General features: G+C 57.6%; 108 protein-coding genes, 1 tRNA gene and 2 pseudogenes (2 of these 111 cut by a window edge). 60 read left to right on the top strand and 51 right to left on the bottom strand.

The window, feature by feature from the left end; all coding sequences use genetic code 11:
• The 3 genes from AC2FIS_RS01705 to AC2FIS_RS01695 form a co-directional block, all read left to right on the top strand.
• Positions 1–1,066, top strand: the 3' portion of a protein-coding gene (locus AC2FIS_RS01705) for an MFS transporter (RefSeq protein WP_496771742.1). Its footprint begins 149 nt before the window's first position; the window shows 1,066 of its 1,215 coding nt (coding positions 150–1,215); its start codon lies beyond the left edge, outside the window; its stop codon occupies positions 1,064–1,066.
• A complete protein-coding gene (locus tag AC2FIS_RS01700; protein WP_496771741.1) occupies positions 1,063–1,659 on the top strand; it encodes a YceI family protein in 597 nt (198 codons plus the stop codon). The genes AC2FIS_RS01705 and AC2FIS_RS01700 overlap by 4 nt, the downstream gene beginning before the upstream one ends.
• A gap of 80 nt (positions 1,660–1,739) precedes the next feature.
• Positions 1,740–2,963, top strand: a complete 1,224-nt coding sequence (locus AC2FIS_RS01695; protein ID WP_113788969.1) for an MFS transporter — start codon at positions 1,740–1,742, stop codon at positions 2,961–2,963.
• Positions 2,964–2,995: 32 nt separating this feature from the next.
• On the opposite strand, the gene AC2FIS_RS01690 is transcribed toward AC2FIS_RS01695, so the two are convergent.
• Positions 2,996–4,666, bottom strand: a complete 1,671-nt coding sequence (locus AC2FIS_RS01690; protein ID WP_496771740.1) for a flotillin family protein — start codon at positions 4,664–4,666, stop codon at positions 2,996–2,998.
• A 34-nt stretch (positions 4,667–4,700) separates the two neighbouring features.
• Entirely contained in the window at positions 4,701–5,456 is a 756-nt protein-coding gene (locus AC2FIS_RS01685; protein WP_496771739.1) for an OB-fold-containig protein, read from the bottom strand.
• Positions 5,457–5,673: 217 nt separating this feature from the next.
• Between AC2FIS_RS01685 and metG the strand changes: the two genes are divergently transcribed.
• The 3 genes from metG to AC2FIS_RS01670 all read left to right on the top strand — a co-directional run bounded on the left by metG (position 5,674) and on the right by AC2FIS_RS01670 (position 12,003).
• Positions 5,674–7,419 carry a methionine--tRNA ligase gene (gene metG / locus AC2FIS_RS01680; RefSeq protein ID WP_496771738.1) on the top strand — a complete coding sequence of 582 codons (1,746 nt, stop codon included), beginning with the start codon at positions 5,674–5,676 and terminating at the stop codon, positions 7,417–7,419.
• A 276-nt stretch (positions 7,420–7,695) separates the two neighbouring features.
• Positions 7,696–8,862, top strand: coding sequence for an efflux RND transporter periplasmic adaptor subunit (locus AC2FIS_RS01675; RefSeq protein ID WP_496771737.1), 1,167 nt, complete (start codon positions 7,696–7,698; stop codon positions 8,860–8,862).
• A 3-nt stretch (positions 8,863–8,865) separates the two neighbouring features.
• Complete coding sequence (locus AC2FIS_RS01670) at positions 8,866–12,003, top strand: efflux RND transporter permease subunit (RefSeq protein ID WP_496771736.1); 3,138 nt, start codon at positions 8,866–8,868, stop codon at positions 12,001–12,003.
• 48 nt (positions 12,004–12,051) lie between these two features.
• Here the strand turns inward: AC2FIS_RS01670 and glpD are convergent, their stop codons facing one another.
• On the bottom strand, positions 12,052–13,644 hold the full coding sequence (glpD, locus tag AC2FIS_RS01665; protein WP_496771735.1) for a glycerol-3-phosphate dehydrogenase: 1,593 nt from the start codon (positions 13,642–13,644) through the stop codon (positions 12,052–12,054).
• Between the two features lie 193 nt (positions 13,645–13,837).
• Between glpD and AC2FIS_RS01660 the strand changes: the two genes are divergently transcribed.
• The 6 genes from AC2FIS_RS01660 to AC2FIS_RS01635 all read left to right on the top strand — a co-directional run bounded on the left by AC2FIS_RS01660 (position 13,838) and on the right by AC2FIS_RS01635 (position 18,587).
• Positions 13,838–14,599, top strand: a complete 762-nt coding sequence (locus tag AC2FIS_RS01660; protein WP_496771734.1) for a DeoR/GlpR family DNA-binding transcription regulator — start codon at positions 13,838–13,840, stop codon at positions 14,597–14,599.
• 115 nt (positions 14,600–14,714) lie between these two features.
• A complete protein-coding gene (locus AC2FIS_RS01655) occupies positions 14,715–14,870 on the top strand; it encodes a DUF5993 family protein (protein WP_199528470.1) in 156 nt (51 codons plus the stop codon).
• 9 nt (positions 14,871–14,879) lie between these two features.
• Complete coding sequence (locus AC2FIS_RS01650) at positions 14,880–15,449, top strand: disulfide bond formation protein B (RefSeq protein ID WP_496771733.1); 570 nt, start codon at positions 14,880–14,882, stop codon at positions 15,447–15,449.
• 34 nt (positions 15,450–15,483) lie between these two features.
• A complete protein-coding gene (locus AC2FIS_RS01645) occupies positions 15,484–15,846 on the top strand; it encodes a DUF3302 domain-containing protein (protein ID WP_113788976.1) in 363 nt (120 codons plus the stop codon).
• A gap of 21 nt (positions 15,847–15,867) precedes the next feature.
• The gene (locus AC2FIS_RS01640; protein WP_496771732.1) at positions 15,868–17,013 is read left to right on the top strand and encodes an HlyD family secretion protein; all 1,146 of its coding nucleotides are present in this window, start codon (positions 15,868–15,870) and stop codon (positions 17,011–17,013) included.
• An 11-nt stretch (positions 17,014–17,024) separates the two neighbouring features.
• Positions 17,025–18,587: an efflux transporter outer membrane subunit gene (locus AC2FIS_RS01635; protein WP_496771731.1), complete on the top strand. Its 1,563-nt coding sequence runs from the start codon at positions 17,025–17,027 to the stop codon at positions 18,585–18,587.
• Positions 18,588–18,590: 3 nt separating this feature from the next.
• Here the strand turns inward: AC2FIS_RS01635 and mprF are convergent, their stop codons facing one another.
• Both mprF and AC2FIS_RS01625 read right to left on the bottom strand, forming a co-directional pair.
• Complete coding sequence (mprF, locus tag AC2FIS_RS01630) at positions 18,591–21,200, bottom strand: bifunctional lysylphosphatidylglycerol flippase/synthetase MprF (protein ID WP_496771730.1); 2,610 nt, start codon at positions 21,198–21,200, stop codon at positions 18,591–18,593.
• 98 nt (positions 21,201–21,298) lie between these two features.
• Positions 21,299–21,727 carry an Lrp/AsnC family transcriptional regulator gene (locus AC2FIS_RS01625; RefSeq protein WP_058277712.1) on the bottom strand — a complete coding sequence of 143 codons (429 nt, stop codon included), beginning with the start codon at positions 21,725–21,727 and terminating at the stop codon, positions 21,299–21,301.
• An 86-nt stretch (positions 21,728–21,813) separates the two neighbouring features.
• Here AC2FIS_RS01625 and rocF point away from each other — a divergent pair, with 86 nt between their 5' ends.
• From rocF to ocd, 3 genes are read left to right on the top strand one after another with little or no spacing between them, the layout of a single operon-like run.
• The gene (gene rocF / locus AC2FIS_RS01620) at positions 21,814–22,734 is read left to right on the top strand and encodes an arginase (RefSeq protein WP_496771729.1); all 921 of its coding nucleotides are present in this window, start codon (positions 21,814–21,816) and stop codon (positions 22,732–22,734) included.
• Positions 22,734–23,654 carry a citrulline utilization hydrolase CtlX gene (ctlX, locus tag AC2FIS_RS01615; RefSeq protein ID WP_496771728.1) on the top strand — a complete coding sequence of 307 codons (921 nt, stop codon included), beginning with the start codon at positions 22,734–22,736 and terminating at the stop codon, positions 23,652–23,654. The genes rocF and ctlX overlap by 1 nt, the downstream gene beginning before the upstream one ends.
• 6 nt (positions 23,655–23,660) lie before the next feature.
• Positions 23,661–24,704, top strand: coding sequence for an ornithine cyclodeaminase (ocd, locus tag AC2FIS_RS01610; RefSeq protein WP_496771727.1), 1,044 nt, complete (start codon positions 23,661–23,663; stop codon positions 24,702–24,704).
• A gap of 52 nt (positions 24,705–24,756) precedes the next feature.
• On the opposite strand, the gene AC2FIS_RS01605 is transcribed toward ocd, so the two are convergent.
• The 3 genes from AC2FIS_RS01605 to dctP all read right to left on the bottom strand — a co-directional run bounded on the left by AC2FIS_RS01605 (position 24,757) and on the right by dctP (position 27,873).
• On the bottom strand, positions 24,757–26,160 hold the full coding sequence (locus tag AC2FIS_RS01605) for a TRAP transporter large permease (protein ID WP_108858838.1): 1,404 nt from the start codon (positions 26,158–26,160) through the stop codon (positions 24,757–24,759).
• Between the two features lie 3 nt (positions 26,161–26,163).
• Entirely contained in the window at positions 26,164–26,793 is a 630-nt protein-coding gene (locus AC2FIS_RS01600) for a TRAP transporter small permease subunit (RefSeq protein ID WP_496771726.1), read from the bottom strand.
• A 63-nt stretch (positions 26,794–26,856) separates the two neighbouring features.
• A complete protein-coding gene (gene dctP / locus AC2FIS_RS01595; RefSeq protein WP_058273822.1) occupies positions 26,857–27,873 on the bottom strand; it encodes a TRAP transporter substrate-binding protein DctP in 1,017 nt (338 codons plus the stop codon).
• A 427-nt stretch (positions 27,874–28,300) separates the two neighbouring features.
• Between dctP and acs the strand changes: the two genes are divergently transcribed.
• From acs to AC2FIS_RS01555, 8 genes are all read left to right on the top strand, one after another.
• The gene (gene acs / locus AC2FIS_RS01590) at positions 28,301–30,265 is read left to right on the top strand and encodes an acetate--CoA ligase (protein WP_496771725.1); all 1,965 of its coding nucleotides are present in this window, start codon (positions 28,301–28,303) and stop codon (positions 30,263–30,265) included.
• 7 nt (positions 30,266–30,272) lie between these two features.
• On the top strand, positions 30,273–30,956 hold the full coding sequence (locus tag AC2FIS_RS01585) for an adenylate kinase (RefSeq protein WP_496771724.1): 684 nt from the start codon (positions 30,273–30,275) through the stop codon (positions 30,954–30,956).
• A 185-nt stretch (positions 30,957–31,141) separates the two neighbouring features.
• Complete coding sequence (locus AC2FIS_RS01580) at positions 31,142–31,426, top strand: DUF4212 domain-containing protein (RefSeq protein ID WP_108859095.1); 285 nt, start codon at positions 31,142–31,144, stop codon at positions 31,424–31,426.
• Positions 31,427–31,431: 5 nt separating this feature from the next.
• The gene (locus AC2FIS_RS01575) at positions 31,432–33,216 is read left to right on the top strand and encodes a sodium:solute symporter family protein (RefSeq protein WP_058273825.1); all 1,785 of its coding nucleotides are present in this window, start codon (positions 31,432–31,434) and stop codon (positions 33,214–33,216) included.
• 110 nt (positions 33,217–33,326) lie between these two features.
• Positions 33,327–35,150 (top strand): DUF294 nucleotidyltransferase-like domain-containing protein, encoded by a 1,824-nt coding sequence (locus AC2FIS_RS01570; protein WP_496771723.1) that lies wholly within the window; start codon positions 33,327–33,329, stop codon positions 35,148–35,150.
• 46 nt (positions 35,151–35,196) lie between these two features.
• On the top strand, positions 35,197–35,715 hold the full coding sequence (locus AC2FIS_RS01565) for a hypothetical protein (RefSeq protein WP_496771722.1): 519 nt from the start codon (positions 35,197–35,199) through the stop codon (positions 35,713–35,715).
• A 1-nt stretch (position 35,716) separates the two neighbouring features.
• Positions 35,717–37,129, top strand: coding sequence for a 3'-5' exonuclease (locus AC2FIS_RS01560; RefSeq protein ID WP_496771721.1), 1,413 nt, complete (start codon positions 35,717–35,719; stop codon positions 37,127–37,129).
• Positions 37,130–37,218: 89 nt separating this feature from the next.
• Positions 37,219–37,719, top strand: coding sequence for a flavin reductase family protein (locus AC2FIS_RS01555; protein WP_496771720.1), 501 nt, complete (start codon positions 37,219–37,221; stop codon positions 37,717–37,719).
• A gap of 3 nt (positions 37,720–37,722) precedes the next feature.
• Here the strand turns inward: AC2FIS_RS01555 and AC2FIS_RS01550 are convergent, their stop codons facing one another.
• The 4 genes from AC2FIS_RS01550 to AC2FIS_RS01535 are packed head-to-tail and all read right to left on the bottom strand — an operon-like array spanning position 37,723 to position 40,089.
• The gene (locus AC2FIS_RS01550; RefSeq protein WP_496771719.1) at positions 37,723–38,202 is read right to left on the bottom strand and encodes a DUF6505 family protein; all 480 of its coding nucleotides are present in this window, start codon (positions 38,200–38,202) and stop codon (positions 37,723–37,725) included.
• Positions 38,202–38,897: a biotin/lipoate--protein ligase family protein gene (locus AC2FIS_RS01545; protein WP_496771718.1), complete on the bottom strand. Its 696-nt coding sequence runs from the start codon at positions 38,895–38,897 to the stop codon at positions 38,202–38,204. The genes AC2FIS_RS01550 and AC2FIS_RS01545 overlap by 1 nt, the downstream gene beginning before the upstream one ends.
• Positions 38,894–39,955 (bottom strand): Mrp/NBP35 family ATP-binding protein, encoded by a 1,062-nt coding sequence (locus tag AC2FIS_RS01540; RefSeq protein WP_496771717.1) that lies wholly within the window; start codon positions 39,953–39,955, stop codon positions 38,894–38,896. The genes AC2FIS_RS01545 and AC2FIS_RS01540 overlap by 4 nt, the downstream gene beginning before the upstream one ends.
• Positions 39,952–40,089, bottom strand: coding sequence for a hypothetical protein (locus tag AC2FIS_RS01535; protein ID WP_496771716.1), 138 nt, complete (start codon positions 40,087–40,089; stop codon positions 39,952–39,954). Before AC2FIS_RS01535 ends, AC2FIS_RS01540 begins: the two co-directional genes overlap by 4 nt.
• On the opposite strand from AC2FIS_RS01535, the gene AC2FIS_RS01530 reads away from it, so the two are divergent.
• On the top strand, positions 40,088–40,816 hold the full coding sequence (locus AC2FIS_RS01530; RefSeq protein WP_496738698.1) for a c-type cytochrome: 729 nt from the start codon (positions 40,088–40,090) through the stop codon (positions 40,814–40,816). The two genes, AC2FIS_RS01535 and AC2FIS_RS01530, sit on opposite strands and share 2 nt — an antisense overlap.
• Here the strand turns inward: AC2FIS_RS01530 and AC2FIS_RS01525 are convergent.
• A complete protein-coding gene (locus AC2FIS_RS01525; RefSeq protein WP_496771715.1) occupies positions 40,810–42,762 on the bottom strand; it encodes a 4Fe-4S binding protein in 1,953 nt (650 codons plus the stop codon). The genes AC2FIS_RS01530 and AC2FIS_RS01525 overlap by 7 nt on opposite strands.
• A 263-nt stretch (positions 42,763–43,025) precedes the next feature.
• On the opposite strand from AC2FIS_RS01525, the gene AC2FIS_RS01520 reads away from it, so the two are divergent.
• From AC2FIS_RS01520 to AC2FIS_RS01470, 11 genes are all read left to right on the top strand, one after another.
• Positions 43,026–43,580: a DUF3305 domain-containing protein gene (locus AC2FIS_RS01520; protein ID WP_496771714.1), complete on the top strand. Its 555-nt coding sequence runs from the start codon at positions 43,026–43,028 to the stop codon at positions 43,578–43,580.
• Entirely contained in the window at positions 43,577–44,161 is a 585-nt protein-coding gene (locus AC2FIS_RS01515; protein ID WP_496771713.1) for a DUF3306 domain-containing protein, read from the top strand. Before AC2FIS_RS01520 ends, AC2FIS_RS01515 begins: the two co-directional genes overlap by 4 nt.
• 4 nt (positions 44,162–44,165) lie before the next feature.
• Positions 44,166–44,777: a TorD/DmsD family molecular chaperone gene (locus AC2FIS_RS01510; RefSeq protein WP_496771712.1), complete on the top strand. Its 612-nt coding sequence runs from the start codon at positions 44,166–44,168 to the stop codon at positions 44,775–44,777.
• Positions 44,778–44,838: 61 nt separating this feature from the next.
• The gene (locus tag AC2FIS_RS01505; RefSeq protein WP_058273834.1) at positions 44,839–45,027 is read left to right on the top strand and encodes a ubiquinol-cytochrome c reductase iron-sulfur subunit N-terminal domain-containing protein; all 189 of its coding nucleotides are present in this window, start codon (positions 44,839–44,841) and stop codon (positions 45,025–45,027) included.
• A 128-nt stretch (positions 45,028–45,155) separates the two neighbouring features.
• Positions 45,156–48,050, top strand: a complete 2,895-nt coding sequence (locus tag AC2FIS_RS01500; protein ID WP_496720033.1) for a formate dehydrogenase subunit alpha — start codon at positions 45,156–45,158, stop codon at positions 48,048–48,050.
• Between the two features lie 11 nt (positions 48,051–48,061).
• On the top strand, positions 48,062–48,655 hold the full coding sequence (gene fdh3B, locus AC2FIS_RS01495) for a formate dehydrogenase FDH3 subunit beta (RefSeq protein ID WP_058273836.1): 594 nt from the start codon (positions 48,062–48,064) through the stop codon (positions 48,653–48,655).
• A 111-nt stretch (positions 48,656–48,766) separates the two neighbouring features.
• On the top strand, positions 48,767–49,117 hold the full coding sequence (locus AC2FIS_RS01490; RefSeq protein WP_496771711.1) for a putative quinol monooxygenase: 351 nt from the start codon (positions 48,767–48,769) through the stop codon (positions 49,115–49,117).
• 27 nt (positions 49,118–49,144) lie between these two features.
• Entirely contained in the window at positions 49,145–50,344 is a 1,200-nt protein-coding gene (locus AC2FIS_RS01485) for a formate dehydrogenase subunit gamma (protein ID WP_496771710.1), read from the top strand.
• Entirely contained in the window at positions 50,345–51,607 is a 1,263-nt protein-coding gene (locus AC2FIS_RS01480) for a c-type cytochrome (RefSeq protein ID WP_496771709.1), read from the top strand.
• A 14-nt stretch (positions 51,608–51,621) separates the two neighbouring features.
• Positions 51,622–51,747 carry a hypothetical protein gene (locus AC2FIS_RS01475; RefSeq protein ID WP_472723580.1) on the top strand — a complete coding sequence of 42 codons (126 nt, stop codon included), beginning with the start codon at positions 51,622–51,624 and terminating at the stop codon, positions 51,745–51,747.
• Entirely contained in the window at positions 51,748–52,620 is an 873-nt protein-coding gene (locus AC2FIS_RS01470) for a substrate-binding domain-containing protein (protein WP_282168497.1), read from the top strand. It begins immediately after the preceding gene.
• Positions 52,621–52,624: 4 nt separating this feature from the next.
• On the opposite strand, the gene AC2FIS_RS01465 is transcribed toward AC2FIS_RS01470, so the two are convergent.
• The 9 genes from AC2FIS_RS01465 to AC2FIS_RS01425 form a co-directional block, all read right to left on the bottom strand.
• Complete coding sequence (locus AC2FIS_RS01465; RefSeq protein WP_496771708.1) at positions 52,625–53,440, bottom strand: ABC transporter substrate-binding protein; 816 nt, start codon at positions 53,438–53,440, stop codon at positions 52,625–52,627.
• Positions 53,441–53,460: 20 nt separating this feature from the next.
• Positions 53,461–54,195: an ATP-binding cassette domain-containing protein gene (locus AC2FIS_RS01460; RefSeq protein ID WP_496771707.1), complete on the bottom strand. Its 735-nt coding sequence runs from the start codon at positions 54,193–54,195 to the stop codon at positions 53,461–53,463.
• The gene (locus AC2FIS_RS01455) at positions 54,188–54,901 is read right to left on the bottom strand and encodes an ABC transporter permease (RefSeq protein ID WP_496771706.1); all 714 of its coding nucleotides are present in this window, start codon (positions 54,899–54,901) and stop codon (positions 54,188–54,190) included. Before AC2FIS_RS01455 ends, AC2FIS_RS01460 begins: the two co-directional genes overlap by 8 nt.
• A 153-nt stretch (positions 54,902–55,054) precedes the next feature.
• The gene (locus tag AC2FIS_RS01450; protein ID WP_058274243.1) at positions 55,055–56,044 is read right to left on the bottom strand and encodes an ABC transporter substrate-binding protein; all 990 of its coding nucleotides are present in this window, start codon (positions 56,042–56,044) and stop codon (positions 55,055–55,057) included.
• 56 nt (positions 56,045–56,100) lie between these two features.
• On the bottom strand, positions 56,101–56,946 hold the full coding sequence (locus tag AC2FIS_RS01445; protein WP_058277688.1) for an ABC transporter permease: 846 nt from the start codon (positions 56,944–56,946) through the stop codon (positions 56,101–56,103).
• Positions 56,943–57,872: an ABC transporter permease gene (locus tag AC2FIS_RS01440; RefSeq protein ID WP_496738833.1), complete on the bottom strand. Its 930-nt coding sequence runs from the start codon at positions 57,870–57,872 to the stop codon at positions 56,943–56,945. The genes AC2FIS_RS01445 and AC2FIS_RS01440 overlap by 4 nt, the downstream gene beginning before the upstream one ends.
• Complete coding sequence (locus AC2FIS_RS01435) at positions 57,865–58,662, bottom strand: ABC transporter ATP-binding protein (protein WP_496771705.1); 798 nt, start codon at positions 58,660–58,662, stop codon at positions 57,865–57,867. Before AC2FIS_RS01435 ends, AC2FIS_RS01440 begins: the two co-directional genes overlap by 8 nt.
• 55 nt (positions 58,663–58,717) lie before the next feature.
• Positions 58,718–60,172, bottom strand: a complete 1,455-nt coding sequence (hydA, locus tag AC2FIS_RS01430) for a dihydropyrimidinase (RefSeq protein ID WP_496771704.1) — start codon at positions 60,170–60,172, stop codon at positions 58,718–58,720.
• A gap of 93 nt (positions 60,173–60,265) precedes the next feature.
• Positions 60,266–61,516, bottom strand: coding sequence for a Zn-dependent hydrolase (locus AC2FIS_RS01425; protein WP_496771703.1), 1,251 nt, complete (start codon positions 61,514–61,516; stop codon positions 60,266–60,268).
• A gap of 171 nt (positions 61,517–61,687) precedes the next feature.
• On the opposite strand from AC2FIS_RS01425, the gene AC2FIS_RS01420 reads away from it, so the two are divergent.
• A complete protein-coding gene (locus AC2FIS_RS01420) occupies positions 61,688–62,296 on the top strand; it encodes a TetR family transcriptional regulator C-terminal domain-containing protein (RefSeq protein WP_496771702.1) in 609 nt (202 codons plus the stop codon).
• Positions 62,297–62,326: 30 nt separating this feature from the next.
• Here AC2FIS_RS01420 and AC2FIS_RS01415 read toward each other — a convergent pair.
• The 3 genes and pseudogenes from AC2FIS_RS01415 to AC2FIS_RS01405 form a co-directional block, all read right to left on the bottom strand.
• Positions 62,327–63,687 (bottom strand): annotated as a pseudogene (locus AC2FIS_RS01415) (NAD-dependent succinate-semialdehyde dehydrogenase).
• Between the two features lie 165 nt (positions 63,688–63,852).
• A pseudogene (locus tag AC2FIS_RS01410) lies at positions 63,853–64,033 on the bottom strand (LysR substrate-binding domain-containing protein); the annotation flags it as partial.
• Between the two features lie 74 nt (positions 64,034–64,107).
• Positions 64,108–64,278 (bottom strand): hypothetical protein, encoded by a 171-nt coding sequence (locus AC2FIS_RS01405; protein ID WP_496771701.1) that lies wholly within the window; start codon positions 64,276–64,278, stop codon positions 64,108–64,110.
• Between the two features lie 158 nt (positions 64,279–64,436).
• On the opposite strand from AC2FIS_RS01405, the gene AC2FIS_RS01400 reads away from it, so the two are divergent.
• The 5 genes from AC2FIS_RS01400 to AC2FIS_RS01380 all read left to right on the top strand — a co-directional run bounded on the left by AC2FIS_RS01400 (position 64,437) and on the right by AC2FIS_RS01380 (position 68,880).
• Positions 64,437–65,390 (top strand): dihydrodipicolinate synthase family protein, encoded by a 954-nt coding sequence (locus AC2FIS_RS01400; protein WP_496771700.1) that lies wholly within the window; start codon positions 64,437–64,439, stop codon positions 65,388–65,390.
• Between the two features lie 95 nt (positions 65,391–65,485).
• Positions 65,486–66,028 carry a 3-hydroxyanthranilate 3,4-dioxygenase gene (locus tag AC2FIS_RS01395; RefSeq protein ID WP_058273852.1) on the top strand — a complete coding sequence of 181 codons (543 nt, stop codon included), beginning with the start codon at positions 65,486–65,488 and terminating at the stop codon, positions 66,026–66,028.
• A gap of 24 nt (positions 66,029–66,052) precedes the next feature.
• A complete protein-coding gene (locus tag AC2FIS_RS01390; protein ID WP_058273853.1) occupies positions 66,053–67,027 on the top strand; it encodes a TRAP transporter substrate-binding protein in 975 nt (324 codons plus the stop codon).
• Between the two features lie 63 nt (positions 67,028–67,090).
• Positions 67,091–67,624, top strand: coding sequence for a TRAP transporter small permease (locus AC2FIS_RS01385; RefSeq protein WP_496771699.1), 534 nt, complete (start codon positions 67,091–67,093; stop codon positions 67,622–67,624).
• The gene (locus AC2FIS_RS01380) at positions 67,621–68,880 is read left to right on the top strand and encodes a TRAP transporter large permease (RefSeq protein ID WP_496771698.1); all 1,260 of its coding nucleotides are present in this window, start codon (positions 67,621–67,623) and stop codon (positions 68,878–68,880) included. Before AC2FIS_RS01385 ends, AC2FIS_RS01380 begins: the two co-directional genes overlap by 4 nt.
• 102 nt (positions 68,881–68,982) lie before the next feature.
• Here the strand turns inward: AC2FIS_RS01380 and preA are convergent, their stop codons facing one another.
• The 4 genes from preA to AC2FIS_RS01360 form a co-directional block, all read right to left on the bottom strand.
• Positions 68,983–70,287, bottom strand: a complete 1,305-nt coding sequence (gene preA / locus AC2FIS_RS01375) for an NAD-dependent dihydropyrimidine dehydrogenase subunit PreA (protein ID WP_496733002.1) — start codon at positions 70,285–70,287, stop codon at positions 68,983–68,985.
• An 18-nt stretch (positions 70,288–70,305) separates the two neighbouring features.
• The gene (locus AC2FIS_RS01370) at positions 70,306–71,142 is read right to left on the bottom strand and encodes a methyltransferase domain-containing protein (RefSeq protein WP_496771697.1); all 837 of its coding nucleotides are present in this window, start codon (positions 71,140–71,142) and stop codon (positions 70,306–70,308) included.
• A gap of 46 nt (positions 71,143–71,188) precedes the next feature.
• Positions 71,189–72,523: an NAD(P)-dependent oxidoreductase gene (locus AC2FIS_RS01365; protein WP_496771696.1), complete on the bottom strand. Its 1,335-nt coding sequence runs from the start codon at positions 72,521–72,523 to the stop codon at positions 71,189–71,191.
• A 159-nt stretch (positions 72,524–72,682) separates the two neighbouring features.
• Positions 72,683–73,315 (bottom strand): cupin domain-containing protein, encoded by a 633-nt coding sequence (locus AC2FIS_RS01360; RefSeq protein ID WP_496771695.1) that lies wholly within the window; start codon positions 73,313–73,315, stop codon positions 72,683–72,685.
• A gap of 167 nt (positions 73,316–73,482) precedes the next feature.
• Here AC2FIS_RS01360 and AC2FIS_RS01355 point away from each other — a divergent pair, with 167 nt between their 5' ends.
• From AC2FIS_RS01355 to AC2FIS_RS01345, 3 genes are all read left to right on the top strand, one after another.
• Positions 73,483–74,478: a GT-B fold glycosyltransferase domain-containing protein gene (locus AC2FIS_RS01355; RefSeq protein WP_496772101.1), complete on the top strand. Its 996-nt coding sequence runs from the start codon at positions 73,483–73,485 to the stop codon at positions 74,476–74,478.
• A 72-nt stretch (positions 74,479–74,550) separates the two neighbouring features.
• Positions 74,551–75,843: an O-acetylhomoserine aminocarboxypropyltransferase/cysteine synthase family protein gene (locus AC2FIS_RS01350; RefSeq protein WP_282150981.1), complete on the top strand. Its 1,293-nt coding sequence runs from the start codon at positions 74,551–74,553 to the stop codon at positions 75,841–75,843.
• A gap of 3 nt (positions 75,844–75,846) precedes the next feature.
• Positions 75,847–76,557 carry a GNAT family N-acetyltransferase gene (locus tag AC2FIS_RS01345; RefSeq protein WP_496771694.1) on the top strand — a complete coding sequence of 237 codons (711 nt, stop codon included), beginning with the start codon at positions 75,847–75,849 and terminating at the stop codon, positions 76,555–76,557.
• A 2-nt stretch (positions 76,558–76,559) separates the two neighbouring features.
• Here AC2FIS_RS01345 and AC2FIS_RS01340 read toward each other — a convergent pair whose 3' ends face one another.
• Positions 76,560–77,255, bottom strand: a complete 696-nt coding sequence (locus tag AC2FIS_RS01340) for an SIMPL domain-containing protein (RefSeq protein ID WP_496771693.1) — start codon at positions 77,253–77,255, stop codon at positions 76,560–76,562.
• 164 nt (positions 77,256–77,419) lie between these two features.
• On the opposite strand from AC2FIS_RS01340, the gene AC2FIS_RS01335 reads away from it, so the two are divergent.
• On the top strand, positions 77,420–79,576 hold the full coding sequence (locus tag AC2FIS_RS01335; protein ID WP_496771692.1) for a hypothetical protein: 2,157 nt from the start codon (positions 77,420–77,422) through the stop codon (positions 79,574–79,576).
• A 66-nt stretch (positions 79,577–79,642) separates the two neighbouring features.
• On the opposite strand, the gene hppD is transcribed toward AC2FIS_RS01335, so the two are convergent.
• The gene (gene hppD, locus AC2FIS_RS01330) at positions 79,643–80,740 is read right to left on the bottom strand and encodes a 4-hydroxyphenylpyruvate dioxygenase (protein WP_496771691.1); all 1,098 of its coding nucleotides are present in this window, start codon (positions 80,738–80,740) and stop codon (positions 79,643–79,645) included.
• Positions 80,741–80,886: 146 nt separating this feature from the next.
• On the opposite strand from hppD, the gene AC2FIS_RS01325 reads away from it, so the two are divergent.
• Positions 80,887–81,342 carry an Lrp/AsnC family transcriptional regulator gene (locus AC2FIS_RS01325; RefSeq protein WP_058273865.1) on the top strand — a complete coding sequence of 152 codons (456 nt, stop codon included), beginning with the start codon at positions 80,887–80,889 and terminating at the stop codon, positions 81,340–81,342.
• Between the two features lie 19 nt (positions 81,343–81,361).
• Positions 81,362–83,242 carry a monovalent cation:proton antiporter-2 (CPA2) family protein gene (locus tag AC2FIS_RS01320; protein WP_496771690.1) on the top strand — a complete coding sequence of 627 codons (1,881 nt, stop codon included), beginning with the start codon at positions 81,362–81,364 and terminating at the stop codon, positions 83,240–83,242.
• A 28-nt stretch (positions 83,243–83,270) separates the two neighbouring features.
• Here the strand turns inward: AC2FIS_RS01320 and cobT are convergent, their stop codons facing one another.
• Positions 83,271–84,284, bottom strand: coding sequence for a nicotinate-nucleotide--dimethylbenzimidazole phosphoribosyltransferase (cobT, locus tag AC2FIS_RS01315; protein ID WP_496771689.1), 1,014 nt, complete (start codon positions 84,282–84,284; stop codon positions 83,271–83,273).
• A 79-nt stretch (positions 84,285–84,363) separates the two neighbouring features.
• Between cobT and cobS the strand changes: the two genes are divergently transcribed.
• Positions 84,364–85,128 (top strand): adenosylcobinamide-GDP ribazoletransferase, encoded by a 765-nt coding sequence (cobS, locus tag AC2FIS_RS01310; RefSeq protein ID WP_496771688.1) that lies wholly within the window; start codon positions 84,364–84,366, stop codon positions 85,126–85,128.
• On the opposite strand, the gene AC2FIS_RS01305 is transcribed toward cobS, so the two are convergent.
• From AC2FIS_RS01305 to AC2FIS_RS01280, 6 genes are all read right to left on the bottom strand, one after another.
• On the bottom strand, positions 85,125–85,892 hold the full coding sequence (locus tag AC2FIS_RS01305; protein ID WP_058277667.1) for a potassium channel family protein: 768 nt from the start codon (positions 85,890–85,892) through the stop codon (positions 85,125–85,127). The two genes, cobS and AC2FIS_RS01305, sit on opposite strands and share 4 nt — an antisense overlap.
• Positions 85,893–86,008: 116 nt before the next feature.
• On the bottom strand, positions 86,009–86,527 hold the full coding sequence (locus AC2FIS_RS01300) for a CarD family transcriptional regulator (protein ID WP_058277666.1): 519 nt from the start codon (positions 86,525–86,527) through the stop codon (positions 86,009–86,011).
• A 285-nt stretch (positions 86,528–86,812) separates the two neighbouring features.
• On the bottom strand, positions 86,813–87,151 hold the full coding sequence (gene fdxA, locus AC2FIS_RS01295) for a ferredoxin FdxA (RefSeq protein ID WP_058273871.1): 339 nt from the start codon (positions 87,149–87,151) through the stop codon (positions 86,813–86,815).
• A 66-nt stretch (positions 87,152–87,217) separates the two neighbouring features.
• Positions 87,218–87,583 carry an RNA-binding S4 domain-containing protein gene (locus tag AC2FIS_RS01290; RefSeq protein WP_496719976.1) on the bottom strand — a complete coding sequence of 122 codons (366 nt, stop codon included), beginning with the start codon at positions 87,581–87,583 and terminating at the stop codon, positions 87,218–87,220.
• A 6-nt stretch (positions 87,584–87,589) separates the two neighbouring features.
• Positions 87,590–90,421, bottom strand: a complete 2,832-nt coding sequence (locus tag AC2FIS_RS01285) for a helicase-related protein (RefSeq protein WP_496771687.1) — start codon at positions 90,419–90,421, stop codon at positions 87,590–87,592.
• A 22-nt stretch (positions 90,422–90,443) separates the two neighbouring features.
• Positions 90,444–91,013, bottom strand: a complete 570-nt coding sequence (locus AC2FIS_RS01280; protein WP_233494683.1) for a tetratricopeptide repeat protein — start codon at positions 91,011–91,013, stop codon at positions 90,444–90,446.
• A gap of 69 nt (positions 91,014–91,082) precedes the next feature.
• Between AC2FIS_RS01280 and AC2FIS_RS01275 the strand changes: the two genes are divergently transcribed.
• The 3 genes from AC2FIS_RS01275 to AC2FIS_RS01265 all read left to right on the top strand — a co-directional run bounded on the left by AC2FIS_RS01275 (position 91,083) and on the right by AC2FIS_RS01265 (position 94,245).
• Complete coding sequence (locus tag AC2FIS_RS01275) at positions 91,083–91,373, top strand: SCP2 sterol-binding domain-containing protein (RefSeq protein ID WP_058273875.1); 291 nt, start codon at positions 91,083–91,085, stop codon at positions 91,371–91,373.
• Positions 91,373–92,356, top strand: coding sequence for an alpha/beta fold hydrolase (locus AC2FIS_RS01270; RefSeq protein ID WP_496771686.1), 984 nt, complete (start codon positions 91,373–91,375; stop codon positions 92,354–92,356). The genes AC2FIS_RS01275 and AC2FIS_RS01270 overlap by 1 nt, the downstream gene beginning before the upstream one ends.
• A 68-nt stretch (positions 92,357–92,424) precedes the next feature.
• Complete coding sequence (locus AC2FIS_RS01265; protein ID WP_496771685.1) at positions 92,425–94,245, top strand: M3 family oligoendopeptidase; 1,821 nt, start codon at positions 92,425–92,427, stop codon at positions 94,243–94,245.
• On the opposite strand, the gene AC2FIS_RS01260 is transcribed toward AC2FIS_RS01265, so the two are convergent.
• From AC2FIS_RS01260 to AC2FIS_RS01250, 3 genes are read right to left on the bottom strand one after another with little or no spacing between them, the layout of a single operon-like run.
• Positions 94,246–95,133 (bottom strand): DMT family transporter, encoded by an 888-nt coding sequence (locus AC2FIS_RS01260; RefSeq protein WP_496771684.1) that lies wholly within the window; start codon positions 95,131–95,133, stop codon positions 94,246–94,248.
• A gap of 13 nt (positions 95,134–95,146) precedes the next feature.
• Entirely contained in the window at positions 95,147–95,416 is a 270-nt protein-coding gene (locus tag AC2FIS_RS01255) for a DksA/TraR family C4-type zinc finger protein (RefSeq protein WP_108858884.1), read from the bottom strand.
• A gap of 58 nt (positions 95,417–95,474) precedes the next feature.
• Positions 95,475–96,449, bottom strand: coding sequence for a Gfo/Idh/MocA family protein (locus AC2FIS_RS01250; RefSeq protein ID WP_496771683.1), 975 nt, complete (start codon positions 96,447–96,449; stop codon positions 95,475–95,477).
• A gap of 224 nt (positions 96,450–96,673) precedes the next feature.
• On the opposite strand from AC2FIS_RS01250, the gene AC2FIS_RS01245 reads away from it, so the two are divergent.
• A complete protein-coding gene (locus AC2FIS_RS01245; RefSeq protein WP_496771682.1) occupies positions 96,674–97,744 on the top strand; it encodes a fasciclin domain-containing protein in 1,071 nt (356 codons plus the stop codon).
• A 41-nt stretch (positions 97,745–97,785) separates the two neighbouring features.
• On the opposite strand, the gene rpoH is transcribed toward AC2FIS_RS01245, so the two are convergent.
• Together rpoH and AC2FIS_RS01235 are read right to left on the bottom strand one after the other, a co-directional pair.
• Positions 97,786–98,682 (bottom strand): RNA polymerase sigma factor RpoH, encoded by an 897-nt coding sequence (gene rpoH, locus AC2FIS_RS01240; RefSeq protein ID WP_058273882.1) that lies wholly within the window; start codon positions 98,680–98,682, stop codon positions 97,786–97,788.
• A 146-nt stretch (positions 98,683–98,828) separates the two neighbouring features.
• Entirely contained in the window at positions 98,829–99,863 is a 1,035-nt protein-coding gene (locus tag AC2FIS_RS01235; protein ID WP_496771681.1) for an RluA family pseudouridine synthase, read from the bottom strand.
• Between AC2FIS_RS01235 and AC2FIS_RS01230 the strand changes: the two genes are divergently transcribed.
• Complete coding sequence (locus AC2FIS_RS01230) at positions 99,862–100,167, top strand: DUF6476 family protein (protein WP_058277654.1); 306 nt, start codon at positions 99,862–99,864, stop codon at positions 100,165–100,167. The genes AC2FIS_RS01235 and AC2FIS_RS01230 overlap by 2 nt on opposite strands.
• Positions 100,168–100,170: 3 nt before the next feature.
• Here the strand turns inward: AC2FIS_RS01230 and AC2FIS_RS01225 are convergent, their stop codons facing one another.
• The 6 genes from AC2FIS_RS01225 to AC2FIS_RS01200 all read right to left on the bottom strand — a co-directional run bounded on the left by AC2FIS_RS01225 (position 100,171) and on the right by AC2FIS_RS01200 (position 106,456).
• Complete coding sequence (locus AC2FIS_RS01225) at positions 100,171–101,154, bottom strand: hypothetical protein (protein ID WP_496771680.1); 984 nt, start codon at positions 101,152–101,154, stop codon at positions 100,171–100,173.
• A gap of 31 nt (positions 101,155–101,185) precedes the next feature.
• A complete protein-coding gene (locus tag AC2FIS_RS01220) occupies positions 101,186–102,184 on the bottom strand; it encodes a glycosyltransferase family 2 protein (protein ID WP_496771679.1) in 999 nt (332 codons plus the stop codon).
• 109 nt (positions 102,185–102,293) lie between these two features.
• Positions 102,294–104,291, bottom strand: a complete 1,998-nt coding sequence (locus tag AC2FIS_RS01215; protein WP_496771678.1) for a hypothetical protein — start codon at positions 104,289–104,291, stop codon at positions 102,294–102,296.
• Entirely contained in the window at positions 104,288–105,232 is a 945-nt protein-coding gene (locus tag AC2FIS_RS01210) for a hypothetical protein (protein WP_496771677.1), read from the bottom strand. Before AC2FIS_RS01210 ends, AC2FIS_RS01215 begins: the two co-directional genes overlap by 4 nt.
• A gap of 5 nt (positions 105,233–105,237) precedes the next feature.
• Positions 105,238–106,221: a glycosyltransferase family 2 protein gene (locus AC2FIS_RS01205; protein WP_496771676.1), complete on the bottom strand. Its 984-nt coding sequence runs from the start codon at positions 106,219–106,221 to the stop codon at positions 105,238–105,240.
• 148 nt (positions 106,222–106,369) lie between these two features.
• Positions 106,370–106,456: transfer RNA gene (locus AC2FIS_RS01200), tRNA-Leu, on the bottom strand.
• Positions 106,457–106,599: 143 nt separating this feature from the next.
• Here AC2FIS_RS01200 and AC2FIS_RS01195 point away from each other — a divergent pair.
• Both AC2FIS_RS01195 and lipB read left to right on the top strand, forming a co-directional pair.
• Entirely contained in the window at positions 106,600–107,259 is a 660-nt protein-coding gene (locus tag AC2FIS_RS01195; protein ID WP_496771675.1) for a DsbA family oxidoreductase, read from the top strand.
• A gap of 39 nt (positions 107,260–107,298) precedes the next feature.
• Positions 107,299–107,955 carry a lipoyl(octanoyl) transferase LipB gene (gene lipB / locus AC2FIS_RS01190; protein WP_496771674.1) on the top strand — a complete coding sequence of 219 codons (657 nt, stop codon included), beginning with the start codon at positions 107,299–107,301 and terminating at the stop codon, positions 107,953–107,955.
• A gap of 298 nt (positions 107,956–108,253) precedes the next feature.
• Here lipB and AC2FIS_RS01185 read toward each other — a convergent pair whose 3' ends face one another.
• The gene (locus AC2FIS_RS01185; RefSeq protein ID WP_496771673.1) at positions 108,254–109,201 is read right to left on the bottom strand and encodes a cation diffusion facilitator family transporter; all 948 of its coding nucleotides are present in this window, start codon (positions 109,199–109,201) and stop codon (positions 108,254–108,256) included.
• Between the two features lie 84 nt (positions 109,202–109,285).
• Here AC2FIS_RS01185 and AC2FIS_RS01180 point away from each other — a divergent pair, with 84 nt between their 5' ends.
• Positions 109,286–109,711: a MerR family transcriptional regulator gene (locus tag AC2FIS_RS01180; protein ID WP_496771672.1), complete on the top strand. Its 426-nt coding sequence runs from the start codon at positions 109,286–109,288 to the stop codon at positions 109,709–109,711.
• A gap of 11 nt (positions 109,712–109,722) precedes the next feature.
• Here the strand turns inward: AC2FIS_RS01180 and AC2FIS_RS01175 are convergent, their stop codons facing one another.
• Positions 109,723–110,142, bottom strand: coding sequence for an HIT family protein (locus AC2FIS_RS01175; RefSeq protein ID WP_282150957.1), 420 nt, complete (start codon positions 110,140–110,142; stop codon positions 109,723–109,725).
• 289 nt (positions 110,143–110,431) lie between these two features.
• Between AC2FIS_RS01175 and ctaD the strand changes: the two genes are divergently transcribed.
• From ctaD to AC2FIS_RS01155, 4 genes are all read left to right on the top strand, one after another.
• Entirely contained in the window at positions 110,432–112,105 is a 1,674-nt protein-coding gene (ctaD, locus tag AC2FIS_RS01170) for a cytochrome c oxidase subunit I (RefSeq protein WP_058277640.1), read from the top strand.
• A gap of 147 nt (positions 112,106–112,252) precedes the next feature.
• Complete coding sequence (locus AC2FIS_RS01165) at positions 112,253–113,281, top strand: bestrophin family protein (RefSeq protein ID WP_496771671.1); 1,029 nt, start codon at positions 112,253–112,255, stop codon at positions 113,279–113,281.
• Between the two features lie 105 nt (positions 113,282–113,386).
• Complete coding sequence (locus AC2FIS_RS01160; RefSeq protein WP_282118722.1) at positions 113,387–113,986, top strand: 2-hydroxychromene-2-carboxylate isomerase; 600 nt, start codon at positions 113,387–113,389, stop codon at positions 113,984–113,986.
• Positions 113,987–114,030: 44 nt separating this feature from the next.
• Positions 114,031–114,284: the 5' portion of a DUF2244 domain-containing protein gene (locus tag AC2FIS_RS01155; protein WP_496771670.1), read on the top strand. Its footprint extends 241 nt past the window's final position; the window shows 254 of its 495 coding nt (coding positions 1–254); its start codon is at positions 114,031–114,033; the stop codon falls past the right edge of the window.

Raw genomic sequence — 114,284 nt, 5'->3', positions numbered from 1 at the left:
CGCGATGCCTTACACATTGGCCATGATCGGGTTCGCCCTTGGCAATTTTTGGATGGGGCAATTGGTGGATCGGCTGGGCGTGACCAAAGCCCTGATCGGGGCCGCAATCCTCAGCGCCACCAGCTATCTGCTGGCGACACTGGCGCCAAACATTGTGATGTTGTCCGTCGCACATCTTCTGTTGGGCCTCGGGGCATCCATCGGCTTTGGACCATTGATCGCCGACATCTCGCACTGGTTCATGAAACGGCGCGGGATCGCTGTGGGTCTGGTGGCAAGCGGAAACTACCTGTCTGGGGCTATCTGGCCGACATTGCTGTCCGGCATACTCGCACGCGACGGCTGGCAGCAGGTCTACCTGACGCTGGCGGTCATAACGCTGCTGGTCGTTATCCCCCTGTCTCTGCTGTTGCGCCGACAGGTCCCGGCCGAGGCGCACAGCACCGCCGCGTCGGCCGCACAAATCAAGGCGCGCAGCGTTGGCATTTCCCCCCGGGCACTTCAATACATCCTCGGTCTGGCCGGTATTTCGTGCTGCGTCGCGATGTCGATGCCTCAGGTGCATATCGTGTCCTATTGCGTCGGGCTGGGTTACGGACCCACAGTCGGCGCCGAGATGTTGTCCCTGATGCTGTTCGGAGGTGTGATCAGCCGAGTCATATCAGGCATGGTCGCTGATCAACTTGGCGGCGTCCTGACGGTTCTGATCGGCTCGGTTCTTCAATGCCTCGCACTGTTCCTGTTCTTGCCTTATGACGGGATGGTCTCACTCTACCTGATCAGCCTGCTTTTTGGCCTGTCACAAGGCGGCATCGTTCCCGGTTATGCCCTTATCGTGCGCGAATACATGCCCCCGCGAGAGGCCGGCGCGCGCGTGGGGTTTGTCATGATGATGACGATCATGGGCATGGCGCTGGGGGGATGGATGTCCGGCTGGATTTACGACGTGACCGGCAATTACCAACTGGCCTTCGTGAACGGCATTCTATGGAATGGCCTGAACATCGGAATTCTGCTGTTCCTGCTCAGCCGCTCGCGCCCCCGCAGACAAGAGGTTTTGGCATGAGATCATTGACGCGGCGCTTTCTGATTGCGGGTCTGGCGAGCATTCCGTTGGCACGGCCAACTCATGCTGCGTTGGTCCAATATGAATTGTCTCGAGCCGGGACGTCCGTCGGTTTTTCCTTCATGCTCTCGGGGGTTGCGCAGTCAGGCACGATGCCGATCCAATCGGCAGATATTCGGGTCGACACGGATCAATTGCAAAACAGCCGTGTCACCGTCGTGCTGAATGTAGCCGCGGCGCGCACCCGGCTGCCCTTTGCCCGCGGCCCGATGCTAAGTAAAAGCGTGCTAAACGCGCAGGAATTTCCGACCATAATGTTCAAATCGACCCGGATACAGCTTGGCCCCGCCGGCCGCATTTCCGAAGGCGCAACCATCACCGGAGACCTGACGGTGCGCGGGGTCACACGCCCGGTGACCCTGCAAGCCAATCTGTACCGCGAACCCGGAACCGAGGCTGATGACCTGAACGCATTGTCAATTCGACTGTCAGGCGCGTTGAACCGCCACGAATTCGGCGCCTCTGGCTATCCCGATCTGGTCGCCGATACCGTGTCTTTGAACATCCGGGCCGAGTTGACCCGCAAGGCCTGACACCCAAAGGACAAAAAACGACGCGCAGAGGTCGAATTATCACGCGCAACGCTCGCTGATGGGGTAATGCTGGGCGCACTATGCGCACGATCATTTCTTTTGCCGCCCTGTTTCTTTCTGTCATTCTCCTGCAGCTCTCAACGGGCGGCGTTGGTCCTTTGGATGCCATATCCGGCATCACGCTTGGTTTCTCGACCGGACAAATTGGTATGTTGGGTTCGGCGCACTTCCTTGGCTTCTTCATTGGCTGCTGGTGGGCCCCGCGCCTAATGGGCAGCGTTGGTCATTCGCGGGCCTTCGCAGTCTGTACGGCCTTGGGCGCTATGGGTCTTATTGGGCATACTTTGACCGAAAACCCGTACATCTGGGCAGCCCTTCGGGTCGCGTCTGGAACCTGTGTCGCCGGGGCTTATACGGTGATCGAGGCATGGCTGAACGCCAAAGTCACAAACGAAACGCGCGGCCGCGCCATGGGGACTTATCGCATCGCAGATATGGGCGCGTCCCTGTGCGCGCAGTTGATCATCGCGGTTCTGCCGCCTGCTTCATACGTGTCCTACAACTTGCTGGCGATTCTGTGCTGCGCGTCCCTGTTGCCGTTGACGTTGACACGGGCCAGTCAGCCAAAAACACCCGACGCCCCTCGGTTGAGACCCAAATTGGCCTGGCGCAGTTCGCCTCTGGCCGTTGCAGGGGTAATCGTCGCTGCGCTCAGCTCTGCATCGTTTCGTATGGTTGGTCCGGTTTACGGTCAGGAAGTTGGGTTGGACGTGGACCAAATTGCATTCTTCCTGGCATCCTTTGTTTTGGGTGGTGCTCTGGCGCAGTACCCGGTTGGCTGGCTGGCCGACAAATATGACAGGCGTTGGGTGCTGATCTGGCTGTCCGTTGCTGCGGTCGTCAGCAGCGGTGTCACAATGGCGGCCAGCGGAACAGGAACGGCAGGCGTCATGCTGGCCGCTGTTTTCTTTGGCCTGACAACCTTCCCGATCTTCTCGGTCTCTTCCGCTCATGCAAACGACTTTGCAACGGCAGAAGAACGGGTTGAGCTATCCGCGGCACTGATGTTCTGGTTCGCTTTGGGTGCGATAGCCTCACCCTATATCTCATCGACACTGATTCAGCAGTTCGGACCCGGAGCCCTGTTTGCATTTGTAGCGGTCGGCCATATTTTCCTGATCATCTTTGGCCTGGCCCGAATGCGCTCACGCCCGACGCCCGAAGAGCGGACCAACTATGTCTACGCGCCACGCACGTCGTTCACGATTGGTCGTTTGCTGAAACGGTCGCGTGAAAGGCAATAAAAAAGGGCCGGGAAAACCCCGGCCCCTTTCGATTAGTGTTCTGTCCGCGATCCTTCTTCGATCACGCCGCCTTCTTCGGCAGGTTCAACCGTCGATTCAAGCGCACCGTTGACGACACCCCCGACACCGTTTTCCATCGACAGGCCAAGCTCTTCGCCCAGCTTCTTGAGCGCGGGCATCTGCACCGCCATTCCCATGATCGAGTCCAGCGCCTGGTTGACGACCGGCTTGTCACCGTTCGATGTGCCGCCGCCATTGGTGCCACCGATACCGCCAACCTGATGGATCTTGATCGAGTCGATCTTCTCAGCCGGTTTGACCATTTCCGCGATGATCGACGGCATGGTTTCGATCCGTGCCAGATCAACCTTCATGCGGATCTGATCCACTGACAGCACGTTGTCTGCTTCGACGATCGCACGCTTACCTTCGGCTTCGGCCAGCATGTCATTCTTCTTGGCCTCAGCCCGAATGTTCAGAGCGTCCGCTTCGGCCTGCGCCTCTTCACGGCGGGCCTCGGCGCGGTCAGCGGCGGCTTCTTTCTCAGCCTGTGCAGCCAGTCGGATTGCCGTCGCCTGACGCTCGGCCTCGCGGGTGGCTTCGATCAGCGCGATCTGCTTGATACGCTCGGCCTCGGCCACCTTCTGCGCGGTCGCCACGGCTTCGGTCGCTTTGGTTGCCTCGGCACGGGCCAAATCAGCAGATGCACGCGCGCGGCTTTCCTCTTCGGATTTCTGCGCGATGATGATCTGCCGCTCTTGCTCGGCGACTTCCAGTTCCCGCTCTTTCGATATCTCGGCTTCGCGGATTTTGCGCTCACGCTCAATGTCTGCGGCGCGAATGGCTTCTTCACGGGCGATCCGTGCGCGTTCGGTTTCACGTACCGAGTCTTCGGTCCGGGCTGCAACCTCGGCCTCTTGCGCGACGCGCAGCGTTTCGATCTGCTGCGTCTGCTCGATGCGCGCCTGCTCTTCGTCCTTTTCAATCAACAGCTTCTGACGCTGAGCTTCCATCGCTGCACGGCGCACTTCGACCTCGGCATCGGCATCAATCTGCGCACGCTCTTTCTTTGAGGTCGCAATCACCTCGGCCAATTTGCGCATACCCACAGCGTTAAAGGCGTTGTTCTCGTCCAGCGCCTCAAACGGCGTCTGGTCCAATGCAGTCAGCGAAACAGATTCCAGGGATAGACCGTTCTTTAGAAGGTCTTCGGACACCGCATTCTGCACCTCTTGCACAAAGTCAGCGCGGTTTTCGTGCAGACCGTCCATCGTCATCTGGGCCGCAACAGCGCGCAGACCGTCGATCAATTTGCCTTCGATCATTTCCCGTAGCTGTTCGACGTCGAATGTACGGTCGCCAAGGGTTTGCGCAGCACGTGCGATGCCCTCTTCTGTCGCCATGACCGAGACGTAGAACTCGACGCCCACGTCCACGCGCATCCGGTCCTTGGTGATCAGAGCGGCCTCTCCGCTGCGCTGAACCTCAAGGCGCAGGGTTTTCATGTTGACGGGGCTGACTTCGTGCAGCAACGGCACGACGATGACGCCACCATCCATGATGACTTTCTTACCGCCAGCACCGGTTTTCACCAGGCTGATCTCTCGGGTCGCGCGGCGGTAAAGACGGCCAAGCACAAGGCCGATAAACAAAACTACTGCCAGAATGGTCACAACTGTGACGGCTAGGAATGTAAGTTCCATGCAAAATCCTCCGTGATGGGGTTAGAAATTTTGGTTATTCAGACATGCCGACCAGAACGAACCGGTCGCGCCGTCGGTCGCGCAGCACAAGCACATCGGTGCCCTGCTCAAGCGTGTCCTTGTCCTGCAACGGCTCGGCGCGCAGGTAGTGGGTATTGCCAAATCGATCCATGACGCGCACCTCGGCGGGGCGTCCGCGCGAAGCGGTGCCTTGGGTGATCACGCCGCGGCGACGGGCGAGCAGGCGCTCCGACATCGCCTCGGTTTCTGTCTTGGGCAGCAGACGAGCAAAGATGCCGCCAAAGCCACGTGCAAACCACAGGCCAAAGGCACCGGCGGGAATCGCGGCCATCCAAGGCGGAAGGTCAAAGCCTAACAGGTCGCGCAGCGTCAGTTGCAGGCCCATACCGGACAAACCGAAGCCTGCCAGCAGAACCACCAGCCAGATCATGAACGGTACTTTGCCGATCCCCAGCCACGCTAAAGGTCCCGCAGAGACCGCGCCTGGCGCGTCTGCCTCGATCTCGGCGAATTCGAAATCGCCCAGATCCATGTCGGCATCAATATCCAGACCGAAATCACCGACATCCAGATCGGGGGCATCCACAACATCCAGATCGACATCGCCCTCGCCCGCCATAAGGCTTCCACCCAGGACCAATGCGATCAGTTCCAGCACAAGCAGGCCGAACAGAAGCGCAAGCGCCAAAGTGAAGGGTACAAATGCACCCTCAAGCAGAAAGTCGAACATCAGTTGTTTGCCCTCGTTATTGTATACTGTGGTATACATGATAGATGGGAAGTCATTGCGGAAATTCAAGAGTTTGTGATTCTAATTTACAACTCTGAGGTATTGCATGCGGAGAATACGATGCAATCCAAGGCTGCAACTCAGGCCGATTTTCCCAGCGACCCGTGCCTAAAATGACGTCCGAACCAAAGCCGGGGTTTTGCTGGCCGGTTACATAATGTAGACGGGCGCGCAGACAGTTACGCGGAAACGGAACATGGCTCGGATTCTCATCACCTCAGCGATCCCTTACATCAACGGGATCAAGCACCTCGGTAACCTGATCGGCTCGCAATTGCCGGCTGATCTGTACGCACGCTACCTGCGTGGCCGGGGGAACGAGGTTATGTTCCTTTGCGCCACGGACGAACACGGCACACCTGCCGAGCTGGCCGCAGCGAAAGCGGGCAAGCCAGTGGCTGAATATTGCGCAGATATGTACGAGGTTCAGGCCGACATCGCCAAGCGTTTTGGTATGAGTTTCGATCATTTTGGCCGTTCGTCCAGCGAGCAAAACAAGACGCTGACCCAGCATTTCGCCGGGAAGCTGGACGATGCAGGGCTGATCCGCGAAGTCAGCGAAAAACAGGTCTATTCGAACGCCGATGGCCGCTTTCTTCCTGACCGCTACATTGAAGGTACCTGCCCCAATTGCGGTTATGAACGTGCGCGGGGCGACCAGTGTGAAAACTGCACCAAACAGCTGGACCCGACCGATTTGATCGAGCCGCGCTCGGCCATATCCGGATCGACCGATCTGGAGGTGCGCGAGACCAAGCACCTGTACCTGCGTCAATCTGCGATGAAAGATCAGCTGGACGCGTGGATCGACAGCAAGAAAGATTGGCCGATCCTGACCACCTCGATTGCCAAGAAGTGGCTGCATGACGGTGATGGCCTGCAGGATCGTGGCATCACCCGCGATCTGGATTGGGGCGTTCCGGTCAAGAAGGGCGATCAGGACTGGCCCGGTATGGAGGGCAAAGTCTTCTACGTCTGGTTCGACGCGCCGATCGAATACATCGCCTGCGCAAAGGAATGGGCGGATGCCAACGGCAGGACCGACGCCGACTGGGAGCGCTGGTGGCGCACCGACAAAGGTGCGGACGATGTCCGTTATGTCCAGTTCATGGGCAAGGACAATGTGCCCTTCCACACCCTTTCCTTCCCGGCAACGATTTTGGGCACCAACACCTACAACGAAGAATCTGGGTCATCCGAACGTTGGAAGCTTGTCGACTACATCAAGTCGTTCAACTACCTGAACTACGATGGTGGGCAGTTCTCGACCAGCCAGGGCCGTGGTGTGTTCATGGATCAGGCGCTGGAAATCCTGCCGGCCGATTATTGGCGCTGGTGGCTGCTGAGCCATGCACCGGAAAGCAGCGACAGCGAATTCACATGGGAGAACTTCCAACAGTCTGTGAACAAGGACCTCGCGGATGTTCTGGGTAACTTTGTCAGCCGCATCACCAAGTTTTGCCGTTCGAAATTCGGCGAGTCAGTTCCTGCAGGCGGCGCTTATGGCGACCGCGAACAGGCGCTGATCGAAGAACTGTCCAAACGCGTCCGCGCCTATGAAGGGCATATGGAGGCAATGGAGGTTCGCAAATCCGCGCAGGAACTGCGCGCGATCTGGGTTGCCGGAAATGAATACCTGCAGGCCGCCGCACCATGGTCGACTTTCAAGGAAGACCCTGAACAGGCCGCCGCTCAGGTACGTCTGGGCCTGAACCTGATCCGCCTCTACGCCGTTCTCAGCGCACCGTTCATCCCTGAAGCCTCGGCCAAGATGCTGAGCGCAATGAACACATTGGATACCAGCTGGCCGGACGATGTTGCGGCCGCGCTGGACGCACTGCCCGCCGGTCACGCGTTCACTGTGCCGGACGTTCTGTTCGCCAAGATCACGGACGAACAGCGTGAAGACTGGCAATCCAGGTTCGCTGGCCAGCGCGACTGATATTTTGGATCGCGACACCATAGTTACGGAGGCCATTTGGCCTCCGTTTTCTTTTGAAATGGGGCGAAAACCGGGTTTGGGCGTCAAAACTCCATAGGATCTTGGCGTAAGTCCGCCTGAAACCGAAATAATTTCCGGGCACATCACCCGGCCGACGCATTCAAGAAGCTTGAGATAAAGTTCCAAAACGGCCATCCTGCCAAGAAATCAGCACGACTCGTCGAGGCAACAGAGCTGCCTCGACGCAATATCCATAGGTCTAACGAGGCGCCCGCCATGTCCCTTGCATTAAAGAATTCCTTTTTCCGACACAGAGGTCCGGTCTTGGCCATCGCGGCACTGACCAGTTTGGGCGTCTCGTTCACGGCGCTAGCCCAGGATCAAAGCGACGCGCCGCCGCCGAAAGTGTCTATCGCAGCGGCCTATACCGAAGAAATTACCGATGAGGCCGTGTTCATCGGGCGCGCCGAGGCCATTAACAAGGTGGATATTGTCGCCCGCGTGAACGGCTTTCTTGAAACTCAGGATGTGGAAGACGGTGCGCTTATCAAAAAAGACGACCTGTTGTTCACCATCGAACCCGACCTTTATGAGGCGACCCTGGAGGCCCGGAAAGCCGATCTGGACCGGGCCGAGGCCAATCTGGAGCTTGCCAAGGTCGATCTGGCCCGAAAGGAAGAGCTGTACAAACGCGATGCCACCCCGGAGTCCGAGCGTGACATCGCCCGCGCCAATGAACTGGTCGCCGAGGCCGAGGTCAAGGCCGCTCACGCTGCCATCCAACAAGCGGAGTTGGACCTGAGCTATACTGAGATCCACGCGCCGTTTGACGGGCGGATTGGACGTGTGGAAACGAGCGTAGGCGACGTTGTGGGGCCGACAAATCCTCCGCTCGTCAATCTGGTAAGCGAAGCCCCTATCTATGTGAATTTCTCGCTGAACGAAAAGCAGTTCACCTCGGTTCTTGAGCAATACAACGAAAGCGCAGCGACGTTGGCGGAAAGCGATAAAAGCCCCAATGTGAATCTAACGCTGCCAAACGGAACCGACTTGGGTGAAACGGGAAAAATCGTATTTGTGGACAACCGCATCGACCCTCTGACAGGTGCGATCACCGTCCGCGCTGAGTTCCCTAACACCGATCGGTATATCATCGACGGCCAATTCCTGAGCGTTCAAATCGAAGCATTGGAGCCTACTCTTCAGGTGCTGGTGCCTCAGGCCGCATTGCAACGCGATCAGCGCGGTGAGTTCGTGCTGGTGGTGAATGACAAGCAGATGGTCGAACAGCGCTATATCACAACCGGCGACGTGGTTGGGACCGCGATTATTGTGACGGATGGCCTGCGCGAAGGCGAAAGCGTGATCGTTGAGGGCCTGCAGCGGGTTCGCCCGGGCGTTGCGGTGGATGCCGTCGTCGCCTCTGAACAGCCGGGAGAATAACGGATGTTCTCAGCCCTGTTCATTAGCCGGCCCAAGCTGGCCCTAGTTATTTCGCTTGTCCTGACGATTATGGGCGGCATCGGCTATCTGGTTCTGCCGGTCGCCCAGTTCCCGGACATTACGCCACCGGTGGTCAGCGTGACGACCACCTACACCGGGGCCAACGCCGAAACCGTGGAAAACACAGTCGCCGCCCCGATCGAGGCGCAGGTCAACGGTGTGGACGACATGATCTACATGACGTCGACCTCGGCAGACAACGGATCCTATTCGCTCAACGTCACGTTCGAAGTGGGCACCGACCCGGATATCGCCTCAGTCAACGTGCAGAACCGCGTGGCTCAGGCCATGTCGTCCCTGCCTGCCGAAGTGACCTCATCTGGTGTGGTCACTCAAAAAGCATCCACCAACATGCTGTTGCTGGTGACGCTGACCTCGCCGAATGAGACATATGACAGTGTCTTTCTGTCCAACTATGCCTCGATCAACCTGAAAGACGCGCTGGCGCGTGTTCAGGGTGTGGGTAAAGCCGACGTTCTGACCAATCTGGAATACGCCATGCGGATCTGGATGGACCCGGATCAGATGGCTGCTTTGTCCATCACACCCGGTGACGTGATCAATGCAATTCAGGAACAAAACGTCGAAGTTTCGGCCGGTTCCATCGGCGCTCCTCCGGTCCCGGAAGGGCAGACCTTTCAATACACGATCAAAACCAAGGGCCGCCTGACCTCGGCCGCAGAATTCGGCGACATTGTCATCCGAACCGGGGATGCCGGTTCAATCGTACGGGTCAAGGACATCGCGCGGGTTGAGCTGGGTGCGGAGTATTATGCGGCTTCGGGCTATTTCGACAGTGTCCCGGCCACGGTAATCGGCATTTATCAGGCACCTGGCGCGAATGCGCTGGCCGTGTCGGACCGTGTCGAGGCCGAGCTTGAGCGATTGTCCCGAACCTTCCCGACGGATGTGGAATACGCCGTACCTTTCAACACCACAGACTTTGTCAAACAGTCGCTGAATGACGTGGTCTCGACCCTGATCCTGACCTTCATCCTTGTGATCTCGGTGGTGTTTGTCTTCCTTGGAAGCTGGCGCGCGACGATCATTCCGGCGGTTGCGATCCCCGTGTCGTTGATCGGGACATTCGCGTTCTTGCTGCTTTTCGGTATGTCGCTGAACACGATCTCTTTGTTCGCGCTGGTGCTGGCCATCGGGATCGTTGTGGATGACGCGATCGTTGTGGTCGAAAACGTCGAACGGATCATCGCCGACGAAGGGCTTCCACCGGCTGAGGCAACGCGCAAGGCCATGGGGCAGATCACCGGTCCGGTGATTGCAACCACGCTGGTTTTGTTGGCGGTATTCGTGCCTGTCACCTTTATGCCCGGCATCTCGGGACGGCTTTATTCGCAGTTCGCCGTGACAATCTCGACCGCTGTTGTGATCTCGTCGATCAACGCGTTGACGCTGTCGCCCGCATTGTGCGGCTTGGTGTTGAAGGCACGCTCCGGTCCGCCCAAGGGGCTGTTGGCGGTGTTCGAAAACTTCATCGGCAGCGTTCGCAATGGCTATGTCGCCATCGTACGCAAATTGCTGATCCTTCCGATCATCGGTCTGGGGATTATTGTCGCGCTGGCCATGGGCACGGGCACGATCATGTCCAACACGTCCAGTGGCTTCCTTCCGCTGGAAGACAACGGATACCTGTTCGTGGATGTGCAACTGCCAGACGCTGCGACGTTGGAACGGACCGAAACGGTCACTGCACGTGTCGACGCACAGATCCAACAGATCCCCGGCGTCGCAAGCACAGTTCTGATCAACGGGTTCTCAATCCTGAACGGTACGACGACAAACGGCGCCGCGATCTTTGTGAACCTCGACAACTGGGATGAACGTAAAGAGGACGACCTGAGCGCTGATGCAATCCTGCAGAAAGTGCTGGCGATTGCCTATGGTGAAACCGCCGCATCGATAATCGCGTTCAACCCACCCCCCATTCAAGGCCTGGGCAACTCGGCCGGTGTGGAGATGGAAGTGCAGCAGACCGGAGGCGGTACGCCTCAGGATCTGGCGTCTGCAGTTGGTTCATTCGTCTATTCGGCCAACCAACGACCAGAAATCGGTCAGGCTTATACCACCTTCCGGGCCAACGTTCCTCAGTTGTTTGTGGATCTGGACCGCGAAAAGGCCAAGACGCTGCAAGTGTCCGTGGCCGAGGTGTTCCAGACGATGCAGGCGCAGTTGGGGTCATACTATGTGAACGACTTCAACCTGTTCGGGCGCGTGTATCGCGTGATGATCCAGGCCGACGGTTCTTATCGTGATAATGTCGACGATATCTCGAACCTATATGTGCGCTCGACCAAGGGTGAGATGGTGCCGTTGGGTACGCTCATCGACGTCGAAAACGTACTGGGCCCGGTCTTGCTGAAACGTCACAACCTGTTCCGTTCGGCGACCGTTACAGCGGTTCCGGCACCCGGGTTATCCACCGGTGACGCGATCACCGTCATGACCGAGGAATCCACGACCGCCCTGCCCCCGGGCTATGCCTTTGAATGGACCGGGACCGCGCAGCAACAATTGGCGACCGGTGGTCTGGTAGTGATCATCCTCGGTCTGGCGATCCTGTTCGGATACCTCTTCCTTGTAGGGCAATACGAGAGTTGGACCTTGCCCGTGTCGATCCTGTTATCGGTGATCGTCGCCTTGTTCGGGGCGGTGGCGGCCGTGGCTATCGTGGGCAGCGACATCAACCTCTATACGCAGATAGGGATGATCATGCTTGTGGGGTTGGCCTCGAAGAACGGCATCCTGATCGTTGAATTCGCGATGGAGCAACGTGCCAAGGGATTGTCGGTCAAAGACGCTGCAGCCGAGGCCGCCTTTCAGCGTTTCCGTGCGGTGATGATGACGGCCCTGTCCTTCCTGCTGGGTGTTGTGCCGCTTCTGGCGGCCAGCGGCGCGGGTGCCGCCAGCCAGAAAGCCATCGGTGTCGCCGTGTTCGGCGGGATGCTGGCAGCCACTCTGGTCGGCGTGATCCTAGTGCCGGTCCTTTACGCCCTGCTGCAGGGGATGCGGGAATGGATCAAGGGAACCAAAGACGATCCGGGCCCATCAGAAGAGGCCGCGTGACCCAGGACAACAGCCCCGCCAAACTGGCGGGGCTTTTTACTTTTTTGGTCAGGCGTTCACTGCGACGGGTTTGGTTTTGCTATCCATCCAGCCTTGAATGCCAGCGATCTGCTCGGCACTTAACCGCAGACCCATCTTGTTTCTGCGCCAGACAACATCTTCGGCCGTGCGCGCATATTCCTTATCCATCAGCCACGCCAGTTCCCGCGCGGTTAGCGTTGCACCGAAGTCCTCACCCAGATCCGATACGGACTTGGCGTCGCCCAAAATTGTCTTGGCCTCAGTGCCATAAGCGCGAACCAGACGTTGCGCCCAGACACGGTCCAGAAACGGGTAGTCGGCCAACAGTGCCTCGACCAAATCCGGTACGCCACCAACTGGAAAATCGCCGCCCGGAAGCGAAACGCCTGCAGTCCAGGGGCCGGGAAGATCGGGGAAATGCTCGGACACTTTGTCCATCGCACTCTCGGCAAGACGCCGATAGGTGGTGATCTTGCCGCCAAAGACATTCAGCACTGGCGCCCCACCCTGCGCGTCAACTTTCAGCGTATAATCCCGCGTCGCCGCAGTGGCGCTGCTGGCCCCGTCGTCATACAACGGACGCACACCAGAATAGGTCCACACGATGTCATCGCGCGTAACCGGTTTTTGGAAATACTTCGAGGCAAACGCGCACAGATATTCCTTCTCGGTCTCCGTACAGATCGGGGGCTCTGCCGGGTCTGGATGATCCTGGTCCGTTGTGCCGATCAGCGTAAAATCGCGCTCATACGGAATGGAGAAAATGATGCGCCCGTCTTCACCCTGAAAGAAATAGCATTTGTCGTGATCATAAAGCTTGGGCGTCACAATATGGCTGCCGCGTACAAGGCGCACGCCTTCGCGAGAGTCAACGTGGATCTTGTTCTGGATGATGTCCCCAACCCAAGGTCCACCTGCGTTGATTAGCATTTTAGCCTGCACCGTCTGCGTGTCGCCGCTCTGCTTATCGCGGATGGTAATTTCCCACAGATCATCGACGCGTTTGGCCGCCAGAACTTCGGTCCGTACCAGGATATTCGCCCCGCGTGCCTCGGCATCGCGGGCATTCAGCACAACCAGCCGTGAATCCTCGATCCAGCAGTCGGAATATTCGTAGGCTGTGTGGAACTTGTCTTGCAGCGGCTCGCCTTCCGGTGCGCTTTGCAGATCCAGTGAGCTTGTCCCCGGCAGGATTTTGCGCCCCCCCAGATGGTCATACATAAACAGGCCCAGACGGATCAGCCACGCCGGGCGCCGTCCCTTCATCCAAGGCATTACGGTGCTGAGAAGTCGCGAGGTCGGCGTTTCAGAATCGAACCGCATATCCTTGTGATACGGCAATACAAACCGCATCGGCCAGCTGATATGCGGCATCGCCCGCAGTAGTGTTTCACGCTCGATCAACGCCTCGCGCACCAGACGGAATTCGAAATACTCCAGATACCGCAAGCCGCCATGAAACAGCTTGGTCGAGGCCGATGACGTCGCCGAAGCAAGATCGTTCATCTCGGCCAATGTCACGGACAATCCGCGCCCGGCCGCATCGCGCGCTATTCCGCACCCGTTAATCCCACCACCAATGATGAAAAGGTCCGTGACCTTGTCCGTGTGCCGTTCCATGTCCGGATGATTCTCTTTGTTGGAAAAACCGGGCTCATTAACCCGATGAACGCGCGTTTCGTCAATGTTTACTTTCGTTTTTTTTCGTTTTATCACTACAAATCGAAGTGTTTCAAAAGTGTGGCCAAACAGATCTCTTGGAAACCCTTCGAAATTAGAACAAAAACGAACCCACACCGTTTCGGAGAAGAATATGTCCCTTTCCTTTCGTCAGTCAGACATCCTGAACATCGCCAGACAGGATGGCCGTGTGATGGTGGATGACCTAGCCGCTCAGTTCGGGGTCACGGTTCAGACCATACGCCGCGACCTGTCTGAGCTGGCGGATCTGGGGAAACTGGACCGGGTGCATGGCGGGGCCGTCATTCGCTCGGGCGTTTCCAATATTGGCTATGAGGATCGCCGCGCCCTGAACGATGAGGCCAAAGCGCGCATTGCGTCGGCCTGTGCCCTAGACATCCCGGACGGCGCGTCTGTTTTCATGAACATCGGCACCTCGACCGAGGCGGTTGCGCGCCAATTGGTGAACCACAAGGACTTGATGGTCGTCACCAACAACATGAATGTCGCCAATATTCTGGCCGAGAACGCGGATTGCGAAATCGTCGTCGCGGGCGGTGTCCTGCGCAGGTCGGATGGCGGGTTGGTGGGTAATCTGACAGTCGCGACCATCCGGCACTTCAAGTTCGATTATGCGGTCATCGGCTGCTCGGCACTTGATGCCGATGGCGACCTACTGGATTTCGACTTTCAAGAGGTCCAGGTAAGCCAGACGATCCTGGCCCAGACACGGCGCACCTTTCTTGTGGCCGATCATTCAAAGTTTCAGCGTGCAGCCCCCGCGCGTATCACCTCGTTGGCTGAGATCGACACGTTCTACACCGATCGGCCTCTGACGGACCGGCTAAGCAAGAGGTGTCAGGCGTGGAAGACCGATCTGCGCGTGTGCCAATAACCCCCTAAGTAGTTCTCCTAAAAGGTGAACTTGGCAAGAGTCTTCTTGCCAGACCTCCCTGCGCCTGACAGTATCGCCGCATTGCGTTCGTTGCACGGAAGGGGAGAACCGGGCCATGATAGCGCTTTTATTTGCGTTACTTACAGCCACCATGGGGCTGAATTATTTTCGACAAACAACGGCAGCCAATGCGCTGTTTTTCTTCACGCTGGCGTTGAGTGTGTACTGGCTGAAATTCCACGCTACCAGCCAACTGACAATCCAGTTGTAGGGGGCGATGATGACACCAGAATTATCCCGAACCCTGAACGCCACCGGCATGCTGGCCGTCAGCCTTGTACTGCTGTTGGCCTTTGTTTACCAACTGGCGCTTTACGAGCTGCCCTGTCCACTTTGCCTGCTGCAACGCGTTGGCTTTGTCGCCGTGGGCGTTGGGCTGGGCTTGAACCTGCTATACGGCGCGCGGCCGCAACACTATGCGATGATGTTAATCGCAGCGCTTTATGGCGGCAGCGTATCGGTGCGCCAGATCCTTCTGCATATCGTTCCGGGCACGGGTCATTACGGCTCGCCCGTGTTGGGGTTGCACTACTACACTTGGGCCGCCATTTGCTTTTTCCTGATCCTGTTGGGCACCGCGGTTATGCTGCTGTTTGATCGCCAATATGCTGACGATACTTCGGACCAGCCGCGCTTTGGTGGAAGCACCTTGGCCAAGGTGGCCTTCTTCATCATGCTTGGTCTGGCTGTTCTGAATGCCGGTTCTACGCTGCTTGAATGTGGCCCCGGCATTTGCGCCGACCCGCCAACCAGCTACAAATTGATTGACGAACTGGGCACCAACAACTGAGGATGGGGAAACCTTCCCGAACGGAGGCACGAAGATGGGGTTACTTGGGCAGCCGCTTGGCTATTACGACTACCTGACATTTGTTGCGTTGATTTTGCTGCTGGCCGCCGTCATGGCGCTGTTTCTATTCGTAATGGGACTACCGGGCCGCATCGCAATTAAACGCAATCACCCTCATGCCGAAGCGATTAAGATCATGGGCTGGATGGGATTTCTCGCCATCGTGCCTTGGGTTCATGCTTTCATCTGGGCGTTCCACGATGGAACCGTGGTAGATATCCGCCGTATGCCCGATGATGAGCGTGAAGCGGTTCGCAAAGAAATCAAGCGTTTGGGTGGTGAGTTGACGGAAGAATACCGCGACCCGCTGGATCCGGAAGAAACACAAAAGAGCTAACGCCAAAGGAAACTACAAAATATGTTTGTCGCCGTCGGCATTACGCTTTTCTATATCATTTTTGTCTGGCTTATTTTCTTCAAGTTCCAGTGGCTGAAGTTCAGCATCACGTGGGGCATCGTATCCTTCTGGGTCGGTGCGCACCTGCTGTTGATCTTTCTTGTCGCCCTTCGGTTCTTTCAGCCGTTCTCCATTGACAGCCACGTGGTCCGCTCAACCATCCAAATCGTGCCACGGCTGACCGAGCCCACAATCCTGACTGAGGTGCTGGTCGAACCCAATACCGAGGTCAAGAAGGGCGATCCGCTGTACCAGTTTGATGACACCGTGTTCGCGCTGGAGGTTGAAGGAGCCACAGCGCAGCTGGTTGCGGCCGAGCAAAACGCCAAGATCCTTGAACAAGACGTCATTGCCGCCGGGGAAGCCATTGAGCGTGCCAACGCGCAACTTGCCTACGCACAGACGCAGCAAGCCCGATACGAAAACCTCGTACCCGCAGGTGGTGCGCGGCAGGACGAGCTAGATCGCTGGAACGAACAGGTGACTGAGGATCAGGCGCAGGTCAAAGAGGCCACGGCAAATCTGGAAAAGGCACAGCTTGCGCTAGATTCCCAGATTGACGGCGTGAACACCGGCATCCTTCAGGCCCAGGCGCAGTTGGACAAGGCCCAGTACTTTCTGGACAACACAACGATCTACGCCCCCGAAGACGGCATGATCGTGTCCCAACAGGCGCGTCCCGGTCTGGTCGTCGGCGATATCCGTCTGGGCGCCATTGCCAGTTTTGTCACCAAGGATAACCCCTATATTCTTGCGACCTACCGACAGCAGAACCTGAAATTTGTCGAGGTTGGCCAACCCGTTGAAGTTGCCCTTGATCTGTATCCGGGTGAAATCCTGACCGGCAAGGTCGAGGCAATCTGGTGGGCAACCCGACAAGGTCAGTACTTGCCGTCTGGCCGCCTACCCGGGTTTGAGCTGCCAAAACTGCCTGGACGCATCGCGGTTCAGATTTCGGTCGATATCCCCGACGGACATACCTTCCCGGCCGGTGGTCACGCGGCCGTGGCGATTTATACCGGTCAGGGCAAAAGCTTTGAGTTCCTGCGGCGGATCAACATTCGTCTCTATTCCTTCGCCAACTTCATTCGACCATTGGATATCTAAGGACGCATATGATGACCCGGGCCAGACTTTACCGCCGACTGATGGGTACAGCCCTATGCGCCGCCCTTCTGGTCGGTTGTGCGCCAGTTGGCCCGGACTTTGTGCGCCCGAACTCTCCGGTCGTGAAGCAGTGGATTGAGGTCAACACCCCAAGCACTGGTCAAAGCGGTCTAACCTCGCGCAGTGCGCCTGTGGTGAAATGGTGGGAGACGTTCAACGACCCCACCCTCAATAAACTAATCGCCGAGGCCTATGCACAGAACCTGGACTTGCAGGTTGCCGGTTCGCGCGTTCTGCAGGCACGCGCGCAGTTGGGCATCGCATTTGGCGAGCTGTATCCGCAATCACAGGCCATCGGCGCATCCATTGAACGCCGCCAGGTCAGCGACAACCTCGGGCCGATTTCCGATATCCGCCGGATCATTCCGTTGGACACCGAGTTTTCGACCTCGCAGGTCGGCTTTGATGCCCAATGGGAGCTGGACATCTGGGGCCAGCAACGTCGGGGCGTTCAGGCCGCGCGATCCAATCTGGCGCTGCAAGTGGCCAATTATGACGACGCGCTTGTCACGCTAACCGGCGATGTCGCGGCGCTTTATGTCAACATTCGCGCCTTGCAGGAGTCGCTGGCAGTGGCGCGCGACAACATCAAGTTGCAACAGGAATCTGCCGATCTGACCCAACTGCGGTTTGACAATGGCGTAACAACCGAGCTGGACGTGCAGGAATCCACGGCCCTGTTGAACAATACCAAGGCCTTGGTGCCAGAGATTGAGAGTGATCTTCAACAGGCCAAGAATGCATTGGCCGTGCTGCTGGGAACCACCCCTTCCCGCATGACCAGCCTACTAGGCAATTCCGGGCGGATACCCGCTGCGCGTACAAATGTGTCCGTTGGCGTTCCCGCCGAGCTTCTGCGCCGCCGTCCAGACGTTCGCGCAGCCGAGTTGGCAGCGGCCACGCAATCGGCGCAGGTCGGGATCGCTTTGGCCGACCTTTATCCGCAATTCATCCTGTCAGGTGCAATTGGCCTGCAGGCCTCGGGCGGGCAGGACTTGTTTTCAGCAGGCAGCAACACCGGGCTCGCGAATGCCGGAGTGGTCTGGAACGTGCTCAACTATGGCCGGATCAAAAACAACGTCCGCGCGCAGGACGCGGCCTATCAGGCGTTGATTGCCAATTACCAGAACACCGTCCTGACCGCCTATTCCGAGGTTGAAAGCGCGATGGTGGCTTATGCCCAGTCACGCAAGCAAGTTGGCTTCTATGAAAAAAGCGTCGCGGCGTCGCGCAAAGCGGCTGATATCGCCATCGACCAGTACCGGGACGGTATCGCCAGCTATTCGCGTATCCTGAACACCCAAACAGCCCTGCTGCGGTCTCAGGCTAACTTGATTCAGGCCCGCCAGCAGGTTTCCAGCAATCTGGTTGCGGTTTACAAGGGATTGGGTGGCGGTTGGCAGATCCGGCAGAACCAAGAATTCCTGCCAGAAACCGTTCTGGCCGAAATGGCATATCGCACGGATTGGGGCGATCTGCTGGAGAAAACCCCGACCCGCGCCAGTCTGAACTGAGTGTTACTTCGTCAGCCCGCGCAAACCGCCTGAAATCAGGATGTTCACTTCGTACAGAATACGTGGTGCTGCCAGCCCACCGGGGCTGGCGAGGTAATTCGGGCTCCATTCTGGATCGAACTTCTGCTTGAAGGATCGCAGCCCTTCGAAGTGATAGAACTGCTCGCCGTGCTCATATACGAACCCGCCGACGCGGTTCCAGAAAGACGCAAGTTGCCGGTTCTCAATCCCCGAAAACGGTGCCGCCCCCAGCGAGAACCAATGGAACCCCTGCTCTGCCCCCCAAGTCATCATCTCGGCAAACAAGGCGTCCATGATAAAGTTCGACCCGTCCGGCTCATACCGCATCAGGTCCAACGACAATTCGGACTTGTTCCCGCCTTGGAAGAGGTTGGCGAAGGCGACGATCTTTCCCGTATCTGCCTTCTTCAGCACCGCGAAGTCGAAATAGGACAGGTATTCATCGTCAAACCCGCCCAAGGCAAAGCCCTTTTCCTCACCAGCTTTATGCTCCAGCCAATCGTTTGAAATCTTGCGCAATTCGGGCAACGCAGGGCCCACTTTGTCCTTCGGTATGATCTCGAACACATACCCTTCGCGTTCGGCCCGGTTCTTGGCCTGACGGAACCGCTTGCGAGATTTACCGTCCAGCGAGAAATCTTTCAACGGCACGCGCGCGACCTCTCCGATCTTCAGAATAGACAGGCCCAGATCCAGAAATGTCGGCAGATACTTGGTCGATACGCTGTAGAAGGCGCAGAGCTTGCCCTCGCGGTCGGCCATTTCGCGCAGTTGCCAGATCAATTGCTTTCCGGCGGTTTCATCCCCGACCGGTTCCCCCTTGGTGATCAGCGCATTGCCTGTGTCGGCATAGGCCAGAAATGCGTCATCGTCCGGTGAAATCAGGAATTGCTTGTCGCCGGTCAGTGAAATCTGCGACTCGGTGTCTTCGCTCTCCATGACCAGACGTTCAACAACCTCGGGGATCTCTGTCCGGACCGGTTCCGGAACCTCGCGCCCAAACAAAGAATTCACGGCCACCACGCCAAGGATAACCGCCACCACAAGACTGGATCGCAAAAAGCGTGAGGCGTCACCGTTCCACGCGAACTCCCACCACAAGGCGTTCTGATATTCGACATGCGAATAGGAAAACAGCCCGACCCAAAAGACGACCAAAAGCAAGGCGATCACGCTGACCAACCAAGGGATGTTCAGGCGGAATATCGAAGCCCCACTGACCCGGTAAAATGCCCCGCGAAACGTCGCCAGCAAGCCGATCGTCGCCAACATGCTGATCGCCTCATGGGTATCCAGGCCCTTGGTCAGCGATGCGACGAACCCGGCAACCATCAGCAGCATGGCCACTATCCATGCGCGGTACAGCTTGCGGAACAGGCCGCGTGAAACAAGGATCAGCAACACTCCGACAGCGCTGCCAGCAAGGTGTGAGGCTTCGACAAAGGACAACGGCAGGAAGTCCCGCAATGCGCTAAGGTTCTGGCTGCCGGCAGGCAACGCCCCGGACACCAGCAGAATGACACCCGCCACAGCTGCGACACCGGCCGCGACCATCGGAACAATCGGACGGATCACGCGGTAAACCCACGTGGCCGCGCCACCGATGTGATGTCGATGCGTTAGGGCCGAGGCCACCGCGATGGACAGCGTCGCAATGGCGAACGGCAGGAAGGTATAGATCAACCGGTAAAGCAACAGGGCCGCGATCACGTCAGACCGACCCGAGGCCCCTAGCCCGGCGATCAGCGTAGCCTCAAACGCGCCAATTCCGCCCGGGGCGTGGCTTAGAATTCCAACGGCGATGGCGCCAATGTAAATGGTGAAGAAGAACGGAAACCCGACCCCGAGGTCATCCGGCATCAACACATACAGCGTCATTGACGCCCCAAACAGGTCGCCCACCGCCGCCAGCGTCAGCAATCCGGGCAGCTTGCCGCCCGGCAGATTGAACCCTAAACCACCGGTGGCCAGCCTGCGCCCACCCTTGGAAAGCCATATGAAAAGCGTCGCAAAACCAACAAGCAGGCACAGTCCCATCACGGTTTCCACCGTGTCACTTATGGGCAGAACCTTGGACACGCCATCCGGATGAAAGGTTAGCAACCCACCCAGAAGCAGAATGAAACCTGACCAGAATGCGATCCAGGATGTGGCAATCACCCCGGCAACCCGACCCAGATCAAGACCCAGAGACGCATAGATCCGATACCGGATCGCTGTACCGGTGATGTAGGAAAACCCAAGGCAATTCGACACGGCGTAGCCACAGGCCCCAGCCATGCCAGCGACAGGCAAAGGGACCTCGCCATCCGCCACACTTTGCACGGCAAACACATCGTAAAGTGAGAGAGATAAAAAGCTAACAGCCGTCCAACACAGGGCGAAAAACATCAGTTTCCACGATGTATTCGCGACGTCGGTTTGTACATCAGCCCATTTGACGTGCGAAGACAGCTCGTGCAGGACGGTCAGGGCAATAAGCGTGACCAGAATCGGTATCGCGATCCGGACAAGGGGCTTTTCAAGAAACCCCGAAACCCGTTCGGCCAGGCGTACAGCCCAGAGTTCTTCGACATTTTCATGAGTTGCCATGCTTTGTCCCTGCTCTCAGGCGCGATCACACTCTGCACGATCGAAACGCGCAAGCCGACTTTTGCACATTTTCGTTCAGGCTCAAAGCACTACGGGGGTCACAACCGACCTTTGCGGGTGGACAGCAGCAGGTTGGTCTCGGACTTGGTGATCCCCTCCATACGGCGAATCTGGAACAGCACCTCGTCCAGCTCGGCCAGTGTTTCGGTCCAGATTTCGGCGATCAGATCCCAGCTGCCGTTTGTGGAGTGAACAGCTCGCACCTGGCGCATGGCGGCAATTCGGGCCATCGTACGCTCGGTCCCGCGGCCTTCGATTTCCAGCATCATCAAGCCGCGCACCGGGCTTTGCGCCACGTCCTGACGGGTGAGTACCGTGAACCCAACAATCTCTCCGGATTGTTTGAGGCGCTGCAGGCGGCTGCGAACCGTAGTGCGCGTCACACCCAGCGTTTCGGCGAGTTCGGACAGGGACGCCCTTGCATCCCGGTGCAAGGCGCTGAGCAGCCTGCTATCCAAATCGTCCATGACTGCTTCTCATTTCGTTTATCCGAATGCCATTTTGAACATTTTGCTGTCTTTTCGCAAGCCATCACGAGGGTCTAGATAGTCATATGGATACGCAAAATGTAATATTGGTTGGCGCACCGATGGACGCAGGTAAGCGTCGTCAGGGGTGCCGCATGGGCCCGGACGCCTACCGGGTGGCCGGTCTGGAACAAGCTCTGACTGACCTCGGGCACCAAGTGTCGGATATCGGCAATGTCAGCGCCGATCCGTCAGATGAACCGGAGCATCCACACCTTGTGGCGCTGCCCGAATGCATCGGCTGGACCAGCGCCCTGAGCCGCGCCGCACAGGAAACCGCGCCGAACGGACTGCCGATTTTTATGGGCGGCGATCACGCTTTGTCCATGGGCACAGTTGCCGGGATGGCAGCACATGCCGACGGGATCGGGCGACCATTATTTGTGCTTTGGCTTGACGCCCATAGTGACTTTCATACACCTGACAGCACCGGCAGCGGCAACCTGCACGGCACACCGGTTGCCTATTTCACCGGGCAACCCGGGTTTGACGCCTTCCCTCCGCTGGCTGCGCCGATTCCAACGGATCGAGTAGGCATGATTGGTCTGCGGTCCGTGGACCCGGCTGAACGTGCTCGATTGGAACAGGATCAGGCCATGCTGGCAGACATGCGCAGCATTGATGAGCACGGCATCAAGGCACCTTTGATCGCGTTCCTCGACCGAGTACGCGCAGCAAACGGTATCCTGCACGTCTCGCTGGACGTCGACTTTCTGGACCCTTCAATTGCGCCCGCCGTTGGCACCACTGTTCCCGGCGGCGCGAGCGAACGCGAAGCCCATCTGGCGATGGAACTGCTGCACGAAAGCGGACTCGTCTGCTCGCTGGATTTGGTCGAACTGAACCCGTTCCTGGATGAACGTGGACGAACCGCAAAACTGATGGTCGACCTGGCCGCGTCCCTGTTGGGCCGCCGCATCTTCGACCGCCCGACCCGGAGTTTCTGATGAATTCCCTTCAATCTCCTTCCGCTGTCGTCATGGTTCGACCGCATGAGTTTGTGTCGAACCCAGAGACTCGCCATGACAATGCGTTTCAGACACTGGCACATCGATCCGCCGAAGCGACTTCAGCAGCCGCGCGCGATGAACATGATCGCGCAGTCGAACAACTGCGCGATGCAGGCGTCACAGTTCATGTATTTGATGATCACGGCCAACAAAACACGCCGGACAGTGTCTTTCCCAACAACTGGTTCTCGACACATCCCGGCGGACACATTGCAATCTATCCGATGTTTGTTCCGTCGCGTCGACGCGAACGCCGCACAGATGTTATCGAGTTGTTGAAACAGGTATACCGCGTTCAGGACGTGATCGATTATTCGGGGCTGGAACAGGACGATCTCGCACTGGAAGGTACCGGAGCAATGGTTCTCGATCACGTCGGCCGCATCGCTTACACGGTCAAGTCAAACCGCGCTGATCCCGTTTTGTTGGAGCGGTTCTGCACGAACTTCAACTACGAACCCATCGCGTTCGAAGCTAGGGACGACGCAGGCCGAGACGTTTATCACACCAATGTCCTGATGGGGATCGGCACACAGTATGCACTGATCTGCCTCGACATGATCATCGATGCCGAACGCCGCGCGACCGTGCAGGCGCGATTGGAAGAATCCGGTCACACCGTCATCGATCTGTCCCATGACCAGATCGCAAACTTTGCTGGAAACACCATCGAGCTTAGTGGTCGTGATGGGCTCGTGCTAGCTCTTTCCAGCCGCGCCAAAGATGCGCTGACGCCCCAACAGACCGACATTATCGAAAACAGCGCCACTCTGCTTCCGTTGTCGGTTCCAACCATTGAAACAGCCGGAGGATCAGTACGTTGCATGATCGCCGGTATCCACCTTTCCCGCCGATAGGAGACCATGATGCAACCTTCTGACAAGGCGCTTGTGCCCTTTGTATCCGTCGACAACATGATGCGGCTGGTGCACCATATCGGGCTTGAAAAGATGATCACTCAGATCGCGGCTCAGATCGAATCCGACTTCAAACGATGGGAGAGCTTTGACAAGACCCCCCGCATCCCGGCGCATTCTCCCCATGGCGTAATCGAACTGATGCCGACCTCGGATGGTGAGGCCTATGGGTTCAAATACGTCAACGGGCACCCCAAGAACACGTCTGAGGGCCTTCAGACCGTGACAGCCTTTGGCCTTCTGGCCGACGTCTATACCGGCTACCCTACGCTTTTGACCGAGATGACGATGCTAACCGCCCTCCGCACGGCGGCAACCTCGGCCCTTGTCGGCAGCTATCTGGCACCCAAGTCATCGCGTGTTATGGCGATGATTGGGAATGGCGCTCAGTCCGAGTTCCAATGCCTGGCGTTCAAGGCCATGTGCGGGATCGACACTGTGCGCCTTTACGATACCGATCATGCAGCCACCGAAAAATGCGCGGCAAACCTTAAAAATTCCGGTCTGACGGTGGTGCATTGTAAAACACCCGAGGACGCCATCGAAGGCGCTCAGATCATCACGACCTGTACGGCGGACAAGAAAAACGCAACGATCCTGACGGACAACATGGTCGGACCGGGCGTCCACATCAATGCAATTGGCGGTGATTGCCCCGGCAAGACCGAACTACACCGCGATATTCTGCTGCGCTCGGACATCTTCGTCGAATACCCGGAACAAACACGCATCGAGGGCGAGATCCAGGCCTTGGCCGAGGATCACCCAGTGACCGAATTGTGGCAGGTCATGATCGGCCAGGCCAAGGGCCGACGCGACGACCGACAGATCACTCTGTTTGATAGTGTTGGCTTTGCGATCGAAGATTTCTCAGCCTTGCGCTACGTCCAGTTTGCCATCAAAGGCACTGATTTCTTTGAACCTTTGGATATGTTGGCAGATCCGGATGATCCACGGGATCTGTATGGGATGCTGATGCGGGCGAGCTGAAGAACCCGCACTTCACGTCGACTAGCCCCCGGTTCACCACCGGGGGCTTTTTCTATCCGGCCAATGACGGCAGGTAGAGTACGATACCGGGAAACGCCACGAGCAGCGCGATCGTTACGCCGTCGGCGATGAAGAACGGCGTAACGCCCTTGAACACATCCTGAACGCTCAGATCCGGGCGCACCCCGGCAACGACGAAACAATTCAGGCCAATAGGAGGCGTGATCAGGCAAAACTCGGCCATTTTCACCACCAGAATACCAAACCAGATCGCACACATCGGACCTGACATGCCAAAGGCGCTTTCGGCGGCACTGACCGTCTCACCCCCGTTCAGGGCCATTACCGCCGGGTAAACCACTGGCAGCGTCAGCAACAGCATCCCAATGGCGTCCATGAACATGCCCAAGACCGCGTAGGCCAGAAGGATGCAGATCAGGATCAACATTGGCGACATTTCCAGTGAGGTAATCCAGTCCGAAAAAGCGCCTGGAAGATCCGCGAACCCCAGAAACCGTACGTAGATCAGCACCCCCCAGATGATCGTGAAGATCATCGCGGTCAGTTTGGCAGTTTCCAGAAGCGCCGACTTCAGTTCGGGCCAACGCATCCCGTGGAAAAGGGCGAAACAGAAGACGATGAAGGCACCGATTGCTCCGCCTTCGGTTGGAGTGCCCCAAGCCTTTTCTCCAAACGGGTTATAGACAAAGCAGATGATGATCAGGATCACCGCGACAATCGGAAAGGCGCCCGGCAGTGACGCAAAACGCTGCTTCCAGGTGAAACCTGTTACCGGTGGACCAACGTTTTTGAACACAACCGCGATGCCGACGATCAGTAGGCCGTACACAACGGCCGAAAATGCACCGGGGATAAACCCGGCAAGCAGCAGTTTGCCCACATCCTGCTCCACGATGATCGCATAGATCACTAGGATCGCGGATGGCGGGATCAGGGACGCAAGTGTACCGCCCGCTGCAACCACTCCGGCGGCGAATTGTTTGTTGTAACCAACCTTCAGCATCTCGGGGATAGCGATCCGGGCGAACACCGCCGAAGTTGCCACCGACGCGCCGGAAACGGCCGCGAACCCGGCTGTGGCGAACACAGTCGAAACCGCGAGCCCGCCGGGCACCCACGCAACCCAACGTTTAGCGGCCTCGAACAACGCACGCGTCAGGCCCGCGTAATAGGCCAGATAACCGATCAAGATAAAGGTGGGGATCAGGCTGAGTGTATGGGCAGCAACCTTGGAATGGGGCACTTGCCCCGCCGTCTTAACGGCAACAGTCAACGCTTTGCCGAAGCGATCAGGATCGTATCCAAACTTGGCCCAGAAAATCCAAACCAACCCGACCAGCCCCGCAAGACCCGCCGCAAAGGCCACGCGCATTCCGGTAAAAACCAGAACCAGCAGGCCACCTGTGACCCACAAGCCAATTTCAATCGAGTCCATGTGCTAGTCCTGCCCTTCGAATTGCTCGGCCTCGGCGGCGGCTTGTGCGGCGGCGTCCTGGATCAGTGGAACGGCTACTGGGCTTTCGGCCCCTACGATCAACGCGCGACCATATCCCCAAACCTGAAGTAACAGCCGTAGGCAAAGCACCGAGAACGCCACAGGTGCCAGCAGTTTGGCGGGCCACAGCGGGATACCGATATCGATTGAACTGTCCCGGCTCCACATCGGCGCGCCAAAATCGAACGAGCGGTCAAAATGGGACCAGCTACCCCAGACCAAGGCCAGCATCAGCAACAGGATCAGAAGAACCGAAATAAGCTCAAACAGCCAAAGCGCCCGCCCGTGCAGGCGTGAGATGACAATGTCCATCCGGATATGACCGCCATCGCGCTGAACATATGAAATGCCCAGAAATGCAATCATTGGCATCGCCTGTTCGATCCAGTCGACATAACCGGGCAAAGGCGCGTTGATCGCATTGCGTCCGCTGACCGAGACAACCGCCAGAACCATAAGACTGAACACGGCAAGGCCGCTGATCAGAGCCAGAAACCGCTCTAACCTCAACAACTTACGGTCCAAAGAACTCAGGAGGCTGTTGTCTTCAAGCACCGTGGCCTGTCCTGCCATTGCGGTGTTCCCCTGTATTTTTATTGGTGTCCGGATGCCCCGATGGGCATCCGGATTTTGCGTCTAGTTACCGCTGCGTTGTTGTTCCAGCGTGGACTGGACCAGATCATACAGGTCCTGCGCAGGAATACCCTGAGCGGACATATCCTCAATCCACTGTGCCCGGATGGGATCGGCAGCTTTGGTGCGGAACTCTGCGATTACCGCATCATCGATCTGTACCTTTGCGACGCCCTTTTCATCCAAAACACTGTCCCACTGGTCCAGCAGCGACCCATAATTGGCCAGATAGTGATCAATCGCTTCGTCGATCGAACTGTCCAGCGCCTCGCGATGCTCAGCCGGCAGTGCCTCATAGGCATCGATATTGACCACAACCGGGCAATTCACAGTGCCGGGGTTCAGGTTGGCCGTCCACCAATCCGCTTCGTTGATGGTGCCAAAGGACAGATGCGCGTGCTGAGCAAAGGCAACCGTGTCAACGACACCGGACTCCATTGCGTTAAAGGCTTCGGTTGCAGGAACCGAAGTCGGCACACCACCTACCGCCTCGAATGCCTTGCCCAGACCACCTGTGGCGCGGACACGCATGCCTTCGAACTCGGCAAGTTCGTCACGCGGGTCGCCGGTTCCGACGATGTTGTACTGCGGCATCGGTGAGGTCATGATGATACGCGCATTCCACTGCGCCATCTCATCCTTAACGGCAGGGTGATCGTAAACCGCGTGGCTGACGGCAACTTCCTCATCCAGGTTGTTCACGCCTAGGAACGGCAGTTCCAGAACGGTGATCGCGCGGTTTTTGTCGCGATGATACCCGGCACAGAACTGAGCCATCTCAAACGCACCAATTTCGATTCCATCCAAGTTTTCGCGCGGCTTGGACAGGCCGCCATAGCTGACATTGATGGTGAAATCGCCGTTTGTCTTTTCGCTGACCAACTCAGACAGTTTCTCAACATGCTCGGTGAACGCACGACGTTTGCCCCAGACCGACGCATTCCATTCAGTTGCGGCTGCCTCGGACACGAACGCAACACACAAGGCGGCCACAGCAGAGCCGCTCAAAATCTTTTTCATACTGATTTCTCCCTTTGCTGCACCCCCTTACCGAGGCGCTTGCGGTCAAAGCTAGCGCCAACATCGGAATGTGCCAACCCCCGGTCGGCATTCATGGCCAGCAAGGAATGGCACCGTTGAGCGCTAACAACCGAAAGGTGAGTCTCAGATGCTATTTAGCTGTAATCGGGCGGCTTATTTCCACACAAATTTTCATTACAGCCAAAGCTATGTAAAAAAACCACTATTTCCCAAGGTGGCCTCTTTCTTTACAAAATCACTCCGAGCTAAAAAAATAATTTACAAACTAATCGTGAGAAATCGGTAATTTATTTCCTTGTTTTCAGCTCTCCGTATTATTGCGCATAAGGAGGAAACAGATCGACATCGCCAGTTCAGCAGGCAAAATCGGTCTGATTCAATATGATCCAGAGGGAGGAGCCTCAGAATGACAACCGCTGCCCAGGCAGAAGCCAATACCTTTCCGCCGTCCGCCGAAACCGTGGCCCGCACGCATGTTAACGCTGAAAAATACACTGAGATGTATGCGGCTTCGATCAACGATCCCGTCGCGTTCTGGGACGAACAAGGCAAGCGGATCGACTGGATCAAGCCCTACACACAAGTCAAAGATGTAAGCTATGATTTCGGCTCGGTCGGAATCAACTGGTACACAAACGGCACGCTGAACGTTTCGGCCAACTGCCTGGACCGCCACCTGAAAACCCGCGGCGATCAAACTGCGATCATTTGGGAACCGGATGATCCAAAAGACGAAGCGCAGCACATCACCTATGCTGAGTTGCACCGCCGGACCTGTCGGATGGCAAACATTCTGGAATCGCTGGGCGTGCGTAAAGGCGACCGCGTCGTGATCTATATGCCGATGATCCCCGAGGCCGCCTATGCCATGTTAGCCTGCGCGCGCATTGGCGCGATCCATTCAATCGTCTTTGCGGGTTTCTCACCAGATGCTCTGGCGGCGCGCGTCAATGGCTGCGACGCAAAGGTTGTGATCACCGCAGACGAGGCCCCGCGAGGCGGCCGCAAGACTGCGCTGAAATCCAATGCGGATGCTGCTCTTCTGCACTGCAAAGACACAGTGAAATGCCTGGTGGTCAAGCGCACCGGTGGTCAGACCACATGGATCGACGGCCGCGACTATGATTACAACGAAATGGCGCTTGAGGCCGATGACTACTGCGCACCCGCTGAGATGAGCGCAGAAGACCCGCTGTTCATCCTCTACACCTCCGGCTCGACCGGACAACCCAAGGGTGTGGTGCATACCACCGGCGGCTACCTGGTTTTCGCATCGCTGACCCATGAGATCACCTTCGATTACCACGAGGGCGATGTGTATTGGTGCACGGCTGACGTGGGCTGGGTCACAGGCCACAGCTATATCGTCTACGGCCCGCTTGCCAACGGCGCGACTACACTGATGTTCGAAGGTGTCCCTACCTACCCCGACGCAGGCCGTTTCTGGGAGGTGTGCGCCAAGCACAAGGTCAACCAGTTCTACACCGCACCAACCGCAATCCGCGCGTTGATGGGGCAAGGCAACGAGTGGGTCGACAAGCATGATCTGAGCGACCTGAAACTACTGGGCACCGTGGGCGAACCGATCAACCCTGAAGCCTGGAACTGGTACAATGAGGTGGTCGGCAAAGGAAATTGCCCCATCGTTGACACGTGGTGGCAGACCGAGACCGGCGGTCACCTGATGACCCCCCTTCCCGGTGCACACGCGATGAAACCGGGTGCTGCCATGAAGCCATTCTTCGGCATTCAGCCCGTGGTTCTGGACCCGCAGTCAGGCGTAGAGATTAACGGCAACGGCGTCGAAGGTGTTCTGTGTATCAAGGACAGTTGGCCTGGTCAGATGCGTACCGTTTGGGGCGACCATGAGCGGTTCGAGAAGACCTATTTCTCGGATTACAAAGGCTATTACTTCACCGGTGATGGCTGCCGTCGTGATGACGATGGCGACTATTGGATCACCGGCCGAGTGGACGACGTGATCAACGTCTCGGGCCACCGCATGGGGACCGCCGAAGTCGAAAGCGCGCTTGTCGCGCATGCCGCCGTGGCCGAGGCCGCCGTGGTCGGATATCCCCATGAGATCAAAGGGCAAGGCATCTATTGCTACGTCACTTTGATGAACGACCGTGAGCCGTCGGATGAGCTGCTGAAAGAGCTGCGCACTTGGGTTCGGACAGAGATCGGTCCGATTGCATCACCTGACGTGATCCAGTGGGCTCCTGGTCTGCCCAAGACCCGCTCGGGAAAGATCATGCGCCGTATTCTGCGCAAGATTGCCGAGAACGACTTTGGCGCATTGGGTGACACTTCGACTTTGGCTGATCCGTCGGTGGTCGAAGACCTGATCGAAAACCGTGCGAATAAGTGAGGATGTGATGGACGCTGCCACGATCACCACACCCGCAGTTCTGATCCTTCTCGGCCCTCCGGGTGCCGGGAAGGGAACACAGGCCCGTATGCTTGAGGATAAGTTCGGGCTGGTTCAACTCAGCACTGGCGACCTGTTGCGTGCGGCTGTCGCCGCAGGAACTGAGGCCGGCAAGGCCGCTAAGGCGGTGATGGAAGCCGGCGATCTGGTCAGCGACGAAATCGTCATTGCCATTTTGCGCGACCGTCTTGCTGAACCGGATTGCGCCAAGGGCGTCATTCTGGACGGCTTTCCACGCACCACGGTTCAGGCCGAGGCGCTGGATGGATTGCTGTCGGAAACCGGCCAGAAGATCAACGCCGCCATCAGTCTTGAGGTTGAGGACGGCGAAATGGTTGTCCGTATCTCGGGCCGCTACACCTGCGGCGGATGTGGCGAAGGGTTCCATGACACGTTCAAGGTCCCTGTTGTTAATGGCAAGTGTGACAAGTGCGGCAGCACCGAGTTCAAGCGCCGTGCTGATGACAACGCCGAAACCGTCGCCTCACGTCTGGCTGCGTATCACGCGCAAACCGCGCCTTTGATTACTTATTACCAAGACCACGGCGTTCTGAAAGGCCTGAACGCCATGGGCAATATCGATGACATCGCGGGCAATCTGGAAAGGATTGTCAGCGACGCCATGAACTAAGGGAAGACGGTCCGCCCTGAATAAGGGCCCAATTCCTAAAGGAAAACTTCAAAGTACCCGCCGTGGCGGATCGGAGAAGTCGTGCCTGATGCCACCCTGGCATTCGGCATTTCGAAAAGCGGCCCCGCGCGTTGGAGGTTTAGGACAACGGGTCGCCCATGGAAGAAGCGAAGGAGGAACCCGCAATGGCGGATCAATCAACACACTCCGCGCAGACTGCCGAAGCCGACAAGGGCTATTGGCAGGCGAACCTGCGTCTCATCTACATCAGCCTCGTGATCTGGGCGCTGGTGTCTTTTGGATTCGGCATTCTGCTGCGTCCATTGCTGTCCGGCATTGCAGTTGGCGGCACCGATCTGGGCTTTTGGTTCGCTCAGCAGGGATCAATCCTGGTCTTTCTGGTGCTGATCTTCAACTACGCCTGGCGCATGAACAAGTTGGACGCCGAATTTGGCGTAGATGAGGAGTAAGCGGAATGGACCAGTTTACCATTAACCTGCTCTTTGTCGGCGCGAGTTTTGCGCTGTACATCGGCATTGCGATTTGGGCCCGCGCGGGTTCCACATCGGAATTCTACGCCGCCGGTCGCGGCATTCACCCGGTCACCAACGGTATGGCGACAGCGGCAGACTGGATGTCTGCGGCCTCGTTCATCTCGATGGCGGGCCTGATCGCCTTTACCGGCTATGACAATTCGACCTTCCTGATGGGTTGGACCGGTGGTTACGTGCTGCTGGCACTGCTGCTTGCGCCCTATCTGCGTAAGTTTGGCAAATACACCGTCTCGGAATTTATCGGCGACCGTTTCTACAGCCAGACCGCGCGTATCGTTGCGGTGATCTGTCTGATCGTTGCGTCGGTGACTTACGTGATCGGTCAGATGACTGGTGTGGGCGTGGCCTTTGGTCGTTTTCTCGAAGTATCGAACACCTCCGGTCTGCTGATCGGTGCCTGTGTCGTGTTTGCTTACGCGGTGTTCGGTGGGATGAAAGGCGTGACCTACACTCAGGTCGCTCAGTACTGCGTACTGATCACCGCCTACACAATCCCGGCGATCTTCATCTCACTGCAGCTGACCGGTACGCCGGTTCCGGCGCTGGGTCTGTTCAGCGACACCGCAAGCGGTGAGCCTCTGCTGACCAAGCTGGATGCGATCGTGACCGAGCTGGGCTTTAACGAATACACAGCTCATCACTCGAACACGCTAAACATGGTTCTGTTCACGCTGTCGCTGATGATCGGTACTGCCGGTCTGCCACACGTGATCATGCGCTTCTTCACCGTGCCCAAAGTGTCTGACGCCCGCTGGTCTGCTGGCTGGACGCTGGTCTTCATCGCTCTGCTGTATCTGACCGCCCCTGCGGTTGGCGCAATGGCGCGTCTGAACATCACCGACATGATGTGGCCCAATGGTGGCATCGAAGGTGGCGCTGTCTCGGTCGAGGATATCGACAATGATCCGCGATATGACTGGATGCAGACTTGGCAGAAAACCGGCCTGCTGGACTGGGAAGACAAGAACGGCGACGGCAAAATCCAGTACTACAACGACAAGAATGCCGACATGCAGGCTCTTGCGGAAGAAAAAGGCTGGGTCGGTAACGAGCTGACCAAGTTCAACCGCGATATCCTGGTTCTGGCCAACCCCGAGATTGCCAACCTGCCGGGTTGGGTGATCGGTCTGGTCGCTGCCGGTGGTCTTGCGGCTGCTCTGTCGACCGCTGCGGGTCTGTTGCTGGCGATCTCGTCGGCGGTATCCCACGACCTTGTTAAAGGTGCGATCAACCCGCAAATCTCTGAAAAAGGAGAGCTGCTGGCTGCTCGTATCGCCATGGCCGTGGCCATCGTTGTTGCAACCTATCTGGGTCTGAACCCACCGGGTTTTGCAGCGCAAACCGTGGCCTTGGCGTTTGGTCTGGCGGCTGCCTCGATCTTCCCGGCGCTGATGATGGGGATCTTCTCGACCCGCATCAACAACACCGGTGCCGTCGCAGGTATGCTGGCTGGTCTGACCGTAACTCTGGTCTACATCTTCCTGCACAAGGGCTGGCTGTTCATTCCGGGCACCAACTCGTTCACTGATGCTGATCCGCTTCTGGGTCCGATCAAGTCGACCTCGTTCGGCGCCATCGGTGCAATGATCAACTTCGGCGTTGCTTACGTCGTCGCCGGAATGACCAAAGAGACTCCGCCGGAGATCGTTGAATTGGTCGAAAGCGTGCGTATTCCCCGTGGCGCAGGCGCAGCTCAGAATAAATGAGTATGATGCGGTGCATGGATCCTTTTCACGTACCGCATCTTTCGACCGACTACTCCCGCCCGGCATTATGCCGGGCGGGATTTTTAAAACCGGAAAGCCAGGATTTGACGATGCCCCTGTCTCATGACGAAATCACCCGGTTCCTGAAATCCGTCCACCCCTATGATGCCCTGCCCCCGGAAACACTAGATCAGATCGCCAATCAGATCGAGGTTTGGGAGGTCGAGGAAGACTTTCCCGTGTACGAACTTGGGCACACACTGCCCGGTGTTTTCGTGATCTATGAAGGGCACGTTGAAATCACCGATGAGAATAACGCCGTGGTATCTCATCTTGGTCTGCGCAATTCGTTTGGTGAGCGTGGGCTACTTAAAGACGGGAAAGCCGCGACCAAGGCGCGCGCGCATACGCCATCCGTCTTGCTGGTCCTGCCGCCAGATCTGGTGCGCGAGTTGATCGATGGGCATGACGTCGTTTCGAAATTCTTCAACCGGACCCGTTCGAACCGGTCCGGCCCGCAGAGCTTGGCCACCAGCGCGATTGACGTTCTTATGGCGCATAACCCTGCAACCTGCCCACCGGACACATCGGTTCAAGAAGCCGCCCGGATCATGCGTGACAAGCACATTTCATCCTTGTGCGTCACCGAAACGGATAACCTGCTGGGCATCGCCACCTTGCGCGACATCTCGGGCAAATACGTAGCCAATGGCATGCCCGCAGAGACACCGGTGTCAGCGATAATGACAGCGAACCCAATCACCCTGTCGCCATCTGACATTGGATCGGACGTTCTGCACGTGATGATGGAACGCGGGATCGGTCATATCCCGATCAGCGAAGGCGGGCGCCTTGTTGGAATTGTGACCCAGACGGACCTGACCCATTATCAGGCAGTGAATTCGGCAGAGCTTGTCCGCCGGATCGCTCAAGCGGACTCAGCGGATCAAATGGCGGCGGTGACGGCTGAAATCTCGCAGCTTCTGGTGCAACTGGTGGCTGCCGGAAACCGGCACGAGATCGTGACGCGGCTGATAACGGACATCGCAGACACGGCAACCCGCCGACTGTTGGCCTTGGCCGAGGTCAAGCTGGGCCCAGCACCTGTTCCCTACCTGTGGTTGGCCTGTGGGTCGCAAGGGCGGCAAGAACAAACTGGAGTATCCGATCAGGACAACTGTCTAATGCTGGACGACAGCGTTTCGGAAGCGGACATGGCCTATTTCGCGAATCTGTCGAAATACGTCTCGGATGGCCTGGACACCTGCGGATATTTCTATTGCCCAGGCGACATGATGGCGACCAACCCACGATGGTGTCAGCCTGTGCGCGTCTGGCGCGACTACTTCAACGGATGGATCGCCAAACCGAACCCCGAGGCGCAGATGCTGGCCTCAGTCATGTTCGACCTCCGCCCTATCGGTGGGGCCTTTCACCTGTTCGACGATCTGCAGGCCGAAACACTGGCAGCGACCAACGCAAACTCGATCTTTGTGGCGCACATGATTTCGAACTCTCTTAAGCACACGCCTCCGCTGGGGCTGCTGCGCGGGTTTGCGACCATCCGGTCTGGTGAACATCGCAATACGCTGGATCTCAAACACAATGGCGTGGTCCCCGTCGTTGACCTTGCGCGGATCTACAGCCTTCAGGGTCAATTGACCGAAGCCAATACTCGGGCGCGTCTGAAAGCAGCCGCATCTGGCGGTATCCTCAGCCCCTCGGGCGCGCGGGATTTGCTGGATGCGTATGATCTGATCGCAGAAACCCGCCTTGAGCATCAGGCCATGCTTGTGAAGAGCGGTCAAAAGCCGGACAATTTCCTGCCGCCCTCAGACCTGTCCGATTTTGAGCGAAGTCATCTTCGGGATGCGTTCGTTGTGGTAAAAACCATGCAATCGGCAGTAGGTCACGGCAAGGGAATGCTGGGCTAAAGCAGCAATAACGATTGGCGAATACGCCAGACATACGGAGAGTCACATGTTTCTGGAACTGATCGGCACCATATTTGCAGGCTTTGCCTTTGCCGGCATCGTAATGGTTCTAAACAAATTGACGGGTGGCCGCCTGCCCCGTTGGATGACACCCGTTGCCGCTGGTCTGGGTATGATCGGAATGACGATTACCAGTGAATATTCCTGGTACGACCGCACACGCGATACTCTTCCCGAAGGTATGACCGTCATTCAAGAAGTTGAAAGTCGCGCCTTCTATCGCCCCTGGACCTATGCCGTGCCCTTCGTGGACCGCTTTGCCGCCATTGATGCCGGTTCCGTTCGCACCAATGAACAGGTTCCCGAACAACGGTTGGTGGAACTGTATCTCTTTGGTCGCTGGGCCCCGGTCTCAAAGCTGCCGGTCGTGGTCAACTGCAAAGAGTTCAGCCGCGCCAATCTTGCGGATGGGGCAGAATTCGCGGATGACGGGCGGCTGCTGAACGCCGACTGGATTGACGTCACCGCCAATGACCCGATCGTCGAGGCAACCTGCGGAGTGTGACATGCTGAACCGGTTAAGCCTGCGTCTGCGCATTTTCCTGTTCTTCTGCCTGCTGGCCATTGGCGCTCTGACCGTCAGCTCTCTGGCACTGTGGATCAGCTATCGGCGCGTTGCTGATCCTGATCTGCTTGATTCCTTCATCTTTGCCGAAATCCTGATGGGTTTTGGGTTTCTGGCTTTGACTGCGGCGGTTTGGTTATTGTTCGACGACAATGTTGCAAAGCCAATCGAACGGATTTCCGCCCAACTTAGGGCCCGCGCGCATGCCGGAGTCAGCACCGAATTGGACACACAGGCCGCGCGATATCTGGGTGATCTGGCACCAGCCGCGGCCGGACTGGCCGACCAATTGTCCGGTAAAACCATGGACGTAGCACAGGCCGTAGCCGAAGAGACGGCACATCTGGCAGCAGAAAAACACCGTCTAACGGCCTTGCTGACCGAAATTCCAGTTGCAATGCTGTTGGCCAGCCCAACACACAAGATCGTTTTGTACGATGGTCAGGCGGCCGAGGTTCTGGCACAGGTTGCGCATCCCCGGCTGAATGCCTCGTTGTTTGAATACCTGCAATCTGACCTGCTGGAAGAGGCCCATTCCAAACTGGTGAAGACTGGGCTGGAGGTCGCCTGCGCGCTGACCAGCGTCGATGGTACGCAGAGTTACCGCGCGCGCATGAAGCCCCTTGGCGGCGCACCCGGATACATGCTGATCTTCGAGGACAGTGCCGCGAACATCGCACCCGAAGCCGCACGACCTTTGGTGTATGACTTCGACTTGCTGAACACCTCGACGGACGAGACCGTCGAAAACCTAGCTCTACAGGATTTGTGTTTCGTCGTGTTTGACACCGAAACCACCGGACTGCTGCCACACAAGGACGAAATCGTTCAGATCGGAGCTGTGCGGGTTGTCAACGGGCGCATCGTGGACGGCGAGCAGCTTGACATGCTGGTTGACCCTGGCATTCCGATCCCTCCATCCTCAACCAAGGTTCACAAGATCAGCGATCGCATGGTTCAGGGCGCACCGGACATTGCCAATGCCGGGCGTGCGCTGCATCAATTTGCCCGCGATGCAGTGATTGTGGCCCATAACGCGCCATTCGACATGGCCTTTTTGCGGCGACATGCAAAACGCATGGATGTCGATTGGGATCACCCCATTCTGGATACGGTTCTGTTGTCTGCAGTGCTGTTTGGGGCAAGTGATAAACACACGCTGGATGCTCTGTGCGAACGGTTGGAGATCACCATCCCCGAACAACTGCGCCATACCGCCCTGGGTGATGCGGTTGCCACCGCCGAAGCGCTGGTCAGAATGTTACCGATGCTGCATGCGCGCGGCATGACAACCTTTGGCCTGGTCATTGAGGCAACGCGCCAACATGGTCGTCTGTTGGAAGACCTGAACTAGTTTGGAAAACACGCAAACGGGGCGCAGCTTTTCATGGACAAACCCCGCGCGTCGTGGCACCTGAGGCACGGCCACGGGATGAGCGCGCAATGACGGAAAAACAATTCACTCCAACCCCGGATCAAAGCACCGCTTTCCGTGAAGCGTTGGGGTGTTTCGGAACCGGCGTGACGGTGATCACCACGAACACCGATCAGGGCCCTCGGGCCATTACAGTCAACTCATTTGCGTCGGTATCGCTGGACCCGCCCCTTGTTTTGTGGTGCTTGGCCAAAGACTCCAACCGGTTCAACGATTTCAACGCCAGCCGACATTATTCGATCCACGTGATGGGACAGGATCAGCAGGAACAGGCCCTGCGCTTTGCTCGCGACGGTAAGGACTTCTCGCACGCGGAATGGGCCCACGACCCAGCGCGCCGGCCCCAATTATCCGGTTGTCTGGCGCGGTTCGATTGTCAGGTGCACGCACAACACGATGCGGGGGATCACCTGATCATTGTTGGTGAGGTTCAAAAGGTCATGTACCGCACCGGCAAAGGTTTGATCTTTAAGCGCGGTCAGTTTGGCGGCTTTGCGGATCTGATCTGACGGTTATTCGTCCAACGACCCATGTACGGCCAGAGCTTCTAGCTGAGTCTCTTGCGGCGTGATCACCCGGAAAGCCTCACGCACTCCGGCGTCTGACAGCTCACGCGAGACGGTCAGCAGCGTGTTTGGATTATGCTCATCACACAGCTCGGACATATGGGCGATCTCGGCCAGTGCGACGTCCATGGCGGCCTCTACCGACGGTGCCCCGTAAAGCTGCACAAAGTGTTCAGCAAGGCTCTGCGCGATCTGATCCATCTCGGCCTGTTCCACCTGAGTAACCGCAACGAATGTCACCCGCCCAAAGGTTTCCACACCCAACCAGCCATTCGCAAAAGCCTGACGCGCTTTGCCTTCAAGATCGCCTTCGCCCCAATTTGAGAACTCGAATCCGCCCGAAATGCACCATTCCCCGGTTCGCGCCGGGGAGTGGAACACATTCATGTCGCTTTCGTCGAAATGGATTGCGCGAGCCAGTTTCATCATCCGTTCTCCAACAATTCCGTTAGCGGGCGAAGTTGCGTGTCGGAACCACGACGGATCAGCATGCCGAACCGTTCATCCGTTCCCAGAAACACGCCCGTTTCACCAAAGGGCTCTCCTACACCGCGCAGCAGGCCTATCCATTCTCCGTGCACAGGCGCGTTGCCGTCCTCTTGCCAGCGGTTCAGCCATGTCATCATGTGCCGCGACCAGCTTTCGACAAGCTGCGTTGCCGAGACATCCGCGCAGCCCTCGTCGTAAAGGGCAGTGACATCCGGGTGTTCGCCCGGAGCCGCACTGGTTTGCAGCAGCGCCAAATCCCAACCGACGATCAGCCAATCCGGTTCTGCTTCTGGATCTGCATCCGAAGCTGCCACACGGAACATTCCGCATTTGGCCCCATTCACACAGATCAGTCCGTCCCAGCCCAGATGGACCGCGACCTCAGGCGGGGCCAGCGCGCCCAGCGCGTTCTGAAACCCAACAGCGCAAAGCGGCACCATTGCCATCGCATCGCGCAAGACAACCTCGGGGGCAAAAACGATGGCCACACGCAGACGATCGGCCTGAATGTTATAGACCACGGTACCGCCATCACAGCCCAGCGCGGCCATTGCCTGTGCGCGCTCGAACGGGTCTTCCCCACCCTGCACCGGGTGGCCCGTCAGCAAAGGGGGAAAGACCGGCTCGTTCATGCGTTGCCCTTGGCAATCATGCCGCGCGCAATTTGGCGGAACGCTTCGGCTTGCGGACTGTCGGGCTTGCTGACCACGATCGGTGCACCGCCATCAGCGGCAACGCGGATATCCAGATGCAGCGGGATTTCACCCAGCAAAGGAACGCCCAGCGCCTCGGCCTCGGACTTCACACCGCCATGGCCGAACACATGTTCTTCATGCCCGCAGTTCGAACAGATATGCGTCGACATATTCTCAATCATCCCAAGGATGGGCGTCTTGAGCTGGTTGAACATGTCGATCCCTTTGCGGGCATCGATCAGAGCCACGTCCTGTGGGGTCGAGACAACAATGGCGCCGTCCACGTTGAACTTCTGGCTCAGCGTCAGCTGCACGTCACCGGTGCCGGGCGGCAAGTCGACGATCAGCACATCCAGAGCGCCCCATTGCACCTGACCCATCATCTGTTGCAGCGCGCCCATCAGCATCGGGCCACGCCAGACAACGGCCTGACCTTCATTGGTCATCAGACCCATCGACATCATGGTGACGCCGTGGTTGCGCAATGGCAGGATCGTTTTACCGTCAGGGCTGGCCGGGCGGCCAGAAACACCCAGCATCCGGGGCTGTGACGGGCCATAGACATCCGCATCCAGCAGACCAACGCGCCGCCCTTCAGCCGCCAAGGCACAAGCCAGGTTGGCGGAAACGGTGGACTTGCCAACGCCACCCTTGCCCGAAGCCACAGCAATTATCCTGTCCACACCCGGCACGGCCTGCGGCCCGGTCTGCGAGGGTTTCGGTTTGGGCTTCAGGTCTGGCGGTGCCTTTTCGGAATGTGCGGTCAGCATGGCCGAGACCGTGGAAACTCCATCGACCAACTGCGCGGCCTGTTCGGCGGCTGCACGGACGGGTTCCATCTGCTCAGCCTGCTTGGGGTCGATCTCAAGTACAAAGCGCACAGTGTCCCCTTCGACATTCAGCGCGCGAACAACTCCGGCGCTGACGATGTCCTGTCCAGAGACGGGGTCAGTGATCTTTCTCAGGTTTGCAAGAACTGCGTCACGAACACTCATGCGTCATTCTCCTTTTGGAACCCGGTGGTCAGGGCTCTGCGTATCGACAAGCTGTGGTTGCCGTTCATTGCACGTGTCTCCGTCTCATTCAGTTCATTTGACGCATTTGGTGCCGTGCCGTTAGGCTGTGGCATGCGCTTTGTCCTCTTGTGCCTGAGCCTGACGCTCTCTGCCACCCCCTCTTGGTCGCAAGAGGCGATTGGTCTTGCCGCGCCGGACGAGGTTGCTGACTCTGGTCTGCTGCAACATATCCTTCCTCGCTTTTCTCTCAAGACCGGGATCCGGGTTATTGCAGATGATGCCGGCGTTTTGGTGCTAGAAACCGCGCCTCCGGGTGATCCTGTGTTTGCGCGCGACGGTGTGATCTATCACCTTCGGATCGAAGAGGACGCCAAACATGAGCGGTTCCGCGACTGGCTGCTGTCCGATATCGGAAAACGGACGGTTGAAAGCTATGCGCCAGAGCAAGGCGCGCCCTTCTCGGCCAGCTTCGATATCGCGGCCGTGGAAACCGAAACAGTGATCGACGGCGATACACTGCGCGGCGAGGAATTGTCGATGACCCATTGCGGCCGGTGCCATGTGATCGGGCCCAAGAACCGGATGAATGGTCTGGGTTCGACCCCCTCTTTCGCGGTGCTGCGCGCCATGCCGGACTGGTCAGAACGGTTCGAGGCGTTCTTCGCCCTCAACCCGCACCCCTCGTTCACACAGATTGACGGGCTGACACCTCCGTTTGATCCACAGCGTCCATCGCCCATATATCCTGTCGAAATGACGTTGGACGATCTGGAAGCGATCCTTGCCTTTGTCTCGGTCATTACCGCAGCGGACTTGGGTGCACCCTTACAGCTTCAGTGATCCTTTCGTTTTGAGAAATAATCCTCGGTCGTAACGACACGAGGTTTCGGGTTAGACTGGAACGGGTTGTCCTCTTGCTGGAACTGTGCGTTCACGCGGCAATTGTCACACATCTGGATCATCCGCGCCTTGTCCGAGGTAGCAAACATCGGATGTGTACCCGCAAGCTTTTCCATGATCCGTTCCACGGTGGACTTAACTCCGAACAGTGCCCCGCATTCTACACAGGCAAACGGTTCCTCTTCATTCAGAACCTGTTGAGACAGGGCTGCATCGCTCAGGTCAAGCTGCGGGACAAGAGCAATCGCGTCTTCCGGGCAGATGCCTTTGCACAACCCGCACTGCAGACAAGCATCCTGCTGGAAGTTCAATTGCGGCTTGTCCGGGTTATCGATCAAAGCACCCGACGGGCACAGCGACACACAGCTGAGGCACAAAGTACAGGCATCCGTGTTGACAGCGATCGCCCCATAGGGCGCGTTTTCCGGCAAGGGCAGCGGCTCTTCGGCATTAGGGTTCAGCGCCTGCGCCGCCAAACGGGCGATCTGGCGGCGGTTGCCCAATGGCAGCACCGCGTCGGGCAAAGGCTGAGGGACATCTTGCGCGTATAGGACATCAGACAGCACATCCGGGTCGGCCTCATCCACCAACCCCAGGGCATTCGGCCCTGCAATTGCCTGCGCCAAGGCTAGTTCACGGTCCAACGCATCGCGCTCGGTCGTTGGGGATAGCAAGATGTCCACACGCGCAAAACCATGCGCCAAGGCGGCCAGCATCTCGGCATGGCCAAAGCCTGAAATCACACTCAGCTCCAGCGGAATCACATCGGCAGGCAACCCACGTCCAAAACGGGCGGCCAGTCGGATCATCTCGGCCCCGTGGGCATTATGCACCAATAAGCGCGGCGCCACTCCGCCAGCTCGCCGATAGGTGCGCGCCAAAATATGCATCCGCGACAGCAACGCGGATATCGGCGGATCCTCGTAGGTGATTGCTGTTGAGGGGCAAACTGCGGCGCATTCCCCACAGCCAGCGCAAATCATCGGGTCGATCTCCACATGCTCACCGGCAGGTTTGATCGCTCCGGTCGGGCAGATATCCAGACAGTTCGTGCAAGCGACTTGTTCGGCCCGTGAATGGGCACACAGCGTTTCTTCCATCCGCACGTAAAGCGGCTTTTCGAACGTGCCGACCAATTGGGCCGCCTCAAACGCCAGCCGTTCGACGGACAATGGATCTTTGGGATCAGCCCGCAGATAGCCTTCGCGCTTGGCCGGGGCCTGAACCAAGGGTGTGTCGCCGGTCAGGTCCAGAACGATGTCACAGCCCGATTGCGCCCTGTCGCGGGCGTCGGTCCACATAAAAGCTCCGCGTCCGCCGGGTTCAAGCTGCTGAAACGCGTCGAGCCGCATCGTAAATCCGCCCAACGCCCCATCGAGCGATTTGATGCGCCCACGCACCACGTCAAACGCACGCGAAAACGGCGCAGCCTCATCCGTGACCAGTACTGTAACTGCAAGCGTAACGGCCAGTTTTTCAGCAAGTGCAAATGCAACGTCGCCGGGACCGATGATCAGGCATGTGCCTTCGCTATAGACGTCTACGCTGGGCGTCACCGGCTGCGGCAACAAGGCCTCGGCGGCCAGGGCAGCCATCTTGGGGGCCGCATCCGCGCCCTCATCAGACCACCCGGCCCTGTCACGAAGATCAACAAAGCCAGGGGCGTCCACATTCAGTTCTTCGGCCAGGGCCTGAAACACTTCCTGCTCTTGTCCGCAGGCAATGAGGGTGTCCCCCTGTTGTATCTCCGCGGCCGCCGCTTCCAACTCTCGCGTGCAAAGCGCTGTGAAAACCTTGGAACAATCCATCTCGCAGGCCGAACCGATCTTGTCGGAATTCAGAGGTTGAGACCCGGCGCAATCGCATAACAGTAGTTTGGTGCCCATGATCCTCCCCCGGATACTTCTCCACCTCTTCGCATCGCAGGCTGTATCCCCGTTGCTGGAATGTAAACCCTTTGGGACAGCGGGCCATTTGGCCACGGAAACCCCTTTCTTTACAATAAACAAAGGCGTCCGTTTGCGGGGATCACTATTTTGCTACCAGCCATTACGACTAAGGTCGTACGACGCGGGCTTGGCACCTGAGCGCTTTGTGTACCATAGTGGACCTGTGGGAAGGCATGGGAGAGCCTTCCGGGGAGGAGCCAGTGGCCAAGGCCGCAAGCCAGATTGAAATGCCAATCGGCGTCGTCGTGCGCAAAACACCCGGTGTAACCCGCTGGGCGAAATGGAATTGGCGCGCCATTGCTGTGTTGCCCGGTGCCGGACCTGCGGACTGGCACGAAATGCGGCGTGAAGGCGAGGCCATTGAGTACCACGCAGCGACCTTGCCCCTGACACTTTGGGCAGATGAAACCGAAGCCTACATGGTGAACCTGTCGGACGGCCAGCCGTCGATCTACCTTGTTCTCCGTGATGCGCTGGATGGCGAAAGGCCGATGGATGCGGTCCTGGTCACCGCGTCGCCTTTCGAAGGCCAGGACTATGCGGATACCGGTGAAGAGATCGTTGAGAAAATCCCGATGACCGATGGGTTGATCGCCTGGGTGCGCGACTTCGCTCTGGAACATCATAACGACGAAGTCTTTGTGAAACGCCGTCGGGACAAAAAACGGGTCGATTTGGTCGAGGACGGCAAGGGCGACGCACGCATCCGGCAAGAGTCAGACGTGTACCGCGCCCCGCGGAGGATCGTGCAGTGACCCAAGCCCGCGATTTCTGGTCCCGCCGCAAAGCGGCAGTACAAGCGGAAGCCGAGGCCGAGGTCATCGCGATTGAAGAACAGGCCATTGCCGCCCAACACGCCGAACTGGAAGAAAAATCCGATGCGGAGATTCTAAATGAACTCAACTTGCCCGACCCTGACGAATTGCAGGCGGGCGATGACGTCTCGGGCTTTATGGCCAAGGCGGTGCCTGACCGTCTGCGCCGTCGTGCCTTGCGACGGCTGTGGCGGCTGAACCCGGTATTGGCCAATGTCGATGGTCTGGTAGATTACGGCGAGGATTATACCGACGCCGCCTGCGTGATCGAAAACATTCAGACCGCTTACCAGGTTGGCAAAGGTATGCTTGCACATGTCGAGGCGCTGGCGGCTGAGGCCGAAGACAGCGAAGCGGACGAAACAATTGAACCGGATGAGCTGCAGGACGAACCTGCGTCACCCGAAACCGCGACACCAGAGCCCGTTCTGGTGGCTGAGGTGGACATAGCGCCGGACCTGTCTGAAGAGGCAGAGATCACCACTGCCCCACGCCGCATGAAATTTGAATTCGAAGGATGACCTGATGACCGCAAGTGAAGCGCAACAGATGAATGTCTCGGCAGAGGATCGTATGCGCGCGGATTTCTACAACTTTCTGGGGCTGCTTCTGTCTGCGCCGCCCGATCAGATGCTGCTGGATCAAGTATCCAGTCTGACCGGCGATGAGACCGATCTTGGGCAGGCCATTCAGGCCATGGCCCGCGTCGCCAAAGTGACCAAGCCCGCCGCAGCGGAACGCGAATTCAACGCGCTGTTCATCGGGTTGGGGCGCGGCGAGCTGCTACCCTACGCCAGCTTCTACCTCACTGGATTCCTGAATGAGAAACCTCTGGCGCAACTGCGCAACGACATGGCAATGCGTGGCATTACTCGAGCCCAGAATGTCTTTGAACCGGAAGACAACATCGCCTCATTGATGGAGATGATAGCGGGCATGATCGTTGGTCGCTTCGGCGCAGCTGCATCTTTGGAAGACCAAAGGGCATTCTGGAACAAACATATCGGCCCTTGGGCCATGCATTTTTATTCGGATTTGGAAGGCGCCGAAAACTCGGTTCTCTATGCCTCGATCGGCACAGCCGGTCGGGTCTTCATGGAGATCGAGCGCGAAGCCTTCCGAATGACGGCAGCGTGAACCGCTGTCACTCGCCAGCGTCCCAAGGGGTGCTAACTCGCAAATGGGAGAGGAGAAACCCATGAGCAAGACCAAGGAAGAAGGCGCAACGCGCCGCGACTTCCTCAAACTGGCTGGAACCGCAGCGCCCGCTGCCGTTGCCGCCGCCAGCCTGAGCGGAAAAGCCGAGGCAGCCGAGCTGCCTACGGATGAGAACCGCATTCAGGATACCGCGCACACGCGCGCGTACTTGAAAAGCGCACGCTTCTAGCGCGACGACAGCGCCCGGTTCAAACCCGGACGAGGTCACACCCGACTGACGGTTGCGATTGGCCCTGACGTCGGCACCAGCAGTACCAAGCCAGCCGTGGCTCACACGGCGCGCAAGGGAGGAAAGAAATGCTTAGGAAAAAGACCAACGGGGTTGCGAGACGCCCCCAGCGGACAAGTATCCTGTCCCAGGTCGGCGAGAAAACCGTCGATCGCCGCGCATTCCTGCGTGGCTCGGGCCTGACGATCGGCGGCCTTGCCGCGATCAGCGCCACGGGTGGAACCGTGACGCCAGCCAGTGCCCAGACAGCGGCCAATCAGGCCGTGGAAAACATCAAGTCCATATGCACCCACTGCTCGGTCGGCTGTACCGTCGTCGCCGAGGTGCAGAATGGCGTCTGGATCGGGCAAGAGCCCGGTTGGGATAGCCCGTTCAATCTGGGTGGACATTGCGCCAAGGGGGCGGCAGTTCGCGAGCACGCCCATGGCGAGCGTCGCCTCAAGTATCCGATGAAAAAGGAAGGCGGAGAGTGGAAGCGCATCAGCTGGGAAGAGGCGATCAACGAGATCGGCGACGGCATGATGAGCATCCGCGAAGAATCCGGGCCGGACAGCGTGTACTGGCTGGGCTCGGCCAAGCATAACAACGAACAGGCCTATCTGTTCCGCAAGTTCGCCGCCTATTGGGGCACGAACAACGTGGACCATCAGGCGCGTATCTGCCACTCGACCACTGTTGCGGGTGTTGCGAATACATGGGGCTACGGCGCCATGACCAATTCGTACAACGACATCCACAACTCTCGGGCTATCTTCATCATCGGCGGCAACCCGGCCGAGGCGCACCCTGTCTCGCTGTTGCATGTTCTGCGCGCGAAAGAGCAGAACAACGCACCGCTGATCGTCTGCGACCCGCGCTTTACGCGCACTGCGGCCCATGCGGATGAATATGTCCGCTTCCGTCCTGGTACAGACGTCGCCTTGGTTTGGGGTATTCTGTGGCACATCTTCGACAACGGCTGGGAGGACAAAGAGTTCATCCGCACCCGTGTCTGGGGCATGGATCAGATCCGTGAAGAGGTCGCCAAGTGGAACCCGGAAGAGGTGGAACGCGTCACCGGCACCCCCGGCTCGCAGCTGCGCCGCGTTGCGCGCACCATGGCCAACAACCGTCCTGGTACGGTGATCTGGTGCATGGGTGGCACGCAGCATACCAACGGCAACAACAACACCCGCGCCTACTGCGTGCTCCAGCTTGCGCTTGGCAACATGGGTACTTCGGGTGGTGGCACCAACATCTTCCGCGGCCATGACAACGTTCAGGGCGCAACGGACCTTGGTGTTCTGTCCCATACCCTGCCCGGCTACTACGGCCTGTCAAAAGGTGCTTGGGGTCATTGGGCCCGTGTCTGGGGTGAAGAACCGGAATGGCTCGCTGGCCAGTTTGCGACGATCAAAGACAAGGAAGGCAAGGACAAGCCGCTGCAGAACGAGCGCGGCATCCCGGTCTCCCGCTGGATCGATGGTGTTCTGGAAGACCCGGCAAACATGGATCAGGACAACAACGTCCGTGCCATGGTGCTGTGGGGCCACGCGCCTAACTCGCAGACCCGGATGACGGAAATGAAGACGGCGATGGAGAAGCTGGACATGCTGGTCGTGATCGACCCGTATCCTACAGTTTCCGCCGTTTTGCATGACCGTACCGATGGTGTCTACCTGTTGCCCGCCTGTACGCAGTTCGAAACCCGTGGGTCTGTCACGGCATCGAACCGGTCGCTGCAGTGGCGTGACAAGGTTGTGGAACCGCTGTTCGAAAGTCTGCCGGATGAGGTCATCATGGCCAAGTTCGCCAACAAGTTTGGATGGGCAGATCGGCTATTCCGCAATATCGAGATGGACGACCCGGAAACACCGAATGTTGAAAGCATCACGCGTGAGTTCAACTCGGGCCTCTGGACCATCGGATACACCGGTCAGTCACCGGAACGTCTAAAAAGCCACATGGCCAACCAGCATACGTTCGACAGAACCACGCTGCAGGCAATCGGTGGCCCGAACGACGGCGAGTACTATGGTCTGCCCTGGCCCTGCTGGGGAACGGCTGAGATGGGTCATACGGGGACGCCAAACCTCTATGACATGTCCAAACCGGTGGCCGAAGGCGGCCTGACCTTCCGCGCCCGTTTCGGTGTGGAACGCGACGGTGACAACCTGCTGGCCGAAGGGGTCTATAGTGTCGGGTCGGAAATTCAGGATGGATACCCTGAGTTCACGATGCAGATGCTGATGGACCTTGGCTGGGATGGCGATCTGACGGCCGAGGAACGCGCGGCCATCGACGCCGTTGCGGGACCAGAGACCAACTGGAAGACCGACCTTTCCGGCGGCATCCAGCGGGTCGCGATCGAGCATGGCTGTGCGCCCTTCGGGAACGCCAAAGCCCGCGCGGTTGTCTGGACCTTCCCGGATCCGATCCCAATCCATCGCGAGCCGCTTTATACGCCGCGTCGCGATCTGGTAGAGGACTATCCGACCTACGAGGACCGTCAGGCCTATCGCCTACCCACGCTCTACGCATCGATCCAAAAGAACGACTTTTCAAAGGATTACCCGATAATCCTGACGTCTGGTCGTCTGGTCGAGTATGAGGGCGGCGGCGATGAGTCACGGTCGAACCCGTGGCTGGCCGAGCTGCAACAGGACATGTTCGTCGAGATCAACCCACGCGATGCCAACAATTTGGGCATTCGTGACGGGGCACAGGTCTGGGTCGAAGGTCCCGAAGGCGGCAAGGTCAAGGTGATGGCGATGCTGACCAACAGGGTCGGTGCCGGCGTGGCCTTCATGCCGTTCCACTTTGGCGGCCATTTTCAGGGCGAAGACCAGCGGAATAAATACCCTGCTGGTGCGGACCCCTATGTCTTGGGTGAAAGTTCCAACACCGCCCAGACCTATGGCTATGATTCAGTGACCCAGATGCAAGAGACCAAGTGTACTCTCTGCAAGATCTCGGCAGCGTAAGGAGAACGATAATGGCTAGAGCAAAGTTTCTCTGCGACGCTGAACGCTGCATCGAGTGCAACGCCTGCGTAACCGCGTGCAAGAACGAGCACGAAGTGCCCTGGGGCATCAACCGCCGCAGGGTGGTGACGATCAATGACGGCAACCCGGGCGAACGCTCGATCTCGGTGGCCTGTATGCATTGCTCGGATGCGCCTTGCATGGCGGTTTGCCCGGTCGACTGCTTCTATCAGAACGAAGAAGGCGTCGTCCTGCACTCCAAAGACCTGTGCATTGGTTGCGGTTATTGCTTCTATGCGTGCCCCTTCGGTGCGCCGCAATACCCGCAGGCAGGCAACTTCGGATCACGTGGCAAGATGGACAAATGTACCTTCTGCGCCGGTGGTCCCGAAGAAAACAACTCTACTGCAGAGTTCGCAAAATATGGTCGCAACCGGATCGCCGAGGGCAAGCTGCCCATCTGCGCCGAGATGTGTTCCACCAAGGCCCTGCTCGCCGGTGACGGCGATGTGGTCTCGGCCATCTACCGCGAGCGCGTCGTCGCGCGCGGATTTGGATCGGGCGCATGGGGTTGGGGCACCGCCTACGACCAGAAAGACGGATAAACCCGTCTGACAAGAAAAGACGGTCCCGTGTTCATCCACGGGACCGTCCCAGCGCGACCATAAGGATTTGGTCGAGCTTAGGTTGCATGTCCAATCTGCGCGGAGCATTTCATGACCGAAGATATTTACTGGCTGCTGAAACTTGAGTTGCAGGCCGATCAGGATGCTGCATTTGATGCGCTGATGGCGGAAATGGTGGATGCGACACTGACAGAAAGTGGTGCGAAGTCTTATGAGTGGCATCGTACAGGGTCCACCGTTCACATCTATGAACGCTACGCCTGTTCAGATGACGCAATGATCCATATGCAGAACTTCGGAGCGAATTTCGCCGACCGTTTTCTGGCAATTCTCACCCCCACCACGTTAGAGGTTTACGGACCAGCAAAAGATGACCTGCGCGATACCCTGACACCCGTAGGAGCAGTCTTTCACGAACAAGTCGGCGGCTTCGACCGATAACCCCGTACGACACAGGAGATTCGATAGATGCGCCTGATCCAAATGCTGCTGATACCACTTTTCCTTGCCAGTTTTGCCTGGGCACAGGAAAACACGGAAGTTCCTGCAGAATCTGACCGCAGCGCCACAGGCGGTGCAACCACTCTGCAAGATATCATGGCCCGTCAGCGTGGTGAAAAGGTCGACAACAGCTATCGGTCCGAAAACACCGGCCAAGGCAATGCCGAAGGCTTGCTTGGTCAGCTTGGGACGCGCGGTGTGACCTCGGACAGCGATGTCTATCGCGCACTTCGCTACGGTTCGGCGGATGTGACCGTGTCTTCCCATGGTCCGGCCGCAACGGTACTGATCCAGGACGGCGGCATGTGGTGGCTGAATTTCCGCACTGGTCCTTTGCGTGAATATGGATCTTACATCATTGGCGGTATGCTTGTTCTTTTGCTGCTGTTTTTCCTGATCCGCGGAAAGATCAGGATTGATGGTGAAAAGACCGGGCGGAAGATTCTGCGTTTCAACGGGATCGAGCGGTTTGGGCACTGGTTGTTTGCCGGGTCCTTCCTGATACTAGGCGTCACCGGCCTGTTGACCTTGTATGGCCGTGATTTCCTGATCCCCGTTTTTGGCAAAGAGGGGTTCGCGACCATCGCTCAGGGCTGCAAATGGCTGCATAACAACCTGGCTTGGGCCTTTATGCTGGGGCTGATCATCGTGACAGTGAACTGGATTTCTCACAACATCCCGAACCGCACCGACCTGAAATGGCTCGCTGCTGGTGGGGGATTGTTCACCAAAGGCAGCCACCCACCCGCCAAGAAATTCAACGCCGGGCAAAAGATCATATTCTGGCTTTGCATTCTGCTGGGCGTCTCGATCAGCCTGTCCGGTCTGTCGTTGCTGTTCCCATTCGAAATGCCACTGTTTGCCAAGACCTTTTCGATCGCGAATTCGACCGGTATTCCGCAGATGCTTGGGCTGAACCTGCCCGTGCAGATGTCCCCGCAAGAAGATATGCAATACGCCCAGATCTGGCACGTCATGGTCGCCTATGCGTTCATCGCGATCATCTTGGCCCACATCTACCTGGGCTCGGTCGGCATGGAAGGTGCGTTTGACGCTATGGGAACCGGAGAGGTGGAAGAGCAATGGGCGCGCGAGCATCACTCGCTGTGGCTGGAAGAGGTGCAGGCAAAAGAGGCCAGCGAAGGAGCGGCCTCGCCCGCCGAGTAAATGCGCAAGTTGGTTCTGGCTCTGGCGTTGATGCCCCTGCCCGCAATGGCCGAGTTCTTTACGCTCAAGGGCCACGGCGGACCCATCATGGGGATCGCCACAGCACCCGATGGCCGGATCGCCACGGCCAGCTTTGACAACTCGGTCGGTGTTTGGACGGATCAATCCCCAAAATGGCTGGAAGGCCACGAAGCGGCTGTCAACTCCGTCGTTTTCAACGGCACGGCCATCTATTCGGCAGGAGATGACTTTACACTGCGCCGGTGGCCCGGAGGTCAGGTTGTAGGTCAACACAAAGGTAAGATCGTGGGCGTGGCGGCATCCAAAACCCACGTGGCAACGGCCAGTTGGGACGGAACAATCGGCCTATGGCCGGTTGACGGTTCGGCGCCGTCGATCCTCGGCCCCATTGGCAGTGGCATAAACGCCGTCGAATTCTCGACCGATGGATCACAGCTCTATTCCGCAGGCATCGACGGGTCATTGCGCATATGGGACGTCGCCAGCGGGCAGGAAACCAATCGATTCGTGGAGCACGGCTTTGGTATCAACGAACTAGTACTGAACGAGCGGGACAACTGGATTGCTTATGGTGCAGTCGACGGAGTCACCCGCGTCCTCGACCTGACAACCGGCGACGAGCGTGATTTCACCTTGGAACGCCGACCGATCCTTGCATTGGCGCTCAGCCCGGATCGCAGCATGCTGGCAGTCGGAGATGGCGAAGGCTACATCATGGTGATCGACACGGTCGAATGGCGTATCGCGCAGGACTTCAGGGCCACCCTACGCGGCCCGGTCTGGGCGCTGGCCTTTTCGCCTGATGGGCAGAACCTGCATGCCGGCGGCATTGACGAGGCCATGTATAGCTGGCCGGTTACCGCGCTTGGGGATCAGGAACAGATGGCCGCGACAGAACTCAGCTTTCTCAAAAAACCTGAAGAAATGGAAAACGGGGAACGCCAGTTTGCCCGCAAATGCTCGATCTGCCACAGCCTTACACCGGATGGTCAACGCCGCGCGGGTCCGACGCTGCATGGTGTGTTCGGGCGCAAGGCCGGTACGCTTGCGGGATATTTTTATTCGGACACGCTGCAAGACTCTGATATCATTTGGAATGAAGAAACGATAAACGCTCTGTTTGACGAAGGGCCGGACCATTATATCCCGGGGTCGAAGATGCCGATGCAGCGGATCACCGAACCCAGGGACAGGGACGACCTTATCGCCTTTCTACGCCGCGCCACGGCGCCAGAAAACTGAGCCGGAGGAGACCTATGAAAGCCTTTCTTGCTGCTGTTGCCGCCATGGTGGTGATCACCGTCGCCGCGCCCTTTACGCTGCAACAGATCGGTTTCAGTGCTGCGGATGCCGGCACCAGCTCGGCTGTGCGTCTCGACTGAATGTCCGAATATCTGACCACCAAGGAACTGGCCGATCTGCTGCGCATTGGCGAGCGGAAGGCCTATGATCTTGCCTCATCGGGTGAGGTGCCTTGCGTGCGCGCCATGGGCAAACTGCTGTTCCCGCGGGCCGAGGTGATTGCATGGCTGAACGCCTCGCGATCCGGCCCGGAAGTGGCCGAACCGCCCCTGCCCCCGATTGTCGCTGGCAGTCACGATCCGCTGCTGGACTGGGCGCTGCGCGAAAGCGGCTCGGGTCTGGCGACATATTATGATGGCTCATTCGACGGCCTAACCCGCCTGAAAGACCGCAACGCGCAGGCGGCAGCGCTGCACATTCATGAGGATGGCGGGTTCAACACCCAGACCCTGAAAGACGCTTTGGGTGAGGCCCCGGTCGTTCTGTTCGAAGTCGCGCAGCGCCAGCGTGGTTTGCTGCTGGCACCGGGCGCATCGGAAATCCAGGGTTTTGCGCAGCTAAAAGGCCGACGTGTCATCTTGCGTCAGGACAGCGCGGCTAGCCAGCGGTTGTTCGACGCACAGCTTGAGGCCCACGAAATAACCCGCAACGATCTGGAAACCCTGCCCACCTGCGCCCGCACAGAAGAAGAGTTGGCCATTGCCCTGCATGACAACAAGGCCGAGGTCGGGTTCGGACTAGGCGCATTGGCTGGGCTGTACGATCTGGGGTTTGTTCCCACGCATACCGAACGCCTGGACCTGGCGATTTGGCGTCGAGCCTATTTCGATGACCCGATGCTGAAATTGCTTAGCTTTGTGCAGTCCGACCGGTTCCTGACCCGCGCCGATGAGTTTGGTGGGTATGACCTGTCCGGTCTGGGAACGATCCACCACAATGGCGCCAGCGGGTGATCCCCTATTTCGCGTTCGGAAAGAACAGCTGCTGACCATTCAACTCAAAGGCCTCGATGGCTGCCTGCCCGTCCGGTCCGATTAGCCAATCAACAAACCGCTGCCCTGCCGCCGCCCGTACACCCGCGTGTTTTTCGGGGTTCACCAGAATAACGCCGTATTGGTTGAACAAGCGCGAGTCACCTTCGACCAACACTTCAAGGTTTCCACGGTTGCCGAAGGACTCCCACGTCGCACGATCCGTCAGGGTATAAGCATCCATGCCACTGGCCACGTTCAACGTCGCGCCCATGCCTGAACCGGTTTCCCTGTACCACGTACCCGATTCCGCAACCGGATCTACTCCGGCGTCGTTCCAGTGGCGCATTTCGGCCTTATGGGTTCCGCTGTCGTCCCCGCGTGATGCAAAGGGAACTTCGGCCTCAGATACCGCAGTCAAAGCGGCCACGATATCCGATCCGCCCTTCACCTTGGCCGGGTCTGATTTGGGACCGACAAGAACGAAGTCATTATACATCACGTCAAATCGTTCAACGCCCCAGCCGTCTTCGACAAACTGCTCTTCGTCCGCCTTTGCATGGACCAACAGAACGTCACCATCCCCATTGATTGCGTTACGGATCGCCTGCCCGGTGCCCACAGCAACAACGCGCACGTCGATCCCGGTTTCCGCCTCGAACCAAGGAAGGATGTAATCCAACAGTCCCGAATTTTGGGTCGAGGTCGTTGATTGCACCACGATAAATGGTTCTTCGGCTAAGGCCGGACCTGTAAACAAGCCAAGTGAAACCAATGCTGCCCGAATGAAATTCCGGATCATTCTAAACTCCAGATTTTTTGTTATGTCACCAATCCGCCTGCAAGATACCTGCGCGAGGCATCACTTTTGGGATCGTCCAATACCTGACGCGCATCGCCATGTTCAACCACATGACCGCCCTGCATCATGACGACATCCGATGCCAGCCGGCGCGCCTGACCGATGTCATGGGTCACCATGACAATGCGCACCCCCCCTTCTGATGCGCGCAGGATCATCCGCTCAATCACCTGAGTGGCGCCGGGGTCCAGCGCGCTGGTCGGTTCGTCCAGAAACAAGGTATCCGGGTCCAGCGCCAGCGCGCGCAGGATGGCCAGCCGCTGCGCCTCACCTCCCGACAGCGATCTGGCCGCTTGCCGTGCTTTGCCTTCAAGCCCGCCTTGGGCCAGCAAATCAGCAATACGCGTCTTGCGAGCAACGCGCTGCAGGCCCTGCCGTTTCAGGACAAAATCCAGATTGGCTGCAACGGACCGGCGCAGCAAGACGGGTTGCTGAAACACCATCGCCTGCCGGGCCTTGTGATCAGCATTCAAAGGAACTCCATCTAGCTCCATGTACCCTTTGTCCGGCGCAATCAGCCCATGCAGGCACCGCAGCAACAGGCTTTTGCCCGCGCCGTTCGGTCCAAGGATTAAGGTCGGCCCCGGCCCGCTCAATGTCAGGTGCGGAACGTCCAGCAATGCGGTGCCATTACGCGCAATCTGCAATCCATTAACGGTGATGCGCCGCGCCATTTCCGAGACCAGATCACGCATGGCGCAACCCCTCTCTCTCAGCCCGCAGGCTAAGCGTGCTGACCATGGCGTTCACCGCTATGGCAATACCGATCAGGATCGCGCCGAGCGCCAGGGCCAGCGCAAGATTTCCCTTGGACGTTTCCAGCGCGATGGTCGTCGTCATCACCCGCGTCACGTGATTGATGTTTCCGCCAACGATTATGACCGCCCCAACCTCGGCAATGGCCCGGCCAAATCCGGCCAGCAAGGCCGTGACCAGCGCCAAACGCGCATCCCACAGAAGTACTGGCACAGACGCCAGCCGCGACACGCCCAAGGATCGGAGCTGTTCCGAGTATTCCTCGGCCAGCATCTCGACCACCTGCCGCGTCAACGCAGCGACGATGGGCGTCACCAAAACAACCTGCGCGATGATCATCGCGGTCGGTGTGTAGAGCAGTTCAAGGACGCCCAAAGGCCCGGATCGCGACAACATCAGATAAACCAGCAGGCCTACGACCACCGGCGGGAACCCCATCAGCGCGTTCATAAGAATGATCATAACCCGCCGCCCCGGAAAGCGTGCAACAGCCAGCGCAGCGCCAACAGGCATGCCAATCAGTGCAGAAATCAAGACGGCAAAAATGGAAACTTTCAGGGAAAGCAGCACAATCGCCCAAAGCTCTGGATCCCCATTCAGGATCAGAGTGAACGCCGTATTGAATTCTGATGCAAATCCCTGCATTTTATTCGGACTATCGCCAGTTTCGTATGAAATGCGTTGTTATTCATAGAATTCTACGCCATTTCGATCTCAAGTACAGACACAATTCCGACATAAGATACAGGAAACGCGGCCCCGTTTGGGACCGCGCCTTTTAAACCGATGCTAGGCGGATCAGTTCAGCGCCGCATCCGTGATCTGGTGCGTCCAAGCGCCGTCTGGCTGCTTGGTGATCACAGGATCGGAACCGCCCGCCAGCAGGGTGGCAACGGTGCGCTCAAAATCGGCAGGGTCCAGCGAACCATTCGAACCTGAGGTCAATTTCGCGATCTCGCCCATCATGCGTTTCTGATGCTCTTCGGTCTGGGCGCCGGTCTCATCGTTTTCCAGCACGATATCGGCCGCCTCATCCGGGTGTTCCTCGGCGTATTTCCAACCCTTCATCGAGGCGCGAACGAAGCGTTCCATCTTGTCGACAAATGCTGCGTCCCCAAGGTTCTCTTCCAGAACATACAGGCCGTCCTCCAATGTCGCGACACCCTGATCTTCGTATTTGAAGGTCACCAGCTCATCCGGGTTGACGCCGGAATCGATGACCTGCCAGTATTCGTTATAGGTCATGGTGCTGATGCAATCGGCCTGACGCTGCAGCAGCGGGTCGACGTTGAAGCCTTGCTTCAGAACTTCCACACCGCTTTCGCTTTTGCCACCCGTGTCGATCCCCAGTTGGCTCATCCAGCTCATGAACGGGAATTCGTTGCCAAAGAACCAGACGCCCAGCGTGCGGTTCTTAAGGTCCTCGGGCGCGGCGATCCCGGCATCTTTCCAGCAGGTCAGCATCATACCCGAGCTTTTGAACGGCTGCGCGATATTGACCAGAGGCAAACCCTTTTCGCGTGCAGCCAGCGCGGCGGGCATCCATTCGACGGTCACGTCAGCGCCGCCACCTGCGATCACCTGCGTCGGTGCAATGTCTGGTCCGCCGGGCAGAATAGTGACGTCCAGCCCCTCTTCCTCGTAGAACCCCTTGTCCTTGGCAACATAGTAGCCCGCGAACTGAGCCTGCGTGACCCACTTCAGTTGCAATGTCACCTCATCCGCAGCGAAAGCCGAACTGGCGGCCAAACTAAAGGCGGCTATCGCCCCGCTGAGTAGCTTATTCATCTTCATATCTCCTAGTTGCTGTTGGTGCCCCTTTTGGGGTCTGTTGAATTATTGTTTTATCCACGTTGCGACGGGTGCCAGAAGGTCACCGCTTTTTCGATCATTGCGACAAGACCATAAAATGCGGTTCCGGCCAAAGCGGCCACCACAATCTCGGCCCAGACCATGTCCAGCGATAATTGCCCCACGCTGGTGGATATCCGAAAGCCCATGCCTAGCGTGGGCGAGCCAAAGAACTCTGCCACGATAGCGCCGATCAACGCCAGGGTGGTAGAAATCTTTAAGCCGTTGAAGATAAAGGGCATCGCAGCGGGCAATCTCAACTTCAGGAAGCTCTGCCAATAAGTGGCCGCATAGGTCTCCATCAGGTCGCGCTGCATGGCCGTGGCCTCACGCAGACCAGCCACGGTGTTGACCAGCATTGGGAAGAACACCATCACTACGACAACGGCGGCTTTGGAGTGCCAGTCAAACCCGAACCACATCACCAGGATGGGTGCGGTCCCGACAATTGGCAGCGCTGCGACAAAGTTCCCAACGGGCAGCAACCCTAGTCGGAGGAAATCCCAGCGATCCACGGCAATTGCCATCAGGAATGCGGCGAAGCACCCAATGATGTACCCGCTGAACGCGCCTTTGATGATGGTTTGAACGAAATCCTCCCACAGGATCGGCAGGCTGTTGGCAAAGCGCACCGCAATTACGGATGGCGCCGGCAGTATGACCAAAGACACGTCTAGGCCTCTGACCAGCAGCTCCCATATGACAATGATCGTTACGCCAAATATGAACGGAGCCAGAAATCGCACCATGCGCGTGTCCGCATAAGGCCCGCTGGCCAGACGACTATTCAGCCACCAACCCAGGACCCAAACGACGATTGCAAACAGCACTAGTATCATTGCGCCATCCCCATTCTTTTCAGGACCTTCCGTTCTACAAGCCCTAGCAACCCGACCAGACAAGCCGCCAGAATGGCCGCCGCAAACAAGGCCGACCAGATTTGCACGGTTTGTCCGTAGTAGCTGCCTGCCAGCAGGCGCGCACCCAAACCGGCCACCGCCCCTGTTGGCAATTCACCAACGATGGCACCGACCAGCGAAGCCGCAATGCCGATCTTCAGTGACGTGAACAGATAAGGCATCGATGCGGGCAAGCGCAGCTTCCAGAACCCCTGCGACCGGCTGGCGCTGTAAGTGCGCAGCAGGTCCAGTTGCATTGCATCCGGGCTGCGCAGCCCTTTGACCATACCGACAACCACAGGGAAGAAACTCAGATAGGCCGAGATTACCGCCTTGGGGATGATCCCCTGAATGCCCACCGAATACAGCACCACGATGATCATTGGCGCCAAAGCGATGATGGGAATCGTCTGGCTGACGATGGCCCATGGCATCACCGACAAGTCCATGACGCGGCTGTGCACGATCCCGACCGCCAGCAGAATGCCCAATCCGGTACCGATCACAAAGCCCAGCATCGTTGCGCTCAGCGTGACCCAGCCATGATAGATAAGTGACCGTTTCGAAGTGATTTTTTTCTGTACAGTGGTCTCCCAAATCTCGACGGCGACCTGATGCGGCGCCGGCAGGCGGGGCCGGTCCTGCTCCCACGTGGCAGGGATGGCAAAGCTGTTATTCAACACCAGTCCGAATTCGGACATATCCCGACGATCCTTGGCCGAGGGTGGCTGAACCTCGGCTCCGGCACGTTCCTGTTCGGTCAAAACACCTTTGATGTTCATTGGAATACAGGCCGCGTACCAAAGGACGACTATCACCGCGAGAACGGTCAGAACGGCCCAGAAAGCTTTGAAACCATCATTCATCGTCCGCATGCCCCGCCCGCAGACCCTCGCGCACACGATGCGCCACTTCGATGAACTCAGGCGTGTCGCGGATGTCCAAGGGACGTTCTTTCGGCAGCGGGCTGTCGATCACATCCGTTATCCGCCCTGGTCGCGGGCTCATCACCACGATCTTGGTGCTCAGATACACGGCCTCGGGGATCGAGTGCGTGACGAAACCGATGGTCTTTTCGGTGCGGGCCCACAGCGCCAAAAGCTGTTCGTTCAGGTGATCGCGCACGATCTCGTCCAGCGCCCCAAAGGGTTCGTCCATCAACAAGATATCGGCGTCAAATGCCAACGCCCGCGCAATACTGGCGCGCTGCTGCATGCCCCCGGATAACTGCCACGGGAATTTTCCACCAAACCCGTCAAGATCAACAAGTTCCAGAACATCTCTCACCCGCTCGTCCTGATCTGCAGACGAATATCCCATGATCTCAAGCGGCAGCTTGATGTTCTTGGCGATGGTGCGCCAAGGATACAGCCCCGCCGCCTGAAACACATAGCCATAGGCCCGGTTCCGCCGCGCCTCATCCGGGGTCATGCCATTGACCGTCAGGGTTCCTCCGGTAGGTGTTTCGAGCGCAGCGATACAGCGCAAAAAGGTGGTTTTTCCGCAGCCTGAGGGACCGATGAAACTGACAAATTCTCCCTTGTCGACCGTCAGGTTCACGTCTTTCAACGCGTGGATTGGTCCGTCATTGGTTTGGAAGGTCAGATCCAGCTGCCTTGCCTCGATAACGGGCTGGGTAGTGCTTTCAGTATTCATTCCATAGCCTTGAAAAGATTTGATTTTGGGCCACCCAACAGGCGGCCCGCACGAATCATACGCCCGTCGCCGGGATGCCCGTCCGTTCAACCGGCCGAGGCGCGGTCAGCTCTTTCCAGGTGCTCAATGCCTTGTTCACAGTGGTATTGGCCTCACGTGCAACGAAATCGCCGTGGCCTTCCTGCGTGCGGATTTCCCCATCATGCACAGCCACGTGCCCTCGCGTAAGCGTAAAGCGCGGCAGGCCTTTAACCTCTTTGCCCTCGAATACATTGTAGTCGATCGAGGATTGCTGCGCATCGGCACTGATCGTCTTGGACTTTTCAGGATCCCAAACCACCAGATCCGCATCAGCGCCAACCAGAACGGCACCTTTTTTCGGGTAACAATTCAATATCTTGGCGATATTCGTTGAAGTCACCGCGACGAATTCGTTCGGTGTCAAACGCCCGGTGTTCACTCCATGAGTCCACAGCATCGGCATCCGATCTTCAAGCCCGCCGGTGCCGTTGGGGATCTTGGTAAAGTCGCCCACACCATAGCGCTTTTGTTCGGTGGTAAAGGCACAATGGTCTGTTGCCACAACGCTCAACGATCCCGATTGCAGACCGTTCCACAAGCTGTCCTGGTGCTGCTTGTTCCGGAACGGAGGGCTCATAACCCGACGTGCCGCATGATCCCAATCCTGGTTGAAATACTCGCTTTCATCCAGCGTCAGGTGCTGGATCAGGGGTTCGCCCCAGACCCGCTTGCCCTGCAATTTGGCTCGCCGGATCGCCTCATGCGCATCCTCGCAGGACGTATGCACCACATAAAGCGGCACGCCCGCCATATCAGCAATCATAATGGCGCGGTTGGTCGCCTCGCCTTCTACCTGCGGCGGGCGGGAATAGGCGTGCGCCTCGGGGCCGTTGTTCCCCTCGGCCAGCAGTTTGGCACTGAGTTCCGCCACCACATCGCCGTTCTCGGCGTGAACCATGGCGATGCCGCCCAGTTCGGACAGACGCTTGAACGACGAGAACAGTTCGTCATCATTCACCATCAACGCGCCTTTGTAGGCCATGAAATGCTTGAACGTGTTGATACCCCGAGTTTCAATCACCGTTTTGATGTCATCGAACACCTGCTCGCCCCACCAGGTCACGGCCATGTGGAAGGAGTAGTCACAGTTGGCACGGGTGGATTTGTTGTCCCAACGCTTCAACGCGTCCAACAGGCTTTCGCCGGGGTTCGGCAGCGCAAAATCAACCACCATCGTGGTGCCGCCTGCCAGCGCAGCCCGCGTACCGCTTTCGAAATCGTCGCTGGAATAGGTGCCCATAAATGGCATCTCCAGATGGGTATGCGGATCAATTCCACCCGGCATCACATAGCAGCCCGTTGCGTCCAGTTCCTTGTCACCCTTCAGATCCATCCCGATCTCGGTGATGACGCCATCTTCAATCATGACATCCGCCTTGTAGGACAAGTCGGCGGTCACAACGGTTCCGTTCTTGATAACAGTGCTCATTTTCATCTCCCTGACGCGGTCTGCGCCGCATGCTTCATCTGGCCAAAAATATCTCGGGGGAGTCGCCCTTTGGGCGACGGGGGCAGCGCCCCCTTATTCCACAATCTCAGCCGTCTCGACGACCGCATGAAACAGAACATCCGCCCCGGCTGCGGCCCAGTCCTTGCTGATCTCTTCCGCTTCGTTGTGGCTCAACCCGTCAACGCAAGGGCACATGACCATGGCTGTCGGGGCCACCTGGTTGATCCAACAGGCATCGTGCCCCGCCCCTGAGATGATATCGGTGTGCGAATATCCCAGCCGCTCTGCCGCGTCCCGAATCGCCGCGACGCAGCCGTCGTCAAACTTCACCGGATCAAACCCGCCGACCTTTTCGAAGTCGATCTGCAGGCCCATCTCTTCCACGATATCTTCGGCCGCAACGCGCAAACGGTTCTCCATATCTGTGATGACCGCCAGATCCGGCGAGCGGAAGTCGACCGTGAAAACCGCCCTACCGGGGATCACGTTGCGGGAATTCGGGAACACGTCAATATGCCCTACTGCACCGACGGCATGGGGCGCATGGGACCACGCGATCTCATCCACTTTCTCAAGGATACGCCCCATCGCCAGACCCGCGTTTTTGCGCATCGGCATCGGAGTAGATCCAGTATGTGCATCTTTGCCTGTCACGGTAATCTGCGTCCAGCTCAGGCCCTGGCCGTGCGTCACAACGCCGATATCCTTGCCTTCGGCCTCAAGGATCGGCCCCTGTTCGATATGCAGCTCAAAGAAGGCGTGCATCTTGCGGGCACCAACCTCTTCCTCGCCGCGCCAACCAATTCGCTTTAGCTCATCGCCAAAAGTTTTGCCCTCGGCATCCTCGCGGTCATAGGCCCAGTCCTGCGTGTGCATCCCGGCGAAGACGCCCGAAGACAACATTGCCGGTGCATAACGTGTGCCCTCTTCGTTGGTCCAATTGGTCGCCACGACCGGGTGTTTGGTTTTGATGTCCAAATCGTTCAGCGTGCGGATGATCTCCAACCCGCCCAATACACCTAACACGCCGTCATACTTGCCGCCGGTTGGCTGCGTATCCAGATGCGAGCCGACATAGACCGGCAACGCCTCAGGATCGGTCCCTTCGCGGCGGGCAAACATATTGCCCATCTGATCCAGCCCCATGGTACAGCCCGCATCCTCGCACCACTTTTGAAACAAGGCGCGCCCTTCTGCATCTTCGTCCGTCAGGGTCTGGCGGTTGTTCCCGCCCGCAATGCCAGGGCCGATCTTGGCCATCTCCATCAGGCTGTCCCAAAGTCTGTCGCCATTGATCCTGAGGTTCTGCGCCGGAGCTGCCATCTTGTTCTTCCCTGTTGCTTGCGATTTGGCTCGCTTTTGGTGTCTTGATTTGACCATCTGGTCAAACTCACGCTATCACGGGTTCGACATCAGTCAAGAAATTGCATAGTGCCGCCGGAAAATTCGGCATATTTGGTGCCCGCTTGGCGGAAAAAGAGACAGTCAGGAAACATGCCCAAAGATCGCGCCCCGACCCGAATTCAAAAAAAGAACCGCGCCGCGATTCTCGAAGCCGCACTGAACGTGTTTTCGGCGCATGGTTTCCGTGGGGCGACCGTAGATCAAATCGCGACCGAGGCCGGGTTGAGCAAACCGAACCTGTTGTATTATTTCCCGTCGAAAGAGGCGATCCACACCGCCTTGCTGTCCGGTCTGTTAGAGATCTGGCTGGCCCCTCTGCATGATCTGGACGCGGATGGCGACCCGATGGAGGAAATCCTAGCCTATATCCGACGCAAACTGCAGATGAGCCGGGACTTACAACGCGAAAGCCGCTTGTTTGCCAACGAACTGGTCCAGGGAGCACCGCGTATTCATGAGTCGTTGTCCAATGACCTGAAAACGCTGGTGGATGAGAAAACGGCGATTCTCACGCAGTGGATGGATCAGGGCAAGATCGCGCGCCTGCACCCCTATCACCTGATTTTCTCAATCTGGGCGCTGACACAACATTACGCGGATTTCGACATTCAGGTTCGCGCAATTCTGGGCGACGAAGACCCGTTTGAGGGGGCCGAGCCCTTTATCGATACGCTCTACCGAAAACTTCTGACGCCGTAGAAAAACCGCTTTTGTCGTCGGTCCCGACTCTCAGGTAATATTGGCGGAATGCCATACGTTTTTCACGACCATGTAATTGTCGAGACCCTCGGTGCCGCCTTCACGACCGTAACCGCTGGATTTCACCCCGCCAAAGGGGGTTTCGGGCATAGACGCCTCCAGCGTGTTAATCGACAGGTTACCAACCTCAACCTCGTCAATCAGCCGATCGATATAGTCCGCACGATTTGTAAACGCGTATCCGGCCAGCTCAAAAAAGAACCGAGTTTGCCATATCGATGGCGTCATCCAGTGAGGATACAGGATTGATCACGGCCACCGGACCAAACGGCTCCTCCTGCATGATCCGGGCGTTGTCGGGCACGTTCAGCAGGACGGTGGGCTGAAAGAAGTACCCTTTGTCGCCATGTTTGGCACCTCCCGTGGCAACCATGGCGCCCTTTTCACGGGCGTCTTCCACCAATTCGGACAGTGCAGGCACCCGCCGGTCATTTGCCAGAGGCCCCATTTCCACATTTTGGTCCATGCCGTTTCCGACAACGGTTGCCGCAGCGCGTTCAACGAAAGTTGTGGCGTAATCTTCAAAGATGCTCTCATGCGCTGGAATCCGCTGCTGTTTGAACGTCCGTATATTCGCAGACAATAACAGGCGCGTGGCCGACCAGCTCCATGAGAACCGATGTCATGTGTTGCGATGCCAAAGTGGTCAGGTGCCGCCCCACAGCCGTTGAGCCGGTGAAAGCCACGAGCCTGACCGGATCCGGTGGGATGAGATGATCGGAAATCTCCGCCGGTTCTCCGAACACCAGTTTCAGCACACCCGGAGGCAGACCCGCATCTTCGAAAGCCTTGGCGATGTGTATGGCGCTCGCGGGCGTTTCCTCGACCGCCTTCAGGATGATCGAGCAGCCCGACGCCAGTGCTCCGGCAATTTTTTGTGCCGGTTGCCTCATCGGGAAATTCCACGGCGAAAAGGCAGCGACGACACAAATAGGCTGGTGATGAACCGAGAACTTGTGGCCCCGAGCAGCAGGGATAACCCGTCCATAGGTCCGCATCGCCTCGCCCGCGTCCCATTCAAAGAACTCTGCCCCTCGGATAACCTCAAGCCTAGCCTGCTTAAGCGGCTTGCCGTGTTCCAGGGTGATGGCGTGGGCGATTTCTTCCTGACGCTCACGCATCAGCGCGGCGGCCCGCAGGATCGTGTCAGAACGGTCGCGCGCCGAGGTGCGTCTCCTTAGTCGGAAACCTTTGACGGCCGCATCCAGATCCTGCTTCGACGCGCAGGGAAGACGCCCGATTTCGCCCTCTGTCGCAGGGTAGATAACGGGTATGTCCCGGCTGGCTGTGCGCCATTTGCCCGCGATGCACAGCTTAAGTTCAGGATACATGAAACCGGTGCCTCCGACTTTGACCATTTCAAATCACGCAATGTCCGGCATTACTTCAAGTGAATTGGGTGAATACTGATATCAATTTGACGAACACCTGACCTCACTTCTGTTTCACCGCCTGATGCAGCGCCGATATAAAGGCGCGACCGACGGCGGAAGGATCGGCATCAGCACTTCATTCGTACTTTCGTTGATCTTGATCGCGACGTTCGGACGGTCAGAATGTGCCCACCACCACGCGACCCGAGTTTCCTTCGTTCAGGTCATCCATTTCCTGCGCGGCGTTCTGGATATTGCCATGCGCACCCACCGCCACCAGCAGGCGCAGTTGACGCAGTTTCAGCCCCTGCCCGACTGCGATCTCCAACGCGTCCGCGACTGTTTGATCCGCCAGTGCGTGATGGCCAGCGCATTCGATCACCAGATCTGCATTGGGATAAGCTCGGGCACCGAACCCACAAACAGGTTCCGGTTTTGTGAATTGCTGCCTGGTCGCACCAGAACCGCATGTACCATATGGCCCCGCGCCTGAACCGCGCCCATGACATGCTGCGCAATCGCGCCTTTACCGATCAATCCTATTTTCATGTAGCAAACCCAAACCCGCGCCAAAGATTTCAAAATTAATATTCTCTGGGTATTCTAATTTCAGATACCCAGTTCCCGGCTTTCGCATTGGATCATGTGGTGTGAACAGGCTTGGATGGCGACGCTAGAATTGCGCGTCAATCTGAAGGCCCGTCAAAATGAACTACGCCAAACGCGACGCCAAAGCCTATGCGCGCGAGAACATGACCGGAATCTGGGCTGCAGCCCTGAACCCGTTCAACGATGATTTGTCACTGGATGAGGCCGCGCTGCGGTCGAACATCCGGCACTGGATTGACGATCTGGACATCCAGGGTCTGTTCGTGACGGGCAAACCGGGCGAGTTCTTTTCGATGAGCCTGGATGAGCGCAAGCGTAACTTTGCGACTGCGGTTGACGAATGCGCGGGCAAAGCCAGTGTGATCGTCTCGGCCTCGGATCAGAACATGGATACAGCGCTGGAACTGGCCCGTCATGTGCAGAATTGTGGGGCCGATTACATCGTTTTGCACGCCCCGGTTCTAAGCTTTGTTCAGGATCTCGGAGAGGTTTTGTACCAGTACTACAAACGGTTCTGCGATGAGCTGGACATCGGGATTGCGATGTGGAGCCACCCGGACAGCGGATACCTGATGCAGCCCGAGGAATGCGCGCGGATTGCCGATCTGCCTAACATCGTGGCCATCAAATACTCCGTCCCGCGTGAGATGTATGTGAAATTGACGTATATGGTGGGCGACAAAATCCATGTCTCGACCTCGGCTGAACATGAATGGCTGGACAATATTTTGGAACTGGATTGGAAACTGTACCTGTGCTCGTCGCCACCGTACCAGATACAGACAAAAAACGATCAACGCATGAACGAATACACGCGGCTGGCTTTTGCCGGAAAAGCGGATGAGGCACGCAAGGTGTTTGACAGCCAGAACCCGGTGAGGGACGCGATGAAGCGAACCAAACCTGCAGGCAAACCCACCGCTTATGGAAAATACTGGCAGGAGTTGCTGGGACAGGTCGGGGGGCGTTTGCGGCCCCCGATGCTGGAACTGACCGAGGCGGAAAAAGAGATCATCTGCAAGGGGTTCGCGGAAAGCGGCCTGAAGCAATAGCTCCATCGATATAAGTAAATCGGATATCTAGATACAGATAATTTCTTTGCAGTTATGAAAAAACAGGCCAAACTTCTGCCAAAAGGGAGTGGGACATGTCGAAGTTAAGTGCATTCAACTTTCAGAAATGGATCGACGAACACCGTCACCTGCTGAAACCGCCGGTCGGCAATCAACAGGTCTGGGAGGACGCAGACCTGATGGTCACCGTCGTCGGCGGGCCGAACAAGCGCACCGATTATCACGACGACCCGGTTGAAGAGTTCTTCTACCAGCTTGAAGGCGACATGGTGCTGAAACTGTATGACGGCGAGGAATTCTATGACGTTCCGATCCGGGAAGGTGAGATCTTTCTGCTGCCGCCGCATGTCCGCCATTCACCACAAAGACCGCAGGAGGGTTCTATCGGATTGGTGATCGAACCGAAACGGCAGACAGGCGAGCTGGACGCGATCGAATGGTATTGCTTTGAATGCGGCACCCGCGTTCATCGGGCCGAGATGCAATTGCAGTCTATCGTCAAGGACTTGCCGCCGGTCTACGAAAAATTCTATTCATCAGAAGAAGACCGAACATGCCCGAACTGCCAGACCGTGCATCCGGGAAAAGAGCCGCCAGAGGGCTGGGTCACACTCTGAGATGAACAAACAACAGGGAAGAACATGAAACATTTTGCTAAGATCGCCGCTTCGGCTGCAGCGCTTGCTGTGACATCGCTAGCTGCCCATGCAGATGAATTCCGTCTGGGCCTGATCACGCCACCTCCGCATATCTGGACCAAGGCGGCCGAGTCCTTTGGGGCCGAGCTGAACGAAGCCAGCGGAGGTGCCCATACCGTATCTGTATTCCCTGCCCGTCAGTTGGGCAACGAGGCAGAGATGCTGCAACAATTACAGACTGGCGCGCTGGACATGGCGTTCATGACAGTGGCCGAAGTATCAAACCGCGCGCCAGAGTTGGGGGCGTTTTATGCGCCGTATCTCGCGGATGATATCGGCCACGCGGGGCGCATCCTGCGTTCGGATACCGCAAAATCGATGCTGGAACCCCTGCCTGGTCAGGTTGGCGTTGTAGGCTTAGGTTACGGTATGGCCGGGCTGCGCCAGATCGTCAGCCGGGGCGATGTGTCTTCGGCAGAGGACCTGTCTGGTCTGAAACTGCGGATCACGCCGTTCACGCCGATTTTGGATTTCTACAACGCGGTCGGAGCTGCACCAACACCAATGCCGCTGCCTGCTGTCTATGACGCGCTGGCCAATGGGCAGGTCGATGCCATTGATATGGATGCAGAACTGATCTGGGTGCTGAAATACTATGATCACGCCGACACGATCGTTCAATCCGACCACATGATGTTCCCGATGGTCGGGCTGGTCTCGGCCAAAGTCTGGGCGGGACTGTCCGAAGAAGACCGCGCGATGATCGGTGAACTGATGGCAAAACACGTTGACAGTACCATCGATGCCTATGTTGCCAACGAAGCGAAGTGGCTGGAACAAATCGAAGGCACCGGCAAGGCCTATAAGAAAGTTGACGCCTCATTCTTCGGCGATGCAATTGAGGAATGGAACGGCATCTGGTCTGAAAAGACCTCGTCCCTTGACGCGCTGCGGGAGACTGCGGCAGAAACCAAATAAAGTTGAACGTTTCAAGTAAAGGGCGCGGGTCGATCCTGCGCCCTTTTGTACAGGGGATCGGCGATGTTGTACCGACTGTCGGCTGCGTGGGCGCGGGTGGAATTGTGGTGTGCCGCAGCGCTTGCAGTTTGCGTCACTTTGTTGATCTTGCTGAACGTTGTGACCCGCACGGCTGGCAACGCACTGTTCTGGGTGGATGAACTGGCAATCTATGCCATGGTGTGGATGACATTCCTTGGTGCCTCCGCGGCATTACATCACCGCAATTCGGTCTCTATCACAATCCTTGTGGATCTGGTTCCGCCTCAGGTCCGGGCAATCATCCAAAAAGTCGTCGATATCGTTGTCTTCATTTTTGCAATCGCGATGCTGTGGGTCTGCTGGCGCTGGTTTCTGCCTTTGGACATCGCACGCACTGGGTTTGACGCAATGGCTTTTCAGGGCAACACCTTCAACTTCATCTATGCTGAGCCGACCTCGACACTCGGGCTTCCGAAGTTTCTGTTTTGGCTGGTTATGTGGCTGTTCGCCTTGGGGGCCACGCTGCATTCCACGATGCATCTTCTGACGCGTCCCGGACAAGGGTCTCAGGCATGAGCCCTTTTGTCTTTCTGGCCACCCTGTTGCTGTCGGTGCCTGTTGCCATCGTGTTGGCGATCACCGCAATCTGGTACATCTGGGAAAGCGGGAACACGGTTCTGTACGACAGTTTCGCGCAGAAAATGTTTGGCGGGTTGGAAAATTACGGCCTGCTGGCAATCCCGCTGTTCATGCTGACCGGAGAACTGATGAATGAAGGCGGCATGACACGCCGCCTGGTCGCTTTGGCGCGTGTATTCGTTGGCGGATTCCGGGGCGGGCTCGCCTATATCAACCTGCTGGCCAATATGTTCATGGCCGCCATCATCGGCTCAGCCACCGCGCAGATCGCCGTGATGTCGCGTGCCATGGTCCCCGCGATGGAGGAAGAGGGTTATAGCAAGGGCTTCGCCGCTGCCACGACAGCAGCCGGGGGCTTGTTGGCACCGGTCATCCCGCCGTCAATGATGTTCGTTATCTTTGGCGTTTTGGCGCAGATTCCCATCGGCGACATGTTCATCGCCGGGATCATACCCGGCCTGCTGCTGGCAGGAGCCTTTGCTTTGGTGATCACGCTGGTCGGATGGGTCCAGCAATTCCCAAAGGGCGTCTGGATGTCTCGCCGCGATGCCATGCAAGCCCTGATCGCCGCCCTGCCCGCGATGCTTATCCCGGTTTCGATCATCGGTGGTATTCTGTTTGGCATCGCTACGCCGACAGAATCCGCAGCCATTGCTTCGCTGATCGCATTTCTGGTCGGATGGCTCATTTACGGAGAGCTAAAGCCGCAACATCTGGGCGAAATGTTCAAGCGAACAGCCGCAAATGCATCGATGATCCTATTCATGATCGCGGCGGCCAGCGTTTTTGGTTGGGTCATCATCTACGAAGAAATACCGCAGCAGCTGGCGGGGCTTATCACGTCGATCACATCCAATCCGTTCATGTTTCTGCTGATCGTAAATGCTGCACTGCTTTTGGTGGGAATGGTGATCGACGGGATCGCCGCCATCATCCTGATCACGCCCATTTTGTTGCCGATTGCCACTGGATCCTACGACATCAGCCCCTATCAGTTCGGCGTTGTCGTATGCCTGAACCTTGTTCTTGGCCTGCTTACGCCACCCGTCGGAATTGGCCTCTATATCGCCTCATCAATGAGCGGCACGACCCCCGGAGCAATTCTGAAATCGCTTTGGCCGTTCCTGATTGCGGTGGCCGCCGTCTTGATCCTGCTAAGCTATGTCCCAAGCCTGTCGACCTACTTGATCTAGCAAAACGTGATGTCGCCACGCGGCTTTGAATGCCCAATATAGGGGGCAGTATTCGGTAAGAGGCCCGCGCTTTCGGGCCCCTTCATGTTTTCAGTACCCAAGTTACTCGGCAGCTTTGGCCATCGGATTGTTTGGGTGCGTCGTCCAGTTGGCATAGTCGCGCTGAACTTCCAGACCGGTCCGCGGATCAACCTCTCCGGCGGTCATTGGCACCATTGAGATGCAGCCGTCGACCGGGCAAACATCCACGCACAGATTACAGGCGACGCATTCGTCATCCATGACCTCGAACACCCGGTCATCAGACATGGAAATCGCCTGGTGGCTGGTGTCTTCGCACGCGGCGTAGCAGCGACCACATTTGATGCACTCGTCCTGATCGATCTTGGCCTTGGCCACGTAGTTCAGGTTCAGGTATTGCCAATCGGTCACGTTTGGAACCGCACGACCGACAATCTCGGACACGTTTGTGTACCCCTTTTCGTCCATCCACTTGGACAGACCTGCGGTCAGTTCGTCGATGATCTTAAAGCCGTAGGTCATAGCAGCCGTGCACACCTGAACGTTACCACAGCCCAGCGACATGAACTCTGCCGCATCGCGCCATGTGGTCACGCCGCCAATGCCGGAAATCGGTAGGCCGTGGGTGGCTTCGGCGCGCGCGATCTCGGATACCATCGACAGGGCAATTGGCTTCACCGCCGGGCCACAATACCCGCCGTGACTGCCCTTGCCATCAATCGACGGTTCCGGGCTGAACGTGTCCAGATCGACGCTGGTGATCGAATTAATCGTGTTGATCAGTGACACTGCATCCGCGCCGCCGTTTTTCGCCGCCTCAGCAGGCTTGCGAACATCAGTGATGTTTGGCGTCAGCTTCACGATCACGGGCCGGTCATAGTATTTCTTGCACCAGCGGGTGACCATCTCGATATATTCCGGCACCTGCCCTACTGCTGCGCCCATTCCGCGTTCGCTCATCCCGTGCGGGCAGCCAAAGTTCAGTTCGATCCCATCGGCGCCGGTTTCTTCGACACGCGGCAGGATGGCTTTCCAAGCCTCTTCTTCGCATGGCACCATGATCGAGGCGATCAGCGCGCGATCCGGGTAGTCGGCTTTGACCCGCGCCATTTCCTCGAGGTTCACCTCAAGCGGTCGGTCCGTGATCAGTTCGATGTTGTTCAGACCCAACAAGCGACGGTCCGCGCCATAGATCGCGCCGTAGCGCGGCCCATTTACGTTTACGACCGGCGGTCCCTCGGACCCGAGCGTTTTCCAGACGACTCCGCCCCATCCGGCCTCGAAAGCGCGGCGCACGTTGTATTCCTTGTCCGTCGGCGGCGCCGAGGCCAGCCAGTAAGGATTGGGGCTGGAAATGCCCAGAAAGTTTGTTGTCAGATCGGCCATGGCTTCTCCCTTCCCGGCTCAGCCGGTTTTCTTGAATATCATTTCGGTCGGACGAATGCGCCCGGCCTTGAGGTTCGTGACGTAGTTTTGAAACTTTTCGGGCGCCGTCTCGCCCATCATCAGGTGGATGCCCAAAGGCGGCGGGCCGCTTTGGGCGATGCGCGCGAACACCTCTTCGAAAAATGTAAGCGCGAACTCGGTCCGGTCTGCTTCGGCTACCAGTTCAAGGCCTGCGGCGGCAGCGGCATTCTTGTAAACATCCGGCGCATCAACAAAGGATGTCCCGGCAACGGTTGACCACGGCAGAGGAAAGGCCAGCGGTTCCTCCACGTCCCCTCCCATCACGTCAAACAGGGCAAAGACTCCATCTCTGGCCAGTGCTCGCGAGACTTCCGCGAACAGACCTGCTTTGTCTTCGATGTTCATCCCGACATGCATCATGACGGCAAGATCGAAGCCCGCATCCGGTACCGGCATGTCCAGTGCACTACCCACCAGAAAACTGGTCTTTTCGGAATGACCGACAATCTGGCTCAAAGCAGTGGCCGTTTCGACAAACTCCGGCGTCAGGTCGACCCCGGTCACCGTTGAGTCATAACGATCCACGATGTACCGCGACGTCCCACCGATGCCGCAGCCGACATCCAGCACACGGGTCGCGTGGGTCGGCGAAAGCTGGGCAAACAGGTTGTCCGTCGCAAGAACACCGCCGGTGTGGAACTCATCACCTGCCTTTAGGTCGGCAACCGTGGCCGCATTGGGATCAATGCCGCTGGCTTTTAGCGCCTCACGCATGCGTTCCGTAAGAGCACCAGTTGTATAGTGTTGCGCAACAGCTTGTTCGATCTGGGACATGAGAATACCTCAGCAGCGAATGGGATGGGGTGAATGCCCCATCCTATCACGAAACGAGCGTTGCGTGGATGTCCATCGCCGCGTCTCGACCCTCGGCCACTGCGGTCACGGTCAGGTCTTCGCCACCCGCCGCACAGTCGCCCCCGGCCCAGACACCACCCATCGAGGTGCGCCCCGGACCAGACACAGCGATCTTGTTGCCATCCAGATTCAGCCCTTCTGGCGCGCCGTCAAGGTTTTGACCAATCGCTTTGAGGACTTGATCAGCGGATATGCGGATCATCTCTCCGGTGCCCGAGAGCTTACCGTCGTGACTGGACGTATACTCCAATTCGATCTCTGCCGCTGCCCCGTTTCCGTGTACGGCCACGGGCTGCACGTTGGTCATGATCTTGACGCCGTGCGAGGACGCGAGGTCCTGCTCATATCGGCTGGCACCCATCGCATCACGACCACGGCGGTATGCGATCGTGACATGTTCGGCGCCAAGCAATTTCGACTTCACCGCCGCGTCCACGGCGGTCATGCCACCGCCGATCACCACGACATTGCGACCCACCGGCAGATGCGACAGGTCCGAGGCCTGACGTACTTCCGAGATGAAATCGACCGCGTGGCGGACACCGTCCAGATCAGCACCCTGTGCACGCAAGGCATTCACCCCGGCAAGGCCGATAGACAGGAATACTGCATCGTAATTCTCAACCAGACCGTCCAGCGAGACGCCCTCGCCCAGAACAGAACCGGTTTCGATAGAAATACCGCCGATTTTCAGCAGCCAGTCGACTTCGGCCTGAGCAAAATCGTTTGTCGATTTGTACGCGGCGATCCCGTATTCGTTCAGCCCGCCCGGCTTGGGGCGGCTTTCGTGGATCACCACGTCATGCCCAAACATGGCCAACCGGTGCGCACAGGCCAGACCCGCAGGTCCTGCCCCGATTACGGCCACCGTTTTTCCGGTGGGTGCGGCCCGTTGGAACGGGTGTTCCCCGCCGACCATCACGCTGTCCGTCGCGTAACGCTGCAATCTTCCGATTTCGACCGGTGAACCTTCGGCGGTTTCGCGCACGCAGACTTCTTCGCACAGCGTCTCAGTCGGGCAAACGCGGGCGCACATGCCGCCTAGAATGTTCTGCGCCAAAATAGTCTCACCCGCCGCTTCGGGCTGACCAGCCTGAATCTGGCGCATGAACAGCGGAATGTCGATGTCTGTCGGACAGGCTGTGACGCATGGTGCGTCGTAACAAAAATAGCACCGATCCGCTGCCACGGCGGCCTCATGGGGGGCCAGTGGCGGATGCAGATCCGTGAAATTCGAGGTCAGCTCATCGCTGGACAGCCGCCCGGAGACAATGCCGGGGGCAATCTGGCCCTGTGCCATCACTCTACTCCCTGTAGATATGTTTGTTGTGGCCTCAGCTTGCCACAAAGAAATTTTTTATCAAATGGTAAAATTTGCCAAATGGTCAAAAAATGAAAAAACCGGACCAATCGACCCGGTTTTCCTTTGTTTCTGCCTGTTTTTCTTGCAGCGATTGTATCAGACCATCTGAGCCAAATGCCCTGTTTTCGTCCAAACACGTGCCCCCGAAGCCCCTGCGACGGCGGTAGATCGCGTTCCCGGAGGCAACCTCAACCAGTCCCAGGTCGTGAAATCCTCGTCAGATTCCCTCAGCGAGCCTTCGATCACAAACAGCTCCATTCCGTGCGACGCATCCAGTTCCAACGCCTCACCCGCCCCAAGATTGAACACGCGGACATCTTCATGTGCGTCTTTGAACAGTTGAGTATTCCCCTGACCATTGATCGAGCGGCGTACCTCTGTCCGATCATCCGGGTCAAACTGATGCAGTTTCACCAAGATCGTCGCCCCCTCTTTAGCCGAAGGTGTGTGCGACGTGGTCGGCGGGTTTCTCACATAACTGCCAACCGGAAAATCACCGGTTTCGTCCTGAAAAACGCCGTCCAGAACCAGATACTCTTCGCCCCCGTCATGGGTGTGGGCCGAAAACGCGCTGCCCGGAGCAAAACGGACGATTGTCGTTGCGCGGGCAACCTCCTCGCCGATGCGATCCAGCATCTTGCGTTCGACACCGGCGGCGGGGGACGCGATCCATTCATTCTGGTCGAAATGAACTGCAACACGTTTGGTGAAATCTGCGTTGATCCTCATGGGGGCACTCCTGAACGGGGACGTGTCCCTAACATGGGATTGCGCCGACATTTTTCAAATTGCGCGCATCGCATCTGGTTTTGACGGGCGCGTCTGCATACTGTACGTCCGACAAGAAACCCGAGCAGCGCCGGACCACGGCACCCACAAGAACTGAAAGTCACCGGATGCAGGCCAGCGCCCCGAAATTCAACATCGTTATCATCGGGCAAAACAACCGTCTGCAATACGAAGCCCTTTTGTTTGCCGCCTCGCTGCGGCACAGCAGCCCTGATTTTTCCGGTCGACTGTTCGTGGCTGTTCCGCAACCCGGTCCACGCTGGTCGCAGGACCCTACCATCCAGGACGAGGATCTGCTGAAAGCGCTGCGCCAGTTGGATGCCGAGATCCTGCCGTTCGAAAACAAGGTATTCGGCGCCAGCTACCCTTATGGCAACAAGATCGAAGCGTTGGCGGCCATGCCCGAGGGTGAGCCCTTTGTGTTTTTCGACAGTGACACACTGATCACCGGCGATCTGACCAGCGTCCCCTTCGACTTTGACCGCCCCGGCGCATCGCTTAGGGTCGAAGGAACCTGGCCCAAACCAACCTTGTATGGTCCTGGACTGGATGGGATCTGGAAGGCGCTTTACCAAAGGTTCGAACTGGATTTCGACAGCTCACTGGATACCAGCCAACCGGTGGATTACTGGCGGCGTTATCTGTACTTCAATGCCGGGTTTTTCTTTCATTCCTGCCCTCACACCTTCGGAAAGCGCTTTCTGGACTACGCCCGCACGATCCGCGACGGCGAGATCCCCGAGATGGCTGGACAGAATTTTGACCCCTGGCTGGATCAGGCTGCACTGCCGCTGGTTATCCACTCGTTCGGCGGCGGTCGCGATGCCCTGCCCGCAGGTCTTCTGGACGGATCGGTCAGCTGTCATTACCGCCTGTTTCCCTTGCTCTACGCTCGTGAAAGCGATCACGCTGTCGAGGTGCTGGAAACCGTGGTTGCGCCAAACCGGGTCAAGAAGGTCCTCAAGGGGTACGACCCGATAAAGAAGCTGGTGCTGCAGCGCAAAGGTCACAAAATCAGGGACATGTTTGACCGCGAGAACCTTCCCAAACGCGAGCAGGTTATTCGCAACACGATACGCAAGAATGGTCTTTGGATGCGCTGACAGGAATGTTGTCTGCGCGCGCCCAATCGCCTAGAGATTCAGCAACGCACTTTCCAACAGGAGATTTCCAAGATGTCTGACGGCCCCACCTACGGTTTTGATACGCTTCAAATTCACGCGGGCGCCCGGCCCGATCCCGCAACTGGCGCGCGTCAGACACCGATCTATCAGACGACAGCCTATGTGTTCCGCGACGCGGATCACGCAGCTGCCCTGTTCAACCTGCAAGAGGTTGGTTTCATCTATTCCCGCCTGACCAACCCGACCGTGGCGGTTCTGCAGGAACGTGTCGCCACGCTGGAAGGCGGCGTCGGAGCGGTTTGCTGCTCGTCAGGTCACGCAGCACAGATAATGGCGCTGTTCCCGCTGATGGGTCCGGGCTGCAACGTGGTCGCCTCGACCCGTCTGTATGGCGGCACGGTCACGCAGTTCAGCCAGACCATCAAACGCTTTGGCTGGTCTGCCAAGTTTGTCGACACCGATGATCTGGACGCCGTGAAAGACGCAATCGACGAAAACACCCGGGCAGTGTTCTGCGAATCCATTGCCAACCCCGGCGGCTATGTCACCGACATCCGCGCTCTGGCGGATGTGTCTGACGCTGCGGGTATTCCGCTGATCGTCGACAACACCTCGGCCACGCCATACCTGTGCCGCCCGATCGAACACGGCGCAACGCTGGTTGTGCATTCGACCACTAAGTATTTGACCGGCAACGGCACCGTCACTGGCGGGTGCATCGTGGATTCGGGTAAGTTCGACTGGTCGGCAAATGACAAGTTCCCGTCACTCAGTGAGCCGGAGCAGGCGTATCACGGCCTCAAATTCCATGAGACCTTCGGCCCGCTGGCCTTCACTTTCCACGGAATTGCAATTGGCCTGCGCGATCTGGGCATGACCATGAACCCGCAGGCAGCGCATTACACGCTGATGGGGATCGAGACCCTGTCCCTGCGGATGGAGCGTCACGTCGAAAACGCACAAAAAATCGCCGCATGGCTCGAGGCGGATGACCGCGTGGAATACGTCACTTATGCCGGGCTGCCGTCTTCGCCTTACAGTGACCGGGTCAAAGCGCACTACAAGAAGGGCGCAGGCGCGCTGTTCACCTTCGCGGTCAAGGGCGGCTATGACGCCTGTATCAAACTGGTCAACGCGCTTGAGATTTTCAGCCACGTAGCCAACCTGGGTGATGCACGATCACTGATCATTCACTCGGCTTCGACCACACACCGTCAGCTGACCCCGGAACAGCAAGAGGCCGCGGGCGCAGGCCCGGGTGTGGTGCGCGTATCCATTGGTATCGAAGACGCCGATGACCTGATCGCCGATCTCGATCAGGCGCTGGCCAAAGCGTCGGCCTGATCCATGAGCGGGCACAACACCAATGATCTGGGCCAACCCATCGGATTGCCGGTAGCGGGCGATTTCCCGCGCCCGACACCACCCTACACGCCGATGGAGGGCCGAAATTGTTCCGTTGTCCCGCTTGATGTGAATAGGCATGCGCCCGGATTGTTCCGGGCGTTTGCCAACGACACGGATGGCCACAACTGGACCTACCTGCCCTATGGGCCGTTCGACAGCGAGCGCGAGTTTGAGGATTGGACCCGTGAGACCTGCATGGATTCCGATCCGATGTTCCACACGGTACTGGACAGCAACGATACGCCCGTGGGTATGGCTTCATTTCTACGGATTGACCCGGCGGCGGGTGCGATCGAGGTGGGACACATCCACTTCTCACCCTTGTTGCAGCGTAACCCGCAATCGACCGAGACTATGTTCCTGATGATGCAGCGCGTGTTCGATGAGTTGGGCTATCGCCGTTACGAATGGAAGTGCGACGCGCTGAACGCGCCGTCCTGTCGCGCGGCCGAGCGTTTGGGCTTTACCTTTGAAGGTATTTTCCGACAGGCCACCCATTACAAAGGTCGCAACCGGGATACGGCGTGGTATTCCATCCTCGACAGCGAATGGCCCCGCATCCGCAGCGCCTTTGAGGATTGGCTCTCGCCGGACAACTTTGACCAGACGGGCCAACAAAGGCAACCTTTGAAGGCCCGCGCAAGCGTCTGAGGTTACTCAGAGATTTCGAATTCCATTGTGACCGTGACCGAAACGGACACCTCGCCACCTGCGACTGGTACACCACCTGCATCCGCAGCGCTGAATTCCCGCATCATGGCCACGGGGCGCGCGCCACCGACCTGTTCGCTGATCTCTTGAACTGGTCCGAGTGTCACGTTAGCCGCCTGTGCCAACTGCTCGGCCTTGGCGGTCGCTTCGGCTACGGCGTTTGCGCGCGCCTGCGCTTGCAGCGGTTTCGGATCCTGTACGCCAAAGCTTAGCCCGCCAAAGTCATTGGCCCCGTCCTGGATGACTGCGTCCATGATTGTACCAAGCTGTGTCAGGTCACGCACACGCACCACCACTCGGTTCGAGGCGACAAATCCCGAAATTTCGGGCCGGTCGCCGCTTGCGCTGTTACGATTGTTCCAGACCGGCGACAAAGACACGTCGCGGGTCTGCACATCACGCGTTTCGATGCCAAGCTCCTGCAACCGGCTCAGGACCTGAGACACCGAATCCGAAGTGGCCTTCATCGCGTTCGAGGCCTGCGCGTCTTCATTGGTCACGCCCAGAGTAATAGTCGCCATATCAGGCGCGGCCTGCACGGTTCCCGCCGCGTCAACGGTGATGCGACGTTCTTCCGCATGGGTCATGCCCGCAATTGACATCGTCAGAACTGCAGCTAGAAAAGCGATTTTATTCAAGGTCTTCCCTCCAATTTTCTTTCTCCCAACATGGGGTGGCGAGGGTCTGCCGAACAAGGGGAAAGACCGGCTTTTTCTTTCCCTCGGCGGGATCCTGCTTTAATGTCACTCTGCGGACGAATGATCGTTTGCACAGATGCTGACAACTATGGTTTTTCCGGATTATGAAACCCGCCTTTGCGCTGTCTTTTTCTTCGACCGGAATATCCTTGCACCACCATTCGGATGGTGACTGGTTCTGCATAGGCGAGGTTGCTCTGGATGCGCCCGACCTGAATACGCAGATCATCGCATTGCGGGATCAGGGCTTTGCCCTTGAAAACGACCTGAACTGCAAGCTGGTGATACCAGCGGATCAGGTGCGATTTTTGTCCGTATCAACAGAGGGCCTAAGCCCCGAGGAAAGCGCTGAAAAAGTGCGAGCGGAACTGACCGAGGCAACTCCCTATGCGCTGGATGAGCTCGCCTTCGATACCGCAACCGTCGGTCCGACAACCCATATTGCTGCTGTCGCCAGGCAAACCCTGAATGAGGCCCGGACATTTGCAGCCGAGCACGGGTTTGTTCCAGTCCAGTACTCAACCCCGATCGAGGGTCAGGAATATCCGTCTGAACCTCGGTTCGAGATCGATACCCAAGACACGGTCATTGCTGCGGAACCGTTCGAGGTTGAGGATTCTGCCAAAACTGATGAAGGCCCAATCGCAGACACGATTGCAGATTCCGAGACCCCGACAGAGTTTTCTTCAGCCTCCGACACGACCGGCGCAGTAGAAACGGTTGAGGTAGAAGAATCCGCAAAAGAAAGTGAAGCTGCTGCCGATCGGGCGATCGCTGAAACCGAGGGCCAAACGGAGTTTCCTTCCGCGCCCGATGCGACCGCAGCAGAGGAACCCGCTGAGGGTAAAGAACCTACCAACGAAGATGATGGCCCTACCATTCACGCGATCGCAGATACTGAGACCCCGACGGAATTTCGTTCGGCGCCCAACGCGAATATTGCTGGCAAAACGAAAGCCACCCCCCCGATCAACCGCTACGCCGTTCCAGCGGCGGCGGCCGCTCTCGTTGCTGGTATTGCTCTGACCGTGTGGTCGTTGACTGGATCTGACGACACCGAATCCTCAGTGGCCGAGGCGGTTTCGATTGAAGAAACTGTGCCAAACCTCGCATCTGACGAGCAAATCGCCGAGACACAGGAGGTTGACGGCGATCCGGAGCTTGAATTCGAACCCGAGGCGGTCGCAACCGCGCCAGAGGAAGAGCCGCAAACCGAACCTGTTGAAGAAACCGCCGCTGATCTCAGCGCGACCGATGCTGCAATCCTCGAAGCGCTGAACGTGGCACCGACCCAGGTCGAACCGGTGGGACAAGAGCCCGCACCAGCGGAAATCTCGTCACAAGCAGACATCGAGATCTTCGCCCCCGAACCTTTGCCCGATCCGGTCCTGGAGTCGCCAGAGGACCTGTATCTGGCATCCCTGGACAGCACTGATTTGTCGCAGGACGCAGTGGCGCTGCCTCCCGTCAGTAGCTTTGAAACTGACCTGCCGTTTGAACAAAACGCCCTGCCCGCACAGGCCGGGGTCCAGTACGAACTGGACGAACGCGGCCTCGTTACTCCCTCAGCCGAAGGGACCCTGAACCCTGACGGAGTGGTCGTTTACCTTGGCCGGCCCGCCAAGGTTCCCCCGGCAGTTCCGGTTCGGTTCGAACAGGAGCCGATTGAGGAAGATCCTACAGCCCGCTTAGCGCAGAAACGGCCAAATCCACGTCCCGCCAATTTGCTGGAAAGCTTTGAGCGGCAACAACTTGGCGGACGCACACGCGAAGAACTGGCGGTTCTGCGTCCCAAACTGCGCCCCAAGTCCCTGCAAAGCAGCCCTCAAATCGACGAAACGCCGACGGCTTTGGCAGTCGTTCGCGTTCCGCGCCCCAAAACACGACCAGCCGGACTTGCCCGCCCGGCCAGTACAAACACAAGCACCGCCAATCTTGGATCGACTGCAGCGGTCGATCAAAGCTCGGACGAAGCTGGTTCTTTCCAACCAAAGGCCGTGGCACCGAAAATCCCGTCGATCGCCTCGGTGGCGCGGCAGGCGACCATCGACAATGCGCTTAACTTGCGCAAGCTGAACCTGATTGGGGTTTACGGGACCCCGGCCAATCGGCGCGCGCTGGTCCGGTTGCCCAGCGGTCGGTACAAAAAACTGAAAGTCGGAGACAGACTGGACGGCGGAAATGTTATCGCCATTGGCGACAGCGAATTGCGCTACCAAAAGCGCGGAAGAAACCTCACATTGAAAATGCCGCGGAGCTGACGGTTCAAAAAACAAAGGCGGCCGAGGGATATCCCCGACCGCCCTTTAGTGAATTACCTTACGCCGTTAAGCAGCTGAAATTTCACCGCTTTCAATCTGCTCGCGTTCAATGGATTCGAACAGAGCCTTAAAGTTCCCTTCACCAAACCCATCATCGCCCTTGCGCTGAATGAACTCAAAAAAGATCGGGCCGATCACGGTTTTCGAGAAGATTTGCAGCAAGATCCGGGTCTCGCCACCGTCCAGCACGCCCTCGCCGTCAATCAGGATGCCGTGCTTGATCATCCGGTCCAGAGGTTCATCATGATCCACGACACGTTCCTTGGACATGTCGTAATAGGCCTGGTTCGGACCCGGCATGAACTTGAGACCCTTTTCCGCAATCGCATCCGTCGAGGCGTAGATATCCTCACTTCCCACCGCGATATGCTGAATACCTTCACCCTTGTACTTCTTGAGGTATGATACGATCTGCCCGGTTTCGCCCCGGTCTTCGTTGATCGGAATACGGATACGACCACAGGGCGATGTCAGCGCACGGCTAAACAGCCCAGTGAATTTGCCCTGAATGTCAAAAAAGCGGATTTCGCGGAAGTTGAACAGACTCTCGTAGAATTTGAACCACTTGTCCATGTTGCCCTTGTAGACGTTGTGCGTAAGGTGATCGAGGTAATAGAACCCATCGCCGCGCGGTTTGGACTGTTTGTCCCAGATGAATTCCTGATTGTAAGGCGATGTTTCATAATACTGATCGATGAAATAGATCAGCGAACCGCCAATACCCTTGATCGCTGGGACATCCATGGTCTTGTCCGCCGCGTCATAAGGCTCGGCCCCTTTTGACACCGCGTGTTCATATGCTTTCTGTGCGTCCACGACGCGCCATCCCATCGCAGGGGCACAGGGGCCGTGTTCGGCCACGAACTTAGCGGCAAAACTTTCCGGGTCGGCATTCAGGATGTAGGTCACGTCCCCCTGCTGCCACAGCTCAACCAAAGGCTTTTCTTTGTGGTGTCCAACCAGCTCGAACCCCATTTTGGCGAAAAGGTCGCGCAGTTCCTGTGGCTCGGGGTGGGCGAATTCGACAAATTCAAACCCATCGGTTCCGGCTGGATTTTCAGGGCTGATGACAGATTTCGGGGCGTTGTGCGGGAAAGGACCCATGGCGCGTCTCCGTAAAAACAGGAATTTCTTTGCTGATTCCAAAATACGCCTTACCAAGCGCTGTTTCTGCGCATAGTTTTCGTGTAAACTATGAACATATGCGTAAATCACGCATGAACACGGGTAAATTTGGAGAAACTCCGCATATGCTGGATTCCACCGATACGCGGCTGTTGTCTGCCCTGCAAAAGGACGCACATCTAACCGCGCATCAATTGGGTGAAATGCTGAACCTGTCACCAAGCCAGGCGGGGCGCCGCCGTCAGCGGCTTGAGGCCGAAGGCTATATCACCGGATATGCGGCACGGCTGGATCCCCTAAAGCTGGGCTTGCAGGTCCAAGGGTTCATTCAGGTGCATTTGGGCACACATGGCCCGGAACAATCCGCGAGTTTTGCCCGCATGGTCGACACCCGCCCCGAGATCACCAGCGCCTGGACGATGACCGGAGAGGCAGATTATCTGCTGCACGTCTATTGCGACGATCTTTCCGCGCTCAACCGCTTGCTTCACCAGGTGATACTGCCGCATCCTGCAGTGGCACGGGTGCACAGCCAGATCGTGATGGACCAACTTAAACGCGACGCGCCATTGCCCACCTGACCGGACCGAGAGGACAAACATGGACGATTTCCTTTACCAGGCTTCAATCTATCTGGCTGCCGCCGTGATAGCAGTGCCCTTGTCGGCACGTCTGGGGTTGGGTTCAGTTCTGGGTTATCTGGCCGCTGGCATTGTCATTGGCCCTGTCTTCGGGCTTGTGGGGGCCGAGACCGAAAGCCTGCAGCACGTGGCCGAATTCGGTGTGGTCATGATGCTGTTTCTGATCGGGCTCGAGCTTGAGCCGCGCGCCTTGTGGGACATGCGCGACAGGCTTCTGGGACTAGGCGGTCTGCAGGTGTTGCTGTCCACCGCAGTCATCGCTGCAGTTGCCGTATATGCAAATCACCCTTGGTCGGTCGCACTAGCCGTCGGGTTAACCTTGTCTCTGTCATCCACAGCGATTGTGCTGCAAACATTGTCGGAAAAGGGGTTGATGCAGACAAATGGAGGTCGGGCGACATTCTCAGTGCTGCTGACGCAGGACATCGCGGTCATTCCCATTTTGGCGATGCTGCCGCTTTTGGCGTTGCCTGCAATGCCTCATATCGAAAGCGACGGCTCAATCGATCGCGGCGCGGATGCGCTCCATGAGGCCGGACATCATAGCTTGTCACTTGTCGAGGGCCTGCCCGGCTGGGCCGTTACGCTGGTCACCATCGGCGCAGTTGCCTTCGTCATTCTGGCTGGCATCTACCTGACGCGTCCACTGTTCAGGTTCATCCACGCCACTAGGCTGCGCGAAATGTATACGGCGCTAGCGCTGATGATCGTCGTGGGCATTTCCTTCCTGATGACACTAGTCGGACTCTCCCCTGCTCTGGGCGCGTTTCTGGCGGGTGTTGTTCTGGCAAGCTCAGAATTCCGCCACGAAATGGAAAGCGACCTTGAACCGTTCAAGGGACTTTTCCTGGGGCTGTTCTTTATCACGGTCGGCGCTGGAATTGACGTCGGCTATTTCTTCAACGACCCACTGGACCTGATCGGTCTGGCACTGCTGGTCATACTGGCTAAAGGGATCATCCTGTATTTGGTCGGTCGTGCGTTCCGGCTGCGCGGTCGAGATCACTGGTTGTTCACATTGGGTTTGGCGCAGGCAGGCGAATTCGGCTTTGTGCTGTTGGCCTTTTCAACGCAACAAAACGTCATCCCACCGGATTTGTCGCAAAAACTGCTGATGATCATCGCCCTGACAATGCTGATCACCCCGCTGCTGTTCATCATCTTCGATTTGCTGTCGCGCCGTATGGGTGATGGCGTCCCCGATGCCGAGCCCGATGAGATTGACGAAAAAGGCCCAGTCATCATCGCCGGAATTGGGCGTTTTGGTCAGATCGTGAACCGGTTGGTCCGCGCGAGCGGGTTCAAGACCGTCGTACTGGACCACGATATTGAGACAATCCAGTTGATGCGTCGTTTTGGCGTCAAAGGATTTCTGGGTGATCCCACGCGGCCAGAACTGCTGCGTGCCGCCGGGCTTGAAAAAGCTTCTGTTCTGGTCGCCGCGATGGATGACCCCAAGCAAGTCACACGTTTGGTCGGCTTTGCCCGGCGTCAGCGACCGGATTTGCACATTGTGGCCCGCGCACGTGATCGTACCCATGTCTACCAATTGTATCAGGCCGGAGCGAATGACATTGTCCGCGAGATGTTCGACGGATCACTACGGGCAGGTCGCTATGTCCTGGAAAACGTAGGTCTGAGCGAATACGAAGCGGCTCAGGCCGAGCAGACATTCTATCACCACGACCGCGCCTCTGTGCGTGATCTGGCAGAATTGTGGATCCCCGGTATGCCGACCGGTGACAACAAGAAATACATCGAACGGGCGCGGCAGCTTGAAAAAGACCTGGAAACCGAGCTGCTGGAACTGGCCGAGAAACACGCAAAGAAATCAGCCTGACCCGGCCCTGCCGGATCAGGCGGTTTGATCAGCCGTCCGAAACACCCGCTTCGGCAAATGTCGCCATGCCGGAATGGCACGCGACCGCGCTTTTAAGTATGTTGATCGCCAGCGCCCCGCCCGAGCCTTCGCCCAAACGCAGTCCAAGGCTCAACAATGGCTCTTTGCCCAACTTGGCCAACACAGCGGCGTGTGCGCCTTCGGCACTTTGGTGGCCTGCAACCGTGTGATCCAATGCGCCCTCGGACATGTTTGCCAGACAAGCTGCAGCCGCCGAGCAGATAAAGCCGTCAAGTATAACCGGGATACGCAAGGCACGCGCAGCGGCGATGGCCCCGGCCATGGCCGCGATTTCACGCCCGCCCAGACGGCGCAGGATTTCCAACCCGTCACCCGACCCGCCATGCAAGGCGATGCCTTCGGCCACGACGCGTGTTTTGTTGGCCAAACCGGCATCGTCTACCCCAGTGCCACGCCCAGTCCAGTCTGCGGCGTCGCCACCGAACAAAGCGCATGCGATGGCAGCCGCCGGGGTCGTGTTGCCGATACCCATCTCTCCAACCACAAGCAAATCGGCATTGTGGTCCACGGCGGTCCAGCCCACGCGCAGGGCCTCAAGCAATTCTTCTTCGGACATCGCGGGACCAGCGGTGAAATCCGCGGTCGGTCGATCCAGATCCAGCGCGTGCACATTCATCGTCGCGCCCGCCGCTTTGGCCAGCTGATTGATCGCCGCGCCGCCATGTTCAAAGTTCATGACCATCTGAACAGTCACCTCGGGCGGAAAGGCCGACACGCCTTGCGCTGTGACGCCATGATTGCCCGCAAATACGATGACCTGAGGGGCAGAGATCTGCGGCCGGGAATCCCCACGCCAGCTCGCATACCAAATTGCCAAATCCTCAAGCCGGCCCAATGCGCCGGGGGGTTTAGTCAGTTGTCCGTTACGCTCAGCAGCACCTTGCAGCGCATTGCCATCCGGTCCCGGAGCGTTACTCAGGGCCTCGCGAAGGGTTTTCAGGTCTTTTAATTCCGGCAGCATCCAAAGCCTCGTTGCATCAGAGTGGTCCTGTGTGTTTAACCGAAGCGTCCGATCCAACAAGACCCCGAAAGGCGCGGGAGTGAACAAAAACGACACCAAACTGTTTTCCGCGTGGGATTTTCCGCTGTCGCTGGTCCTGTTGACGCGTCTGCCGATGCCGCGCCTACCGGAATATCTGTTTGCGCGGCAGGCCAATGCGGTCTGGGCCTTTCCCCTGGTGGGGCTGGTCGTTGGGGCGTTGGCCTGTGCCGTCGGTTGGACGGCCAGTGCATTCGGCCTACCTGCATTCGCCAGCGCCGTAATACTTGTGGCGGTGCTAGTGATCGCCACTGGCGCGATGCATGAAGACGGGCTTGCGGATACGGTTGACGGATTTTGGGGCGGGTTCACCACCGAACGCCGCCTGGAAATCATGAAGGACAGCCATATTGGTGCTTACGGCGTTCTAACTCTGATCTTTACCCAACTGCTGCGCGTCGCGCTGATCGCGGCGCTTCTGTCGGACAACGCATTTGCAGGTATTCTGGCGGCCTGCATCGTCTCACGCGCAGTCATGCCCATCCTCATGGCAGCTTTACCCAACGCCAGAAACAGCGGGTTGAGCCATTCGGTCGGCGGCCCAAAGGCCGAGACTGCGGCGACAGGCTTTGGCCTTGCGGTCATCTTATCGCTGCTGCTGATTGGACCAAGCACACTGATGGCAACGGTTTTTTCCGCGCTGATCGTTGGAATCCTGGCACTCGTCGCCAAGACCAAAATCAAAGGACAAACGGGCGATGTTCTGGGCGCTTCGCAACAACTGGCAGAGCTTGCGTTCCTTACGGCATTGGTTGCAACGATCTAAGTCGTCCCGCCTGTTTCGATCCTCAGGGTTTCGCCACAATGCTTGCAGTGAACCGCGTCAGGATCGTGACGGTACAGGCCACAGTTTGAGCATTTGTGACGCACTTTCTGCGGCATGAAAATCGCCTGCGCCAACCGGACGAACAACGCCACGCCGACGATCATGATGAAGACCGAAAACAATTTGCCCCCCGGGGTCGCCAGCGTGATGTCTCCGAACCCGGTGGTCGTCAGGGTTGCCATGGTGAAGTAAAGCGCATCGATATAGGCGTGCGGGCTGTTTTCCGGGATGAAGAACACCAGAACAGCGGTGGACGTGGCGAATACGAAAACCAACAGGTTGATCGCCGCGATCACCGCGTCTTCATGCGTGCGAAAAAAATCGCTGTCCCGTCGCAGATCCCTTAGCAGGTGATAGGAATGGATCAGGCGTAGCGCTCGTAAGATACGCAGGAACGCAAGATTCCAAGGTAGAAACAGATCAAGAAACAGCGAGACGATCACAACAATGTCGGCCATCGTGTAGACTTGGCGCAGTAGTTTCCAACGATCCTTCGAAATCCACATCCGCGCCGAGAAATCCAGCACAATGAAGAACCCAATGATCAGGCTGGCAACGGTGAATCCCGTGCCGTGTTCGCCATTTGCCGTGGCGACAAAGAAAACGATGGTGATCGCGTCAAACAGGATCAAGCCATAGCGAAACCAGACGGAAATGGGGTCGTGACCGATATATAAATATTTAACTGTCTGTTTTAGGTTCACTGTCTACGCGCCTCTTCTTGCTGGAAAATTAGCCGTAAACTGAGCTTTCACCAAGCCATCAACGTGAAAAAGCCGCCCCCTTTCGGGAGCGGCCAGGAAATTGACTTGAAAAGCGTTCAGGCAGCCGCGGCCGCGCGCGAGGTCAGAACCTCATCAATCTGCTTGGCCGCCGATACTTCACCTGCGCCGGACACAGCCGCGACTTCGCGGGTCAGGCGTTCCAGCGCGGCTTCGTACAGCTGACGTTCAGAATAGCTCTGCTCGCGCTGGTCGTCAGTGCGGTGCAGATCACGCACAACTTCAGCGATCGAGATCAGATCACCGGAATTGATCTTTTGTTCATATTCTTGCGCCCGGCGCGACCACATCGCACGTTTCACCTTAGCCTTACCCTTCAGGGTTCTCATCGCCTGGCTGATAACGTCAGGTGAGCTGAGGGACCGCAGGCCGGATTCCGTAACCTTGTTGGTCGGCACACGCAGGGTCATCTTGTCTTTTTCAAATGAAATGACGAACAGCTCGAGCGAGTATCCCGCGACTTCCTGCTCTTCGATCGAAATGATCTGGCCCACACCATGGGCGGGGTAGACAACATAATCGTTCGGGCGGAACTCAAGCTTTTTCGACTTAGACATACAGGTTCATCCTTGGTTACGAGAGAGAGGCAGAGACAACAAAAGACCCCAAACCGTGCCAATATCAGGCCCGGTCAGGCGGCAAGTTTGTCAAAAAATTAGAACTCCAAAGCGTACATACTTACGGAGTCATCCCCATCTCATTCATCATTCAGTTTCTGAGTATATCACAAAATTGCGACGCCCGAAAGTCCGCCCCCCACAATGGTGAAGAAACCCCAGACTTTTCAAAGCGATACAGCAGAAGACCGCTATTCAAACTACCCGGTTCAGTTACCGAATCGCTTAACCGCCTTCGCCGGGTGCTTCGGAGAAATACTTCTCCATTTTGCCCTCTTCGCCGTCACGCTCTTCCGCTTCGGGCAAGGGGTCTTTCTTGGTCACGATAACCGGCCACTGCTCCGAGAACTTCCGGTTGAACTCGACCCACTGTTCCATTCCAGGCTCAGTGTCGGGACGAATGGCATCCGCAGGGCATTCGGGTTCACACACACCACAGTCGATGCATTCGTCGGGGTGAATGACCAATGTGTTCTCACCTTCGTAAAAACAATCCACCGGACACACTTCGACGCAGTCGGTGTATTTGCAGCCAATGCAGTTTTCGGTGACGACATAGGTCATTGTGGGATTCCCATTCTCGGTTTGGGCGTCTAGCTAATTCAGTCTGGCCTTCTCTTCAAGGTAGGATCAACCATCCCGGGGGCGAGAAAGATCAAGCGCGCGCCTATCTTTCTTTGTTGGACGACCCTTTCCCTCAAATCCCGGATTCTTAGGAGGCACGTCCTTCTTTTCCGTCATATCGAAGTATAACGTTTGTGCCTCGGTCGCCGGGCCACGCCTTTCCCCCAGTGCTTCGACGCGTACTACGCGCACGATACGGCCTTGGGGGAAGGTCAGAACGTCACCGGGCCCGATGGCCTGTGCCGGCTTCAGAACCCGGTTTCCGTTCAATCGGACATGGCCGCCGCTGACCTGTTTGGCGGCCAGGCTGCGGGTCTTAAAGAACCGCGCCTGCCACAACCATTTGTCGATCCGCAGCTTGGCCTCGGCCATGGCTGATCAGTTGCCGTCTTTCAAACCCATAAGCGCTGCTGCAAACGGGTTATCGGGATCGATCGCCTTTTCCTTTTTGGGCGGACGCGACGAGAAGGTCTTGCCACCTTGCGGTTTGCCACCCTTCTTACCCTGCGGTTTGCCGCGACCATCCTGCGGTTTACCGCGCGGTTTGCCTTTGCCCGGCCCCTGCCCTTGCCGCTGTTCACGACGCGGAGCGCGGTTGGCCGGACGCTGACGACCCCAGGTGAAAGTGTAGAACACCTCAACTTCGGTCTCGTCTGAGGCGGGTTCGCTTGCTGGAGCCTCGGCTACCGCCTCGGTGCTTTCGGTGGCCTCGGCTGGCGCCTCGGCGGCCGCGACGACCTCTTCGGCTTCTGCTTCGGTTGCCGGGATTTCTTCGGCGGCAGGCTGTTCCGTCACATCAGCCGCGGGCTTTTCGGCCTCGATCGGTGCAGCTTTCACCTTTTCACGCTCACCGCGCTCGGCCTTGTAGCCCAGCCCTTGCATCAGATCCGCGAACTGCTCAAGCGTCATGCCGGTGATCGACAGCATATCGGGCTTGGCCTCGAAACCACCCCGGCTGTCTTCGGCACGCAGCATGTCTGCCAGACGTTCCAGCATGTCGATGCGGATCGAACGCTCGCCGGCATCGCGGTAACCGCACATGGTATCGTAGCCCTCGGGCGCGCCTTTGGCGACCGGAACAGTGACCAGACCCGGAGGCGGCGCGTCAGGGAATTCCTGCAATCCACCGGCCAGAGCCCACAGCACCAAACGCAAGCGCGTGGGCGCAGGTTTCAGCAGCAGCGGCATGAAGATGGTGAACTGGCCAAACCGGATGCCGTGCTTGCGCAAGGCTCCGCGGGCGTCCTGATCCAGATCTTTGACCTCTTGCGCAACACCTGCGCGGGGCAGAACGCCCAGCCCTTCAACCATGCGGAAGGCGAACCCTTTGGCCAGACCTGACAACTCTTCGTCGCGCGACAGGTTCAGCAGCGGCTCGAACAGGGCGGCCACCTTACGGTCGATGAAATGCTGCAGACGACGCTGCACTTTCTGTTCGACTTCAGGGCCTGCAGCCTCATCCACAAAAACCTCGACCATCGGCCTGAGGGGTTCTGCCCCGGCAACAAGCTTGCCAACAGCATATTCACCCCACATCAGGCCACCCTGATCGGTAAAATCAATTTCGGTATCGGGCGCGTTGTAGAAGCGGTCTGCACGCAGATGGAATTGCGGTGCGAGTGCTTGCAGAGAGGCCGATTTGAGAGCTTTCGCCTCGGTTCCCTGTGCGCTTTTGTCCGGGGTAAACCGGAACCCTTCCAGACGACCGACGAATTCTCCTTCGACGGTCACTTCACCCTTGTCATTTACTTCGGCCAAAAGGGCCTCCTTCTGTTTGAGCCGGCGCAACAAAACTGACGTGCGCCGGTCCACAAATCTCTGAGTCAAACGATCATGCAGAGCGTCCGACAGCCTGTCTTCTACAATGCGCGTTTCCGCGCGCCAATGTGATTCGTCACGCACCCATCCGTTTCGTTGCGCAACATATGTCCAGGTGCGAATATATGCCAACCTTTTGGACAGTGCATCAATATCCCCATCTGTTTTGTCGATGCGGCGGATTTGCCGCGCCATGAACTCGTCGGGGATAGCGCCGCGTTCATGCAGGTGCCCATAGATCACTTCGAGCAGGCTGGCGTGCTCTGCGTGGCTGATACCGCGAAAATCGGGAATTCGGCACACATCCCACAGCAATCGGACGGACGGCCCATCGCTGGCGCGGGCGATGACCTCGGCCTCCTGAGACAGCGATTTCAGAGCGCTCAGGTCGTCTGCGGGTCGGGCCTTGATCAGATGTTCACTGTCCGGGCTGACTTCCAACGAGTCGATGAGGGCCTCAACCGAACCAAACCGCAAAGCGGCATTCCGCCAATTCAGCTTTTTCATCGGCGTGAACCGGCTGTCCATGATCGCCTGCGCGACCCCGTCGTCCAGCGGTGGGGCCTCACCCGTCACGCCAAATGTACCATCAGACATCCCGCGCCCTGCCCGACCTGCGATCTGCGCCAGTTCATTGGGGGCCAGGTGGCGCATCCTTCGACCGTCGAATTTGGTCAGGGACGAAAACGCCACGTGGTTCACATCAAGGTTCAAACCCATCCCGATAGCATCAGTTGCAACGAGGTAGTCCACCTCACCGTTCTGATACAGCTCGACCTGCGCGTTTCGGGTACGCGGGCTAAGCGCGCCCATGACCACGGCGGCCCCGCCCTTTTGGCGGCGCAGCAACTCGGCAATGGCATAGACGTTATCGACCGAAAACCCGACAATGGCACTGCGTGCGGGCATGCGGCTTATCTTTTTCGAGCCGGAATAAACCAGCTGAGACATTCGTTCACGGCGAATGAACTGCGCTTCGGGCACCAATGCCGCAATCGGTCCGCGCAAAGTGTCAGAGCCCAAAAACAGAGTCTCATTCGTTCCGCGCGACCGCAGCAGACGGTCGGTGAAAACATGTCCACGCTCGGGATCTGCACACAGCTGGATTTCGTCGATGGCTACGAAATCTGCGCCCATACCCTCGGGCATCGCCTCAACAGTGCAGACCCAGTATTTAGCACGCGGCGGAACGATCCGCTCTTCACCCGTTACAAGGGCAACGACCGACGGTCCGCGGATCGCGACGATCTTGTCATAGACCTCGCGTGCCAGCAGACGCAGCGGCAGGCCGATCACACCTGTCCGGTGCCCCAGCATCCGCTCAATCGCGTAATGGGTTTTGCCTGTGTTGGTCGGGCCCAGTACGGCCACGATTCGGGATGACCCGCTCACCTTTGCCCCCTGCCCCAGCTTGTTAGAGGGCCGAGCCCTCGACCCGGGGCTTCAGTCGATTCACGGCATTGGTTACTTCTTCGTGATGGGGATGTATAGCTAAAGCACGCTCATAAGCGTCCAGCGCTTTGTCGGGTCGATCGACGATCTCAAAAATCAGTCCCAATCCGTAGATAGCCTCATAGTTGTTGGGGTTCAGCGTCAGGGCGTATTCCAAATCAGCCGCAGCCATACCGAAACGTTCGATCCCGAAAAATGCCGATGCCCGCACGTGCCAGGCTTCGGCGAATTGCGGCGCGTGATCAGTCAGCGCAGTCAGATGCTGGATCGCGGCCAGCGAGTCGCCGTCCTCGAGCGCCTCGCGCCCGCGCTCAAGCAACAGATCCGCCGAGGCCGAGCCAGACTGTGCCCACAGCGCCTTGAGCTGACGATCTATGTTCATTGCCTGTTCGGGGGTTGCCTCCGACAGTTGCAGCAATAGCTGTTCCTCATCCTTGGAATCCGCCGTTTGGGCGAAAGAAGGAATGGAAAACGTGACTAGAAGCGCTGTTGCCGCGACGATACCTTTGAGATTGGTGCTTGCAATGCTCATAACAACGTTCAGTGTAGCGCTGCGCCCGCGGATGTCCATTCCCGGCGCACAAACATAGTGAGGAGAATCATGAGCGACACTCTGGAAAAAGCAGCAGCCGCGTTGAACGAAAAACTGTCGGGCGGCGATTTTACCGCGTCTGCAAAATTTGCCATCGCAGATCTGGGCTCAATCGTTCTGGACGCAAGCGGCGCGCGCGTCAGTGACGAAGAAACAGACGTCACCATGAACGCCGATGCGGACACGTTCGAACAAATACTCAGCGGTGAGTTGAACCCCACCGGCGCGTTCATGTCAGGCAAGCTGACCGTGGACGGTGACATGGGCGTTGCCATGCAACTGGCATCGGCACTGGCCTGATGGACCTGTCGCCGGCCCCTTTCTTTGCAGACATGGCCGGCGTCCCCGCCGGTGGTCAGGCTCATTGGCTGAACACAGCGGACAACACACGCATTCGGGTGGGCCACTGGCTGCCCGAAGGCGATACCTGCGGCACGGTGATGATGTTTCCCGGTCGCACCGAATATATCGAAAAGTACGGCAATTGCGCGGCCGAGTTTACGGATCGCGGCTTTGCGTTTCTGGCTGTCGACTGGCGCGGTCAGGGCCTGGCCGACCGGTTACTGGATGACCCGCGCGTCGGGCATGTCGAGCAGTTCACGGACTATCAACAGGACGTTCAGGCCACGCTGGACCTGGCAACCAAACTGAACCTGCCGAAACCGTGGTTCGTGATCGGACATTCCATGGGCGGGGCTATTGGTATGCGCGCGGCTTTGGAAAAGAACTGCTTTGCCGCCTGTGCCTTTACCGGGCCGATGTGGGGCATTTTCTTTACCCCGATCATGAAACCGCTCAGCCGTCTGACAGCCTATTGGGGGCCTAGGATCGGGTTGGGGGAAAAAACACCACCGACCACATCCTTGGAAAGCTATGTGGCCTCCCAACCGTTCGAGGGTAATGTACTGACCCGCGATCCGGACATGTTCCAGATGATGAAAGATCAACTGGCTGCACAGCCCGAGCTGGCGCTTGGCGCGCCTTCGACAATCTGGCTGCGCGAAGCGTTGGATGAATGCGTATGGTTGATGGACCAGACCGCACCGGATACGCCGTGTCTTACCTTTCTGGGCAGCCATGAACAGATTGTCGATCGCAAGGCTATCCGCGCCCGCATGGCGAACTGGCCCAGTGGCACTTTGGTCGAAATCCCGGATGGCGAGCACGAAGTTCTGATGGAAGCGCCCGACGTGCGCGGGCCGGTCTTTGACCAGTTGGCCGCTCATTTCAAAGCCGCGCAAACTAACGCGGTGCCGGAACCGGTTCTGTCTTCCGAAGTCTGATCACGCACCGCTTGTGATCCCCGTCTCGCGCGCCTAGATGTTGGCGAAAGCTATTATCGAGGTGATCCATGCGCGACCTTCCCTTTCCCGTCCGAGACGCAAATGCTGCCGGAGGTGCAGGCAATCTGGGCAACCTGCCGGAATGGGATCTGACCGATCTCTACACCTCAGAGGACGCGCCCGAACTGTCCCGCGATCTGGACTGGCTGGAAAAGGAATGTGCCTCGTTTGCCGAAGATTACGAGGGCAAGCTGGCTGATCTGGAGGCTGCGGGTCTGCTGACCTGCGTCGAGCGCAATGAGAAGATCAATTCAATCGCCGGGCGCATCATGTCGTTTGCAGGCCTGCGCTACTATCAGCTGACCACAGATGCCGAGCGTGCCAAGTTCCTGTCCGACATGCAGGAAAAGATCACCATCTTCACCACCCCGCTGGTGTTCTTCACGCTTGAGATCAACCGCATCGACGATGATGTCCTGAAGGCGCATTTCGATGTGAATGCCGATCTGGCGCGGTACGAGCCGGTCTTCCGCCGCATCCGCGCGATGAAACCCTATCAACTGTCTGACGAGCTTGAGAAATTCCTGCACGACCTCGGCGTAGTTGGCGACGCGTGGGAGCGTCTTTTTGACGAAACCATTGCCGGGTTGACCTTCACCGTCGATGGCGAAGAACTGAACATTGAAGGCACCCTGAACTTTCTGACAGAGCAGGACCGCGCCAAACGCGAAGCGGCCGCGCGTGAGTTGGCCAGTGTGTTTCAGAACAACGTCAAAACCTTTGCCCGCGTCCACAACACACAGGCCAAGGAAAAGGAAATTGTCGACCGCTGGCGCAACATGCCAACGGCGCAAACCGGTCGCCACCTGTCGAATGACGTGGAACCCGAGGTTGTTGAGGCTCTGCGCGAGGCGGTTGTGGCCGCCTACCCCAAGCTCAGCCATCGCTATTATGAGCTGAAACGCAAATGGCTGGGCCTGGACGTAATGCAGGTCTGGGATCGTAACGCTCCGCTACCGATGGAAGACACCCGCATCGTTGATTGGGATGAAGCGGAAAAGACGGTGATGGACGCCTACAATGCCTTTGATCCTCGCATGGGTGAGATTGCGGCGCCGTTCTTCTCACAAGGCTGGATCGATGCGGCCGTGAAGCCCGGTAAAGCTCCGGGCGCTTTTGCACACCCAACCGTCACCGAGGTGCACCCATACGTGATGCTCAACTATCTGGGCAAGCCACGCGACGTGATGACACTGGCGCATGAGCTTGGCCACGGCGTGCACCAGGTGCTGGCTGCCGATCAGGGCGAGATGCTGTCGTCAACGCCACTTACGCTTGCCGAGACTGCATCTGTATTCGGCGAAATGCTGACCTTCCGCAAGATGTTGGATAAGGCCAAGACCCCCGAACAGCGCAAAGTGCTGCTGGCCGGCAAGGTCGAGGACATGATCAACACAGTTGTCCGACAAATCGCCTTCTACGACTTCGAATGCAAACTGCATGCGGCCCGCCGCGAGGGCGAGCTGACCCCGGATGACATCAACGCTTTGTGGATGAGCGTTCAGGCCGAAAGCCTTGGGCCCGCATTTGAATTCATGGATGGGTACGAGACCTTCTGGGCCTATATCCCGCACTTCGTCCATTCACCGTTCTACGTCTACGCCTATGCGTTCGGTGACGGTTTGGTGAACGCGCTATACTCGGTCTACGAAAGCGGTGCGGACGGGTTCGAAGACAAGTATTTCGAAATGTTGCGCGCTGGTGGGTCCAAACACCACAAGGAACTGCTGGCCCCGTTCGGATTGGATGCAAGCGATCCCAAATTCTGGGACAAGGGTCTGTCGATGATTTCCGGCTTTATCGACGAGCTGGAAGCAATGGAAAACTAGTCACTTCTGGCTTTTGGTCGTCAGGAAAATGGCGACCACAATCAACACAGCACCCAGGGCCGCGACCGGCGTGATTGCGGCCCCCAGAAACAGGGCTGAGTTGATGAACGTGAACACCACGGATGCGGCGAACATCAAGGTCGCAGTCAACGTCGAAACCCGCGCGGCGGCCTCGTACCAGAGGTAGTAGGCCAAAGCGGTCGGCAGCACCCCCAACAAAATCAGGAACACGACATCGTTGGCTGTTGGTATTTGCAGTGAAAATGCGGCCAGCGGGACCAAAAGCACTCCCGAGCACAAGAATATCCCAAATAGGAAGTTCAGACGTTCTCCGGTCGTTTCAGAATTTCGCATCGCCCGGCTGCTCGAGATTAGGAAAACCGCCCAGCTTAGCCCTGCGCCGACTTCAAGCAGGTCCCCGAACAGGGGTTCTCCACCGCCTTGGAAATCCTGATAAACCGTTAGGAAGACGCCGAAAATCGCCAACCCCGTGGCAAGTATGTCTGTACGCGTAACGGGCGTGTCGGCAAAGAAATACAAAAAGATCAGCACAAAGAATGGCGCCGTGTTCTCCAGAACCATGGCATTGGCTGCACCGGTATGTTCAAGCCCGATGTGGAACAGGATGTAGTTGACCACAGTGGACAGAACGGCCAGCCGAAAGTTCCAATCATTCAACCGGATTGAAGCAGCGACCCGCATCACGCGCAGCATGCAATAGATGGCGATGGCTGCGATGAACAGGCGCGTTACCGCAATTTGCAGCCCTCCCAGATCGCTGGTCAGGTAGCGGACTATGACGCTGTGCGTGCCCCACAGGAAAGCCGCAAGAAACCCAAGAACCAGCCCGTTTTGCAAGAGTGGCTGCTTCTCTTTGGTGTCGGGCATCCTTGTGCCCCGCTTACTTCAACTGACTGTCTTTAGAACCGCGCCGATTGATGCCGGAACGGCCCTTGAAGGCCCCGTCCCGATCCTGCTGGCAATCCAGGCAGAGTTTAACACCGGGAATGGCAGCTCGCCGCTTTTCTGGAATCGGCTCTTCACATTCGGCGCAATGGGTCCGGCTTTCCCCGACAGGCCGCTTTTGCGCCTGCATCCGGGCCAGTTCGTCCGTAATGGACGCTTCAATCTGTTCGCTCACCGCGCCATCACGCGCCCAACCGCCTGCCATGGTCTCCCTCCTGATCAGGTGACAGCCAGATTAGTCCAGCCGAGCGCTGCGTGGCAAGTCAGAGGGCGACCGCGCCCTCAAACACCCTGTCAATCATTGCCTGCGTTCCGCGCGAGAATTCCAACGGGCATGGGTAATCAGACCCGTCGCGGACTGATTGGCAAAACGCCTCGACCTGAAGCTTGTAGTGATCGTCGCCCGGGAACCGCGTGACCTGAACCTCAAGACCCGGACGATGCAGTTCCACCCGTGCCTCACCAAAAACACGCGCATTGAAAGGCGCGGTCAGGCGGATCACGCCACCCTCGCCATGGAACACCATTTCCTGATGCGGGTGCATCCGGATCGAGACGTAGCTTGAATAGGTAAAATCGGGGAATTGCGCGCGTATCTCGGTGAAGGCATCAATGCCATCTTCCCAGCGGATCGCGGATTGCACCGAAACTGGTTCTTGCCCAGTGGCGAACCGGGCGCTTCCAATCACGTAGACGCCGATATCGCGCAGCCCACCGCCACCGGTTTCGGCCCGGTTTCGAATGTTGCCGGTGTCCGCGCGGTTGTCAAAACTGAACGCGCCGGTCATATGCACAAGCTTTCCGATCGCCCCATCCGCGATCAGTTGCCGTACGAATTGCCACTGCGGGTGGTGCACGATCATGTACGCTTCGGCCGCCAGCAAACCGGTCTGATCCCTCTTTTCGATCAGCGCATCAAACTCGGGCGCGGACATGGTTATCGGCTTTTCACACAGAACATGCTTACCCGCGTCCAGTGCCTTGAGGCTCCATTCGACATGCAGGTGGTTGGGCAGCGGGATATAGACCGCGTCGATTTTGGGATCCGCCAAAAGGGCGTCATAGCTGCCATAAACCGTCAGATCAGGGCAGTACTGCTGGAACGGCTCAGCCTTGGCTGCGTCCGACGTGGCAAGACCTGCCAACCGGGCCCCGTCCGCCGCGTGAATTGCCGGCGCCATGAACTGTCGTGCGAATTTTGCGGCGCCCAGAACGCCCCATTGAACAGGTTGCTGCATACCGCCGCCTCATCCTTTGTTAGCTTGTGCCGTCTCTATCAGGGAATCGCTTTAAAGTCAGGGGGTTCGTGGTGTTTTCCGCCCATTTACGCACGCAAACCTGAGAATTTCTTGATCCGATTCATTGTCTGCGCCGTAGCAACTATGTCACCGGGTAGTCGGCATTGTCCGCTCAAAGCACCCGGGATTGATGTTGTGACCAACTGGGTGGGAGATTGCCAGACATGCCAACACCGACAGAGACAATTACCGGAACCGTGTTGATGAGCGGAGCCGTCGGCTCGTTCGATGACAACAACGGAGATTTTGACATCCTGCGCGAGGCCGTTGTTGCCGCCGGCCTTGCTGGGGCACTGGATGATCCCGAGGCCAGCCTTACGGTATTCGCCCCGACCGACGCCGCCTTTATCGGACTTGCCCAGGCATTGGGCTATGCGGGTTCGGACGAAGCAGGCGCGTTGGGGCACATCGTCAAGGCGCTGACCCTGTTGGGCGGAGGGGATCCCATCCCCCTGCTGACAGAGGTTCTGAAATATCACGTGGTGAACGGGGAATTCGACCTGGCTGCTGTCGCCGGCCTGGGCGACGGCGCCCAGATCGAAACGTTGCAGGGTTCATCGGTTGAGTTGAACCTTCAAAGCGACCCACCAAGTTTGGGCGATGCAGATGACGGCATCGCCGATCCGGGTATCATCCAAACCGATATTGAAGCCACAAACGGGATCATTCACGCCCTAAACGGAGTCCTTCTGCCCGTATCGGTTACGGACATTCTGGGTCAGAAGAACACCGATTTCATCCTCGGCGACGACTCGGACGAGTTCTATTTTACCGGGCGAGGTCAGGACTTTGTTCATGGTGGTGGCGGAAATGATGTCATCAATACTGGCCGAGGCAATGATGTCGCGCTTGGAGGCGCTGGACACGACGTGATCTTTGGCGGTCGTGGCAAAGACATTCTGCGCGGTGATGAAGGCGAAGATACGATATTCGGCGGCAGAGGGGCCGATGTGATCGACGGTGGAGCCGATGATGACATCATGTTCGGCGGACGTGGCAAAGACATGTTTGTCATTGAAAACGGGGATGGCGATGATTGGATCGTCGACTTCCGGGTCGGAAAGGACAAGATTGACTTGTCCGGCTACGAAGGCATCGCCGGGTTTGAAGATATCGAGGATGATATCTCCGGTGGCTTCTTCCAGACCACCATCGAACTAGGGGACGGGGACAGTATTGTCCTTACGGGCATTGGAGCCGGGCATCTGACCGAAGACAGCTTTATTTTCGCCTAAAGAAAATCAGCCCGCCGTTGTGGCGGGCTGAACCAATTGGGTCAGACAGTACCCAGCATGCCCTTTTCTCGGGCCAGCTCGCGCATCTTTTTCTGCAGCTTCTCGAAGGCACGGACCTCGATCTGTCGAATGCGCTCGCGGCTGACATTGTACTGCGTGCTGAGCTCTTCCAGCGTGACGGGCTGATCCATCAGACGGCGCTGAGTCAGGATGTCCTTTTCCCGGTCATTCAGGACATCCAGCGCAGCCGCCAGAAGCTCGCGGCGGGCGTCAAGCTCGTCGCGGGCTTCGTAATCGCCCGCCTGATCGGCATCTTCGTCCTCAAGCCAGTCCTGCCATTGCATGGTGCCTTCGCCCTCGGACCCGACGGTCGCGTTCAGCGAGGCATCACCACCAGACATCCGGCGGTTCATGCTGATGACTTCAGCTTCGGTCACGCCCAGATCAGTAGCGATCCGCTTGACGTTTTCAGGACGCAGGTCGCCTTCTTCCAGCGCACCAATACGGGCCTTGGCCTTGCGAAGGTTAAAGAACAGCTTTTTCTGCGCCGATGTCGTGCCCAGCTTGACCATCGACCACGACCGCAGAACGTATTCCTGGATCGAGGCACGAATCCACCACATTGCATAGGTCGCCAGACGGAAACCTTTTTCCGGATCAAACTTTTTGACCGCCTGCATCAGGCCCACATTGGCCTCGGAAATCACCTCGGCCTGTGGCAGGCCGTAGCCGCGATAGCCCATAGCAATCTTGGCCGCCAATCGCAGGTGCGACGTGACCATTTTATGTGCAGCTTCAGTGTCTTGCTCTTCGACCCAACGCTTGGCGAGCATGTACTCTTCTTCCGGCTCAAGCAGCGGAAATTTGCGAATTTCCTGCATATAGCGGTTCAGGCCGCCCTCGGGCGTCGGCGCGGGGAGATTTGCGTAATTTGCCATGATTCATGTCCCTCCGACAAATGTTTACTTCGTTAACATGGGATATGGGAATAAGTCCCGATCCATTCAAGAGGTACCGTTAACAGTTTGAAATTAACGATTGATAAAGGAAAGCTAAGAACGCGTTACTCACGTATGTTTGCGTATTATGTCAGCGGCGCGCGCAATTGTTCAATCAGAATTTCCATATCATTTGGCAAATCGGCCTCAAACCGAAGATTTTCGCCTGTCACAGGGTGCTCAAAGCCCAAAACTGCGGCATGCAGCGCCTGTCGCGGAAAACTGCGCACTGCCTCAGCAGCGGCAGCACTGAAGGCTTTCGCCGCAAGCTTGCGTTTGCCCCCATACACCGGATCGCCAACCAGCCCATGCCCGGCATGGGCCATATGGACACGAATTTGGTGGGTTCTGCCGGTTTCCAGCCAACATTCAATCAGCGCGATGCCTGCCGGGTTGCCAAATGTCTCGACCAGCCGCGCACGAGTTACCGCATGCCGACCACCGTGGAACAGAACCGCTTGTTTCTGCCGGTCGTTTTTGTGCCGCGCCAATTGCGTGGTCAGGCGCATGATATTGCCAGGTTCAAAGCTGACACCCTTGATGCCACGCAAACGTGGGTCATTCGCATCCGGTACGCCGTAGCAAATCGCGCGATAATAGCGTTCGACGCTATGCGCCTCGAACTGAGCGGCCAGACCATGATGCGCCGCGTCAGACTTGGCGACCACCAGCAAGCCGCTGGTCTCTTTGTCGATGCGGTGCACGATGCCAGGGCGTTTGACGCCCCCCACACCTGACAGGTCCTTACCGCAATGATGCAGCAAAGCATTGACCAGTGTTCCGTTGGGCGAGCCCGGCGCTGGGTGAACGACCATACCCGCCGGTTTATTGACGACGATCAGGTCCGCGTCCTCATAGATGACGTTCAGCGGGATATCTTCTGGACCTATGTGGCTTTCTTCTGCTTCGGCGACGGAGATTGACACCAAGGCGCCTTCGGCCACCTTGGCCTTTGGGTCCCGAACTTCGACACCGTCGATTGTCACCTCGCCGTTCTCGATTAACCTGGTCAGGCGGGTGCGCGACAGGTTTTCATCCGCTGGTACATCCCGCGAAAGCGCCTTATCAAGGCGTGGCGGCGGATCGGCCGCGATCTGAAATTCAATCTGGCGGGTGCCCATGACTGTCCCTTCCGAACCCCAAGAACCGCAGGAAACACCACAGCTTCGCTTGCTGCGACGCATGGTCATGCTGCTGACCGCGGTGATGATTGGCGGGGTTCTAGTGACATTCGCACTGATTGTCATCCGACTATCGGACAGAACCCCTACTCTGCCCGATCAAATCGAACTGCCGGATGGTGCCAAAGCACAGGCCGTAACGATCGGCAGCAACTGGTACGCCGTCGTGACCGATGACAACCGAATCCTGATTTTTGACAAGACGACCGGAAAACAGCGCCAGGAAATCGCCGTTCAGGAATAACGATCAGTTGTCCAAAGCCATCCGGAACACGATCTCAGAGGCTTTACGCAAAGCCTCATACTCTTCGGGCGTATCCCGGCGAAACATCTTGTCCTCATCGCTTAGTTTTGTCGGGGTGAACAGTTCGGGCCGGTCGGGAAAGAACTCTTGCTGAAAGGCGGTATCCTGCTTGGCCACGAATTCGTCCAGCCAAGCGCGCTCATCGGGTTCCAGCACATCATTCCGGCGCACCATGACAGGATCATCGACAAATATCCGGCGTAACTGGCGGCTCTTCTTCCGCCCCAGCGCACGGGAGATGACACCAAAAGCTTCGCTCGCCGCGCGGGATTGCGACGGGTTGGACACGGCTCCTGCTGAAACCTCCTCAGCCAATGGCGCACCGATCCGAGACAGGAAGTCATCGACGACATTCCCCCGCACCATGCCCGCGCGTTCGTATAAAAGCGGAGCAACGGTGACGCCGGGAAAGGCGGTGCGTATTTCGGCCAGTTTGGCAGAAAAACTCAATCGTTCCGGTTGATTGCGGATAATATCAAGTTGCTGGCGGATGTATTCAGTCCCGCCGTTGGGCAGCCGCCCGGCCTTTGCCCGCTGTTTGTAATCAGCCTCGAAGAAATCGGAATACCGCCGGCAATAGTAGGTGATCGTCAATGCACGCGAGGGGATATCAGCAAAAACCTCGGCCAGCCGGTTCAGATTGCAGCCGTAGAACATCTCGGAAGAGACAACACAGGTCTGATCCGCATGCGCGTCGTATTCAGTGGTCATGGCAGACCGAAACGGATCCATCGGATCTGCGCTTCGGTTGATGTGAAAGGCGACGATGTTGTGACTTATCGCCAGACGTGTCCCGCCATCCAGCCGGCGTCGACCGGTCTCCATATAGTGCAGGCCGATCTCGTTCATGACCGAATGCTTCCGGCGTAGAAATCCCTGCAAGGCGGTCGTGCCGGTTTTGGGCATCCCCATGTGCAGCCAAAGCATTACGTAGCCCCTGTCCCCGAATTGTCCTGCGTCATGCCTGCTGGCTGGCCGTGAAACCTGCGGTCATCTGCTGCATGAGGTCCTGCATCTCGGGCAGGTCGCGCAATTGTCCGATCTGTTGGCGGTGCAGATCGCAGGACGCATGATGCAAGCGCGCAACCTCGGGGTCAGAGAGCATTTCGTAATAAAAACCACGTTTGCGATCCAAAACCACATCGATCGAGGTATTCGTCTGGGCGTTCTGGTTCATCATGTTCCAGTATTCCAGGCCAAGGCTTTCCCCCAAATGGTGGGCACGACCGCGCATCTTTTTGACCAGATAGCTTTCACAGGACTTCAGCGCATAGTGATTGACCTGCACAAAGTCATAGCCGACCGAGTCACGGGCCGATCGCCAGCTTTTTTCATAATATCGCTCGGGCATCAGTTGGCCTGATCCGTTATACCAATGACATTCTTCGATGGTTTCGACGGCCGGCTTTTTGGGCCGGTGAACACCCAACCCATCCCAAATCTCACGCTGGAACATGGTCTTAAAGCCCCAAGCCTGCGGCGGCCGGTAGATCTTTTCCGGAGCGGCCTGCCGGAACTGATCCGACAAAAACCGGTCTTCATACCGCACGACGCCTGCGTTTCCAAACAGCCGCCAAGTCATCGAAATCGTCTTGGCGTCAGGGATGGCATCGGTCAAAGCCCGCAGCGTGTGATCCCCGGTCTTGATGTTGATATGTTCATCGGCGTCGATCACCACGACCCAATCCTGCGGGCGTGCGACTTCCATCTTCAGGAAAGTATTATAAGCACGCTTTTGCGGGCTAGTTTTGCGGCGTGAATTGTTGTCGATATGCGTCAGCACGCCCTTTTCATCCAACCGTTGCAGCAAGGCATCGGTGCCATCGGTGCAGTCATTGGTCATTACCACCATCTGGTCGATACCAATCGCACGGTTATGGGCCACCCACTCTAGCACAAACGGGCCTTCGTTCTTCATCGGGGTGACACTGATATATCGTGGGTCCTGATCGGCCATACTTGACTGCCCTGTTCGTTGTTCTTGCCCGGAACTTATCGGGATCATTCGGAATTTGCCCGTAAATTACGTTGAATTGGTGGAACTACCAAGGGGAAATCCTTCCAATTCACCCTCCCGCCCGTTTAAGTTGGTTTGAGAACCGCTTGTACGTCGGGCACAAATCTCGGGCTTTTTGAAGAAACGCACGGGCAGCTTCCTTTTTGCCCTGTTGTAACAATATTCGCCCGGCCTCGCCCTGAATAGCGGCGGTGTCGTCGTCGATCTCTGCAGCCTGAATGATCTGCCTCTGGCCCTGTTCAACGGCACCATTCATTTCCAGCATCTGTCCCATAGCAAAGATCAAAAAGGCGTTACCCGGATCGCAAGCCAAGGCATCCGCCATGGTTATCCGCGATGCTGTTCCCTCGCCTTCTGCTTGGTACAGTTCGGCCAATCGTTTGTGATAGAGTGGATTGTCGGGCACATCCGACAGAACCTTACGTGTGATATCAATGGCCTCAGCATTGGAAATACTCCCAATATGTGCTCCCAGCTTGGCGCTAAAACTCCGTACGCGCGGATCCTCGTCAGGCATATCGGTCATCCGAATAAGACCGTCATGCAGCTGCTTCAAACGGGGTTTGTTTTCCAAAAGCCTGCGGGCTTTTTGATCCAGAGAAAGGATCGACCAATCCAACAGAAGAAAGTCGAAATTGCACGGCAATCTCACCAACACTTTGCGCTGTGCGACATGGGAGTTGAAATTGAACCAGGGCCTGCGGATAACCTTTTGCAGCGACCAGTCGGTAGGTGGAAACAGCCGCAATGATATCTGATCCCGGTAGACAACGCGCGACCCAAACACTAACACGTCAGGTCGGATCGGTTTGGCCCAAAATGCACGGCTGAATGCCTGGGCTGCTTGCCAACGTTTTCGCTTTTCCCCCAACGCTGCTGCCTTCAAGGCACCACAAACCGCGTAGTCTTCGGGCCATGTATGGGGGTCCAACAAAGCCGTCTCGACCATCTCTGCAGATTCATCCCACTTGTTTGCGTAAAACAAGTTGAGCGCTTGAAGAAGTGGCAGAAACGCGTTGTCCGCCCCCTCATCCAGCAACCTTGAAGCGATATCGCTGGCCTCTTCGGTTCGATCGTCTGAATGCAGCCGGTTCATGTGGAACAGAACCTTGCCATAAATATGCGCGGCCTCGGACGTGTTCAAAAAGCCATCAAACCCAGCCTGTAGGCGCCGAATTGCACTCTCATTCGCCTGAGAAATTTCGTCTTCTGTCAGAACATCTCGAAACACTTTTCGCTGTTGACCCGAAATCCGGGCGGCCGCCATTGAAAAGGCCGAGATGACCGGCGCGATTACCTGATCTGCGCGTGACATTGCATAGAGTTCCAGAAAATCGCGTTTCGCCCGGGTCACCCCGGACAAATCGGTAATGTCGGACATCTGCAATAGATGTGGAAACTGTTTCTGAAACCGGGCAATCAGTTCCGGCTGGTCCGAGAACATAATGGCCGCTTTATCGGCGTTCTTCTCTAGATGCGCCTCATACAGTTCTTCGGGTTCGATCTTTGCGGGCCAGGTTGTGTGCTTCCACGGCAACCCATTCAGAATATCACCTCGGCGGATGTGATAGGCAGATACGCCCTGCCCTGACAGCCTAGCATCCGCGCAATCCATGATTTCGCGTATTTCTTCGGTGAACCCGACCCGGTGAATAAAGTCGCGATATCGCGGGCGGATGGTCTCGCCGTCCTCCCACGGGAAGGCCAGCACTTCGAAACCTTCCTCGACCAACACCGACCGTCCGGCGTTGAGATGCGCAATCAGGCGGTCGGGCGACGTGTCGCTTTGGAAGGACCAGATCGGCAAGGCATTCTGCGAAAGAGCTCCGAACTCCTTAGGAGTAAGGAAATGTTCATCCATCCAGTCCTGCGCGAACAACTCTTGTGGGTGGTCCAGCTCGGGCGCGTCCGCGCCCTGCGGGAACCAATTCACCCGGTAGGTCGTGTTGAAATCTTCGGCCAGCCGGATGCAGGTCAGCATCATCAGCAACCGCGCGCCCATGCGGTCCTTGCGCTGACCGACAAACACACCTTTGGCGGCGGTCACGAGGCGTCCCTTTCCTTCTCGGCCATGGCCTGCCGGCGCAGTCGGCGGAACCGCTGCCGGGCTTTTGCCGCCAAGTCAGGGTGCCGCTCGGCGCCGATGGCCTCAATCCCCCGAATATACAAAGGCAGGCGGCGTCTGGCGCGCATCATCTTGTAATACCCGACCGTATCCAGTGAGCCGTCCATCGCCCCCAGCATCACGGGCTTGAGGATATCCAGCTTGCGCAGCATGGGCGCCGCGAAATGGTTTGAAAACCAGGTCTTGAGCAACATCACGTTGTCGCCCCGCAGACGCTGAACTTGCTGCCGGTCCAGATCAAAGAAGGGGTCGTAAAAGACGTAAGCCTTACCAGCTGTCTGAACAGTTTGGGCCGCATCGCTCATCGGCAGGTCCCAGTCCTGCACGCGGCCGAACCGATAGCGGGTTTCCCAAGGCACCAGCCGTTCATCCAGCGTTGTCTGAGGGTTGAACGCGATCACATGCGCACCGGGCACATGCGCCGAAAAGGTCAATGCCCCAAAGCCGCCCATAGACGCGCCTGCAAAAACAACTTGGTCAAACCGGTCAAAGAACCCCTCGGCGACCTTGTTCTCAAAATAAGCAATTATCTCGGGGTCGCGATACCATGCCTTGGTACGCGCGAAGACGCCCATGTGGGACCACCCTTCGTCGCGGAAGAATTTCCAGCCCCACGGCTCGCGCGCAAAGGACAGATCATTGGCGTTGGCGATATTGTCAAAGCTGACTACCAGACGCTTCGGGTAACGCTGATGGAACAGGATCGAGTGGCGTTCCAGCTTTTGAAAGTACCCAGTGCCGTCGCCGCCGGGGTACAGCTCGACAAACCACGGCGGAGCGGGATCCGTCAGGATGCGCTCATACCCTGTCTTGCGGTCAGGGTGTTCCGGTTTCAGCTGCTCTTTTGAAAGGTCTTCGGCCATGATGATCAGATCAGGTTATCGGCGAGCCAGACGCGAAACTCTACCCATTCCGGGCGCATCTTGATTTCCGACACTTTGGCCCGATGCCAGTCACAGGCCTGCGCATGCAATTCGTTCAACTCTTCGTCTGCCTTCAGTTCGGCCAGCAGAGGTGCGGCGCGGAGCGCGGCGGGCAAGATGGATTGGTCAGACTCTTTGTTGGCATTCATGTCCTGCCAATAGGCTTGCCCCTGATCTACCTTGATGTGGTTTGTTCGACCCCGGTCGCGCTTGACCAGAAACCCATCCATGGACCGGACTGAATAGTGGTGGATGCGTCCCAAGGAATGGTCAAACCCACGCCACGCTCGCCAACCGACCTTGTCTGCTGGAAACAGCTTTCCGCCAGCATCTGACCAAGCGATGTCTGGCGCTACTTCCTCGTCAAACCCCTTCGGGCGATGCGGACCAAATCGGGTGAACTTGCCATTGTTTCGGAACAGCGTCTTCAGCCCAAAAGCGCGGCTTGAATGATAGGGAAATTCCTGATCCCCCATCGAGAACACCTCGGTCACCGGTCTGTCTTCGAAACTGATGTTTCCCGAGCTTCCAAAAAGCTTCCACGCGAAAGAAATCGCATCGACTGGTTGCCCTGCTTTTTGCTCGACCTCGGCAATAAGGTCATGAAATCCGTTGTCGCCGCAGCGGATATTCCAGAATTCATCTACATCCAGACATAACAGCCAATCGGCCTCTTTGACCTTGGGCTGGCGGCGCGCGCGGCGCAGCATCTGGTGCTGGGGATTGCCTCCTTCTTTCACTTCGTTGCTGACATGGGTGACCAGGCCAAGCTCTTGCAACCTGGCAGCAATCTTGTCCGTTCCGTCATCACAATCGTTGGTGAAAATCACAAAATGGTCGATGCCGAGCGTTTTGTGGAACGCGACCCATTCCAGCATATATGGGCCTTCGTTCTTCATCGTTGTGAACACGGTGATGGACTGAGACATATTACCCTTCCCAAATAGTCTTGCCCCACTCATACACATCCCGATCCGCATGGGCGAGACACGAAATTGTAGTAAGGGCATTCCAACGCTAACTGGTGCAACACCACACGGCAGTTGCACTGATAAATCGCAAGTTTCTGCTGGATTATGGTGCGGTCGAGAAGACTCGAACTTCCACGGGTGTTACCCCACAGCGACCTCAACGCTGCGCGTCTACCAATTCCGCCACGACCGCACTGCCAATGACTTGGTTGGAGGCCATATAAACGGTGGCGAACAGGATGTGAAGAGGCAAAAAACACGCCGATTTGAATTCCGCGGTGCCATCCTTATCTGTATTGCAGACGGAGAATATCCCCCCTTCCCCGGAGCCCGCCAATGACCGCGCAAGATCCCCGCCCAATTGTCCAGATTGATATCGTCTCAGACGTTGTGTGCCCCTGGTGCATCGTGGGGTTTCGCCAGCTGGACCTGGCTTTGAAAGAACAAAACGTGCTCGCCAATCTCAGATGGCATCCTTTTGAGCTGAACCCCAATATGCCGCCAGAGGGCCAGAACCTGCGCGAACATATTATGGAGAAGTATGGCTCAACGGTTGAGCAGAGCCAGCAGGCTCGCGATCGGCTGACCCAGATCGGCGCCGAGCTTGGCTTTACGTTCAACTTCAATGACGACAGCCGGATGGTGAATACTTTTGCAGCACATCAACTGTTGGACTGGGCCGAAACGCAAGGCCGCCAGCATCCGTTGAAGATGGCCCTGTTCGAGGCTTACTTTACCAATCAACAGGACGTATCCCAATCCCAGGTCCTGCTTGATGCGGCCCAAGCGGCGGGTCTGGACCGGGACGCTGCCCGTGCGGCTCTGACTTCGGGCGATCACATTGCGCCGGTTCGCGAAAAGCAACAGTTCTGGACCAGCCGTGGTGTTTCAGGTGTCCCGTCAATGGTGTTTGCCGGCAAGTATCTGGTGACTGGTGCGCAAGGGGTCGAAACCTATTCGGACCTGTTGCAGCGGTGCCTGACCGAGGCTGCGTGACCTCTTTTCTTCGCCCTGCCCCGGCGGTAAGGAGCACTTATGGAATGGAAGATCACTGACGGGCTGACCGATTACAATGACGCCGTCGCCTTCATGGAGGCGCGCGTGGCCGCAATTGCGGCTGGTGAAGCGGATGAGTGTGTGTGGCTGCTGGAGCATCCGCCGCTTTACACCGCCGGCACCTCGGCCCGGATCGAAGACCTGACCGACCCGGATCGCTTTCCGGTCTTTGAGGCCAAACGCGGCGGTGAATACACTTATCACGGCCCCGGCCAGCGCGTGGCCTATGTGATGCTGGACTTGAACAAACGCGGCAAGGATGTGCGTCGTTTCGTCAAGCAACTGGAAGAATGGGTGATCGCAGCGCTTGCCGAGTTCAACGTGCATGGTGAAATCCGTGACGGTCGCGTTGGTGTTTGGGTGCGGCGCAATGACAAACCACTGACCGCTTCGGGCCAACCTGCCGAGGATAAAGTGGCAGCGATCGGATTGCGCCTGCGCAAATGGGTCAGCTTCCACGGCATCTCGATCAATGTCGAACCTGACCTCGAACATTTTTCTGGCATCGTCCCCTGCGGCATCACCGAACATGGGGTTACGTCGCTTGTCGATCTGGGGTTACCGGTCACTTTGGTGGACGTGGACACCGCCTTGCGTAAAACCTTCTCAGAGATTTTTGCCCCCAATGGGGGCTAAATCGATACCTGCGAATCGTTCAGAATCAATGCGCTGTTAACAATCCCACAATTTTTAACCTCGCTGTTTCCATACTGAGCCAAAATTTCCCAATGGCTACAGTACAAATAGGGCAAATGGGTGAAAAACTCACTCAAATGGATACATCCCGCGTGTTTGCGGGTAGTATAGATTTACCGTTCTTAGAGTGAGTGGTGTGTTAACCGGTGATCTTGGGTCATCCTGAGTAATCGGAAAATTTTTTGTTAACGAGTCTGCCGTTCCGACCCCAAATCGGAGCGGCAATTCACATCCCACTCTATAGTTTCTCTTCTGTATGCCCAAAACGAGACGGCCCGACACACGCGCGGTCGATCTGCTCAAGCTCAAGCGTGGCGTGACCAATGGCAAACCGGTCGCGGAGCGATTGTCTGACGCTGGCCCTCACCCCTTCCGCATCGGCCCAGGCTGCCGTGTCCACGACCAGATGGGCCGTTAATGCAGGCTCTTGCTCCTGCATGCTCCACAAGTGGATATGGTGAACCTCGGACACTCCGGGTACACCCTCGATGGCCGAGGCAACTTCTTCCGGGTCCAGTTCGGGGGGCGCTGCCATCATCAGAACGCGGATCGTTTCGCCAATTTCACTTTTGACATGCCACAGTATGTAGACCGAAATCAGGATCGTGACGGCGGGGTCTACCCATGTCCAGTTGAACAGGATCACTGCGGTGCCGGCAATAATCACAGCCACCGATCCCAAGGCGTCCGCCACGTTGTGCAGAAAGGCCGCCCGGATGTTCATGCTGTCCTTGGCCATCGAGTAAGTTAGCGCAGCCGTGACAAGGTCCACAATCAAAGCCAGTGCCGCGATCCAGACGACCATCCAGCCGTTAACCGGCTCAGGCTCAAAAAACCGCATCACGCCTTCGTAGAACAAGTACACCGACAGCACGACCAGAGTGGTGTAGTTGACCAGCGCGGCGACGACCTCGGCCCGGCCATAGCCGAAGCTCATGCGTGGATCGGCAGGTCGGCGGGCGATTTTGCGTGCAAAAAAGGCGATGACCAGCGCGATAGCGTCAGAGAAATTGTGCAAGGCGTCGGCGATCAACGCCAGCGACCCTGAAAAAATGCCCCCAATGACTTGTGCCAGTGTCAGGAACATGTTGACGGCAATGGCCCAAGCAACACGCACGTCCCCTGCCTCCGGGTCTATGTGATGGTGCGCGTGGCTGTGCCCTTTATGAGAATGATCATGTGCCATCTGATATTTGTGTCCCTTGTTACGGCTGCACATTGCATGTAATTCCTCTAGTGACTAGAGGTTCAAGAGCCCTGAGGAAAAAAGATGTATTCGATTGGGTATCTGTCGCGTTATACGGGGGTCAAGGTTCCGACCATCCGGTTTTACGAAGACAAAGGTCTGCTGCCGCGCCCGGATCGGACAGCGGGTAATCAGCGCCGGTACGACGACACTGCATTGAAACGGCTGCTTTTTATTCGCCATTGCCGCGATCTTGGTTTACCGCTGACCGATGTCGAGGGTTTACTGTCCCTGGAAGGCACGTCTGGCGGCGACCTTGACCAAGCGCATGAAATTGCCGAAAGGCAGCTGGCCGACCTGCGGGACCGTATTTCCCGCCTGCGCAGCCTTGAGGCGGAACTGACCCGAATTTCCAAAGCCTGCGATGGCAAGCACGACCATGTCTGCGCCGTGCTTCACGCATTTGGCGATCACAGTGAGTGTGCGGGGCCACACGTGCACTCGAAGTAACTGCCTCCCAGTCAACTCAGCGCGGCTTTGATCTTTTCGGCATGCTGCGCGATCAGGTCGAAATCGCCCATCGTTCCCGGCGCCCGTACAGCAACACCATCATGGCGCGGCAGAATATGGAAATGCAGGTGGAAAACCTCCTGCCCGCCGGCGGCCTCGTTGAATTGCTGGATCGTGACCCCGTCCGCATCGAACGCTGCTACGACAGCCTTGGCCATCTTCTGGACCGTTGCGGTCACAGCCGCCAGTTGTGCAGGCGTTGCGTCCAGAATGTTGCGGCAAGGGGTTTTGGGGATCACCAGCAGATGCCCGTCCGAGCGCGGCATGATATCCATGAAGGCCACCGTATCGTCATCTTCGTATACTCGGCTCGAAGGTATCTCTGCGCGCAAAATCTTGGCAAAAATATTCTCGGGATCATAGGCGGTCATTTCAATTCTCCGATTGACGTGTTGCCGACAGTTCTGCGGCGCACCCCGCCCCGGGTCAAGCGGGGAACGCAATTCCCAGCCGCCCCCTTGAATTCAAGTCGCTGATACCCAGATGAATGCAGAATTTGGTGAAAATTTCGCGGGTCGCCCTCCTGCCCGCGACAATTAATCTTGATCCAGATCAAACTCGACCATTGAAGGTCGTCCCCCCGCAATCTAAAACCAGCAGGAATCCCGCGCGTTGGAGAGGTCCAACTGCGCGGTGCAGTTGCAACAGGAGGCACCTATAATGGCAGACGCAGCCATTCATGGTCACGACCATGAAGACCAGCGCACATTTTTCCAGCGCTGGTTCATGTCGACCAACCACAAGGACATCGGGATTCTATACCTGGTCGTCTCGGCACTTGCCGGTCTGATTTCAGTTCTGATGACTGTTGTCATGCGGATCGAATTGATGGAACCCGGGGTGCAGCATATGTGCCTGGAAGGCTTCCGACTGTTCGGTAGCGGAGCCGAGCTCTGCACCCCTAACGGACACCTGTGGAACGTTATGATCACCTATCACGGTGTTCTGATGATGTTCTTCGTGGTCATCCCAGCGCTTTTCGGCGGATTTGGCAACTATTTCATGCCGTTGCAGATCGGTGCACCGGACATGGCCTTCCCGCGGATGAACAACCTGTCTTTCTGGCTTTATGTCGCTGGTACGTCGCTGGGTGTGGCCTCGTTGCTGAGCCCCGGTGGTAACGATCAGCTCGGTTCGGGCGTAGGCTGGGTTCTGTACCCGCCGCTGTCGACAACCGAAGGCGGCATGTCCATGGACCTTGCGATCTTTGCCGTGCACGTATCGGGCGCCTCCTCGATCCTCGGCGCGATCAACATGATCACCACCTTCCTGAACATGCGTGCCCCGGGCATGACCCTGTTCAAGGTGCCGCTGTTCAGCTGGTCGATCTTTGTCACCTCGTGGCTGATTCTGTTGTCCCTGCCGGTTCTGGCGGGTGCGATCACCATGTTGCTGATGGATCGCAACTTTGGCTTCACCTTCTTTGATCCCGCCGGTGGCGGCGATCCGATTCTGTATCAGCACATCCTGTGGTTCTTTGGCCACCCGGAAGTGTATATCGTGATCCTGCCCGGTTTCGGCATCATCAGCCACGTCATCGCGACCTTCTCGCGCAAGCCCGTCTTCGGTTACCTGCCGATGGTTTGGGCGATCATCGCGATCGGTGTGCTGGGCTTTGTCGTGTGGGCGCACCACATGTACACCGTTGGCCTGTCACTGCGTCAGCAGGCGTACTTCATGCTGGCCACGATGGTCATTGCGGTGCCGACCGGGGTTAAGGTCTTCTCATGGATCGCGACCATGTGGGGCGGTTCGATCGAGTTCAAGACACCGATGCTGTTCGCCTTCGGCTTCCTGTTCCTGTTCACCGTTGGCGGTGTGACCGGTGTGGTTCTGTCGCAGGCCGGTGTGGACCGTGCGTATCACGACACCTATTACGTGGTTGCGCACTTCCACTACGTGATGAGCTTGGGTGCCGTGTTTGCGATCTTTGCGGGAATGTACTTCTACTTCTCCAAGATGACAGGTCGCCAGTACTCGGAATTCTGGGGCAAGGTTCACTTCTGGATGTTCTTCATTGGCGCCAACCTGACCTTCTTCCCGCAGCACTTCCTGGGCCGTCAGGGCATGCCGCGCCGCTACATCGACTACCCTGAGGCATTCGCCCAGTGGAACTATGTATCGTCGATTGGCGCGTTCATCTCGTTCGCCTCGTTCCTGCTGTTCTTCGGCATCGTGATCTACGCCCTGCTGCGTGGCAAGCGTGAGACCCGGCCGAACCCCTGGAACGAATACGCGGATACGCTGGAATGGACCCTGCCAACCCCGCCGCCCGAGCACACGTTCGAGCAGCTGCCAAAGCAGGAAGACTGGGATAAAGGCCACGCCCACTAATCCCGGCAACATAGATTGACAAAGCCCCGCAGATGCGGGGCTTTTCATTTTCAAACCTCAAGAATTAATCAGCGCTGGCATAGACTTGCCCGAGAATAAGCCGTTAGACTGATCTGCAATTGCCAATTGCGCAGGACCCGGTCGGTCATGATCCTTCACGACGGAATAACTGTACGACAGATGGTCAAAGGCTCCTTTGGCTTTATCTGCATCGTGCTGACATGGACGCTGCTGGTGGTACTGGCAGATGAACTCACGACAATCGAACTGATCTCGAACCCCAGCCCGCCCGTCACCATGCTCGGGCTTGCAGTGGCATTCTTTCTGGGCTTCAAAAACACATCGGCCTTTGCGCGCTGGTCCGAAGCGCGCAACATCTGGGGCGAGATCGTCAATGCCAGCCGGGACTGGGGCAACACTATTAGCAATCTGGTGCAGCCCGACGGCACACCGATTGATCCCGCGCTGCGCGACGAACTGATCGAACGTCACATCGCGTGGCTCAATATGCTTGCCTTTCAGCTGCGCCAGCCCTCGCCGACAGGACGCAGCAGACGCCCATGGATGTTTGGACACAAACCTATATCTGACCGTACCGAGCTGCATCAAAAGCCCGAATGCTGGCGTGAACGCCAATTGGAAAGCGACTTGCCCAGGCTTGAAGGCAAGAGCAATCGCGCCGCCTATCTGTTGTTTCTTCAGGGCGAAAAGCTTGCTGAGTTGGCGCGTAGCCGTGGCATTGACCCCTATTGGCACGTCGCCCTGATGGACCGCCTCGCCCGGTTTACGACGACACAAGGCCAGTGTGAGCGGATCAAAAACACACCGTTCCCAAGACAGGTTGCCGAGGTCGGTCGCGTCTTCAGTTGGATCTTCATATTCATGCTGCCACTGGCGTTCAACGACGAGCGGTCAATTATCCCCGAAACAGATTTCTCCGTATTGCAACTCGTGATTTTCGACTGGCTGACATTCGCGCCGGTTGGGGCGCTGGTCTGCTGGATCTTCTTTGTCACCGAACGCGTCAGCGCCTCGATGGAGGATCCATTCGAAGGGGATGTGACCGATGTTCCGATCTCGGCCCTGTGTCGCAGCATCGAGATCGACCTGCGGCAGATGACCGACTGCGGTATTGCCCCTCAACCCGCGCAACCCATCGAAAAAGTTCTGTTTTAGAGCGACTCGATTTGGCGCGTCCGCAACGCCATTTCAGGGTGCGTTCGATAATCTGCCCAAATTAGGGTATCATGTATCCAGAAACCCTGGGATCGGAGCCATCAGATGCCCGAAATAGATTTTTGGTTTTCCATCGGTAGCACATACAGCTTCCTGACGATCATGCGCCTTGATGATTGGTGTGATGAGCATGACGCGACCGTCAATTGGCGACCGTTTAACGTGCGCACCGTGATGTCCGAACAACAGAACATTCCCTTTGCAGGCAAACCGGCCAAATCCGCATATATGTGGCGTGATATCGAGCGGCGAGCCGCAAAGTACCACCTGCACGCAACGCTTCCTGCACCCTACCCGATCTCGGATCTTGCGCTGGCCAATCAGGTTGCCGTGCTGGGTATGGCGGATGGCTGGGGCAAGTCTTTTACCCAAAACCTGTACCGCATCTGGTTCGAAGAAGGGATTGAGGCAGGCAGCGAAACGGCGCTGTCGGAAGCACTGCACCGGTGTCAGCAGGACCCGCGCCTGACCCTTGCACGCGCCCGCAGTCCTGACACGATCTCGGCCCTTGAAACCGAAACCGAACAGGCCACAAAGCTGGGCGTTTTTGGCGCCCCCAGCCTGGTCGTGCGCGGCGAGGTTTTCTGGGGCGATGACCGGCTGGACGACGCGTTGTCCTGGGCCAGAGTTGGGCACGTCATCTGATCTTTCCTGTTAGACACCGGCAGGTGTTGCGCTATTTTTGAGCCATGCCGTATCGATGGAATCAAACCTCAAGTTCCGAGCAAGAATTGCGCCTGTGGCCGCATAACTCTCTGCCCCCACGCTGGGCGATGCGTGTGGTGTTGGCGGTCTTCCTGTTTGGCTTGATTCCTCTGATGGCTGTTCTTGGGTCGGTTTTGCTGTGGGGTTTGCTGCCATTCATGCTGTTGACCGTTCTGGGACTGTGGTTCGCGATCCAGTCCAATTACCGTGCACGCAGCGTTTTCGAGGTGTTGACCTT

The sequence above is a fragment of the Ruegeria sp. CDSB113 genome (assembly GCF_059611045.1).
This window is presented reverse-complemented; position numbering and strand designations above follow the sequence as displayed.

Excerpts from the sequence above, each read along its gene's own strand:
- AC2FIS_RS01700 (WP_496771741.1), top strand. The coding sequence starts at position 1,063 with ATGAGATCATTGACGCGGCGCTTTCTGATTGCGGGTCTGGCGAGCATT.
- AC2FIS_RS01695 (WP_113788969.1), top strand. The coding sequence starts at position 1,740 with ATGCGCACGATCATTTCTTTTGCCGCCCTGTTTCTTTCTGTCATTCTC.
- AC2FIS_RS01690 (WP_496771740.1), bottom strand. The coding sequence starts at position 4,666 with ATGGAACTTACATTCCTAGCCGTCACAGTTGTGACCATTCTGGCAGTA.
- AC2FIS_RS01685 (WP_496771739.1), bottom strand. The coding sequence starts at position 5,456 with ATGTATACCACAGTATACAATAACGAGGGCAAACAACTGATGTTCGAC.
- metG (WP_496771738.1), top strand. The coding sequence starts at position 5,674 with ATGGCTCGGATTCTCATCACCTCAGCGATCCCTTACATCAACGGGATC.
- AC2FIS_RS01675 (WP_496771737.1), top strand. The coding sequence starts at position 7,696 with ATGTCCCTTGCATTAAAGAATTCCTTTTTCCGACACAGAGGTCCGGTC.
- AC2FIS_RS01670 (WP_496771736.1), top strand. The coding sequence starts at position 8,866 with ATGTTCTCAGCCCTGTTCATTAGCCGGCCCAAGCTGGCCCTAGTTATT.
- glpD (WP_496771735.1), bottom strand. The coding sequence starts at position 13,644 with ATGGAACGGCACACGGACAAGGTCACGGACCTTTTCATCATTGGTGGT.
- AC2FIS_RS01660 (WP_496771734.1), top strand. The coding sequence starts at position 13,838 with ATGTCCCTTTCCTTTCGTCAGTCAGACATCCTGAACATCGCCAGACAG.
- AC2FIS_RS01655 (WP_199528470.1), top strand. The coding sequence starts at position 14,715 with ATGATAGCGCTTTTATTTGCGTTACTTACAGCCACCATGGGGCTGAAT.
- AC2FIS_RS01650 (WP_496771733.1), top strand. The coding sequence starts at position 14,880 with ATGACACCAGAATTATCCCGAACCCTGAACGCCACCGGCATGCTGGCC.
- AC2FIS_RS01645 (WP_113788976.1), top strand. The coding sequence starts at position 15,484 with ATGGGGTTACTTGGGCAGCCGCTTGGCTATTACGACTACCTGACATTT.
- AC2FIS_RS01640 (WP_496771732.1), top strand. The coding sequence starts at position 15,868 with ATGTTTGTCGCCGTCGGCATTACGCTTTTCTATATCATTTTTGTCTGG.
- AC2FIS_RS01635 (WP_496771731.1), top strand. The coding sequence starts at position 17,025 with ATGACCCGGGCCAGACTTTACCGCCGACTGATGGGTACAGCCCTATGC.
- mprF (WP_496771730.1), bottom strand. The coding sequence starts at position 21,200 with ATGGCAACTCATGAAAATGTCGAAGAACTCTGGGCTGTACGCCTGGCC.
- AC2FIS_RS01625 (WP_058277712.1), bottom strand. The coding sequence starts at position 21,727 with ATGGACGATTTGGATAGCAGGCTGCTCAGCGCCTTGCACCGGGATGCA.
- rocF (WP_496771729.1), top strand. The coding sequence starts at position 21,814 with ATGGATACGCAAAATGTAATATTGGTTGGCGCACCGATGGACGCAGGT.
- ctlX (WP_496771728.1), top strand. The coding sequence starts at position 22,734 with ATGAATTCCCTTCAATCTCCTTCCGCTGTCGTCATGGTTCGACCGCAT.
- ocd (WP_496771727.1), top strand. The coding sequence starts at position 23,661 with ATGATGCAACCTTCTGACAAGGCGCTTGTGCCCTTTGTATCCGTCGAC.
- AC2FIS_RS01605 (WP_108858838.1), bottom strand. The coding sequence starts at position 26,160 with ATGGACTCGATTGAAATTGGCTTGTGGGTCACAGGTGGCCTGCTGGTT.
- AC2FIS_RS01600 (WP_496771726.1), bottom strand. The coding sequence starts at position 26,793 with ATGGCAGGACAGGCCACGGTGCTTGAAGACAACAGCCTCCTGAGTTCT.
- dctP (WP_058273822.1), bottom strand. The coding sequence starts at position 27,873 with ATGAAAAAGATTTTGAGCGGCTCTGCTGTGGCCGCCTTGTGTGTTGCG.
- acs (WP_496771725.1), top strand. The coding sequence starts at position 28,301 with ATGACAACCGCTGCCCAGGCAGAAGCCAATACCTTTCCGCCGTCCGCC.
- AC2FIS_RS01585 (WP_496771724.1), top strand. The coding sequence starts at position 30,273 with ATGGACGCTGCCACGATCACCACACCCGCAGTTCTGATCCTTCTCGGC.
- AC2FIS_RS01580 (WP_108859095.1), top strand. The coding sequence starts at position 31,142 with ATGGCGGATCAATCAACACACTCCGCGCAGACTGCCGAAGCCGACAAG.
- AC2FIS_RS01575 (WP_058273825.1), top strand. The coding sequence starts at position 31,432 with ATGGACCAGTTTACCATTAACCTGCTCTTTGTCGGCGCGAGTTTTGCG.
- AC2FIS_RS01570 (WP_496771723.1), top strand. The coding sequence starts at position 33,327 with ATGCCCCTGTCTCATGACGAAATCACCCGGTTCCTGAAATCCGTCCAC.
- AC2FIS_RS01565 (WP_496771722.1), top strand. The coding sequence starts at position 35,197 with ATGTTTCTGGAACTGATCGGCACCATATTTGCAGGCTTTGCCTTTGCC.
- AC2FIS_RS01560 (WP_496771721.1), top strand. The coding sequence starts at position 35,717 with ATGCTGAACCGGTTAAGCCTGCGTCTGCGCATTTTCCTGTTCTTCTGC.
- AC2FIS_RS01555 (WP_496771720.1), top strand. The coding sequence starts at position 37,219 with ATGACGGAAAAACAATTCACTCCAACCCCGGATCAAAGCACCGCTTTC.
- AC2FIS_RS01550 (WP_496771719.1), bottom strand. The coding sequence starts at position 38,202 with ATGAAACTGGCTCGCGCAATCCATTTCGACGAAAGCGACATGAATGTG.
- AC2FIS_RS01545 (WP_496771718.1), bottom strand. The coding sequence starts at position 38,897 with ATGAACGAGCCGGTCTTTCCCCCTTTGCTGACGGGCCACCCGGTGCAG.
- AC2FIS_RS01540 (WP_496771717.1), bottom strand. The coding sequence starts at position 39,955 with ATGAGTGTTCGTGACGCAGTTCTTGCAAACCTGAGAAAGATCACTGAC.
- AC2FIS_RS01530 (WP_496738698.1), top strand. The coding sequence starts at position 40,088 with ATGCGCTTTGTCCTCTTGTGCCTGAGCCTGACGCTCTCTGCCACCCCC.
- AC2FIS_RS01535 (WP_496771716.1), bottom strand. The coding sequence starts at position 40,089 with ATGCCACAGCCTAACGGCACGGCACCAAATGCGTCAAATGAACTGAAT.
- AC2FIS_RS01525 (WP_496771715.1), bottom strand. The coding sequence starts at position 42,762 with ATGGGCACCAAACTACTGTTATGCGATTGCGCCGGGTCTCAACCTCTG.
- AC2FIS_RS01510 (WP_496771712.1), top strand. The coding sequence starts at position 44,166 with ATGACCGCAAGTGAAGCGCAACAGATGAATGTCTCGGCAGAGGATCGT.
- AC2FIS_RS01505 (WP_058273834.1), top strand. The coding sequence starts at position 44,839 with ATGAGCAAGACCAAGGAAGAAGGCGCAACGCGCCGCGACTTCCTCAAA.
- AC2FIS_RS01500 (WP_496720033.1), top strand. The coding sequence starts at position 45,156 with ATGCTTAGGAAAAAGACCAACGGGGTTGCGAGACGCCCCCAGCGGACA.
- fdh3B (WP_058273836.1), top strand. The coding sequence starts at position 48,062 with ATGGCTAGAGCAAAGTTTCTCTGCGACGCTGAACGCTGCATCGAGTGC.
- AC2FIS_RS01490 (WP_496771711.1), top strand. The coding sequence starts at position 48,767 with ATGACCGAAGATATTTACTGGCTGCTGAAACTTGAGTTGCAGGCCGAT.
- AC2FIS_RS01485 (WP_496771710.1), top strand. The coding sequence starts at position 49,145 with ATGCGCCTGATCCAAATGCTGCTGATACCACTTTTCCTTGCCAGTTTT.
- AC2FIS_RS01480 (WP_496771709.1), top strand. The coding sequence starts at position 50,345 with ATGCGCAAGTTGGTTCTGGCTCTGGCGTTGATGCCCCTGCCCGCAATG.
- AC2FIS_RS01475 (WP_472723580.1), top strand. The coding sequence starts at position 51,622 with ATGAAAGCCTTTCTTGCTGCTGTTGCCGCCATGGTGGTGATCACCGTC.
- AC2FIS_RS01470 (WP_282168497.1), top strand. The coding sequence starts at position 51,748 with ATGTCCGAATATCTGACCACCAAGGAACTGGCCGATCTGCTGCGCATT.
- AC2FIS_RS01465 (WP_496771708.1), bottom strand. The coding sequence starts at position 53,440 with ATGATCCGGAATTTCATTCGGGCAGCATTGGTTTCACTTGGCTTGTTT.
- AC2FIS_RS01460 (WP_496771707.1), bottom strand. The coding sequence starts at position 54,195 with ATGCGTGATCTGGTCTCGGAAATGGCGCGGCGCATCACCGTTAATGGA.
- AC2FIS_RS01455 (WP_496771706.1), bottom strand. The coding sequence starts at position 54,901 with ATGCAGGGATTTGCATCAGAATTCAATACGGCGTTCACTCTGATCCTG.
- AC2FIS_RS01450 (WP_058274243.1), bottom strand. The coding sequence starts at position 56,044 with ATGAATAAGCTACTCAGCGGGGCGATAGCCGCCTTTAGTTTGGCCGCC.
- AC2FIS_RS01445 (WP_058277688.1), bottom strand. The coding sequence starts at position 56,946 with ATGATACTAGTGCTGTTTGCAATCGTCGTTTGGGTCCTGGGTTGGTGG.
- AC2FIS_RS01440 (WP_496738833.1), bottom strand. The coding sequence starts at position 57,872 with ATGAATGATGGTTTCAAAGCTTTCTGGGCCGTTCTGACCGTTCTCGCG.
- AC2FIS_RS01435 (WP_496771705.1), bottom strand. The coding sequence starts at position 58,662 with ATGAATACTGAAAGCACTACCCAGCCCGTTATCGAGGCAAGGCAGCTG.
- hydA (WP_496771704.1), bottom strand. The coding sequence starts at position 60,172 with ATGAGCACTGTTATCAAGAACGGAACCGTTGTGACCGCCGACTTGTCC.
- AC2FIS_RS01425 (WP_496771703.1), bottom strand. The coding sequence starts at position 61,516 with ATGGCAGCTCCGGCGCAGAACCTCAGGATCAATGGCGACAGACTTTGG.
- AC2FIS_RS01420 (WP_496771702.1), top strand. The coding sequence starts at position 61,688 with ATGCCCAAAGATCGCGCCCCGACCCGAATTCAAAAAAAGAACCGCGCC.
- AC2FIS_RS01405 (WP_496771701.1), bottom strand. The coding sequence starts at position 64,278 with ATGAAAATAGGATTGATCGGTAAAGGCGCGATTGCGCAGCATGTCATG.
- AC2FIS_RS01400 (WP_496771700.1), top strand. The coding sequence starts at position 64,437 with ATGAACTACGCCAAACGCGACGCCAAAGCCTATGCGCGCGAGAACATG.
- AC2FIS_RS01395 (WP_058273852.1), top strand. The coding sequence starts at position 65,486 with ATGTCGAAGTTAAGTGCATTCAACTTTCAGAAATGGATCGACGAACAC.
- AC2FIS_RS01390 (WP_058273853.1), top strand. The coding sequence starts at position 66,053 with ATGAAACATTTTGCTAAGATCGCCGCTTCGGCTGCAGCGCTTGCTGTG.
- AC2FIS_RS01385 (WP_496771699.1), top strand. The coding sequence starts at position 67,091 with ATGTTGTACCGACTGTCGGCTGCGTGGGCGCGGGTGGAATTGTGGTGT.
- AC2FIS_RS01380 (WP_496771698.1), top strand. The coding sequence starts at position 67,621 with ATGAGCCCTTTTGTCTTTCTGGCCACCCTGTTGCTGTCGGTGCCTGTT.
- preA (WP_496733002.1), bottom strand. The coding sequence starts at position 70,287 with ATGGCCGATCTGACAACAAACTTTCTGGGCATTTCCAGCCCCAATCCT.
- AC2FIS_RS01370 (WP_496771697.1), bottom strand. The coding sequence starts at position 71,142 with ATGTCCCAGATCGAACAAGCTGTTGCGCAACACTATACAACTGGTGCT.
- AC2FIS_RS01365 (WP_496771696.1), bottom strand. The coding sequence starts at position 72,523 with ATGGCACAGGGCCAGATTGCCCCCGGCATTGTCTCCGGGCGGCTGTCC.
- AC2FIS_RS01360 (WP_496771695.1), bottom strand. The coding sequence starts at position 73,315 with ATGAGGATCAACGCAGATTTCACCAAACGTGTTGCAGTTCATTTCGAC.
- AC2FIS_RS01355 (WP_496772101.1), top strand. The coding sequence starts at position 73,483 with ATGCAGGCCAGCGCCCCGAAATTCAACATCGTTATCATCGGGCAAAAC.
- AC2FIS_RS01350 (WP_282150981.1), top strand. The coding sequence starts at position 74,551 with ATGTCTGACGGCCCCACCTACGGTTTTGATACGCTTCAAATTCACGCG.
- AC2FIS_RS01345 (WP_496771694.1), top strand. The coding sequence starts at position 75,847 with ATGAGCGGGCACAACACCAATGATCTGGGCCAACCCATCGGATTGCCG.
- AC2FIS_RS01335 (WP_496771692.1), top strand. The coding sequence starts at position 77,420 with ATGAAACCCGCCTTTGCGCTGTCTTTTTCTTCGACCGGAATATCCTTG.
- hppD (WP_496771691.1), bottom strand. The coding sequence starts at position 80,740 with ATGGGTCCTTTCCCGCACAACGCCCCGAAATCTGTCATCAGCCCTGAA.
- AC2FIS_RS01325 (WP_058273865.1), top strand. The coding sequence starts at position 80,887 with ATGCTGGATTCCACCGATACGCGGCTGTTGTCTGCCCTGCAAAAGGAC.
- AC2FIS_RS01320 (WP_496771690.1), top strand. The coding sequence starts at position 81,362 with ATGGACGATTTCCTTTACCAGGCTTCAATCTATCTGGCTGCCGCCGTG.
- cobT (WP_496771689.1), bottom strand. The coding sequence starts at position 84,284 with ATGCTGCCGGAATTAAAAGACCTGAAAACCCTTCGCGAGGCCCTGAGT.
- AC2FIS_RS01300 (WP_058277666.1), bottom strand. The coding sequence starts at position 86,527 with ATGTCTAAGTCGAAAAAGCTTGAGTTCCGCCCGAACGATTATGTTGTC.
- fdxA (WP_058273871.1), bottom strand. The coding sequence starts at position 87,151 with ATGACCTATGTCGTCACCGAAAACTGCATTGGCTGCAAATACACCGAC.
- AC2FIS_RS01290 (WP_496719976.1), bottom strand. The coding sequence starts at position 87,583 with ATGGCCGAGGCCAAGCTGCGGATCGACAAATGGTTGTGGCAGGCGCGG.
- AC2FIS_RS01280 (WP_233494683.1), bottom strand. The coding sequence starts at position 91,013 with ATGAGCATTGCAAGCACCAATCTCAAAGGTATCGTCGCGGCAACAGCG.
- AC2FIS_RS01275 (WP_058273875.1), top strand. The coding sequence starts at position 91,083 with ATGAGCGACACTCTGGAAAAAGCAGCAGCCGCGTTGAACGAAAAACTG.
- AC2FIS_RS01270 (WP_496771686.1), top strand. The coding sequence starts at position 91,373 with ATGGACCTGTCGCCGGCCCCTTTCTTTGCAGACATGGCCGGCGTCCCC.
- AC2FIS_RS01265 (WP_496771685.1), top strand. The coding sequence starts at position 92,425 with ATGCGCGACCTTCCCTTTCCCGTCCGAGACGCAAATGCTGCCGGAGGT.
- AC2FIS_RS01260 (WP_496771684.1), bottom strand. The coding sequence starts at position 95,133 with ATGCCCGACACCAAAGAGAAGCAGCCACTCTTGCAAAACGGGCTGGTT.
- AC2FIS_RS01255 (WP_108858884.1), bottom strand. The coding sequence starts at position 95,416 with ATGGCAGGCGGTTGGGCGCGTGATGGCGCGGTGAGCGAACAGATTGAA.
- AC2FIS_RS01250 (WP_496771683.1), bottom strand. The coding sequence starts at position 96,449 with ATGCAGCAACCTGTTCAATGGGGCGTTCTGGGCGCCGCAAAATTCGCA.
- AC2FIS_RS01245 (WP_496771682.1), top strand. The coding sequence starts at position 96,674 with ATGCCAACACCGACAGAGACAATTACCGGAACCGTGTTGATGAGCGGA.
- rpoH (WP_058273882.1), bottom strand. The coding sequence starts at position 98,682 with ATGGCAAATTACGCAAATCTCCCCGCGCCGACGCCCGAGGGCGGCCTG.
- AC2FIS_RS01230 (WP_058277654.1), top strand. The coding sequence starts at position 99,862 with ATGACTGTCCCTTCCGAACCCCAAGAACCGCAGGAAACACCACAGCTT.
- AC2FIS_RS01235 (WP_496771681.1), bottom strand. The coding sequence starts at position 99,863 with ATGGGCACCCGCCAGATTGAATTTCAGATCGCGGCCGATCCGCCGCCA.
- AC2FIS_RS01225 (WP_496771680.1), bottom strand. The coding sequence starts at position 101,154 with ATGCTTTGGCTGCACATGGGGATGCCCAAAACCGGCACGACCGCCTTG.
- AC2FIS_RS01220 (WP_496771679.1), bottom strand. The coding sequence starts at position 102,184 with ATGGCCGATCAGGACCCACGATATATCAGTGTCACCCCGATGAAGAAC.
- AC2FIS_RS01210 (WP_496771677.1), bottom strand. The coding sequence starts at position 105,232 with ATGGCCGAAGACCTTTCAAAAGAGCAGCTGAAACCGGAACACCCTGAC.
- AC2FIS_RS01205 (WP_496771676.1), bottom strand. The coding sequence starts at position 106,221 with ATGTCTCAGTCCATCACCGTGTTCACAACGATGAAGAACGAAGGCCCA.
- AC2FIS_RS01195 (WP_496771675.1), top strand. The coding sequence starts at position 106,600 with ATGACCGCGCAAGATCCCCGCCCAATTGTCCAGATTGATATCGTCTCA.
- lipB (WP_496771674.1), top strand. The coding sequence starts at position 107,299 with ATGGAATGGAAGATCACTGACGGGCTGACCGATTACAATGACGCCGTC.
- AC2FIS_RS01185 (WP_496771673.1), bottom strand. The coding sequence starts at position 109,201 with ATGGCACATGATCATTCTCATAAAGGGCACAGCCACGCGCACCATCAC.
- AC2FIS_RS01180 (WP_496771672.1), top strand. The coding sequence starts at position 109,286 with ATGTATTCGATTGGGTATCTGTCGCGTTATACGGGGGTCAAGGTTCCG.
- AC2FIS_RS01175 (WP_282150957.1), bottom strand. The coding sequence starts at position 110,142 with ATGACCGCCTATGATCCCGAGAATATTTTTGCCAAGATTTTGCGCGCA.
- ctaD (WP_058277640.1), top strand. The coding sequence starts at position 110,432 with ATGGCAGACGCAGCCATTCATGGTCACGACCATGAAGACCAGCGCACA.
- AC2FIS_RS01165 (WP_496771671.1), top strand. The coding sequence starts at position 112,253 with ATGATCCTTCACGACGGAATAACTGTACGACAGATGGTCAAAGGCTCC.
- AC2FIS_RS01160 (WP_282118722.1), top strand. The coding sequence starts at position 113,387 with ATGCCCGAAATAGATTTTTGGTTTTCCATCGGTAGCACATACAGCTTC.